The following is a 113613-nucleotide window of genomic DNA, read 5'->3' on the forward strand; positions in this document are numbered from 1 at the left end:
AACCGTGGCTAATCAAAGCACGGCCTTCCCAAGAAGCTCCCACTTCAGGTTGCGAAGCAAGCAAGTGGTGAGTAGTTCACCTATTTTTTAGTATACGCGAAGGAGGCGCCTTATGTTTCAATCACATGCCACATACGTTGGGGAAGATTTTCGTGACGAGACGCTCCGTGACGTCTTTCTCACCCAGACGACGTTCGAGAACTGCCGTTTCACATATGTCGATGCGACCGAGTTCGAGACGGCCCAGTGTCGTTTCATCCACTGTGACTTCACCGATTCGAAATGGAACGCCTCTCGCCATAGCGGCAGCTCGTTCTTGAACTGTACGTTCACCGGCGCGAACCTGTTTTTATCGGAGTTCGACCAATGCAAGATGACGGGCTCGTCGTTTGAAAGTTGTACGTTCGAAGGCACGGTCGTCCGGGGCGGGGACTGGTCGTTCGTGAACTTGCGTCACGCGCCGCTCCGGAAAATGGACTGGTCCGGTGTCCGGTTGACCGAGGCCGACTTATACGGGGCTGATTTGAAAGAGACGATATGGACGAACGCCATCTTGTCACGAGCCGTCTTGCAACATGCCGACTGTACATCGGCCGACTTTGTCTCGGCCGAGATGGACGGAGTCGATTTCTCGGACGTGACGCTCAAGAAAACGAAACTTGACGTCATGCAGGCCGTCCAAGTGGCGCGCTCGCTCGGGGCAATTGTCGTATGAACCATGAAGCCGTGCTCGAGCAGTTGTGCGAGCTATCAAAAGAAGACGACAACGTTCGCGTCCTCGTCTTGAACGGGTCGCTCGTCAACCCGAACGTAGAAGCTGACGTCTATCAAGATGTCGACGTCTCCTGTTTTGTGAGAGACGTCTCGGACTTTTTGGAAGACCGCACATGGATCGGACGTTTCGGAGAAGTACTCATCATGCAGACGCCAGACGAAGTACCCGGACGTCTCGTCTATGACCGATTCGCTTTCCTTATCCAATACGCGGACGGACATCGGATCGATTTGACCGTTCGTCCGCTCTGCGACGTGGAGGAGGCGATACGGGAAGACTCGCTCAGTCTCGTCCTCGTCGACAAGGACGACAGGGCCGGTCAGTTGGTCCCGACAGATGAGTCATATCGCGTTCGACGCCCGACGCGATGGGAGTATGACCAGTGCTGGAACGAGTTTTGGTGGGTGTCGCTTTACGTCGTCAAAGGGATCAAACGGAAGCAACTGCTATACGCATATGACCACATCACGATCATGCGGACGATGCTTAGGCGGATGCTGTCGTGGCAGGTCGGATTTCAGACGGATTTCACCGCGAACGCCGGGAAGTCCGGAGACGGGCTCGCCCCGTATATCGACCGTGACAGTTGGGAGGCGTATCTCGCTACGTATCCCGTGATGGAGACGACGTCGCTCGAGACGAGTCATCGACTGTTGGTCGATCAGTTCGAACGCGTCAGCAGACTGGTGGCCGACCGGTCAGGGTTTCCGTATCATGAAGAAGAAGCGTACCGAATGCGTGACGCCTTTTTGACGCTTTGGCATTCAAACGATTAAGTTTTAGCCGAGTCGGGAAACCCCCTTGTATAGAAGGAGGAATGACGCTTGAATCCGTATACGACGTTCATCGCGCTCCTAGTAGGGAGTTTACTTTTATTTGTCGGCATCCGGACGAAGAAGTGGCCAATTATCGTTGTGGCTTTGTTTCCGCTCGGCCTCGTCGCATTTAACATGTTTTTACTTATTACCGGACGCTAGAAGACTGCCTGTCAGTCTTCTTCTTTTTTGTATACGGACTTAACGAAAAATGCTGTCGGGAGCAAGATACCGATGGCGGCCTCGACGAGCGCGAACAGACGAGCCGGACCGACTGGCAGCAAGTCTCCAAACCCGATCGACAGAAGCGTCACCCCACTGAAATACAAGACGTTTTGCCAGGACGGTTCGACGGGGGTCATCGATTCGAGCGACGTGACGAAAATCATACCGTCTTGCGATAACGCATAGTAGATGGCGGCGAACCCGAACATCACGCCTAACAAGCTGACGAACAGATGGCTAAAGAGACGCCCGTCAAATGCTGTCTGCCGATACGTCTTGCGTCGAAAGAAGGTATATATGTTCAGTCCGACGAATAAGACGGCAAGCGTCAGTAATATGGTGTTCATGTTGAACACTCCTTTCATACCGGTTTAATGTTGTTGTTCCCTGCAAATGCATCATCAAACGGACGATCGCATCATGAGAGATTTGACGACAAGGAGGTGTCCGTGTGCAACGATTTTTATTCATCGTTCTCTGCTCATCTATTATTTTAGGGGGGTGCATCACTAAAACACCGTTCGACTTTGATGAGATTGAGTCGTATAAGATTTTTTATAACGTACCGACCGATGAAATCATTGAAGATATGGCCCGCTATGACCTGGTCATCATTGAACCGATTTGGTATTCACCGGAACAAATCGAGACGATCCGGTCAAACGGGACAAAAGTGCTCGGTTACATTAACGTGATGGAAGCCGACACGTGGAATCGGGCATTGATTGGACAAATGGAAGAGGATGACTTCTTTTATCGTGACGGGGAACGGATTTACTTTCCGAAGTGGGACTCCTACTTGACGAATATCGCTTCCGCGAATTTCCGGAAAATCCTCATGCGAGAAATTCAAAAGCAAGTGATTAATAAACATTTAGACGGGATTTTTCTCGATACGGTCGGTGATATCGATGATGTCCATCTCGATCATCCGGACGATTTGGCTGAACAGTTGGATGGGCTCGAAGCATTTTTAAAATCGATTCAAGGCACATATCCCGGGGTCCCGATCGTTCAAAATTGGGGGATTGAGACGCTAGAACGAACGAGCGCCCCATACGTGGACGGATTCATGTGGGAAGGGTTCAATTATACGGCCATCACGACCGACTCTTGGTCGATGGAAAAAATTGAGCGATTGGATGCGTTGCGAGAGACGTATGATATTGCCGTGTTGACCGTCTCGGATCAAGAAGAACCAGCTAGCCGGGAGTTAGCGGAACAACATGGGTACATCCATTACCATGAGCCTACGTATTATGATACATGGGATTTTTAGGTAATATATGAGATTATAGACAGTTTCATACGGGTATTTATTGTACAGGACTCATATTTGGACTAGAGAACCACATCAAACATACACACGTGATAGGAGGGGATTGTTATTTTTTACGCTCAAGACCGCCCTTGGATCAAATGGGTTGAAATCCTTGTCGTCTTCGCTCTGCTCATCGGAATCGATCTCATCTTCAATCTCGGGACGATTCAAAATGACTTGAACTTGTTTTACGTGGCCGCGATTTTATTCGCGTTACGGTACGGGACGATCTTTGGTCTCATCAGTTTCGGCGTCTTGCTCCTATACAAAGTGGTTTATACCGGCTTCGTCGGAGGAGATATTTTCTTATTGTTCTACGATACAAACTCACTGCTTACGCTCTTCTATTACTTCGCTATCACTGTCATCGTCGGTTTATTCAGCACGTCATTTCGTGAACGTTATGAGATCAGTCAGTTCCGCAACGAGGAGCTGAAAGATGAGAATACGTATTTGAAAGAAACTGTCGATTTACTCAACACATCTCAAACGACGCTTCGTCAAAAATTACTGCAATCAGAATATAGCCTCAACCAACTGTATGAACTGGCTGTGTCGCTCGATTTGCCGCACCCCGAGTTAATTCGTAGCGAGACGATTCGGCTACTGAAAAAATATTTCCTCGCAAGCGACGTTGCGATTTACCACGTCGACCGGTCGCAAAAATCGATGCGTCTCCTCATTCGTCAAGCCGAGAAAAAAGAGTTTCCGCAAACGATATTCCTCGATGAGGCGTCGGGCATGTTTAAACGTTTCTTCCAAGTGCAAGAGACGACGCTCCGACAACTCGATGACGACGATTCAGACCCGATGTTGCTCGCGCCGATCACGATTGACGGACAGACGCGTGAGGTTGTTGTCATTAAGCGTCTGCCGCTTCGCAAGTTGACGACAGACGACTTGCACGTCTTGAATATCCTCTTCTCATGGATCGGGACCCGGATTGAAAACGCACAGACACTGATACGAAAAGAGCAGCACGAATTGCTCTATCCGGGCACATCATTCGCCAATCTAGTGGCGCTTCAGGAACAAAAAAAGGTCCATCACGGTCAGCCGTTCATCGTGCTCGAATATGCACTCGGATACGAGCCGGTCTCGCTTGAGAGCATCGAGGCCATCGTTCACTCCTATTTACGGGAAATCGATATCGTCGGGTATGACCGTGAAGAAAACAAACTTATGTTGCTCTTGCCAGGAACGAGTGAAGAGCATCGGCAACGGATTTATGATCGGATTGAAGGCATCTTGATCCAGAAAGGGGTGTGAGTATGGGAGCCATCAGCAATACGGTGTGGATCTTGATTTACATCGTCCATGCCATCCTCGCCCTCGTCTTGCTCATCGTGTTGAAACGAAGAATGAAAGCCCCAGACTATGGGGTCGCAGTAGCAGCCCTCTGCTTCGGGCTGTTTTTACCTTTCATCGCCGAACTCGCCGTCTACGCGGTGTATCGCCTCGCCGAACGGTTCGGACGCAGTGGTCTAATCGAGGATTACGACGAGTATATCGATTTCAAAGTCGTCAACTATGAAAAAATTCGACATGAGGCGAAGGCGAGCGCGAGTCTGCTCCCGCTCGCGGATGCCATCAATTCAAAAGATCCCGCCATTCGAAAACATTCGATTTTGACGCACGTCAACCAATCGATCGATCAGCAAGGGAAATACTTGCAGATGGGTCTTCAAAGTAAAGATAGCGAGACCGTCCACTACGCCGCGGCGACGATGAACATCTTGATCGATCAATACGAGCAAGAATTGAAACTGGCGAAACGCGAATATGAACTTGGTAACCCAGAATCAATCCGCCGCCTCGCCACGATTTATAAACGGATGATCCACAGTGAGTTGATCACGGAGGTCATGCTGAAAGACAAGCGCGAGGCATGGTTGAAAGAATTGTTGATCGCAAAGACACTATTCGCTCCGGTCGCTTGGATTTATGAAGATTTGAACGAAATTTATGAGACGTTGAACCGTCCGAAACATCAACTTGAAACATTGAAAGAATATGTGCATCATTTCCCCGAACGAATCGAGGCCCATTTGATGCTGATCGACTTCTACTATGAACGGGAGCGTTGGACAGAAGTGAAAGCCGTCATGTTTATGATGCAGACGCAGTTTTCACTCGAAGACGTGCCGTACGAATATCGGCTGCTATTCGAAGAATGGAGTGACACGACATCATGGAAAAACGAACTATAATCTCATTCTCGCTCTTCATCGTCTTATTTCTCGTCATCGTCGGTGCGATTCAATATTTACGCATCCATTCTTTGCACACGTTATTGCCAAACGTCGCGGAGCAACGGATGGAGATCGATCAATTGCAAGGCGGGGAAGCGGCCGCGTCGGGGCAACACCGTCTTCAAGTTTATCTCGTACGTGACGACGAAGAGCTTGCGGTCAAAGCTGCCGATAATATCCTTTACGGACTTCGTTACGCCAAGTTGGACGTGACCGAGATCGCCCCGGAAGAAGTCGGGACGGTGGCGCCCTCACCGTACACGATTCTCATCTTCACAGGAGAACGGACGACGCGTTGGCCGTTCACGGAGATGAAGCGATTTGTAGAAGGCGGCGGGAACATCATCTTCGGCAACCGTTTCAAAGACCCGGCATTTAATGAACTGACTGGGGTCGAAGAGATTGGGGAGTTTGTCCCGGACGTATATGGTTTGAACTTCGAAGAGAAAATTTTCCCGGGCTATGTTGATTTGAATCCGCCGGAAGATTTATTCGTTCATAGTGTTGTCGACTTCGCCATCGCGGATGAAGCGAACGTCATCCTGTCCGCTGAAGGGTTCCCGATTCTTTGGGAGTACGCCGTCGGTCAAGGAAACGTCTTGTATTGGAATACGACCATCACAAACCAGAAGATGATGCGCGGACTGTTCGTCCAGACGCTCGGCACGTTGCCGCCTGCGTTCGTCTCGGCCCAAGCCGCTATCAAACTGATGTATATCGATGATTTCCCAGCACCGATCATGAGCGGCAAAATGAAAGACGTCTCGACGACGCCGCTCGATAAGTCCGTCAAAGACTTCTTTGCAGAAGATTGGTGGGAGGACATGGTCGAGATGGCGGAAGCGGACGATTTGATTTACACAGGTGCGATGATCGGCACGTACGAAGAAGAGATGGAACTAGTCGATGAGCAACTGATTAAACGAGGGGAATTCCCGATGCTGTTCTTCGGTCGGAAACTGCTCGCGAACGGCGGCGAGATTGGATTGCACGGCTATAATCACCAATCACTCGTCACGGCCGATGAGCCAATTGACCCGACGTACGGATATATCCCATGGAAAGATAAAGAAGAGATGAAGCGTTCACTCCTTCAAGCCGAATCAGTGTTTGCGAACTACTTCCCGGCCGAAACGCTCAAATCGTACGTGCCGCCGTCGAACGCGCTCAACCGTACCGGCGTCGATGCGATTGCCGAGGCGTTGCCGGAGCTGCGGACAATTGCATCGCTCTATACGGGCGAATCTGAGAACGGGGATTTTGTCCAAGAATTTGAGTTTGATGAGACACATCCGGAGCTGTACCATTTCCCGCGCGTGACGAGCGACTACGGTGAGTCAAAAGGATCGATTTTCCAAATGGTCGATGCGATCGCCAATTTCGGTGTCTTCTCGCACTTCATCCACCCGGACGATGTCATCGACCCGGAGCGGGCGTTCGGAAGAGATTGGGATACGATGTTCGCGAGTCTTAGAAAAATCATCGATGATATCAACGTCAACTATCCGCATTTGCAAGCGTACACTCAGCACTATGCGACAGAGAAACTGATCACGTATCAAGCGGCCGACTTGAACGCATCGTTTGATGAGAACATCATTTACTTGTCGGGTGAAGGTCTCGTCAACCCGTCACACTTCACAGTTCGACTAAAAACAGGCCAATCCATCGATACCGGCACGTTCGCCTTCGGGACAGTCGAACAGATGGAAGCGGACCGTCCACTCTATTTAGTCACATTGACGGCGGCGAGCGCCGAAATCGCCATCAAGGGGGACGCACAATGAAGATTGGACTCGTGCTAGAAGGAAGCTATCCATATGTGAGCGGGGGCGTCTCCAGTTGGACCCAGACGCTCCTTGAAGAAATGCCGGACGTGGAATTTGAAATCATTTCAATCCAGCCTACCGAGAAGCGTCCGGAAGATATGAAATACGTGTTGCCGGAGAACGTTTCTGGCGTCACCCATTTGTACTTGAACGAACCGGGACAGCGAGGGAAAGGGCGGATGAAGCTAAATTCGGAGGAGGAAGAAAAACTGTCCGATTGGCTCATGTTGAAAAGTCCAAATCGACAAGCGCTCGGAATTATTGGTTCACGAATCCCATCCAGCGAGGCGTTTTTTGCCAGTGAATTCTTTTGGCGAAACGTAAAAGCAGCCTATACCGAGGAGATGAACGGGGGCTCGTTTATCGATTATTTCTGGATGTGGCAAAGCATGTACATGCCGGTACTCCGTGTGTTGCATCAACCGCTCCCGAAAGTCGATCTCGTCCATTCCATCTCAACCGGTTATGCCGGGATGGTCGCCTCTTACATGAAAGAGACGCAAGGCATCCCGTTCATCTTGACGGAACACGGCATCTACTCCCGGGAGCGGGAAGAAGAGATTCTCCAATCGTACTGGATTCCGGCCCCGTACAAACCGAGGTGGGTCCGATTTTTCCATCACTTGTCACGCGAGGCGTACAACGCGGCTGACGAGATCATCACGTTGTTTGAACGGAACCGTGAATACCAGGAGTGGATCGGGGCACCGAGCGAGAAGACGAAGATTATCGCCAACGGCATCGCCGACCGCCATATCCGGCCTGTCATCGAACCGGTCGAACATGACGTCTTCCAAATCGGGGCGATCGTCCGTGTCGTACCGATCAAAGATTTAAAAACGATGATTTACGGCGCCAAAATTTTGCAAGAGCGGAATCGCTTGTTCAAATTGACGATCATGGGACCGCTCGACGAGGATGAAGAATATGCAGAGGAGTGCCGTTTGCTCATCGAGCAGAGCGGTCTTACGGACTACGTCGAACTTGTCGGTAAAGTGAACGTCCAAGAGTGGCTGCCGACGTTTGACTTATTGCTGTTGACGAGCATCTCGGAAGGACAGCCGCTCGCTATTTTGGAAGGCATGGCCGCCGGCATCCCTTGGGTGGCGACCGATGTCGGGGCGTGTTCGGAGTTGTTGTACGGCCGGACGGACGACCCGTTCGGTCCGGCCGGATTCATCGTTCCGCCGGTCCACCCGGAGGCGATTGCCGATAAAGTCGAGTGGATGATGGACTATCCGCGCGAGCGGATGCGCTTCGGGAAGAACGGTCGCGAACGCGTGCGTCAATATTACCGGTTGCAACAGTTCGTCGACCGTTACAAAGCCATCTATGAAGCGAGGAGGGAACAGTATGGCGGGCATCGGGTTTAAACTGCAAAAACTGTTTCAAGAAGACTACTATTCGTCACGGCTGAAGGCGTACACGTTCTCTGGCCTCGTCACGTCAGGACCGTGGCTAATCGTCATCTTGGTCGTCGGGACGATTCAATGGCTGGCGTTTCAAATGCCGATGTTGTCGCTGGAAGAACGGACGATTTTCATGCTGTCCGTGTCTTACGCCTTCATCTTTTCGCAAATTGTCTTCAGTTTTCAACAGCTCGTCGTCACGCGCTACGTCGCCGACTTATTCTATGAGAAAAAGGCGCATGAGATCTTTCCCGTCTTTACCGGCATGTTGAAAGTGACGATGCTCGCGGCGGTCATCATGTACAGCATCTTTTGGATGATCTCCCCGCTCGCATTTGTGTATAAACTCGTTTTGTTCGTCTTGTTCATGACGATCAACGTCATCTGGGTCATGTTTTTGTTTTTGAGCGCGGCCAAGTTTTATCAGGCGATCGCATACAGCTTTTTGCTCGGTGGTTTCATCGCGGTCGGCGGCGTGTTCTTGATTAGCCGCATCATGGCAGACCCGACGAGCCTAGAGTTGTTGACCGGCTTCACCGCTGGGATGATCGTGACGTTATTCGGATTATTCTTTGCGATGTTGCGGACGTTCCCGCTCCGCTACGCCACGAGAGAGTTCTCTTATTTCCGTTACTTTGATCTCTACCCCGACTTGTTCGCAATCGGCGTCTTGTACGTCCTCGGGATTTGGGTGACGAACTTCATCATCTGGTTCGGTGAGGGACGGATGGTCGTCGCTGATTCGTTCGTGTTTAATCCCTACTACGACACGGCCGTGTTTTGGTCGTACTTGACGATTGTCCCGACTCAGTTGCTGTTCGTCGTCGCCGTCGAGACGAGATTTTATGAACGGTACCGTACGTTTTATGGGCTCATCAATTACGGCGGGGCACTCCATCAAATCGACAAAGCGAAACAGACGATGACGACCGTCTTGAAAAATGAGTTGATTCGCCTCGGCCGGAGTCAAGGCGTCGTCACACTGTTCGCGGTGCTCATGGCCGGTGTCTTCGTCGGTTGGATCGGCGTACCAGAGGAAGTTGGGCAAATCTTCCGGATGACGACACTTGCCGCGTTCGCGAATGCGATGATTCTCGTGTTGACGCTACTGTTGCTCTACTTCGAAGATCGGCGTGGTGCGCTTCTCGTCAACTTGTCGTTTTTCACGTTCAACGCTTTGTTCACGACGCTGTTGCTTCCGCGAGGCATCGATTGGTATGGCGTCGGTTTTGCAGTCAGTACGACGATCACGTTCTTTATCGCCGGCCTCCGTTTGATTTACTTCATGGGGAAAGTCGATTATTACGTGTTTGCCTCTTCGAATCGGCGTAAACTCGGAACGGAACGGTTCTCCAATATGGGAAGTGTGTTGAACCGCCGCTTCTCACGTTGAAGGGTTCCTATTTCATCAAAAGATTGGTATGATGTGACCGAAGACGACCGAATTTCATAATGTTTGCCACTAGGGGAGTCGCATGACGCGGCTGAGATGGACGAGGTCCAGACCCTTTGAACCTGATCTAGTTCACGCTAGCGTAGGGAAGTGGGCGAAATGACTTGTCTCACCCTCTGTGTATGTCCGACGCCGCTTCCGTTATGGGAGGCGGCGTCTTTTTTCATACAACAAAGGGGGAGACGGAAATGACGTTCACACAACAAATCCGACAAGAGGCGGATGCTTTGTTCCAAGCAAGTTTTGACCACCCGTTCGTTCAAGCACTAGGTGAGGGAACGCTCGACGAGGCGAAGTTTCGCCACTACGTCTTGCAAGACTCGTACTATTTGAACCAGTTCTCAAAAGTGCAGGCGAAGGGAGCGATTTTATCGCACGACATGGAGCTGTCGAGCCGATTTTTGACGCATGCCCTACACACGATTGAAGCTGAACACGCGTTACACCGTGAGTTCTTTACGATGCTTGACGTGACCGAAGAAGAAAGACGTGGGTTCGAGCCGGCACCGACCGCATACGCATACGCGATGCACATGCAACAAGCCGGACCGACGCTCGGGGATGTGCTCGCGGCGATTCTGCCGTGTTACTGGGTGTACTACGAGATCGGGGAACGGTTGAAAAACGCGAAGCCGGAGCATCCAATCTATACGGCTTGGATTGCCACGTACGGGTCGGAATGGTTCCGTGAACTCGTCGAAGAGCAGATTGACCGTCTCGATCTGTTGGCCGAACAGGCGACCGAAGTCGAGCGCACCCGTTATCGTCAATCGTTCTTGAAGAGCTGTTACTATGAAGTGGCGTTTTGGCAGATGGCATGGACGCTTGAGACGTGGGACGTCCCGGTGGAGGTGAGCCGATGAAGCGCGATTTATGGGACAAAGTCCGGGCCGAGCGACCGCTCATCCATAACATCACGAACATCGTCGTCGCGAACTTTTCAGCGAACGGTCTGCTCGCCGTCGGCGCGTCACCGGTCATGGCGTCCGCTGTCGAGGAAGTGGCGGAAATGGCTACAGTGAGCGATGCGCTCGTATTGAACATCGGAACGCTCGATGCATCGACCGAAGCGACGATGATTCGGGCCGGGCAAGCGGCAAACGCTGCGGGACGTCCCATCGTTTTCGACCCGGTCGGTGTCGGCGCGACATCGTTTCGGCGTCAAGTGGCGACCGCGATCCTCGCACAGGTGCAAGTGACCGTCATTCGTGGCAACGCCGGTGAGATGGCGACATTGATTGACCGAACGGCCCACACGCGAGGGGTCGATGGCGGGGAAGCGTTGCATGACGTGACACACATCGCGCGCGAGGCGGCCAAGCGGTATCGCTGTGTCGTTGCCGTGACCGGAGAGACGGATGTCGTCAGTGACGGGGACGTGACGATTGAAATCAAAGGAGGGACCGAAGTGATGACACGGACGACCGGGACCGGCTGTTTGCTCAGTGCGGTCGTCGGCGCATTTCTTGCGGTCGAGTCCGATGCGATGACCGCGACGTCGACGGCGCTCGCCGGGTACGCCCGTTGCGGGGAACTCGCGACAATGCGTGCCGAAGGGTCGGGCGATTTCCCGATCCACTTCTTGAACGAACTCGGTAAGATGACCGCGGTCGAACTACCGAGCGACCGGATCGAGGTGGTCTCATGAAGCGCACACAAGTGTTGACGATCGCCGGTTCCGACTCAGGCGGCGGCGCCGGCATTCAAGCCGACTTGAAGACGTTCCAAGAGCTCGGTGTATTCGGCACGAGCGTCTTGACGGCAGTCACGGCTCAAAACACACGAGGTGTGCATGGCGTTGAAGCGGTCTCGACCGAACTGCTCGCGCAACAACTCGATGCGATCGGTTCCGATTTTTCAATCGAGGCGTGCAAGACCGGGATGTTGTTCGATGCGAGCCGAATCGAGACCGTCGCTTCCGGCGTGAAGCGGCATGCGTTCAAACAGCTCGTCGTCGACCCGGTCATGATCGCAAAAGGTGGGGCGTCCCTACTTCAAGACACAGCCGTCGAGGCGCTCAAGACGTCCTTGCTGCCCCTCGCGACGGTCGTCACGCCGAACGTGCCGGAAGCGGAGGTGTTGACGGGTTTGACGATTCGTTCATTTCAAGACCGTTTTGAGGCGGCGGAACGGATCTTGTCACTAGGCGCGAAGGCGGTCGTCTTAAAAGGGGGACATCTCGAAGGGGAACGTGCCGAAGACCTCGTCTTGACGGCGTCAGAGGCTTTCCTCGTCTCGGCAACTCGTATCCAGACGTTTGACACGCACGGCACCGGGTGCACGTTCTCGGCGGCGCTCACGGCCGAGCTCGCCAAAGGTCGTCCGATCATCGAGGCGACCGTGACGGCGAAGCGGTTCATCCAAAGCGCGATCACGCACGGTCTCGATATCGGTGCCGGACATGGGCCGACGAACCACTGGGCGTACGGCACGTATGGAGAGGAGGGTGTGACGCTTGAAACGATCACGACAAGCCGGGCTCGCTGAACGGCTAGAGCTTTACTTCATCTGTGGGACGACGAACACGAAAGATATCTTCCGGACGGTCGAGACGGCACTCCAATGTGGCGTTACATGTTTCCAATTTCGCGAAAAAGGAAAAGAGGCACTGTATGGAGATGAAAAAGAAGCGGTGGCCCGAGCGTTGTTTCAACTTTGTCGCACGTACGGTGTGCCGTTTATCGTAAACGACGACGTCGACTTGGCATTGAAACTCGATGCGGACGGGGTACATGTCGGTCAAGAAGATGTGTCAGCCCATCGCGTCAGACAGATGATCGGGGCAGACAAATGGCTCGGGGTTTCGGTGCATTCGCTCGAAGAAGCGGCGACGGCCATCGAGCATGCGGACTACGTCGGCATCGGACCCGTCTTGCCGACGGACTCGAAAGAGGACGCCGGTGAAGTGAACGGCACGACGCTCATCCGTGAAGTGCGGGCGGCGTATCGGGAGCTCCCGATCGTGGGGATCGGGGGCATTCGGCCTGAGCACGTCGAAGAGATTCGACGTGACGGGGCCGACGGGGTCGCCATCATCTCGGCCATCGCTTCGGCGCCGGACGTGGCAACAGCCACACGACGTTTCAAGTGTCTCTGAATTCGATTCGAGGAGGAAGACAAATGAACGTATTTGTAATTGGTGCGAACGGACAGATTGGGAAACAGCTCGTCGAACGCTTACATGAGGAAGGTAAGCATGACGTGACGGCGATGGTACGAAAAGAAGAACAGCTTGAGGATTTTAAAAACAAGGGCTATCAGGCCGTGCTCGGTGACCTTGAAGGCGATGTCGCGAACTTGACGGACGCTATCGGCAACGCCGACGTCGTCGTGTTCGCAGCCGGTTCTGGCGGGAACACCGGAGCCGATAAGACGTTGTTGATCGATTTAGACGGCGCAGCGAAAAGCATCGAAGCCGCGAAACAACAAGACGTGAAGCAATTCGTCATGGTGAGCGCGTTGAAAGCGGAAGACCGTTCGGCATGGCCGGATGAGATGAAACCATATTACGTCGCGAAACATCACGCGGACCGTGTGCTCGAAGAGAGCGGATTGACATACACGATCGTTCGTCCAGGTGCGCTCACGGATGACGCTGGCACCGGAAAAGTGAAGACGGGCGACGTGTCGACCGGTGAAGTTCCACGCGCCGACGTGGCGGCTTTCCTCGCCCACGTGATCGGACATGATGCGGCTTACAATAAAGCGATCGACCTCGTCAAAGGTGACACGGCGATTGAAGACACACTATAACAGGTACGAACGGACTTTGTTCCGTTCGTTTTTTTTTGGAATGTGCCCTTTGGCTCGATAAAGGAAACGAAACGTCCGATAGAGAAAATATAGACGTATCTGTCTTGAGAAAGGGGTCTATCCATGACCGCACTGTTTACGTATATGGTCGTTTATCTCTTACCGGCCTTCTTGCTCAGCCATCTCGCGCTAGATGTGTTGCTTCGAAATCCTAGACGAGTCGAACATCGGCTGCTCAGTCTGTTCGTCTTCGGCTATGCGATGCTCTTCATGGCAGAGTTCGGGCGCCACTTGTCGCCGATTGAGCTCAGTCCGGCCTTCGTGACGTACTGGTTCGGAAACGCTGGGATTTTGATTTTTGTATGCTCGGTCCACTTTATCTTTAAAGTGACCGGTGTCGGAGCCAGACTTCCGAAATGGCTCTACCCATATGTCCTTTATTTACCGCTCATTCCGGTCGCCTTGACGTTCATCCGTCAAGAGAACATCATCAACAGCCAACGGTTCGACCAAGTCGGGATTTGGCTATACCCTGAGTTCAACGCCTCGTATTTGATCACGATGACGATTGGGAACGTGTTCCACTTTCTCATCGTCCTTTTGCTTATCTATGCACTCAAACGAGCAGAACGAACCGAGCATCAGCGTGTTCTGAGGATGCTCATTTGGACGGCACTCGCCGTCCTCGTCTGGGACATCGTGTTCGGTTATTTCCAATTCCGCGGTGTCATGCCGCCGTACGGTTATATGTATGGAGGTCTCGTGTGGGCCGTCGCACTCGTCGTGGCGATGAATCGCCTCGACTTCTTGGCCTCGTACGCGAAACGATACGGGACGCTCTACAATTTGAACCCGTCCGCGATTTTGCTCGTCGATGACACCGGGCGCATCGAGAGCGCCAACCCGGCCGCCCGGATGTTGTTCCATACGGTCCGGGTCGTCAACGAACGTTTCGTCGACTTGTTGCCGGAGAAAAAGCGGGAAGAGTGGTGTCATCATTACCGCCAGCACTTCCAAGCACAAAAGAAATTTCTCGAGTTCGAGACGAAGATTCAAACGAAGACGGGGCAAGAGCGTTATGTCGTCATCGATGGCGACTTCGTCTATATCGATCAAAAAGTCCACGGCATGATCCTCATCCGGGACGTGCACTCGTTCAAAGAGGCCGAACAGACGATTCGCTTTTTCGCGTATCACGACCCGCTCACGAAACTCGCCAACCGCCGTGCGTTTTATGAGCAAGCCGATCAAGCATTGCTTCAAGCGGACACACTTGCCCTCATCATCCTCGACCTTGATGGGTTCAAAGGCATCAACGACACGTACGGTCATCAAGTCGGCGATGAGTTCCTCATTCATCTCGGGACGGTGCTCGAATCGGTCACACCGGAAAACGGTCTGGCTTCCCGGGTCGGCGGCGACGAGTTCTACATCTTCTTGACAGATGTGACAGAGCCTCGTCTCATCGATTTTGTCACACGGCTGCAACGGACGCTCAGCGAGGAGTCGTTCTTGCTCGGACGGCAATCGATCCCGATTCGGGCGAGCATCGGTGTGAGTCTCTCTCCGGGGCAAGGGGTCGACCTCGATACGCTCATTCATAAAGCCGATCAGGCGATGTATCAAATCAAGCAAGACGGCAAGAACGACTACGCGATTTATGACGACGTGTTACACGGTCCGAAATAACGGGAACAGACTCACGATAACCCGTTACAAGGAGGAGATGGCATGTTAGAGAAACCGTTAGTGACGATGCGCGCTGAAGGAGAATCGACCGGGGTGAAGACGACGGTGCACGTCCGTGACTTGGCTCCGTTCATCGTCGATGAACCGGAGCGGCTCGGCGGCACCGACGCCGGACCGAACCCGCTCGAGTATTTACTTGGTGCCTTGTCGTCGTGTACGACGATCATGATCGCCTATGTCGCCCAGGACCAGAACTTTGACTATGATGGTGTGACGTTCGTGACCGAAGGGACACTCGACCCGCGCGGCTTCCAAGGCGTCGAAGGGGTGCGGACGTATTTTGAGAACGTACACGTCAACATCGTGCTCGAGACGGTCGAATCGGATGAACGGATTGCGGAGCTTCAAAAAGGTGTCGAGGCGAGGTGTCCGATCCACAATTTGATGCACGCGGCCGATGTTGACATCACGGCGACGTGGACGCGAAAGTAAAGACGGGGCCAGCCCGTCTTTTTTGTAGATGATAAAGGAATCCCCGACCCCGACCACGAACAGCATAGAGACGCAGGGAGGGGGAGCGGATGAACGTCCAACCGATGACAGACGAAGACGCCCGCGCGATTCAAACGTGGACGTACGAAGCACCATATGCTTTTTATAACCAGACTCCTTCTGAGGCAGGCATCAAGGAACTGATGGCTTATCAAGCTGTTCATGAAACAGGTGAACTGATCGGCTTTTATTGCCTCGGGCGGTACGCCCAAGTGCCGAACGATACATACGTGTACGACGATACGCACATCGACCTCGGTCTCGGCATGCGTCCGGACTTGACCGGGCAAGGCCGCGGACGCCGTTTCCTCGATGCGGTGCTGTTTGAGGCGAAACGGGCCGAGAAGCCCGTACGGCTCACCGTCGCGTCGTTCAACCGACGAGCCGTTCGGCTGTACGAGGGCGCCGGCTTCCGGCAAATCGCATCATTTGAGAAAGGCACGACCCGCTTTCTCATCATGGTGAACTGATCAACCGTATTGACGTTGATGGGCTTTCTTTCGTTTCAAATAGTCCTCGTCGGCCCGGATTTGATCCCAGCGCTCTTTGAAGATGCGGGCCGACTCGGCTTTTTCTTCATCGATCTCACGCTCGTGGATATCGCCGTCGTCTTTGTATTTGCGTCCGCCTTTGTAGTTGGCGTAGCGACGGGCCCGCGTATAGCCCATCTGAATGAACTTGCGGGCCATGTCCATGCCGACGAAATCATCGTTCTTCCGGTAAGCTTCAAACAGCTCCATAATCTCGTCCGCCGATTGTGTCGCGATGTCCGGTGTCTTGAAGCGCCAGTGGGGCAGAATCTCGCTTTTGTAAGGTTCGACGAGGAGCACCCCTTGTTCACCGCGGCCGACACGATATAGTTCGGGCTGTTCCCGAAAGTCGATCGTATCAAAATCTAAATCATAATCAAATGGCATCGTCATCCCTCCTCTGTTCAATCCATTCCCTGAACGAGTAAGAGAAAAACGATGAGAAGGAGTACAAGATGATTCAACTAGAGACAGAACGTTTGCGGCTTCGCGCGTTTCACCTCGATGACGCGGAGGCGATGTATCCGTACGCGAAAGACGACCGGGTCGGTCCGAACGCGGGATGGGCGCCCCACCAATCGATCGAGGAGACACGCGATGTCATTCGAATGTTTCAAGCCGATCAAGACGTATGGGCCATCACGCTGAAAGAGACGGATGAGGTCATCGGGACGATCGGTTTACACGACCGGCGACCGGACCCAAATATACAGCACGAGGCGCAGCGTGAGATCGGTTACGTATTGAATCCGACATGTTGGGGACAAGGCTACATCCCGGAAGCGGTGCGCGCGATGTTGCGCCACGGGTTTGAAGATCTTGGACTCGAGCGCATCTGGTGCGGTCATTTTGACTTCAATGACCAGTCCCGGCGCGTTGTCGAGAAATGTGGATTCGTCTATTCGTTCACGACGTCGCAACAACTGACACGGCTCGACGGCCGGACGGTGGCAAGTCTCGTTTACGTCATCACAAAGGAAGACTATATGAACCGCTTGGCTCTGTGATGAGTCACGCGGGTTTTTTTTTCGGAAAATAATGCTTGATATGTAACCGGTTACACATTATGATGTGATTGTAAGCGTTACCAAAAAAGGGGGTGTGGAGATGGCGACAATTAAACAAGTGGCGAAACAGGCGAACGTCTCGGTCGCGACGGTATCCCGTGTCATGAACAACAACGGCTACGTGAGCGCGGAAGCACGGGCCGCCGTCGAGCAGGCCATCGCCGACCTCGATTACGCACCGAACCGTGTCGCACGGTCCTTATTTACAAAGACGTCCGGGTTGATCGGCTTGATCATGCCCGATATCACGAACCCGTTCTTTCCCCAGTTGGCTCGTGCGATTGAGGATGTGGCCAACCGGCACGGGTATCAAGTCGTCCTGTGCAATACGGACGAGCAGTTAGAAAAAGAACAGTCGTATCTCATCGCCCTGCAGACGATGCACGTCGACGGGTTGATCATCACGACGAACCATTCGGACAATCCGAACTATGAAAAACTCGACTTGCCGATGGTGGCGCTCGACCGAATCGTGAAATCGGGGATTGATGCCGTCATCTCGGACGGTTATGAAGGCGGGCGGCTCGCGGCAGAAGCGCTCATCGCATCCGGTGCGACGAGGCTCGCCCATATCGGGGGACCTGAGCAACTGCAGACGGTGAAGCGCCGGACCGATGGCTTTGTCGATGTGGCCGGCGACCAAATCGTCGGGATGACCCGATCGAGCTTCGCGTTCAAAGACGCGCTCGTCGCGGCGCAGCATCTGTTTGACGAACATTGGCCGTTTGATGGCGTCTTCGCCGCCAATGATGTCATCGCCGCAGCGGTGCTTCAAGAAGCGGTCCGGCGAAACGTCCGCGTGCCAGAGGAGTTACAAGTAATCGGATACGACGGCATCGAGCTCGGCGAGATGACGTCCCCGCCGCTCACGACGATTTCGCAACCGATCTATGAGATGGGTCGACTCGCGACAGAGCGGCTGCTCGATTTGATTGAGAAGAAAGACACTGCGACAAAAGAAATTTTATTGCCGGTCACCTTAACGGAGCGGCAGACGACGAAACGGAAGGGGCAAGACAGATGAAGCGAATTGTAGTGATCGGAAGCATCTCGATGGATTTGGTCGTCACGACGGACAAACGTCCGCTCGCCGGAGAGACGGTCATCGGGAACACGTTTCAAACGGTCCCGGGCGGAAAAGGCGCCAATCAGGCGGTCGCCGCCGCACGACTAGGCGGTACGGTCGAAATGGTCGGATGTGTCGGCGACGATGCGTTCGGCACGAGCATCCGCCAAAACTTTGAGACGCATCGTGTCGGCACACGTCACTTGCAGACGGTTGAAGAAGACGTGACCGGCACGGCGCATATCGTGCTTGCCGAAGGCGACAACTCGATCGTCGTCGTCCAGTCAGCGAACAAGCACGTCCGTTTCACCGAGGGAGAACTCGACGCACTGCTCGACAGCGAGACGCTCGTCTTGTTGCAACTCGAGATCCCGCTTGAGACGGTCGAACACGTAAGTTCCTACTGTCGGAAACACAACATCCCGGTGCTGTTGAATCCGGCGCCGTCGCAACCGCTCACGGCAGAACTGCTCGACAACGTGACGTATGTGACACCGAACGAACACGAGTGCCGTGACTTGTTCGGGGACGTGCCAATCGAGGACGTATTGCGCCGATATCCAAACAAATTGCTTGTGACAGAAGGGGTCAGAGGGATTCGCTTCTTCGACGGTGAGACGATTCAACACATTCCGGCCATCCGCGCGGACGTCGTCGATACGACGGGCGCTGGCGACACGTTCAACGGCGGGCTCGCGGTCGGCCTCATCGAAGGCCATACGCTACTCGAGGCGGCGCGGTTTGCCGTCGTCGCATCAGGCATGAGCGTAGAAGGGTTCGGCGCCCAAGGCGGGATGCCGACACGAGACGAAGTTTTGATGCGATTGGAGCGAGTGTGATGAAGAAATTAGGTATTTTGAACAGTCACTTGACGAAAGTGTTCGCCGACCTCGGCCATACCGATAAAGTCGTCATCGCCGACTGCGGATTGCCGATCCCGAACGGGGTCGAACGCGTCGATTTGGCGCTCCGACTCGGGGAACCTTCGTTTCTCGATGTGTTGGACGCGGTCGAGGCGGATATGGTCATCGAACAGATCACGGTCGCCGATGAGGTGTTCACGGAAAATGAGGCAATCGCCAAGGCGTTGACCGAACGGTTCGACACGGTAAAGACGTGTTCGCATGAGGACTTCAAACGGGAAGTCGCCACGGCTAAAGTCGTCATCCGCACAGGAGAGGCGACACCATACGCTAACGTCATCTTGCACGCGGGCGTCATCTTTTAAGGAGGGATTCGATGCATATCGAATTGAAACGCATCCATAAATCGTTCGGTCCGGTCAGTGTCTTGAAAGGTGTCGATTTCGAACTGTTGCCTGGTGAGATTCATGCCTTGATGGGGGAGAACGGGGCCGGGAAATCAACGCTCATGAAAGTGATGACCGGGCTTCACGCCCAGGATGAAGGAGAAGTCGTCATCGACGGTGCGGTCCGTCAATTCAAACATCCGAAAGAAGCGGAGCGGGAAGGCATCGCCTTTATCCATCAAGAGTTGAATATTTTGCCGGAATTGACCGTGACGGAGAACTTGTTTCTCGGTCGCGAGTTGACAGGGGCGTTCGGCGTCATCAAACAACAAGAGATGAAGCGTCGGGCACGTGAATATTTGGCCGAGCTGAACGTGTTCATGGAAGTCGATGAACTCGCGAAAAATTTATCGGTCGGGCAGCAGCAGATGATTGAGATCGCCAAGGCGCTCATGACGGACGCGAAAGTGATCGTCATGGATGAACCGACGGCAGCACTCACCGACCGCGAGATTCGTGCCCTGTTCGCGGTCTCACGGGCACTTCGTGACCAAGGTGTCTCCATCATTTACATCTCGCACCGAATGGAAGAGATCTTTGAACTGTGCGACCGGATCACCGTGCTTCGTGACGGGCTTTCGATCGGGACACATCGCATCGTAGACACGTCGTTTGAAGAGATCGTCAAAGAGATGGTCGGCCGAGAAATTGGCGAGCGTTACCCGGATCGGACGGCGACAATCGGTGACGTCGTGCTCGAAGTCAATGGATTGATAGGTAACCGGTTCCACAATGTCTCGTTCGATGTCCGTGCCGGCGAGATCGTCGGATTCTCCGGGCTCATGGGGGCCGGGCGCACGGAAGTGATGCGCGCCTTGTTCGGGGCGGACCGGGCGAAAGCTGGCGTCGTCAAACTGAACGGAAAAGAAGTGCGCATCAAGAAGCCTGCTGACGCCATTGCTCACGGCATCGCTTTCTTGACGGAAGACCGCAAAGGCGAAGGGTTGTTGCTCGACTTCTCGCTCCGAGAAAACCTCTCGCTCCCGACGCTCGATCGACGAGCGAAAGGGACGATCATCTCACGGCAAGCGGAAGAAGAGTTCGCGGACGGCTATTTGAAAAAGCTACGTGTCAAACACCATTCGATGGAGCAAAAAGTGAAGTCGCTCTCGGGCGGGAATCAACAAAAAGTCGTGCTCGGGAAGTGGCTCGGTGTTGAACCAGACGTCCTCATCCTTGATGAGCCGACGCGCGGTGTCGATGTCGGCGCCAAGAAAGAGATTTACACGATCATGAGCGAACTCGCCGAGTCAGGCGTCGCCATCATCATGGTGTCATCGGATTTACCGGAAGTGCTCGGGATGAGCGACCGCATCGTCGTCATGCGCGAAGGGGTCGTCACCGGGACGCTCGCGAAACATGAGGCGACACAAGAGCGCGTCATGACTTATGCGACAGGAGGACAGTAACATGGAATTGAAAGCAGCGACTGCATTAAACCGACCGCAAAAGCTCGGCTGGGGACAAAAGCTAGGTCCGTTGTTCGGACTGCTCGTCATCATCGTCGTCGTGACGGCGCTTGAGCCAGGGTTCCTTTCGCTCAACAACATCTTTAACGTCTTACGCCAAGTATCGATCAACGCGCTCATCGCGTTCGGGATGACGTTCGTCATCTTGACGGGGGGAATCGACTTGTCGGTCGGCTCAATTTTGGCGCTCTCGTCGGCGTTCGTCGCCGGGATGATGGTCGATGGGCAACATGCCGTCATGGCGATCGCACTCGGATTGATCGCTGGGGCGTTACTCGGGGCGTTCAACGGGGCCGTCATCACGTATGGGAAAGTGGCGCCGTTCATCGCGACGCTTGCCACGATGACAATCTATCGGGGGATGACGCTCGTCTATACGGACGGTCGTCCGATCACGGGGCTTGGTGACTCGACGTGGTTCGAGATGCTCGGCCGCGGCTACTTCTGGATTATCCCGGTACCGGCCGTCACGATGTTGATCGCGTTCGGGGTGTTGTACTTCATCTTGAAGAAGACGACGTTCGGTCGTCATACGTACGCTATCGGTGGCAACGAGGAAGCCGCGAAGCTGATGGGAATCGGCGTCAACAAAGTGAAAGTCATGATTTACTCGTTATCCGGCATGCTCGCCGCACTCGCCGGCATCATCTTGACGTCACGTCTGAACTCGGCGCAACCAACAGCCGGGACGTCATATGAGCTCGATGCGATCGCAGCCGTCGTCCTCGGGGGGACGAGTTTAGCTGGCGGTCGCGGATGGATTGTCGGGACGCTCATTGGAGCGCTCATTATCGGAACGTTGAACAACGGCTTGAACTTGCTCGGGGTCTCATCGTTCTTCCAACTCGTCGTCAAAGGTGCCGTCATCTTGTTCGCGGTACTACTTGATCGAAAACAAAACGCGTAATCATCGAAAGGGGAAACGGAAGATGAAAAAATGGACAGCTTGGCTACTCGTATTGACGATGGTCCTCATGGCGGCATGCTCGACGGAACAACCTGGGTCGAGTTCGGAGCAGGAGACGAAAGATGGGGACTTTAAAATTGGTCTCTCGATCTCAACGTTGAACAACCCGTTCTTCGTGGCATTGAAAGACGGGGCGGAAGAACAAGCGGCTGAACTCGATGCCACACTCACGGTCGCAGATGCACAAAACGATGCGGCGAAACAAGTGAGTGACGTCGAAGACATGATTCAAAAAGGCATGGACTTGATTCTCATCAACCCGACGGACTCTGAAGCGGTCGGAGCCGCTGTCCAAAGTGCGAACGACGCGGGTATCCCGGTCATCACGGTCGACCGGAACGCCGAGTCAGGTGAGGTCGTCGCTCACGTCGCGTCAGACAACGTCGCCGGCGGGAAGCTTGCGGGCGAATACATGGTCGAACTCGTCGGGGAAGGCGGAAAAGTCGTCGAACTCGAAGGGATTCCAGGAGCTTCGGCGACGCGTGACCGCGGTCAAGGGTTCAACGAGGCGATCGATGGAAAACTCGACGTCGTCGCGAAACAATCGGCCAACTTTGACCGGGCCCAAGGCTTGACGGTCATGGAGAACATCTTGCAAGACAATAAAGACATCGTGGCCGTGTTCGCACATAACGATGAGATGGCACTCGGTGCCGTCCAAGCGCTCAACAGCGCTGGGATGAGCGATGTCAAAGTCATCGGCTTCGATGCGACGGACGACGCCGTCAAAGCGGTCGAGGACGGAACGATGGCCGCGACGGTCGCGCAAAAACCGACGGAGATTGGAAAGCTCGGCGTGGAAGCTGCCGTCAACTACTTAAAAGGGGAGACGGTCGAAGAAAGCATCCCGGTCGACCTCGAATTGATCAAGTAACGTAGAAAGCCGCCGCATCTATATGCGCCGGCTTTTTTTTCATGCTTGTTCGATAGGGTGGAGCGACCGGACGACTTCGTCTTTAACCGTCACGCCGCTCGCTTCGAGCTCGGCGATTTTGTCGGCGAACTGAGGCAAGTGGTCTTTGTGCGCGATTAAGAGTTCGTCGAGCACGCGTTTCGCGGTCTCCCCGCTCGGGATGAGCGGATTGAGAATGAACGCTTGGAGCGCGAGGCCATAGTCGCCCGTCACGGCCGCCTCCTCGACGCACAGCTCCATGTTCTTCATCACGTGGAGCCAGCCTTTCTCGGCGGGAGCGAGCGCGCCGAATGCGATCGGTTTCGCCCCGGTCGCCCCGATATAGGCGGACACTTCGACGACATCGTCCGGGGCAAGGTCAGGGACGGCCCCATTGTTTTTCGTCGAGACGACGATGTGTGTGTTCTTGTTCGCATAGATCGATGCGATCGTCTCGCACGCCGCGTCCGAATAGTGGGCGCCGCCACGTTTGGACAGTTGCTCGGGCTTGTGGTCGAGGCGTGGGTCTTTATACAGTTCGAACAGCTCCGCTTCCGTCTGCTTCACTTGTTCGGCCCGTGTCCCGACAGCCGGGTCTCGGTACTCCTCGAGCATATGGGCGAGCATCTCCTCGGCGCGGTAATAGTAACGATGGTAACCGCATGGGATCATGTTCATCTGCTGCAACTGCTCTTTGAAGAACGGCATGTCGTGAATGTTCGCCGGGATGCCTGAATCCCCGTCAACCATCTTGTCGATGATGTCACGCGTGACGTCGGTCCCGTTCGAGTCATGGACGCGATGCCAGTGGAAGTGGTTCAATCCGGCGAACGAATACGTCAGCTCTTCCGGTTTCTTGCCGATCAGTTCCGGCTCGGCCATCATCGCGTTGACCGGGACGTTGCAAAGTCCGATGACTTTGTCCCATCTCCCGTAACGGATGATGGCGTCTGTCACCATGCCGCTCGGGTTCGTGAAGTTGACGAGCCACGCGTCCGGACAGAGTTGTTTCATGTCTTCGACGATGTCGAGGATGATGGGAATCGTCCGGAACGCTTTTAAGATGCCGCCGGCCCCGTTCGTCTCTTGCCCGACCATGCCGTACGAGAGCGGGATGCGTTCATCTTTGATGCGGGCGTCGAGCAAGCCGACACGGAACTGGGTCGTGACGAAGTCGGCGTCTTTCAAGGCTTCTTTCCGCTCGAGCGTGAGATGTACGGTGACGTCATAAGGTGAGGCGTCCCACATCCGTTGGGCCATCTGCCCCACAATCTCGAGCTTCTCTTTCCCAGCTTCGATATCGACGAGCCAAATCTCTCGAATCGGCAACTCTTCGTAGCGTTTGATGAATCCTTCCATCAATTCTGGTGTGTAACTGCTGCCGCCTCCGATTGTGACGAGCTTGATTCCGGTTGTCATGTCAATTTCCTCCTTGTTGATTCACAAAAAATAAATCAGAAGTGTAAATGAAATAGGTGTAACTAAGCTTCTCATTCAGTATAAAATAAAGAAAAATAGAGACAATACGATTGGAGATAAGTCCGAAAGCGTTTACAAACAAATACAATTGTATATTTATTTTTGTGAATTTCATTTACAGGAGGCGTCGTCATGTTGTTGACCGAGAAATTAAAACAAGATTTATTCTCGCCGTCTGAGCGAAGCGTCATCGATTATTTATTTGAACAGCGGGAACACATCTCCACGAAAACGATGAAGCAAATCGCAGAGGCGACGTATACGCATCCATCGATCCTTAGCCGAATCGCCGAGAAGCTCGAGTTCTCGGGTTGGCTCGAGTTGAAGACTGTGTTTTTAGAGGAGATCGACTATTTGAATCGTCATTTCTCAGACGTGGATGCCAACTACCCGTTTGCGGCTGAGGACGGGTTGATGACGGTGGCGAACAAAGTGGCGGCGTTGAAGCAGATGACGATTGAAGACACGTTATCGCTCCTTGACCATGAGGCGTTCGAGCAAGCCGTCACGATGTTGCATGAGGCTAGGCATATTAAAGTCTTTTCAATCATTCATAACTTGCTACTCTGTCATGACTTCAAGTCCAAAATGAACCGCATCGGCAAGCAAGTCACACTTTGTGAGGTGGACGCCGAGTTCGAGGCGGCAAATGCAGACGAAGCAACGTGTGCGCTCCTCATCTCCTATACAGGTGAGAGTGATTACACGGTCGGTCTCATCCCATATTTAAAACGACGCGACGTCCCGGTGCTCGCCTTGACGAGCCTCGGGGAGAACGCCATCTCGCATGAGGCGGATTGCACACTCCGGTTGACGACGCGTGAGCGGCTCTATTCAAAGATCGGCAGCTTCACCTCAAACGATTCCATCCATTGCCTGCTCGATTTCTTGTATGCGGGTGTGTTTGCGAAAGACTACGAGGAGAATCTCAAGTATAAGATTCAAATCTCGAAAAAGTTCGATCACCGGAAAAGTTCGAGCGAAATCATGCAAGAAAAAGAGCATCCGTTCACGTGAACGGATGCTCTTTGCGGCGCAGATAGATGAGATAACCGACGAACAGACCGAGACCAAGCAAACTGAGCGCGGTCGTGACTATGAAGAACGGTGGACGATACGTCAATTCGACGTCGTTTCGTCCTTCATCGAGCAGGATCGCGCTGAACGCGTAGTTCGCCTGTAAGACGTCGCGCTTTTCTCCGTTGACGCGAGCGCTCCATCCTCGTTCGAACGGGACGGGGAGAACGGCGTATGTCCCAGGGCGGGCATCCTCGACCGTGAAGTCGAGGTCGGGGCCGTCCCACGTGACCGGGATGTCCGGGCGAGCATCCGCCTCGTCAAGCGCGGACTCGAGCGTCGAATAATCTTCCCACTCGACGGTCACGTCTTCGAGCGCGTACGTTCCTTCCGGAAGACGCAACGGCACACGCTCGGATAGAGGGGTGCGAAGCGTCATCGAGGTGAGGTCGGTCCGATAAATCGAAGCCTCGGGCTTTCGGGTCGTCCGGTAACCGCCGAGCTTGATGAAGAAGCCGTCACCCTCAAGCTTCCGGATATTGAAGGAGACGTATAGGTCGCCTGTCGCCGTCGCCGGGACGTCAGGAATCAAGTCGAGTCCCCCTTCATCGGAAGTGACACGAAGCGTATCATCGTCGAGCGCGGCATCGACACCTTCTGTCGTGAAGTCGATCGATTGGGCCGGGGTCGGCGTTTCGTTTCCAGCTTCTAAGATGACACCCGAGAGCATCGCCTGTTCGCGCGTCAACATCGAGGCGTCGTCAAGCTCGGCTTGACGATATGTGGACGTCGTCGTCCGAACGAACGGGAGCCGTGTCTCGCTCTCGTAGACGGCGTAACGTTCCGTCTCGGCGAGCAAGTTGAACCCGTAAGGTGCTTCGCTCGACACGTTTTGGTTACGCATCCAATACGGGCTCGACAACAAGTGGTGCAAGTTCGCGCGATTGCCGAGCGTACCGTAGCGGCTCACACTTTCCCGCAACATATCAATCTCGAGGTCGCTCCAATAGAACGTCAGCAAATTCCCGTTCAAAATGCTTGAATAAAGACTCGTGCCGAGGAACGACTGGACGATTGGGGTGTTGTTGCGCAAATGAACCATCCAATCGAGACGTTCGAGCGGTCCGGCTTCTTCTTTCACGAAATCAATTAACTCCCGCTGTTCGGCACTGTCGTAACGTGAGCTGTTCACGAACGCCTCGTTCGTGTTGACGATCGATTTGTCGTGAAGGATGAGCTTCGTATAGCCATTGAAGACGATGAGACATGATGCGATGAGGATGTAAGGTGCAAGTACCGGTTTCCACCAAAGCGACGCGACGGTGATGAGCATCAGCCCAAACATGACAAGACCGACCGGCCATGACGCGACATTCCCAAATAGACCGAGCAGGAGATAAAGCGAGACCGTCCCAGCTGCGGCGATGAGGAACGCGCGCGTCTCGAACCGCCACTGCGACAACCCGACCGCGACCGCACCGCCGATCGTGAAGCTCGCGAGGTATTCCCAGCGGAATTGCGGGGCCGAGAACCCGTTAAAGAAGCTGCCGACGTGAGGGCTGAAGTGGAGCACGATGAACAGGAGGCTCATCGACGAGAATAGCCGGAACGCGGTATGGCGATAGAGTGGACGATAGAGCGCAAGCAGCACGAACGCTGCCGGAATGATTAAAATGGTGCTATCGTATAACACGTTATCGAGACGGAGCCACGGAATGTCATGTGCGAGTGACGGTCGCTCGTTCTGCAGAAAGCCATAGGTGGCCGGAACGAACGCGAACGCGCTCAACAAGAGCGCGAGGACGCCAGATCCGCTATAGAGCATCCATTGGTGCCGACGTCTGAGCCGATCTTCCGGGAAGCGGATGAACTGGCGGAACAAGACATAGACGAGGACGAACACCAAGTTGATGTAGGCGAAGTAAAAATTGTTGATGAGCATGATGGCACTGACAACGATGAACAAATCCGCCCGGCCGAGCCGGATGATCCGCTCGAGCCCGATGACGAGGAGCGGCACCCATAAAAAGGCGTCCGCGAAAAACTCCCAAAACGTGACGTGCCGGATGTACATGACCGACACGCCGTACACGATAGCACCGGCAAACGCGTAAAGCGTCTGGACGTGAAAGAGTCGATACGCGTACGTCGTAAACAATAAAACGACAGCAAGGCGGACGACACTCACGACGAGGGCGAGCTGTAACCATAGTTCTAAGTCAGGATTGACGAGCCCGAGCGCATCGAACAACGAGACGACGGCGACCGTGAGCCAAAAGACGGCTGACGTCGCGTAATAGTAGGCGAGCTGCGTGATGATCCCGCCGCCGAAGCCGAAGTCTTCCGCATAGACGAGGTTGCCTTTATGGAACGTCTCGTACAAGAAATGTTTGAACGGGACCATTTGCGATAATCCGTCGTTCGGTCCGGCGATGTAGCCGCCTTGTGATTGATAGTAGATGAAGAACGCATGGGCGACGATTGACACGAGAAATGCTGCGACGACGAGTATGACTTTCTTCATACGGCCGATTGCTCGCGTTTTAAAATTTTACTCGTGACGATGAACGTCGCCGGCACGGCGATGAAGATGGCGAACAGCGGCGCGATCGATGTCGAGACATTGAGCTGTTCGACGAGTAAATAAATACAGACGGTCGTGACGGTGAAGTTGACGACTTGCGTCAACGGGAACTGTAAAAATTTACGTAACGTCGGTTTGACCTTGAACGTGAAATAGCTGTTCAAAAAGAAAGAGGCGACCATGCTGAGCGTGAACGCCACCACATGAGAGACCCCGTAGCCGACTTTCCAAACGTGATGAAACAACATGTACACCAAATAGTAATTGAGGGTGTTAATTCCCCCGATGACGATGAATCTTATAAACTCTGCCTTTCGCTTGTTCATTCACACTCTTCCTTTGCATATTGGTTTCTTGAATCAAATAAGCGGGACGCTGTTTCGTCTCGAAATAGATGCGTCCGACGTATTCGCCGATAATCCCGAGGCTGACGAGTTGGATGCCGCCGAGTAACAGGATCGCCGAGATGAGCGTGAAGTAACCCGGTGTCTCGACACCGTCTTGGATGATGCCGAACAGCGTGAACAAGATGTAGAGCATCGATAACATAAGGATTGAGACGCCCGTATAAAAGCAGAACCGGAGCGGTTTCGAGTTGAAGGAAATCAACCCGTCGATCCCGTAGTTGAACAACTGATTGAACGACCATTTCGTCTCGCCGTTTTGACGCAAGACGTTCTCATACGTGACGATTTTTTGCTCCATCCCGATCCAAGAGAACAATCCTTTCGAGAAACGGTGATTCTCGTTCATCCGTAACAGCGCGTCAATCGCTTCCCGACTTAGGAGACGGAAGTCGCCGACGCCGTCTTCAAGTTCAACGTCGACAATTTTATTGATCAGTTTATAGTACGTCTGCGAAGCGAGTTTCCGGACCCCGCTCTCGCCGGTCCGGTCGCGCTTGGCGATGACTTGATCATATCCTTCTTCGTAACCCGCGATCATTTGAGGAATGAGGGCAGGGGGATGTTGCAAGTCGGTATCCATTAAAATGGCGGCGTCCCCGGTCACGTGTTGGAGACCAGCGAGGATTGCCGCTTCTTTTCCGAAGTTTCGTGAGAAGGAAACGTACCGGACTTCAGTGTGTCGATGCGCCAACTGTTTGATGGCGTCTAGCGTATTGTCAGAACTCGCGTCATTGATGAACACGATTTCATAGTCATACGTGCTCCCCTCGAATTGCTCACGGATGGCTTCGAAGATAAGTGGAATGTTTTTTTCTTCGTTATAGGCGGGGAGAATAAATGAGATGACGTTCATAAAAAAAACTCCTTTCTACACAGTTTGCGTACTACCTCTCTTCCCGCTCTGTTGACCACTCAAGCATCGTCCCACAGTTTCCCACAAAAAAATCCATCCGCGAGGGATGGATACAAGATTAATCGAGCGCGCGCAGCAAGGCGCGGACCGGGCTGCCGTCTCCTTTGACGATCGGGAGCGGGACGGCATTCAGTTCATAATCGCCTGGCGCGATATGGTCGAGGACGAGTCCTTCAAGAATATGGACGCCGTTTCGGGCGAGGGCATGATGCGCCGCCATGTCTTTGCTGTCGATCGCATCGACCGACGGCAAATCGAGACCGATCAAGTAAATACCGAGTTCACCGAGCCGGTCGGCGAGCGATGGGGTCAGTTCCGGGATTTGTGTCGGAAACACACGTTTATCCGGCCAGCCGTCTGTCTTTAAGATGAGCCGTTCCACTCCGGTCAAGTCGAAGCCGTCCAAGTCACTGGCCTCGATGCGGTCGTGTCCAGACAGGTGAATGACACGGGCGGGTCCGATATAGAGCCCGGGATCGAGGTCGATGACGCGTTTGCCGGCGTCATCAAAATGGAACGGCGCGTCAATATGCGTCCCGGCGTGGAGGCTCATCGTCACTTTTCCGACGTTGACCGAGCCGCTGTCGGCCATCGGCCAAGCGATCTCATAGCGAAACGGTGTGTCCCCAGGCCACGTCGTCGTCGCGTCTTCGAGCGGTTGTGATACATCAATCCAACTCATGCTGTCGCCTCCTCATAGTTTCGTCCGGACGGTCCAAAGCTCCGGAAAGAAGCGGTGGTCCAACACCCGTCGCAAATAGTTCACGCCAGACGAGCCGCCGGTTCCCATCTTTTGACCGATGATACGTTCGACCGTGGTCATATGATTGAAGCGCCACATCTGTTGTTGGCTGCCGATGTCGAGCAGTTTCTCGCCGAGCTCGTACAGGTCCCAGTACGTGTCGACGTCCCGATACACCTCGACCCACGCCGCTTCGACGCTCTCGTTCCATTCCCAATCCGTCGTCACGTCACGATCGAGGACGGATTGGTCGATGGCCAAGCCGCGACGATGCATCTCACGCACCGTCACGTCATAAATGCTCGGGGCATGAAGTGACGCCTCTAAAAGCGGATACAACGCCTCGTCATGGGCGTAGACGCTGAGCGTCCGTGCGTTCTTGAACCCGAGCGCGAACTCGATTTGTCGGTTTTGATACGATTGAAAACCGGACGACGATCCGAGCTTGTCCCGGAACTCGAGATACTCGGCCGGTGTGAGTGTGGCCAGCACGCCCCACGACTGGATGAGTTGTTGTTGAATCTTTGACACGCGGGCGAGCATCTTGAACGAGCGTTCGAGCTCTTCGTTCGCGATCGCGCTCGTCGCGGCGGTCAACTCATGCAAGATGAGTTTCATCCATAGCTCACTCGTCTGGTGGATGATGATGAAGAGCATCTCGTCGTGGTGGTCCGACAGGCGGTGCTGACTTGAAAGAATCGGGTCGAGCTGCAAATAGTCCCCGTATGACATGTCTTTTGAGAAGTCGGTTTGAATCGTCTTTTCGACTTTATGTTCAATTCGTTCACTCATCGTTTTTCCTCCTCAAGCTACGACTTCGCGGACGTTCGCGAACGCCTCATATTCTTTGTCATCCATGATCGTCTTCAAAATTTGGACGACGTCATACACATCTGTGAACGTGTTGTAGAGCGCGACCGGGGCGAGCCGGATGATGTTCGGGGCGCGGAAATCCGGGATGACCCGGTGTTGTTTGAGCGCCTTGCAGATGCGGGCCGCCTCCGGGTGCTCGAGGCTGAGATGCGCGCCGCGAGCGGCTTCGTCACGCGGACTGCCGAGTACGAACCCGTGTGGACGCAATTCCGTCTCGACAAGGTCCATCATATACGTCGTCAAGGCGAGTGATTTTTCACGAATCGCCTCCATCCCGATTTCGTTGAACATCTCGAGCGCGCCGAGTTGCGGGGCGAGACTCAAGACGTGCGGCGTCCCGATTTGAAACGCTCCGGCATGATCGGCGGGCGTCATCGTGTGGTCCATGTCGAACTGTTTGTCTTTGCGTGAACCGAACCAGCCGGCAAGCCCTGGCGCCGTACCGAAATGACGCTCGTGAACGAACAGGCCGCCGACGCTTCCCGGTCCGCCGTTCAAATGTTTATAGTTGCACCAGTAGGCAAAGTCGACGCCCCAATCGTGAAACGCGTGCGGGATGGCGCCGACCGAATGACAGGCGTCAAAGCCGATCAAGATGTCACGCGCGTGGGCCGCTTTGGCGAGACGGGCCATGTCCAAAATCTGCCCGCTCCGATAGAGCACCGTCGGTAAGACGATGAGAGCGACGTCGTCCGTCATCGCGGCGATGATATCGTCTTCTCGCAAGTAGCGGCCGTCCGGGCTGTCGACTTGGATCAAATGCTCGGCCGGGTCGAGCCCGTGCAGTTCGAGTTGGCTCTTGAGCGCATAGATGTCTGAAGGGAACGTCAAAGTGTCGGCCAAGATTTTAGTCCGTGCTCCTTTTGGTTTAAAGAACGTGGCGACGAGTTGATGCAAGTTGACCGTCGTCGATCCCGTCACCATGACTTCTTCCGTTCGTGCCCCGATGAGCGGGGCGTTCAAGCCGGCGAGTTCTTCGGACAAGTTGAACCATGGGTGACGCCCCGACATCCATCCGTCGATCCCGAGCTCTTTCCAGTCCTGTAACGATTCCATGAGCGTTCGCTCGGCCCGTTTCGACAACAGTCCGAGCGAGTTCCCATCCATATAAATCCCGTCTTGCGGCAAATAAAACTCTTCCCGATAGCGTGCCAGAGCATCGCTTTTATCAAGCGTCTCGGCGTATGACCGTGTGAAATCGTGTAGCATGTCCATCCCCCTAAAATTCGTCTTGCAATTCTGACAAAAGCGTAGCAAACCGGAAAGGAAGCGTCAATTTTTGGAGCGGATGATTCGGATATATTGAATATTCGTGGACACCATGATCAAGGAAACGACGAAAATTGAAAAGAGTTGTGAATCTCCTGTTAGGACCGAATAGACAAGCAACAAAATAATCGCAAGCGTCATAAGCGAAGTCGTTGAAAGGTTCGTCTTGTATAAGCCTTGCAACATGACATGTTTTTCCCCGTCATCGGACAGGTCGAGTAATCGTTGTGCATAATCCGGGTCGGATAATTTTGGGAGGGCACGTTCTGGGTACATCACGGCCAACAGCCTGTTTAGTGAATAAGAGAGAAAAATACCGGCCACAAGTGAAAGTAAAATCGCGATGAGAAACGCAAGCGATTGACCCGTCAATAAAATAAAACTAGCTGAAGTGAGACTGAGGATGACCGTCAACGTCGATGCGAGTGAACCGTCGCTATAAGCCTGATACATGTAACCCTCCGCCTCATCTTCTTCATCGCCGGTCAATGGTTGTTTCGTCAGACGGCGAATCCGTTGCACACGGCTAGCTCCCCAAGCGGTCAATCCGAGTAGCAGCAGCAACAGAAGCCATGTGAAAGGTAAGACAAGATTTGTCAAATCGATTTGAATGATTTCGTTGTTCAAATATACGTACATAAACGTGTAGCCGACGAGTCCACCTAAAAACATTTGCAGACCAAATTTAAACCATGATTTCATTGAAGTTCCTCCTCGTCAAACTGAAATACTTCTTCGATGGGCTCATTAAATACTCGTGCGATTTTAACCGCAATCAATAAGGACGGCATAAACTCTTCTCGTTCGATTAAACTGACGGTTTGACGTGAGATGCGTGCCCGCTTTGCCAACTCGGTTTGATTGATACCAAAACGAGCACGTAATTCTTTTAACCTTGTTTTCATTTCAATCACCTCGATTTATTAAATTGTAAATGATAATAATCAAAATGACAACGATATTTGTCAAAATGAACAATAATATAGTCAAAAAAGTCTCGCTTCTAAATGTCAGAAGCGAGACGTTCGGTCATTTCACTTTTTTTAGGTTCTCTTTCCGTAAAAGGCTGAACAACGTGTACACCATCAGAATGAGGATGACGGTGAACGGCAACGCCGAAATGAGAGAGGCGGTCTGCAATCCTTCGAGGCCGCTGGCGATGAGCAGGACGGCCGCGATGCCGCCGAGCAATACACCCCAGACGATGCGAACGGCGAGAGGAGGGTTCAAGCTGCCATTCGTCGTCATACTGCTAATGATATACGTCGCCGAGTCGGCGGACGTGATTAAAAACGTCAGAATCAACATAATCGACAAAATCGATAAAAGGAAGCTAAACGGTAATTCCGCGAACGTGACGAACAAAGCGCTCGTGACGTCCGCATCGACCGCTTGGGCGATCGACGTCCCCACGAACAGATCGAGGTGGAGCGCCGTCCCGCCGAATACCGCGATCCATAGAAGCGCGATGGCCGGAGGCACGACGAGAACGCCGACGATGAACTCACGGATGGTGCGACCACGCGAGACGCGGGCGACGAACGCCCCGACGAACGGTGACCAGGCGATAGCCCACGCCCAGTAGAAGATCGTCCAGTCCCGGACCCACGTTCCTTGTTGATACGGTTGGAGCCGGAGACTGTAGCGGATAAAGTTTTGCAAATAATCACCGAATCCGAGCGTGAACGTCTCGAGGATGAAGACGGTCGGACCGGCAAAGAAGACGAAAATCATAAGGACGAGCGCCGTCGCCAAGTTCACGTTGCTGAGCCATTTGATCCCGCGGTCAAGGCCGGTCGTCGTCGACGTCAAGAACAGGGCGGTCAGGACGACGATGATCAATACTTGAACGAGCGCCGTATTCGGTAAACCGAAGACGCTGTTCAGTCCTCCGTTGATTTGCAGTACCCCTAAACCGAGCGACGTGGCGACGCCCATGACCGTCGCGATGACAGCGAAGATGTCAATCGTCTGATTGAGCGGCCGCGTATACGAGCGGTCTTTCAAAAGAGGAGACAAACTCGTCGAGATGAGGCCATCCGCGTTTCTCCGGAACTGGAAATAGGCGATGATCAGACCGACGATGGCGAACACGGACCATTGGCTCACTCCCCAGTGGAAGAACGAGTAGGCCATGGCGAGACGGGCACTTTCGACCGTCAACGCTTGGGTGTCCGCATAAGGCGGGGTGAAGAAGTGGCTCATCGGCTCGGCGACGCCCCAAAAGACGAGCCCGACACCGAAGCCGGCCGAGAAGAGCATCCCGATCCAAGTGAAGAACGGATACTGCGGCCGGTCGCTGTCCGCACCGAGGCGAATTTTTCCATATTTACTGAACGCGAGGAAGACGAGAAAGAGGACGAAGAAAAAGACGGCCAACAAGTAAAACCAGCCGAACGACTGGGTCGTGAAATTGAAGATGTTGCCGGCGATTTCCGCGAACAACGTCGGGCGTACGGCCCCGAACAATACGAGCAGGGCGATTACGCTTGCTGAGATATAAAACACACGGTTCAGCCGTGGCTTGTTCGATGAATGATTCATAAAGTCTCCTTCCTAAACGAATACGATTATGTAGGCCTCATTATTATTCCCTAAAAGTAATGTCGGAAAACGAGATTTTCATCGATTGTGCAATCTGGACGTTGAGCGACGATAAATGAGGGAATGATAAAGAAGAAGACTGTATTAAGAGGAGGGACCGATATGAAGTTAATTGCGATTGATTTGGATGGGACGTTATTGTCGCGAAAAGGCATCATCACGGAAGCGAACCAGGAGGCGATTCGACGGCGGCAAGCGCAAGGCGATTTAGTCGCCATCTCGTCGGGACGCTCGATTCATGATATCGAAGAAATTTTAAAACGGAGCAATCTGACGTGCCCGATCTTATCCGGGAATGGGGCGATCGCCTTTTATGAAAATGAACGCATATACTATCACTCGCTTCCGAAACATGTCGTCCAAGAGCTATGGGACATCGCCCACGAGCACGACACGTACGTGGAGTTTTATACGAATACCGGCGTGAAGGTGCTGCGTTCGGGGACGGATTTATTGAAAGGGGAGCTTGACGAGGTGCTCCCGCACGATCAATCGTTCACGCGGGAATGGGGAGAGCGGGAAATCGAGATTCAAAACGAACAGTTCGGTTTGACGTACGTCGATGTAATCGACGACATCGATTTCGAGGCGGATGAAGTGTATAAAGTGTTCATCTACTCGTTCGATCGTCGTAAACTCCACAAACTTCGGAAATTATATGAGCCGCGGACCGATATTTTGATCACGACAGCCGGGTGGACGAAAATTGAGATCGGTCATCCGAAAGCGAGTAAAGGGATGGCCCTTGAACAGTTGGCAGAACATCATCATATCGCGAAACAACAGATCGTGGCCATCGGCGATAATTTGAACGACGTCTCGATGTTCGAGGTGGCGGAGACGTGCATCGCGATGGGAAATGCCGTGGATGCTTTAAAAGACATCAGTACCCATATTACGAAAGACGCTGAAGCCGATGGCGTCGCGTACGCGCTGAACGAGTACGTGTAGATCAGAGATTTGGAGAAATGGTGAACACGGATTTGAAGGCCATAAAAACGGCTATTGTATTAGTGTAGTCCTCATTCAAAAGAGTAGACTGAAAGGGGGCGACGGATGAAACAATTTTCGAGACGTTTGACCGATGCCGGCTCGGTGAGACGAGAGACAGCTTGCGTAAACCCGATCGTGGGACTGTTCCCTACTCCTTTTGCTGTCGCCAATCTCGCGGTTTGACGTGAGGGGCAGACGAACATGATGCTTTGGGGGAAAAGCGTCGCGCGGTTGCGGCTTTATGCCAATGAAAAGGTGAGCCAGATCGAGGTGCGTGACAGATTTCATTCTCATATGTCAAAGTGGCGGCGCCGTGCCAACCGGAAGCGTGTTTCGTATTCTGTGAGGGGCCGAACCGTCATAAAGACGAACAGATGCGCGAAGTCATTGCGTGCACCGCGTCAACTTTTCTAGTGTCGGTAACGAACGCATGGGATGGTCGATCGAGCTATCGGTCGGATGGAAGTCCAATTTACTAGAACGCTCACCGTAAGCGCCACTATCGTGGCGCTTTTTCATTGCGTGAACGTGGAGACACGTGACGGGGAGACACCGGCAGCCTGTTTATACTCGATGCGATGACCGTCGACCGCCTTCGTCACCTGGAACGAGTAGTCCGCATCCGGTTCGTCGGTGAACGTGACGTCGTAGACGTAACCGCTGAAACCGAGCGTCCCATCGAGGGAGTAGGTCTGTTCCGGAATGTTATAATGAGTCGCAAGGTATGATTCCAAAGCCCGTTCCCGTTCTTTCATCTCCGCGTCATAACGGACGTACAAAAATGTGGTGAGGGCGATCGTGATGAATAAGACAGAACGAACGAGGTTGTTCCAATTACGACGTGGCATCGGTCGGTCTCCTTTCTTTAGATAGAATTAGATGATATTTTACGGAAAATTCAGACAAATTACAAGGTTTTTTTACAGGAGGTGACAAGATGCCGAAATTTTATTGGCTCGGGACGTTTGCGAGTGGCGTGCTGCTGCTTTCGATTGGGGAAGCGGCGGCGGTGCCACGCATCCTGCCTTACATTTTGATGGCAGTCGGTGCCATCGGATTTATTATCCAAACCGGATATGAACAAAAACGACGCCGCTAAGCCGGCGTCGTTTGTTTTACATCGATTCGAGCAACTGAAGGATCAACGAATCAATCTCTGATTGAAGGGCATCACTCTGTAGTTGCAACGTCATCAGTCGTTCCAAGTCGTTCGTGTCATTCATTTGAGTGAGGAGCGACTGATGGAGCACCTCGAGGTCAGCTAAACGCGCTTCTTCGCGGGACGTGTCTATTTGAGTTGTCTCCGTCGTCTTTTGCTTCGGCGTTGCTTTCTGTTTTTGCGTCGCAGTCGCCGTCTCAGGTGCATCGTGACGTTTCTCTAGTGCGTACGTCACGTTTCCCGGGAAACGCGTCGTCGTCCCGTCGAGCCAGTAGGTGATTGGGAACAGTTTATTCAAGAAGTAGCGGTCATGCGATACGGCGACGAGCGTCCCGTCGAAGCGGTCGAGTGCCTCTTCAAGCGCCTCTCGCGCTTCGATATCCAAATGGTTCGTCGGTTCGTCCAAGACGAGGACGTTCATCTCTTCATGCATGAGGATGGCGAGCATGAGCCGCATCTTCTCCCCGCCGCTCAAATCCTTGACCGGTTTGAACACGCTCGCACCGTAGAAAAGAAATTGGGCGAGCAGTTGTCGTGCTTTTCCTTCATCGACCGGGATTCGGTCCCGAAACGCCTCGATGAGCCGATGCGAGTGATCAAAATCGATGTGCTGGGACAAATAACCGATTTTCGCGCGTTCCGCTCGGCGCACCTCGCCTGAAGTCGGTTCAGTTTGGCCGAGCAACACGTTCAAGAGCGTGGACTTGCCGCTCCCGTTTGGGCCGACGATGGCGATGCGCTCGCCGTGGCCCGCGTAGAAAGAGACTTTTTCGAAGACGGTCTGGTCAAAACGGACCGTCACATCGGTCGCCTCAAAGACGTCACGACCGGTCCGGCCATGTGCCATAAACTGAATATCGGGTTGGATGGCCTCGAGCTGCGGTCGTTTGATCGTCTCGATCCGGGCGAGTGCCTTTTCCATCGATTTAGCTCGCCGGTAAAACTTCTCGTTCGGTGGGTGTCCTTCGTTCGCCCACTGCCTGAGCTGGCGAATCGTCTCTTTCATCTTCTTGATTTTCTTTTGTTGCTCCGTGTAGGCGTGGAATTGGTCGAGCAGTCGTTTCTCTTTTTGGGCGACGAAGGCGCTGTAATTGCCGTCAAAGCTTGCCAACTCACCATCCTCACATTCGACGATGCGGGTGGCGACGGCATCCAAAAACACACGGTCGTGCGAGACGAGGAGGAGCGTGGACGGACTGTCAGACAGGAACGTCTCGAGCCAAGCCATCGCCTCGAGGTCGAGATGGTTCGTCGGCTCGTCCAAGATGAGCAGGTCCGGTTCTTGGAGCAACGCCAAGCCGAGTCCGATCTTCGTCCGCTCGCCGCCGCTGAGCGTGTCGAACGGCCGGTCGACGAAGCGGGTGAGCCGCAGCCCGTCAATCATCGCGTTCACTTTCGACTCGATGACGTAGCCGCCGTTGTTCTCGAAACGAGTCTGCAACGCGCCGTACGTCTCGAGGAGCGTCTCGATGTCGTCACGCTCGGCCATCGTTTCTTCGAGCCGGCGCATCTCGTCCCCGAGTGTAACAAGCTCAGAAAACGCGGTATAGAGCACGTCCCGCCCGGTTTTATCCGGGTGGACAGGGATTTGAGCCAAATAGCCGATCGTCACCCGTTGCTTCCGGTAAATCGTCCCTCCATCCGCTGACTCGGTCCCGACGATGAGGCGGATCAGCGTCGTCTTGCCGCTCCCATTTCGTCCGACGAGCCCGATTCGTTCACCGGCGTTCACATGAAGATTGGCGTTGGTCAAGACGGCATGGCCGCCAAATTGTTTTTGGATGTTTTGTAATTCGATTAACATGAATCGTTCCTCCTAAAGTAGAGGCCTATCAAAAAAGCCGAGCGCAAAGAAGCGCTCGGCAAGAGAGAAAGGCGCTTTGTCGTATTTCAGCAATGTCTAAAAAAGGACAGACGGGTCCTGTGATGACGCGACATCGTGAAAAATCGCACGCAAAATGTACAAATGTTCTGTTGACCAATGCGTACGTCCGACAAAGTTCACCTCTCTCCCTCCTTTCAATCATCGTTATTATCAGTGTAAGCGATTTCTGAATAAGGGACAACTAGAGAACAGGAATTTGACGGAGCGGTGTCGTATTGTTTAGGCATCAGGAGAGGAGGGAGACGATGCGTAAAGAGTGGCTCGGTGCCATCAGTTTGACACTCGCCGCAAGTATTTGGGGCGGGATGTACGTCGTCAGTAAATATGCGCTCGGCTTTATCGAGCCGTTCACGCTCATTTGGATGCGCTACTTCGTGGCCTTCATCGTGTTGATGTGCGCGTGGTGGCTGTTCGGAAGAGAACGGATCGGGCGTAGTGATTGGAAGTGGATCGCGCTCGTCGGAGTCATCGGCTATGTCGCCTCGATTTCGTTTCAGTTCATCGGAACGAAACTGTCGGACGCGCATACGGGATCGCTCGTCACGGCGGCGACGCCCGCGTTCATGGTGCTGTTCGCCCGTTTGATTTTGAAAGAGAAGTTGACACCGGTAAAAGTCGGGTCGCTCATCTTGGCGACGATCGGGGTCATCATCGTCGTCGGTTGGCACGTGGAGGGAACGTATTTCATCGGTAGCTTGATCTTGGTCGGGGCGGCAATCACATGGGCGCTCATGTCGATTTACGTCAAAATCGCGTCGGCGACCCTGTCGTCCTTGACGATCACAACGTTTGCGATTGGTATCGCGTTTGTATTGATGACGCCACTCATGGCATTGGAAGTGGCCGACCATGGACTACCGACGATGACGGGGGTTCTTTGGCTCAGTGTGCTCTATGTCGGGATCGTCTCGACGGCCGGGGCGTTCTTCTTTTGGAACAAAGGACTCGAACTCATGGACGCAAGCGTCGGTTCGCTCTTTTTCTTCTTTCAACCGCTCGTCGGCGGCTATCTCGGCTGGCTCGTCTTGAATGAACAACTCGATCGCAATTTCTTCATCGGCGCCGCCTGTATCGTGACGGCCGTGACGTGGTCGACTCTCGTCGAACGGCGACAACAGCGCCAGCTCGCAGAAGCGTCTTCCGAACAAAACGAACGCTTACGCAAACAGTCGGCCCGTTAAGGCCGACTGTTTTTCAAAAACCGTGATGGTCCAATTTGTCTTGTTCGCGCTTCATTTCCAACCGTAGGCGTTCCAAAGCGAGTTTTTCTTGCTCGACTTTGAGACGAAGCTCTTCGACACGGGCCTTGCGCGTTTTGTTGAACGTGTCCGCGGCGATGGACACGACGACGATGATCATGATGTAGAAAAAGAAATCCATTTGCTTTCCCCCTCTTAGCGTGAACTGAACAGATCCGTCACCATTTGTTGCGTGATAAGCCCCTCGCGACCGTCTGTTAGGATCGGTGTGTCGTCGGTGACCGCTTCGATGAAATGGTCGATGGCCCCTTGAAATCCACGTTGGGTGAGAAGTGTGTCCCACGAGCCGAACGTCTCGGTCGTATGCGCCCCGTTCCCGTGACGGTGGAGCGTCACCATCTCCTCGACGGTCAGACGCAAGTCATCGGTGACGGCGACCACGCCCTCATGGTTGACGCCGGCTTTCCGGTGCATCGCCGTCGTATGTAAGCCGTGGTCGTCTTGCCAGACGTGACGGGCAAAGTGGAGGCCGTTCGTCTGCGTCGTCTCGAGCTGGCCGGTGACGAGGCGCAACGTACCGCTCGACAAGTAGCGGAGCGTGTCGACGACGTGCAAATAATCGTCGAGCAACGTGAATTGGTAGTCGTGTCCACGTAGACCGTTGCCGCGATGTTTGACGAAATCGATCATATGGAACGGGCCTGCTTGTTTGACGTGTTGATACATCGGAGCGAAGCGTCGATTGAAGCCGACCATCAGCTTTCGTTTGTTCTGGTCTGCGATGTCAACGAGTCGCGAAGCGTCTTCCACCGTCGCGGCGAGCGGTTTGTCGACATAGACGTCGACACCATGTGTGAGTAACGTCGAGACGACGTCGTAATGCGTATCTGTCGCACTGTGGACGAACGCCGCGTCGACCGATGACGCCAGTTCAAGTAGTCCAGAGAACGACTCCATCCGGTAAGCGCGACAAATCGCCTCACGTTTCGCGACGGTCGGAGAAAAGGCCCCGATGAGTTCGAACGACGTACTGTTCGTCAAAATCGGTAAATACGCTTTTTGGGCAATGCCGCCGAGACCTACGACCCCGATTTTCGGTTTTCGCATACAATCACTCCTTTCTTCAATCATAACGAAAAGACAGACCGAATGACACAAGCGCTTCAAGCGCGAGCGTCTTCGGTCTGTTCATCATAAGCTGGCACTCAACACGACTTCGCCTACAGGCGTTAGATTGCCTCGTTCGGGTTCTTTTGTGATTGCGACCGTGTCCCAGTCCGTCTCGACTTCGCTCGCATCGAGCGTATAGATGACGGTGCCGTTGCCTTTGTCGTCGGTGACGAACGCGCCGGTTGGGATCGGGGAACCGTCCTTTAACAGCCACACTTGATACACTTCGTTCGCCTCGAGCGGGGCAAGACCGTTCGTTTGGACGATGAGTTGGCGGTCACCGTCTTGTTCGGCCAAGTAAGCCACTCCTTCCGACTCGCCTTGTAGCGGGACGGTATCGATCAAAGAGATCCCGGCCGGTTCGTTTTGATTGAGCAACAGATAACCGTTGCCGATCAACGAGAGGGCAAGGACGGCGGCAAGGGCGAACGCGCCCCATGGTGTCTTCCGCTTCTCTTTAGGTGCAGTGAACGGCGTCACCGGAGCCGGTTCGGCCGCTTTTGGTTGCTCGTCTTCAGCAAACACGTTGCCGAGGATGCGGGCCTTCATTCCGCTTGGTGGTTCAGCCGGTTCAGAGAGGAACGCGACGCCGCCGACGAGTGCCTCGAGCTGCTCGAGCTCTTGTTGACACGTCTCACACGTTGCGAGGTGCGCCTCGAAACGGAGGCGTTCCTCTTCCGTCAAATGTTGGTTGAAGTAATCGATCAATTGGTCGCAAGCGTTCATCGTTCCACCTCCTTGTCAATAAAATCATGGGATAAGTGCCTTCGTAACTGTTTCAATGCTAACCGAATCCTACCTTTCACCGTACCGAGCGGGATGTTGCATGCGTCGGCAATCTTTTGTTGGCTGAGCCCATTGAAATACATGAGTCGGACGACTTGTTGTTGTTCTTTCGGGAGCTCGGCCATCGCCGTCTCGATCTGGGTCCGTTCCTCTTGCCACTCGACCTCGCTCTCGACGGACCGCTCGGTGGACGGGATTGCTTCAGCATAAGACTCGTCGAGTTGCAGGTCCGGTTTGCGTTTTCGGATCAAATCGATGGCCACGTGGCGGCCCATCGTGAAGAGCCAAGACTTGAATTTGCCTTTTGACTCGTCATAAACGCCACCCCCGCGCCATAGTTTGATGAAAACTTCTTGCATCGCTTCTTCAGAAAGGTCACGGTCTTTCGTCAACTGCATCATGAACGCGTACAAGATACGTTCGTAGCGATCATATAGGATTTCGAGCGCCTGCTTATCTTTCTGCCTGACACGCTCGTACAATTCATAATCAGTCATGGCTTGCTCCTTTTCTCGTAAGGGGGTCCCTTGTATTCATCTAACGGATGAAAACGTAAAATGGATGCTTGGATTAAGTGACAAATGCGTGAACGGCCTCATCACTATGGTGTGTTCAGCGTGAACACGCCGAAGAGGCAGCCCCGATTCGTCGGAAGATGAATACGTTCAAGCGGTTGAACAGGTGATAGGTCATATAGCTGAAGAGCGTCGCCGTCACGAGCGTCATCATGAACGTCACACCGTTCGAAAACAACTGTTGCCAAAACGGGAACGTCCGGACACCGAACAAAAAGGCGAAGACGAGACCGAATCCGGTCACGATTCCGCTATACTGACAGTAGGATCGACTAAACCAATTTTTCACATCGCTCATTCCTTTCGTACTTCAACTATACGAGATGGGGTATGACGACACAAGGAGGATGACTATGGAACGATTTTCAAAAGAAGGGCGGACGCTCGTCTGTTTTGATTTCGACGAGACGTACTTTCCTCATGCCTGCACACCCGAACAGCTCGAGGGGGTACGGCGGCTTGAACAATTTCTCGAACAGCATGCGCATCGATTCTCGACGATGTGGGTGACCGGCAGCTCGTTCGAGTCACTGGCTGAAAAAACAAGCCGGGCCTCGATGCGCTACTTCCCGCACCGGATCGCCTCGAGTCTTGGGACAGAACTGTATCACGTCAATGACAAGGGCGGTCTTGAGCTAGACACGGTATTTCAGCAAATGTTTCCGTCCGATTTCGTCGAGCGCGTCAATCGGACGATCGAGGTGTTGCGACGTCTCGGTATTGAACTTGAGCCACAAACGAGCATCGGACGGAACCCGTGGATGTATAACTATTACTATCACGGCGACGACATGACGACGCTACAGCTGATTCGTTCACTCGTGGAAGAGGCGGGCATTGCGGCAAACGTCAGTCGTTGTAACCCGCTCGCTGGAGATCCGGACGGGTCCTATGACATCGACTTTATCCCGCATGGGGCCGGGAAGACGGCAGCGGTCGACTACGTCTGTGAGCACTTCTCGTTCCGGTCCGAAGAAGCGTATGCGTTCGGAGACAGCGGCAACGATTTAGAGATGTTGAAGCGGGTCGGGAACGGCTACGTGCTCGGAAACGGCACGGAGCAGGCGAAGAAGGGACATCACCGCGTGACCGAGAAGTCGTATGCGGCAGGGATTTTAGAAGTGTTGACGCGAGAGGTCGAATGACGCTCAAGCGCTCTGCAGCAGCTGGCGAGCGGCCGTCTCGGCCCGGGCGAATAGCCTGAGCCGTAACGATGTGGTTTGAATATCGAATGTTTGTGGGGCGCGCCACAACTCGTTAAACACTTCGAGCAGTGCGGCTTCGGCCAATTCGGCCCGTGTCGTCAAACGGAGTGCGGTTAAGTAGAGGACCCGCTCGTATCGGTCGTAGAGGAGCTCGAACGCAGAGGTGTCTCGTTGGATGATTCGTTCGAATAATTCGTGGTCGGATAAGAATGACATTATGAACTCCTTTGAAGGCGCGGTGCCTTTTGTCTGAAATCAAACTTAGCAATAATGCTCTTATTTCCGAATCAAAGCGGATGTAAACGATTTCGATGAGCATCGAGCACATTGCGGGCACTCGAACGTCAAATGGCGCTCGAGACGCCGACGAATCATTGTTCCTGTCCGACCGCAAACAGAGCGATCATCCCGTCAGCCGGGATGATCGCTCTGTTTTTAGTCCAAGTTGCCGCCCGAGAGGACGTTTACGGTCAAAATGAGGTGTAGCAGTGGGGGCACGTCTGTGTGTTCCCGCCTGAACGTCTGAACGTCTTTTTGCAGTTCGGGCACGTGACGGTTGCACTGTCCGCCCCGAACAGGCTGCCGCGATTGTATAACACATTTTTTAAATTCGGCAACGCCTTGGCCGCAAATACCATCGAGATGAATAAGACCAAGGCCAAGATTCCAAGCATGACATACGTCGTCATCGACAACGCTCCTTTCGTTTGAATACACTACTCCTAGCATACTCGAAAACGGCGCACCATACACCTCCAGACTAGAAATACGAACTTTTGTTCGGTATAATGAGAGTACGAGGGAGGGAGATAGGATGAGAGACGAATTGTTGCGTGATATGCGGATCGGCCGGTTGGTGGAGTTGATGTATATCGATCGACTCGGAGTGATTTCAAAACGTCGGGTCAAGCTGTTGAAGTTGCAAGGGGAGCGGGTCATCGCTTGGGATGTGACGAAACGGGCGCGCCGCTCGTTCTACATCGACAGAGTGCTCGCCTGTCTCCCGACGATTGAACGAGAGGGGCGGCATACGATGCCTCCACGTCTGGCCCGCTAAAGGATTTTCGCACGATGATGACGAATCCATGTCCTGAACTCAGAAAACGGGTTTGGGATTTTTTTGATGGGACGGTTGTTTTCCTATGAAAAAGGGAAGTAATATATTTGTCATCTCCATTACACCTAAAATCGAGTACCATGACGATAAGGTTTGCGAACCTAGCGACACCCATGAGAAAGGAAGTACACAGCATGAGGACGAAACGTTTATCCGCCATTCTAGGAAATGAGATGGATGACATCGAATGTGATCCATGGGTGACCGGAATTGAAACGGATTCCAGGAAGGTCAGTCCAGGGAATTTGTTTATTTGCATCCGCGGTTATACGGTGGATGGGCATAAATTTGCTGAGGACGCCGTCTCCAAAGGAGCGAGCGCCATCATCTCGGAATATCCGCTTGAACTTGACGTGCCGAATATCGTCGTCGCGGATACAAAACGGACGGCCGGTATTGTGGCCAGTGCGTTTTACGATCATCCGTCGCACCGCATGCGCGTCTATGGCGTCACCGGGACGAACGGGAAAACGACGACGGCGACACTTACGTACGACTTGTTCCGGTTATCGGGACGCCCGGTCGGGATTGTCAGTACGATCGGCGCCCGTTATAAAGACAAGACGTTAAGCACACCGAATACGACACCAGAGGCCGTCGTTTTGCACCGGATCTTGGCTGAAATGGCCGACGCGGGTGTGACCGACTGCGTCGTCGAGGTGTCTTCACATGCGATGATGGAAGGGCGCGTCGAAGGCGTGCATTTTCATGCGGCAGCGTTCACGAATTTGACGCATGATCATCTTGATTATCATCGCTCGATGGATGAGTACGCGCGAGCGAAAGCCCGTTTGTTCGAGCAAGTCGAACAGACAGGGGGCGATGCGATTATCTTGAACGCCGAGGACGAGGCGAGTACGATCATGGCGTCGTTCGCACCGACACGTCGGCGTGTCATGTATAGCACGCATACGAACGTGCCGGCCGATATTCAAGTCATCTGGCTAGACGATACGGTACGCGTCAAAGTGAACGCCATGACGATCGAGGTGCCTGTCCAGTTCATGGGCGCGTTCAACGCCGCCAACCTGGCCGCAGCCATCGGACTCGTGTCGACGTCCGAGCTGATGCTTCGAGCCATCATCGCCAACGTCCCGGGGCTCACGCTGCCAAAAGGCCGTCTTGAACGGCTCGATACGGAAGATGCGGAAATTTATATCGATTATGCGCACACGCCGGACGGTCTAGAGAAATGCTTATCGACGCTTCAAAAAGGCGAACGGCATCTCGTCGTCGTCTTGAGCGCGGCCGGTGACCGTGACCCGACGAAGCGGGCCGAGATGGGACGGATCGCGAGCCGTTATTCGAACGATTTGATCGTGACGGTACACGACGTCCGCAACGAGGACCCGAAACAAATCATCGACGGTCTGTTAGAAGGGGTCGATGCGGACACGCGTTACGTCACGTTCGAAGAGCGCCGCGCAGCACTTCGCCATGCGGCTGTCCAAGCGCTCGAAGGGAAGCGCGTCGTCGTCGTCGGAAAAGGACACGACCACGTCGAGCGGATCGGCAGCGAGGCGGTTCCGTTCAATGAATCGGATATTTTATTGGCAGAATTAAAAAATTTAAAAGGCCAAGAACCGGCCATTTGACGAAACGATGACAAATGTCATCGTTTTTTAATGTGTGAGTTCAAGGAAAACAGGAAATACCTATTACTGTAACGCTATTGAAGGAGGAGATTAGACATGTCAGTTTTGTACAAAGAGTTTACAAACGATGAAGAAGTCGTCACCGCCATTCAATCGATGAAAGCAAAAGGGGTCGATGACTCACATATTTACGTCATCACGCACGATGATGATCGGACAGACCGAGTTGCGGACAACGCGGACGCGAATACGGTGTCCGCATCGGACGTCGGTCTCGGCACGGCCGCAAAAAACTTGTTCCGCAAAAAAGGGGACGAGTTGCGGGCCCAATTCGAACAGCTCGGTTTTTCGGCGACAGAGGCGGACCAGCTCGAGAAGAAGTTAGACCAAGGCAAAGTCATCGTCGTCGTCAAAGACGCACCGAACGGCTTCACGTTGTAACCTCACCATGAAGAATACAGAGACAGGGCTGAATCAATCGATTCAGCCCTGTCGTGTTATGAATGGAGTCGAATGACGGTCCGACCGCTCAATTCACCACGCAGCATCGCCTCGGCGTGCCGGGGGACGTCATGAAGCGGGATCTCGTGGACCATATGGTTGAGCACGGTCTGGTCGACCAGCTCATGAAGCCGCTCCCAGGCGGTGACCCGCCGCGAGACGGGCTGCATCACCGAGTCGATCCCGATGAGGCGGACGCCCCGTAAGATGAACGGATAGACTGTCGTGTGTAGTTCGTGACCGCCGGCGAGTCCGCAGGCGACGACCGTTCCCTCGTAACGGGTCCGGCTCAATATATTGCCGAGCGTCTCCCCACCGACCGAGTCGATGGCGGCGTCGAACCGTTGTTTGTCAAGCGGCCGGGCCGGACCTTCTAACTCGCTCCTGGCCATGATGTTCTCGACGCCGAGCGCACGTAGATACGCCGGGTCGGTCTTTCCGGTCGAGGCGAGCACGTGATACCCGAGCTTATGGAGAATGGCGATAGAAAAGCTACCGACACCGCCCGACGCGCCTGTGACAAGTACTTCTTGTCCCGGATGGATCTGTTCATGTTCGAGCGCCTCGACGGCGAACATGGCGGTCAGACCAGGAGTCCCGAGCGTGATGGCGTCCCGCATCGACATACCTTTCGGCAGTTTGACGAGCCAATTCCCCGGGACTTGCGCATAATGGCTGAATCCGCCAAAATGCCGCTCGCCGATGCCGAAGCCCGTCGCGATGACCTCGTCCCCTTCCTTGAAGTCGAGATGGTCGGAAGAAGCGACTTTCCCAACGAATTCACAGCCGGGAATGAACGGATAGTCATTGATGATCGAGCCGGATCCGGTCAAAGCGAGCGCGTCTTTGTAATTGAGTGCCGAGTAACGGACCTCCACTAAGACGTTGCCAGCTTCTTCTTTCGGCAACGCCTCTCGTTGCACGTCTGTCACTTCAGCGTGCAACCGATCGTCTTGCTTGTCGAGGACGAGTGCTTGAAATGTGTCGTTCATCGTCAAATTGCCCCTTTCTCTATGATAGATGCTATCACCATCTATCATTCCCGTCTGTTGAAAATATATACACGAATGTTTCGTTATGAGCAGATGTGGAATGGTATAATGGAATAGATTCAACTAGAGTGAGGAGGAGTGTAGCATGCGGCACGATGACTATGAGTTTGACGAAGAAGTAGAAGAAGGCGAACTGTTTAACGTATACGACATTCTGCCGCCAGACGGTACGATTCTCGAGATGGCGACTGCCGAAGAGATGGTCCGAGCGGCGGAACTTGAAGCGAAGCATCACGCGCTTCAACGTATCCAAGACTCAAATTTCCAGTTATCCGGGGTGACGTTCAAAGAGTTGCTCACAGAGTTCGAGCGATACGAGCAAGAATCGATGGAGTTCTGGACGGGCGTGTACAGCCGATTGCGCATTCCATGGGCGTGGACGATCCGAATCGATGTGGCCAATGGCCCGATTCACGTCGTCAACGACCGTGATATCTTTATCGACGAAGAAGACTTCGAAGAGTATGATTTCGACGACTTCATCGATGAAGAAGACGAAGATTGAATCAAAAACGTCTTTCCCTCACTCAGTAGGGAAAGACGTTTTTTTGACGGATTTTAAGTCCGATCGTACCTGGACGACTTCCGTCGCCCCGAACCAAAGCCCGACGCTCGAGAGAATCGACACACCGCTCACCATCGCCCCGACGATGGCCGTGTCGCCGATCATCGTGAACGAGAGGGCAAGGCAGAACAAGCCGAAAAAGAATAACCCTCCTGCGATTGTCTTCATGACACCATCACCCTTTCTGCTTTTGTCTGACTTCAGTGTAGACGCTTAAGAATAGAAGGGGTGGGTGAATTTTGATCCGGGTTAAAAATTAAATGAGGTCGTAAATCGAATACGCCTTCCCGTTCTCAAACGGCGTATCAATCATATGCTCGATCAAGACACGGGCCACGGTTTCCGGAGAACGGAGCCGGCCTTCCGCGACGTATGCCTGAAATTGTTCGATGTCTTGGAAGGCGTCTTTCGATGAGGCGCGAATCGTCGCTTGCATCGATGTGTCCATGACACCCGGATTGAACAAGGCGGCCCGGTGGTGCGTGTCGGTCAGCTCGAGGGCGAGTGTCTCTGTGAAGTGATCGAGCCCGGCTTTCGTCGCGCAGTACGCGCTCCAACCAGAAATCGGCCGTTTGGCGGCGCCCGACGTCACGTGGATGAACGAGACCGGCAACGTATAATGGAGCACATGGTTGGCGAGGAGTATCGGTGCGAGCAAGTTGGCTTGGACGTGCGCCGTTAGCTGTTCGGGGTCTAACCGTCCGACCCGATGAATCGGTTCGATCAGCGCCGCATTTTGGACGACGAGGAGCGAATCAGCGCGTTCGATGAGCGGACCGCATTGTTCGAGCGCGTGAAGTAGGCTCACAGAATCGGAGAGGTCGACGCTCACATGGCGAAACGAGGCATCGCCTTGCGTGCGCGAGAAGTTGACGACCTCGTAATCCCGTTTCGATAGTTCTTCGGCAATGGCGCGGCCGAGGCCGCGTGAGGCACCGGTGACGATGGCAAGTTTCATCATTTTTCCTCCTATTCATGTATCGTTTTACGATAACCGTAAAACGGACGGAAGTTCAATTTCTCATAGTACGTCTGCGAGGAGGCGCTCGCAAGCATCTCGAGACGTGTCGTCGGATAGAGCGAATGCACGTGGGTCAAGAGCTGTTCTCCAAGGCCGAAGCGGCGGTGCGAGGCGGCGACGAGCAGTTCACAAACGTACAGGCTCACGGCCGTGTCGGTCAGCCCGCGGACATATGCGACGACCACCCCGTCGTCTTCGATGACATAGGCGACGTTCGAGTGGCGCCACGCCTGTCTCGTCTCGTCGGAGCACGCGACGAGCTGTGTCCATCCTTCAGCCTCGTTCAACGCTTGGATGTGTTCGAAATCTTGTTCATCATAGTGTCGAATTCGCTGTTCCATGTCAGGCCTCCATCCTTCATATCGTGTGGCACATCACGGACGAAAATCAAAAAACCATTCCCCTAAATAATGGATGAAGCATAGGTGGCCGACATTCTCCGTGATAAGATAAACGAAGATTTCAGACAAGGGGGAGGGGACGTCATGATCGAGTTGTGGAGCGGGATTGCCATTGGCATTAGTTTATCATTCATCGCCTATAAAATCCGTGATCGATCCAAGCACTCAGATGAGACGTTAGGCCGTTTCACCGATCAAATGAAAGACGTCATCTATATATTTGACGTGAAGCCCGTCTTTCGGTTTCGCTACATCAGCCCGTCCCTCGATGACTATTTGGGAGAAGGAACGGTCGCCCAAAACTATGAAGATCCATATGATTGCTTTCGTCGCATCCATCCGGACGACTATGAGCTGCTCGTGAATAAAGTGACGGGTCACGTCAACTATGACGAGCCGATTTTGCAACGCTGGCAGACGAACGACGGTCGATATTTGTGGTTTGAGGAGTATACGACCCCGATCTATGAAGGAGCCGAGCTCGTAGCCGTTCAAGGTATCATCCGAAACGTCGAGGCCGCGGTAGCCGAGCGAGAGGCGCTCGTGTATGAGAGCCGTCATGACAGTTTGACCGGGGTATGGAATCGGCGCGCCTTTGACGAGACGATTGACAGATGGAAAGACAAATCGATCGCCATCGGTGTGATCATCGTCGACTTGAACGACTTGAAGCGGGTGAACGATGAGCACGGTCACTCGGCTGGCGATCAACTGTTGCAACGAACAGCCCACGTGTTGACGAGTCGCAGCCTGAAAGTGTATCGGCTTGGCGGGGACGAGTTTGTCGTCCTCATGAGCGAAGTGGCGCAATCGTTGTTTGACCAACTCTCTCTCGACATCCGTGACGCGTTTGACGAGGCCAAGATCTCGGCTGCGCTTGGGTCCGCGTGGCATGAGCAGGTATCGGATTTCAAGGCGTTGTACGATGAGGCGGACCGTAACATGTACGTCCATAAGCATAGGTTAAAACAAGAAACCTCACTCGTCCATTGACAAGTGAGGTTTTCCTATCGCTTATGATCCGCTCGCTTCTTCACGTTCTGTTTCGGTCGTGCCGAGGTTGTTCAAATACAACTCATAGCGCGGGAGCCAGTAACGATATGATACAAAGACGAGTCCTGTCGTCACGGCGAATAATCCAATCGTTGCCGGGAAGAACCAGCCTGAGACGATGCCATCCGCGTAGGCAAGGCCAATCGGTGAGAACACGAAGTAGACGAACACCATTGAGGCGACCAAGATAACGGACGTCGAGATCGCGTGACGCCATGGTTTGACACGGCCGAGTTCGATGCGAATCGGGTTAATACGTTGCAGCGGCCGCAGTTTGGCGAACAAGAGCATGATACTCGTCTCGATGACGAACAAGATGCCGTAAATATGGATGAAATTGATGCCGATGTCGAAGCCGAACCACTGCTCGGTTCCCCAGACGAGGAAGTAATACGTGACGACGTGGAACACGATCACGATTTTAGCAGCGATCGCAGGCACGCGTTTCACGAGCATGCCAATCAAGACGATGACGAGAATCGGGATGTTGAAGAAGCCGGTGAAGCGTCGAATCAAGTCCCACAGTCCGTCCGGTGCATACATCAAATTCGGGGCGACGAAGAACGACACGAGCGCGACGAACGTCCCGAACCATTTGCTGACGCGAATCAAATCTTGGTCCGACGCGTCCGGTTTGAACTTCGGTTTATAAATATCGAGCACGAACAACGTGGCGATACTGTTCAAGAGCGAGTTGAACGAACTGAATACGGCCCCGAGCAAGACGGCGAGGAAGAAGCCCATCAGCCACATCGGCAACAAGTCGGCGATCAGACTCGGGTAGGCGAGGTCGGCTTTGTCGACGTTCGAACCGTATAAGTGAAACGCGATGATGCCCGGTAGCAACATGAAGATCGGGACGAGCAACTTCAAATAACCGGTGAACAGCACCCCTTTTTGTCCTTCCGCCAAATTTTTCGCACCGAGCGCACGCTGGATGACGTACTGATTGAGCGCCCAGTAGAACAAGTTCGCAAAGATCATTCCTGTAAAAATAGAGAGGAAAGGAACCGAATCGTTCGAAGACCCGATAGCATTCAGCTTCTCCGGGTTTGACGTCGCGATCGTCTTCATCCCATCGACGAGACTGCCGTCACCGAGGGCGATAAACCCGAGCGTCGGGACGAGAAAACCGATGATGACGAGTCCGATGCCGTTCAGCGTATCCGAGACGGCGACGGCGCGGAGGCCACCGAAGATCGCGTAAATGGCCCCGATGATCCCGATGAACCAAATGACCATCCAAAGCGCCTGTTCGAAGCTGACGCCGAGCAACTCAGGCACGTCGAACAGCTGCAAGACGGCGAGTCCGCCCGAATAGAGCATCGACGGGATCGTGACACACATGTAGCCGAACAAGAACAATAGGACGGTCAAGCGACGGACGTCCTCATCATAGCGTTGGCTCAAAAATTCTGGGATGGTCGAGATGCCGATCCCGAGAAAGCGTGGTAGTAAAAAGAGTGCCATGATGATGGCGGCAATCCCGGCGGTCACTTCCCATGCCATCGCGGACATGTTGCCGGCGAACGATTGGCCGTTCAATCCGATCAACTGCTCGGCCGACAAGTTCGTCAATAAGAGCGACCCGGCGATAAAGAGACCGGTCAACCCGCGTCCGGCGAGGAAGTAGTCATCGGCGCTTTCGACTTTTCCACGTGTCATTCGATAAGAGACGTAAGCGACGAGCCCCATGAATAGGGCCCCGGTAATCAATATGTAAGCAACTTGCTGAATGGTCATAATGAGAGCCCCCCTTTGGTTTCTTATTATTTATAAGTATTTAGTTGTAATACCCATTCAGGCAGGCAATCATTTCCCGTTTTCTCGTCTGTAAACAAAACGTAACAAAAAAAGACACATGCGCAATGGCATGTGTCTTAAAGGAACTGGAGCATCGATGTGGCGACCGTGAAGTAAATGATCAAGCCGAGGTTGTCCATCAGTGTCGTGATGAACGGGCCAGAGGCGACGGCCGGGTCGAGTTTCAGACGGTTGATGAGGAGCGGGATGAGCGTCCCGACAGTAGTCGCCACACTGAGCGCGGCGAAAATGGAGATACCGACGATGAGACCGATCAAGGCGTTGTCATAGAGAAACGTGATGACGCCGAAGATGACGACCATACAGACGATTCCGAGAATGACCCCGGTGCCGAACTCGCGTCGTACCATTTTGATGACATTTTTTCGATTGATCGTCCCGAGCGCGATCGAACGCACGGCGACGACGAGTGACTGGGTGGCCGCGTTCCCGGCCGATCCCATGACGAGCGGCATGAAGACGGCTAGGAGGACGATCGTCTCGAGCGTCTCTTCGAAGCCGCCGATCGTCGAGGCGGTGATCATACCGAGAAACATGAGGCTGATGATCCATGGGGCTCGTTTTTTCGCTGCTTCGAGCGGTCCCATATTGATATCGGATGATCCCTTCGTCGCGGACAGTTCCTCGAAGTCTTCTGTCGTCTCGCGCTCGATGACGTCCATGACATCATCGACCGTGATGATGCCGAGCAACTTCTCTTCATCATCGATGACGGGCAGGGCGAGAAGGTCATACTTTTGGACGGTACGGGCCAAATCTTCCTGGTCGGTGAGCGCGTTCGCCGAGACGACGCGGCTCCCCATGATGTCGGCGATTCGAGCGTCTAGCCGTGACACGATCAAATCACGGAGCGAGACGACCCCGACGAGGCGTCCGGATGTGTCGATGACGTATAAATAGTAAATCGTCTCGGCATCTGGTCCGAGATCGCGCAATTCTTCGAGCGTCTCGCCGACCGTCTTGTCGGCTTTCAAAACGACGAATTCGGTCGTCATGACCGCCCCGGCCGTATCGTCCGGGTAACGCATCAAGTCTTTGACCTCAGTCGCCTCGGTCTCGTCCATTTGTTCAAACAGTTCGTTCATAAAGTCGTCAGGGAGCTCGTTCATCAAATCAGCCGCGTTGTCCGAGAACATGTCGTTCAAGACGCGGACGGCGTATGGGCGCGGCATCTCTTGGATGAACCGCTCTTGATTCTCGAGGTCGAGCTTTTCAAACAAGTCCGTAAACAGTTCCGGCGTCAACGCTCGATAGACGAACTGTCGATCGGATTGCTCGAGTTCGACGAACAAGTCGGCTTGCTCACCGGGGTGTAACGTCAGGAACAAGTCGCGGAAATCGACCGGGTCCCCTTTTTGAATGAGCGCGGTCACTTGAGCTTGGTGACGCGCATGTTCTGTACGTTCGATTGCCATCGACTCACTTCCTTTTCATAAAAATCATGAGGCACGTCACTATCTTACCTTATCAGCCTAAAAAAAAAATAATGAATTTTTTTCACAATGCATACAACGATTATTCACAGGCACCTTTTCTACACTCTTGTTCATTCGTTCACAACCGTTTGTTCATTCACTTTCATCAATCTTTCATTCATTTGACTGTGGAATCCACCACACGTACCTTGTCGGACTTACCCGTCCTGATATGGGGTAAGTTGATAATGTAAGGGTAGCAACACACCCGAAACACTAGGAGGAAGCGAGATGATAACGATGATGGATCAACAGACCTCACGGGATACAACGCTGAAACATCCAATCCACGTGTATTCAGAAATCGGCGAACTTAGGACGGTGCTTCTAAAACGTCCGGGACGCGAACTTGAAAATTTAACCCCCGAATATTTGGAGCGACTCCTCTTTGATGACATCCCACACTTACCGGTCATTCAAAAAGAACATGACTACTTCGCGAGCGCGCTCCAAAATCGCGGTGTCGAAGTGCTCTATTTGGAGAAGTTGATGGCAGAGACGTTGTCGCTCCCGGGTGTGCGTGAACGTTTCGTCGCCGACATCTTGTCGGAGTCGAAATCAAACATTAACGGCTCATATGAGACGCTCAAGGAATATTTGCTCGCGTATGACAATGAACAACTGATCGAGACGGTCATGGCCGGGATTCGTAAGTCGGAGATCAAGCCGGAGAAGCGGCGTCACTTGCACGAGATGATCGAAGATACGTATCCGTTCTATCTCGACCCGATGCCTAACCTTTATTTCACGCGTGACCCGGCCGCGGCAATCGGACATGGACTATCGATCAACCGCATGAAAGAACCGGCACGCCGTCGTGAGTCGTTGTTCACGCAATATATAATGAAGTACCATCCACGGTTTGCCAAACACGATATCCCGATTTGGTCGGACCGAGATTACCGATTCGCGATGGAAGGCGGCGATGAGCTCGTCCTGTCGAAAGAAGTCGTCGCCATCGGGATCTCAGAGCGGACGACCGCCCAAGGCATCGAGCGGGTCGCGCTCAACTTGCTCAAAAACGGCGGCACGTTCCAAAAAGTCATCGCGATCGAGATTCCGAAATCTCGGGCGTTCATGCACCTCGACACCGTCTTCACGATGGTCGACCACGACAAGTTCACGATCCATCCATTTATCCAAGGCCCGGAAGGCAAGATGAACATCTTCGAACTGACGTTGAACAAAGAAGGCGAACTTCACATCACGCAACATACCGATTTGTTGCAAGTGTTAAAACGTGCCCTCGGGCTTGATGAAATCGTCCTTATCCCTTGCGGTGGCGGAGACCCGATCGCCGCGGCGCGTGAGCAGTGGAACGACGGTTCGAATACGCTCGCGATTGCTCCGGGCGTCGTCGTCACATACGACCGCAACTACGTGTCGAATGAACTGTTGCGTACGGAAGGCGTCGAGGTCATCGAAATCATGTCGAGCGAGCTGTCGCGCGGTCGTGGCGGCCCACGTTGCATGAGTTGTCCAATTATTCGCGAAGATATTTGACGAGGAGGAAACGAGCATGTCCACAACGTACAACTTTGACTTGAAAGGTCGTCACTTTTTATCGCTCAACGAGTTTTCGGGAGACGAATTGAACTACTTGATCGATTTGTCGGCCGCGTTCAAACGACAAAAACAACAAGGAATCCCGCACCGGATCTGTGAAGGCAAAAATGTCGCCTTGCTGTTCGAAAAACCGTCGACGCGGACACGGTGTGCGTTCACAGTCGCAGCTGTCGACCTGGGCATGCATCCTGAATATCTCGGTAAGTCGGACATTCAATTTGGTAAAAAAGAGTCGGTCCGTGACACGGCGATCGTCCTCGGACGGATGTTTGACGGGATTCAGTTCCGCGGCTTCGCCCATGCGACGGTCGAAGGACTCGCGCGCGATGCTGGCGTCCCGGTATGGAATGGGTTGACGGACTTGTACCATCCGACACAAATTTTGGCCGACTTCTTGACGGTGAAAGAACAAAAAGGGGATCTTGCCGGCATCCGTTTCGTCTATGTCGGAGACGGCCGCAACAACATGGGCAACACGTTATTGATCGGCGGTGCGAAAGTCGGAATGGATATGCGCATCTGCGCACCGAAATCATTGTGGCCATCTGATGAGGTCGTCGAGTATGCGCGGTCCGTGGCGGCAGAGACCGGGGCGGTAATCACGTTGACCGAGAGTATCGACGAGGCGGTCAAAAACGCCGACGTCATCTATACGGACGTTTGGGTGTCGATGGGAGAAGAAGCGGAGTTCGCAGAGCGGATCAAGCTCCTTCGTCCGTACCAAGTGAACATGGAGATGCTCGAGAAGACGGGAAATACGGACGTCATGTTCTTGCATTGCCTGCCGGCGTTCCATGACTTAGAAACAGAGGTCGGTCGCGCGATCTTCGAAGAGCACGGCTTGAAAGAGATGGAAGTGACGGATGAAGTGTTCCGCAGCCGCCACTCGTTCGTCTTTGATGAGGCGGAAAACCGGATGCACACGATCAAAGCGGTCATGGCGGCGACGCTCGCCGACACGTCTGAGTGGCTTGAACGTTGAAGAAGGGGAGGATCTCCTCCCCTTACTTAATCGAAAGGGATGAGTTAAATGTCTACGAAAATAGATCATGACTCAAGCGGTTCCGTTGGCGCAAGTCCTAGTCCGAAAGACAAACGGTTAGGGCTCGGGGCCCTGACGGCACTCGTCGTCGGTTCGATGATCGGCGGTGGCGCCTTCAACTTGGCAGCCGACTTGGCCCAAGGAGCGAACGCAGGTGCGATTCTCATCGGCTGGGTCATCACCGGGATCGGGATTATCACGCTCGGTCTCAGTTTCCAAAACTTGACGATGCGGCGTCCCGACCTCGACGGCGGGGTATACAGTTACGCCCGGGCCGGTTTCGGTCAGTTCGTCGGGTTCAACTCGGCCTGGGGCTACTGGCTCTCGGCTTGGCTCGGAAACGTCGCCTACGCGACGCTGTTGTTCAGTTCGGTCGGCTATTTCTTCCCAATCTTCGCAGGCGGTCAAAACATCGCCTCCATCATCGGGGCATCGATCATGCTCTGGCTCGTCCACTCACTCATTTTACGAGGCATCCATGAAGCGTCGATGATCAACATCATCACGACGATTGCGAAACTCGTTCCGATTTTTGCCTTCATCACCATCACTTTGTTCTTCTTTAATTTAGACAACTTCACGTTCGACTTTTGGGGCCAAGGCGGCTTCTCGTGGGGCAGCGTAAAAGACCAAGTCGTCTCGACGATGCTCGTCACACTCTGGGTGTTCATCGGGGTCGAAGGGGCCGTCGTCTTGTCCGGCCGGGCCCGGAAACGCTCGGACGTTGGGAAAGCGACGGTCATCGGTCTCCTCGGGACGCTCGTCATTTACTTGCTCATCTCGATCATGTCGCTCGGGCTGATGAATCCAGAAAACGTGGCGAACGCTTCTCAACCGGCGATGGCTTACTTGTTAGAATCTGCCGTCGGACCATGGGGAGCCATGCTCATCAACGGCGGTCTCGTCATCTCCGTTCTCGGGGCGTGGCTCGGTTGGACGCTCCTTGCAGCCGAGATTCCTTACGTCGCCGGCAAAGACGGTGTCTTTCCGAAATGGTTCACGAAAGAGAATAAGAACAACGCGCCGGTCAATGCGCTCTGGCTCACGAACGGTTTGATTCAATTGTTCCTCTTCACGTTTTTGTTCTCGGACGCCGCCTATAACTTTGCGTTCTCGCTCGCCTCGAGCGCCATCTTGATCCCGTACGCGTTCTCCGCGTTCTATCAAGTGAAAGTGGCGAAAGGCGGCATCGGGTATAACGCCGGTGAACGACGGACGCGTGACTTGATCATCGGGGCGGTTGCTTCGATTTACGGCATCTGGCTCATCTACGCGGCTGGCGTCGATTACTTGTTGTTGACGACGATGCTGTACGCACCAGGCACGCTCCTTTATGTGAAAGCACAACGTGAGAACGGCATCAAGACGTTGACGAGAACAGAATGGATCGTCGCCGGCATCTTGACGGCGCTCGCCATTTTAGCAGTCGTTCGCATCGTCACAGGAAACATCTCAGTCATTTGATCGGGGGAAACAGACATGGTGAAAAAACGAGTCGTCATTGCGTTAGGCGGGAATGCGATCCAACAAGGAAAGGATGCGACGGCCGAGGCCCAAATTCGTGCTGTCGAGACGACCGCTGATGCGCTCGCAGGATTGATCGAAGAAGGGATCGATGTCATCATCACGCATGGGAACGGCCCGCAAGTCGGCAACTTGATGTTGCAACAAGCGGCTGCCGACAGCGAGGCGACACCGGCGATGCCGCTCGACGTCTGCGGCGCGATGACGCAAGGCATGATCGGTTATTGGTTTGAAAATGCACTCACAAAAGCGCTTCGGGCCCGTGGGCTCGAACGTTCGGTCGCCCCGATCGTCACCCGGGCCGTCGTCGATCCGAACGACAGCGCCTTCAGCCACCCGACCAAACCGATCGGCCCTTTCTACTCGCAGGAAGAAGCGGTGCGCATCGAACGAGAGAGCGGCTACGTGTTCAAAGAAGATGCCGGTCGAGGGTATCGCCGCGTCGTCCCAAGTCCGTTCCCGGTAGCGATTTGTGAGCACGCCGTCATCCGCGACCTCGTGGAGCGGGAACATATCGTCGTCGCCTCAGGCGGTGGCGGCATCCCGGTCGTCGATACGCCGGACGGTTACGTCGGGGTCGAGGCCGTCATCGACAAAGATTTCGCCGCCGCGAAACTGGCCGAACTCGTCGAAGCAGACATGCTCCTCATCTTGACGGCGGTCGATCACGTGTACGTCAATTTCGGGACGCCTGAAGAAACGGCGCTTGAAGAGACGACGAAAGAACAGCTCGAGACGTACATCGCGGAAGGACAGTTCGCACCGGGCAGCATGTTGCCGAAAGTTCGGGCCGCCCTTCAATTTGCGGAAACCGGGGAAGGCCGTGTCGCGGTCATCACATCGCTCGCTCAAGCCCGGACAGCCGTTCGCGGCGATATCGGCACCCGCGTCCGCCTCGCAGCGACGCTCCAACAATAAGCACGAAGCCGCGATGATCAAAATCGCGGCTTTTTTTGTGAATCGGCCTCTCCTCGTTTTCTCCGCTCTGACATAGGGAACGAAGGTTGTATGTCGAACCAGACATGGTGATCATCAATGGTGTAAACGGTTGTACTATATTTGGGAAGGAAGTGACGAAGAGCGGCAACGCTCGACACTATGCGCTTATTTGAACAAGACAACGTCTATACGAAACAAATGAAACCGCAGGCGGACGAACGTGCCATCGTTCAAGGACATTGTTATCGCTTCACCGTGCTCACGAGTCAATTGATTCGGATGGAGTATGCCGAGGATGGTGTGTTTGAAGATCGACCGACCCAAGTCGTCTGGAATCGCGAGTTCGACGTCCCAGATTTTCGCGTCGTGGAAAATGAGCATGAGCTGCAAATCATCACGGAGCACGTTCATTTGTATTACGTGAAAGGTCCGTTCGCACCGAACACGCTCTATGTAGACGTGAAGGGGAACTTTAGTACGTATTACAGCCGTTACACGTTCCATGGGGTAGAACGGACGCTAAAAGGAACGGCCCGGACACTTGACCACGTGGACGGTGCGGTTGAGCTCGAAGAAGGGATCGCCTCAAAACAAGGCTATGCCGTGATTGACGACTCGACATCATTCATCATGACAGACGATCGGTTCGTGGAACCTCGTCGTAAAGGCATCCATGATTTGTATTACTTCGGTTATGGCCACGAGTATCGGCAAGCACTGCGCGATTTCTATCAATTGACAGGCCCGACGCCGCTTCTGCCGCGTAAGGCGCTCGGCAACTGGTGGAGCCGCTACTGGCGATATGATGAGACGGAATATAAGAGCCTGATGCATCGATTCAGAACCGAGGACATCCCGTTCTCCGTCAGTGTCATCGATATGGATTGGCACGTCACGGATATCCCCGAAGAATTCGGGAGCGGTTGGACGGGCTATTCGTGGAATAAAAACTTGTTCCCGGACCCGAAAGGCTTTTTGAGTTGGTTAAAAGAAGAAGGGTTCCTCGTGACATTAAATCTGCATCCTGCCGATGGTGTCCGCGCATTTGAAGATCAGTATGCGGCGATGGCGGAGGCGATGGGCATCGATCCCGAGACCGGTGACCGGATTCCGTTTGACTTCTCCGACAAGCGTTTCATCCAATCCTATTTTGAGCAGATGCATCATCCGCATGAAGCGGATGGCGTCGACTTTTGGTGGATCGACTGGCAACAAGGATCGACGTCGAAGATGGAAGGACTCGACCCGCTCTGGATGCTGAATCATTATCATGCGGTCGATATCGCGCGCGACGGCAACCGGCCGCTCATCTTTTCGCGTTATGCCGGGCCGGGGAGTCACCGTTATCCGGTCGGATTCTCGGGCGACACGCTCATCTCGTGGGCTTCACTCGCGTTCCAGCCGTACTTCACGGCCACGGCCTCGAATATCGGATACGGCTGGTGGAGCCATGATATCGGTGGGCATTACCGTGGCGTGAAAGACGATGAGCTCGCGGCACGTTGGGTCGCTTTCGGCGTGTTCAGTCCGATTACGCGACTCCATTCGACGTTTAGCATTTTCAATGGGAAAGAGCCATGGCGATTCGGTATGGAAGCCGAACAGGCGATGAAACACTTCCTTCGGCTCCGACATCAACTCGTGCCATATTTGTATACGATGAATTGGCGCAATCATATGGACGCGACACCGCTCATTTTGCCGATGTATTATGACCATCCGGAAGATGAGATGGCATACGAAGCGCCGAATCAGTATTATTTCGGCAGTGAGTTAGTTGTGGCCCCGATCGTCGTCAAACGAAACGACCGCCTCCACGTCGCTCCGGCGAACGTTTGGTTACCGGAAGGCGACTGGTTCGATTTCTTCACCGGACATCATTACGTCGGTGGAAAATCCGTGCGTGCTTTCCGGCGACTTGACGAACAGGCCGTGTTCGCGAAAGCCGGGGCGATCGTCCCGATGGCGGCACACCATACCGGTAGCAACAATACGGACAATCCGGCCGAACTTGAAGTCGTCGTCTTTCCGGGCGCCTCAAACACGTTCACGTTGTTTGAAGATAACGGAACGGATCGCGCCTATGAGACCGGTGCCTATGCGGAAACGACATTCACCCTTGATTGGGAAGCGAGACGCTTACACATCCGTGTGACCGGGGACACGACCGTCTTACCGGAGGAGCGGAACATCACCTTGCTCGTGCGCGGCGTTAAAGCAGAAGGCGAATATGAGCGGGCGACACAGACGCTTCGAGTCGAACTCGGTCCGATTGAAGAAGAGCTGACCGTCGAGCTCCCGGTCGAGCTGACGACGAATGATAATCGTCTCGATCGCTTATATCAATTTCTTGACCGAGCCGAGATCGCGTATGATTTGAAGGATCGACTCTATCGGTCGGCCGCGGCGAAAACGCGGCTTGAAGCTTGGCTCTTTGATTTACATGCGCTCGAATTGGATCGTGACTTACAAGATGCGATCATGGAACTGATGCTGGATTAAAGAGGGGGCAGCCCCTCTTTTTTCTTGTCAGAAAACTGTCGGAATTTGAAAGCGTTTACATTATCGCAATCCCTTATACTGAGAGAGAAGAAGTTGATTGAGGAAGTGAGGGATGCACGATGTCACAACGATGGACGATCGACGACTTGAGACAAATCGATGTTTTTCAAAAGAGTGCCAGTCGGGAATTAGAGGCGCTCCTGCCCCACGTCTACTGCCGCACGTATCGGAAAGGACAGATTTTGTTCATGGAAGGGGACCCGCGCGAGCGTGTCTATTTTTTAATGGACGGCTACGTCAAACTCGAACGTTTGAATGAAGCGGCGACCTATCAATATGCGGACTATTTGAAACCGAAGCAACTGTTCCCGTACAGCGGCATGTTCACCGAGACGTATTATCGGCATTCGGCGGAAGCGCTCACCGATATCTCGGTCATTTATATGCCGACCGACCGTTTCGAACAGCTCGTCTCGAGAAATGCGACGATGCTCCTGCACATCGTCGGACAAATGAATCGGATTCTTGATTTGCACGAGCGGCGTGTTCAAGAAATCATCACGCCGAGTGCGACCGACCGCGTGTTGAACACGATCCACTATTTGATTGAAGACCTCGGGGAACGCGATGCTGACGGGGTCCGGGTCCGTTGTCCGTTCACGACGGTCGAGCTGTCACGAATCTCGGGGACATCACGGGAGACGGTCTCGAACATTTTGTCCAAGCTCCGAAAAGAAGACATCCTTCAATTGGATGCCCGCCAACTCGTGACCGAGCATCCTGAATACTTCGAGCAAGCGAGCCATTGACACCGTTTGAACCGGACGGTGTTTTTTGCATGTCCTGCTAAGCGAAGCGTTCGCTATGGAGCGATGCATACGATATAATTAGTGAGAATCATCACAAAGAAATGATGTTACGGATTGTTAGAAAGGATGAACGCAGTGAAACGACTGCAAGCTCTCGCTTTAGCCGAAAAACGGCATATCGTCGGGCTCGTCATCGCGGCCGTCATGATCGGGTTGTCGATTTTGGCCCAAGCCTATTTGATCGTCGATGTCGTCGATCGTGTTTTCTTAAAAAATGAATCATTTGAAAGTGTCCTCCCGGCGCTCGGTTGGCTCGTCCTCGCCTTGCTCGTAAGGGCGATGTTCGGTTACGTCTCGGGCCGGATCGGGGCAAGTCTGTCGGAAAAGGCGAAGCGGACGCTCCGGCGACAGTTGCTCGACCGCTATACGTCGAATCCGATCGAGACGTCGCTGTCCGGTCAGTCCGGAAAAAAAGTGAGCGTCTACATGGATGCGGTCGATGAAGTCGATGCCTACTTCAGCCAGTACTGGCCGCAAGTCATTCAAACGTCGATTATCCCGCTTCTCATCCTTATCGTCGTCTTCAGCCAGCATTGGATTTCGGGCGTCATCATGATGGTGACGGCGCCGTTCATCCCGATCTTCTTTATCATCATCGGGATTGCGACCCAGAAGAAGTCTGAGCAACAGATGGAGAAGATGAATCAGTTTTCGGGTAAGTTTTTGGACGTCTTGCAAGGGTTGACGACGCTCAAGTTGTACGGGCGGACCGAACGGGAAGCCCAAGCGATCGAGAAGAGCAGCCTTGATTTTCGGGACGCGACGATGGTCGTCTTAAAGACCGCCTTCTTGTCCGGACTCATGCTCGAATTTATCTCGATGCTCAGTACCGGTGTCGTTGCGCTTGAAGTCGCGTTGCAGATGGTCGTCTGGCAAAACTTGACGTTCTTCGCAGGGTTCTTGATTCTCGTGTTGGCACCTGAATATTACCTGGCCATCAAAGACTTGGGCGGTGCGTTCCATACCGGACGCGGCAGCATGGGCGCGGCCGACCGGATTTTCGAGGCGCTCGATGCCCCGGAAGAGCGCATCACATGGGGCGACCGTGAACTGTCGAACCGGACCCCGGACCTGTCACTTGAAGGCGTCTCGTTTCAATATGAAGGCGGGCGCTTCACGCTCCATCCGCTCAGCGGTCAAATCCCGGCTCGTTCCCACGTCGCCTTGGTTGGGGCGAGCGGATCAGGGAAGACGACCGTGTTGAACGTCTTGTCCGGACTCGTCAACCCGGATGCCGGGCGAGTGCTCGTGGACGGCAAGCCGCTCCACACGTATACCGATACGTCTTGGTATGGGACGGTCGGATACATCTCACAAAACCCTTACTTGTTCGCCGGGACGCTCGCCGACAACATCGCGCTCGGCGAAACGGCCGATGAGGCAGCCATCTTGCGCGCGGCAGAAGCGGCAGGACTCGTCGACGTCATCGGTAACTTGCCGGACGGGCTCCATACCGAGCTCGGGGAAGGCGGTTACGGACTTTCCGGCGGTGAACGGCAACGACTCGCGCTGGCCCGCGCATTCTTGAAGCGGCCGGGAATTATCTTGTTCGACGAACCGACGACAGGACTTGATTTGATGACCGAACGAATCGTTCGGCGGTCGATCGAGGAGTTGTCGCGTGACGCGACGCTCGTCACCGTCGCGCATCGCCTGCACACGATCAAACAGGCTGATGCGATTTGGTTCATGGAAGAAGGCGAGCTCGTCGCGAGCGGGACGCATGAGCAAATGCTCGATGTGCCAGCCTATGCCGAATTGTTTGCACTGCAGAAAGGAGTGAGCGGATGAGTTCACTTTGGACAATCACCAAATGGATGATGAAAGAGAAGAAGGATATCGTCCTCTCGATCTTCTTCGGTTATGTGGCCGGCCTTGCCGCCGTCGCGTTATTCGCGGCGAGCGGGTATCTCGTCTCCCGGGCCGGGCTTGTGCCGCCTCTTTACGCGCTCATGATCCCGGTCGTCTTGATCAAGTTGTTTGGCGTCATCCGGGCAAGTGCTCGTTACCAAGAACGTCTCGCCTCGCACCGGGCGACGTTCACGATTTTGAGCGAACTTCGTGTTCGGTTTTATCGCCAACTCGAGCCGCTCGTCCCGAACATTTTCGCCAAGTACCGAAGCGGGGATTTGCTCGCGCGTGTCGTCGGAGACGTCGAAAGTTTGCAAAATTACTTTCTGCGCGTGTTCTATCCGCCTATCATCTTAGTGCTCGTCTTCTTGAGCACAATCTTTTTCGTCACGTACTTCTCACTGCTCGTCAGCCTATGGATCTTGTTTGGCGTGATCGTGACCGGGTTTTTGATTCCGGCGTTGTTCGCAGGCGTTCGCGCCAAGCATGACCAAGAGATTCGGACGCTCCGCGGAGACTTGTCGAGCGGGATGACCGAGATGATGTACGGGTATCGAGACCTGTTGCTTCATGATCAGCTCGGACGCACACGAGACGATCTGCTCGACCGAAGCGACCGTTACGCCGCAGTTCAACGGCGAGACGTGACGAATCAGTTCTTCAACTCGTCGCTCGTCGTCGGGGCGTCTCTCCTCGTTTCATGGGGTGTGCTCGCCATCGGGGCGTATCTCGTCGTCGGAGGGGATCTCGACGGTCTCTTCTTGGCGATGCTCATCATGATGTCGCTCACGGCGTTTGAGAATGCGACGCCGATGGCGGTGTTCCCAGGTCATTTTGCGGACAGCAAACAAGCGGCTGACCGATTGCTCGAAGTCGTCGCCCCGAGCGAAGCGATCGAGGCGGCAGAAGCCGCACGTCATCCGATCACGCTTGAGGCGGCGCCGTCGCTCAAAGTCGAGCACGTGAGCTATCGCTATCCGGACACGTTCCGAGACGTTCTCGTCGATATCGATGCCGTGTTTGCGAGCGGAACGAAAACGGCAATCGTCGGACCGAGCGGCTCGGGGAAATCGACGTTGTTACAGTTGCTTCTCGCTTTTGTCCGCCCTGACGAAGGGAACGTCTTCATCGATGAGGCACGCCTAGACGACGTCACGCAGGCGTCGATTTGGCAACATGCGAGCGTCGTTCTCCAAGAGAACCACTTCTTTTTCGGAACGATTCGTGAAAACTTGGCGCTCGCCGGAGACCGGACCGACGACGAGATGACAGCGGCGCTCGCGAGCGTCCGTCTCGGTTTCTCGCTCGACGAGCCGGTGCTTGAAAAAGGCGCGAACTTGTCCGGCGGGGAACGGCAACGACTCGCCATCGCTAGAGCGTTGTTGAAGAACGGCGAGGTGTGGCTGCTCGATGAGGCGACCTCGGCGCTCGACGCCAAGACCGAAGCCGCCGTCTATCAGGAAATATTTCGGACGGCAGAAGCGGCGACGCTCGTCATGGTCAGTCACCGGTTGAACGGGCTCGAAGCGTTCGATCAAATCATCGTCATGGAAGCCGGCCGTGTCATCGAGGTCGGTTCGTACGAGGACTTGATGCGAAGCCGCGGCACGTTCTATGGATTGAAGCAAATCGAACAAGATGTGTTCGCCTAAATGAAAAACGAGCGGCTCCGTCGGAGAGCCGCTCGTTTTTTTATGGCAAATCTGGGTGCAACAAATGGGGGTTGTCGCAATGCTTTCAAAAAGAGTGTCGTGGAGGGGAATCCACGTGACGCATGCGTTTGGGGAACGAAGGCGTCAAGCTTTTGGGAGCTACACGTTGAGTATAGATGATAACGATTCTCATTGTCAATTAAAATTCAAAAGAAAACTGCGGCCGGTACGGGCCGCAGTCATATGGATCGAATCAGCTAGATGGAACGCCTTTACTTAGTGTAAAGCGAAGCAGGCTGAACAAGTATCGGATATAGAATAAAGCGAAGGCATAGAATACAGCGATAACCGGTGAGCCGATGTCGACGCCGGGAATATTCAATAAAAACTCTAAGACGAGAATCGAAAGCAAAAAGATATAGAGTCCCGCATCAAGATAGAGCGGCATTAACTTTCCGCGCTGGTGCCAAAACGTTCGCACGAGCGGGGCGACGATCATCCCGATGATGCGTTCAGCGAAACCGATGCTCAAGACGGCGATCATGAAAGCAGCGACCGTTTCAAATCCGATGAGACGCGGGAAGGCGAGCATTGAAAGGAGGAGAAGCGGTCCGATGAAGATGGTCATCGAGATCGAAGTGCGTAAAAAGATGAATAAGTTCCGTTTTAAAGTATCGACTCCCCCAAAGAGCGATTGGCGGAACGTCTTACCACGTTGATAGTCGAGGACGAACGATCCCACGAACATCAATCCGAATAATGATAACAATACTGCCATGAAATGTGTTTCCCCTTTTTCTAGTCAAATCGATGATTATCTCGTTTACTTAACCAAAGTCTAGCCTAGTTTACCGATTCGACCAGAGAAAGTAAAGCAGGAAAACTGACAAACGTGTTACACCTTTACGAACGTTCCTTGGCTTTATGAAGCCAATATGAAGCGATTGCGTCCTGATTCTTTTGCGTGGTATAACGCTTCATCCGCATGTTTCAACACACTGTCGACCTCGATATCGTTCGAATGGCAAGCACCAAGCGAGACGGTGATGTGAAGCGTGCCGGCACTCGTCTCAAACGGGAACGTCGAGACTTTTTCTCGTATAGATTCGGCCAGACGGGTCACTTCGTCTTTTTGAGCGTTCGGCATGATGATCAAAAATTCTTCCCCACCGAAGCGGCCGACGAGGTGGTCTTCGCGACTCTCGGCAACAAGAAGCATCCCGAGCTCGCGTAATACGTCGTCCCCGACATCGTGTCCATACGTATCATTGACGCGCTTGAAATGGTCGATATCGACGAGGATGAGCGCATATTCTTCCGCCTCGACGGTCAAGTTCGCCATCGCTTCGTTCAAGAGCCGGCGGTTGGCGATCCCGGTCAACGCATCGGTGCGGGCGAGCTGTTGCTGATGCTGGACGTTCTCGAAGTGGCGGCGCAACTCATGGAGCAGACGGTATGCGGCGCACGCCCCGACGTACGCCATCACGATGTAGACGAGCAGGATCGGATAAAACAGTTCGAGCGGCAGTGCGTAGTAAAGCGCCGATCCAAATACGGCGACGCTGATCGTTGTAAAGATGAGCAACGTGTTCCGGGTGTTATCGAGCTTGAAGCGCAACAGGCTCGTCGGAAGGACGAGCGCGACCATCGTCAACACCGCCAAGTAAAAACCGACGAACTCGCCGTCGGTGATCATGAAAAAGCGTCCGATCAAAAATAAGCTCCCGGCGACCACCCCGCTGACCCAGCCGCCGAACAAGACGGCGAGCGAGATTGGGATTGCCCGCAAATCGATGAGCACACCTTCGAGATGAAGGGCGTTCGCGAGCAATATCAAGGCGACGAGTCCGCTTTGAACACCAAGCAGCACCCGGCTTTTAAGCGGGGACTTCGGAGTCAGGCGGGGCCGGTTGCGATACGGCAGAAAGGAGATGGTGAACAGCGTGAAGAGGATACATAAGTCGATGAAGAATGAATTGATGATGGTGAGCATGAACATAGTCCCCCTGCATGAAATGGAAATGATTACTTTATTTTATCATAGGCAGATGGAGCTGGCTTCGTTCGATTGGGACGAACCTGCTCACCACTCACGCCACTCTTCGGTTATGTCCTCGTCCGTCTCATACCCGACGAGCGCTGCTCCGGCCACGATAAACTCGTACAGCTCTTCTCGCTCTAACGTCTCGATGAAATAGTCGTGCTCCTCGTCCAATTCGTTCAAGCGCAAAACGAGGTCGCGAACAGCGGCCAATACCGAGTCCTCTGAACCGTCCGAACGCGTCAATACGGTTATATAGCGTTTAAGGGCGGCATCGACGGCAAGGATCGCGGACAACGTATAGACGTCATCCCCTTCATTCAATCGGTCTTCCCAAACGAGCGTCGGGCGATTCGCCCATAATGTGTCTACGTTCATATTGCCGCCTCCTTTGAAATGTTAAATCGAGCTTCCCCTCTATCATATCAAAAATGTTTGGTATGATAGATAAAAAAGGGGGACTGTCCGTGCGTTATTGGGATCACTTTAAACGAGCGTTCATTCCGATCGCGCTCATTTTGATCGGGCTAGCAATCTTTTATACTTTATCGGCACGCGGCAACCTGGCGTTGACCGTACTTGGCGCCGGGATTGTCGGTGTGATTTTATTTTTAGTGATGCGGCATATGAACCGCGTCGAAGACTGAAGGCGAGAACACGTTCGTGGTTCTCGTTTTTTGTTGTCGCTCCATTTTTTTGGGTACACTACATAGTAAGGAGGGATTCAACATGGCAAAAGCTACGTTCGCGGGAGGCTGTTTTTGGTGCATGGTCAAACCGTTTCATAAATACGAAGGGGTCGAACACGTCATCTCGGGTTACACCGGGGGACATGTCGATAATCCGACGTATCAGCAAGTCTGTTCTGAGACGACCGGTCATTTAGAGGCCATCGAGGTCACATACGACCCCGATATCATTTCGTACGAGGAACTGTTAGACATCTATTGGCGTCAAATCGACCCGACAGACGGTGGTGGACAATTCAATGACCGCGGTGAATCCTACCGCCCGGCCATCTTCTACCATTCAGAAGAGCAACGGGACGCGGCCGAACGTTCCAAACAAGGTGTCGAGGACTCGGGTCGGTTCGACCGCCCGATCGAGGTCGAGATCCGTCCGGCGAAGACGTTTTGGGAGGCGGAAGACTATCATCAAGACTATTACAAGAAGAACCCGTTCCGCTATGAGATGTATCGGGTCGGCTCGGGTCGCGCCAAGTTCGTCAAAGAAGCATGGAGCGACAAGAAACAACAGAAAGAGTTGAAAGAACGGCTCACGCCGATGCAGTATAAAGTGACGCAGGAGAACGGGACCGAACCGCCGTTTCAAAATGAATATTGGGACGAAGAACGGGAAGGGTTGTACGTCGACATCATCGACGGGACACCGCTCTTCACGTCACGCGACAAATTTCAGTCCAATTGCGGTTGGCCAAGCTTCGCCCGACCGATCGAAGAAAAACGTCTCGATATGAATATGGACACGTCGCACCATATGGTCCGTACGGAAGTCCGCTCGAAGCGGGGCGATAGCCATCTCGGGCATCTGTTCGATGATGGTCCGAAAGAGCTCGGCGGTTTACGCTATTGCATCAATTCGGCCGCCTTGCGCTTCATTCCGAAAGAAGAGCTCGAGTCAGCCGGTTACGGGGAGTACAAGCACTTATTTGATGCGTGAAGGGGAGAATTCGATGTTCACTTCGGTCAAACAACAAATTCGCCGGGAAACGATTGCGACCGTCCTCGACTATTACGACACGTCGGTCCGTCATCTGTCTGAGGAGGCGAGACGGGAAAAGTACGAGAAGATGAGCGCGAGCCCGTTCTCATTTTTCCGGGGCAGCTCACACTTGTTTTACTACGATTTCGCGAAAGTGCCGCTCGCGTTCGACACGGGCGAAAAACATCCGACGTTCATTCAAGGTGACCTTCATTTCGAGAACTTCGGCGTGTTCGAGGACGGCGCCGGCACGATCATTTACGACGTGAACGATTTCGACGAGGCGTATATCGGCTCTTATTTGTTCGATGTGCTGCGGATGGCGATCTCGGTCGACTTGTTCGCCGCCGAGTCGGGGTTCGACGCCACGAAGGCAATCGAGACGTACGCCGAAGCGTATGCGCGCGCCATCGCCCGTTACGCGAAAGGGGAAGACGAGGACGTCCAGTTCACGAAAGCGAACACGTCGAAAGCGATCAGGAAAGTGATCAAGAAAGCTGAGCAGAAGAAAGACGCGTTCATGGCGGAACGGACCGAGGTGCGCGACGAAGAACGTTACTTCGCGACGAGTGAGGACCTGATCCCTGTCAGTCCAAGCATGAGCGAGAAAATAAAGAGTGCCTGGCCAGACTATTTATCCTCATTATCGGAGACACACCGTCACCATGCGGATCACTATGAAGTGAAAGATATCGCCATCAAGCTCGAGAGCGGGACGGCCTCGATTGGCCTCGAACGTTATTACATCTTGATTGAAGGGGCGGACGCGGAGCATGATGAAGACGTCATTCTCGAGATGAAACAAGCCCAGTCGGCCGTACCGTCGCTCTTCTTACCGACGCACTCGCTGTTCGAGGACGGGCTTTCACATCAAGGGGCACGGGTGACCGCGGCGCAACGGGCGATGGTGCATAGCCGCGACCCGTACCTCGGCTACTTGACGATCGATGGCAACGCCTATTACGTGCGGCAACGTTCTCCGTACAAGCGGAAAGTAAAAGCGAAACACATTAAAAATGAAGACTCGTTGATCGAGACGTTGAAAGTTCAAGCGGAAATCACGGCCAAAATGCATGCGCGGGCCGACGCTGACGCCAACGTCCTCGACTATGAGGCGAGTGAACACATCGCCGCGGCGATCGGGGACGCGCGGGCGCTCTTCGTTCGCCAACTCTCACGGTGGGCTAAGTTTTATGCGACACAAGTACGGTTCGATCATGAGGCGTTCCAATCTTGGTTGGACGAACGCGAGAAACAAACGTGACGCTTGCGAGGGGTGACGACTTCCTGCACAATGATGGGGTAAAGGATGTGGACGAATGATCACAGAACAACAACTCATCGCCCAGATGAAACACGTGATGACGCAAATCGAACAGTCGAGCGGAGAAACGCAGAAACGACACGTCGCCAAGTTGATGGGCTACTGCGAACTGTTGCTCGCGGACCCGGTATCGAGCCCTTCCGTTCAACCGACCGCCCCTGTGACGGTGGCACCTGCAACGGAAAAACCGCCGCTAGATCGACAAATGGCGGCTTTCCTCGGCATTCCGCTCGAAGAAGACGATCAACCGAAAACCGATTCGTTGCTCGATTTTTAAGCCGCGCCTGATGGCGTGGCTTTTTTGAGTCGTCTGCATTGACTTATATACCATAGGGGGTATAATAAGGTTAATAAAACTTACGCATAACGGAGGCGGACACATGCTTGATTTCTTATTTGTGGCGGTAGTGATTGGTTTGATTTATTTCTGGTGGACGAAACGAAATAGTGTGAAGACGGTCTCGACGGATGAGTTGAAACGGAAAATTGCCGAGGAGCGCAACATTCAACTGCTTGACGTCCGAGAGCCTCAAGAATACCGTGGCGGGCATATTAAACAAGCGAAAAACGTTCCATTATCAGGATTCGGGAATGCGAGCGCCCAATATCCAAAAGATAAAGATCGCCCTGTGTATGTGATCTGTCAAAGCGGCATGCGCAGCCAGCGAGCTGCCGCTATGCTCCAAAAAGCAGGCTACACGGACGTTTACTCTGTAAAAGGCGGCATGAGTTTCTGGCGCGGATAAAACAATCATCATTCGGCTGACCAATTCAGGTCAGCCGAATTTTTTTGAAGGACGTTTCTACTTTAGCTTTTATGGGGATTCTGCTACGGTAGGAACATAGGAAAGAGAGAGGGGTACACGACATGGCAGTCATTTTATTTGATATTGACGGGACGCTCGTCGACACGACGGTCCCGATGACGAAAGCGATTCACAAGGCGCTAGAGCAACTCCCGCACTTACCGAAACCGAGTGAGGACGCTGTCCGGTCAGGATACGGTTTGGCAGGTAACGCGTTTTGGGAACACGTCATCCCGGAAGCGACGCTCGAGGAGATTCGACAAATCCGCAAATTGCGCCATGAGACGCTTGAACAAGCGATGGCAGGCCAAGACGTCTTGTTCGACGGGATTTATGAGATGCTCGAGACACTTCATACGAACGGTCATACGTTGACGACGGCGAGCAACTGTGGCGTCCACTATTTGAATTTGATTCTCGACTCGCAAGGGATCCGACGCTTCATGACCGCGCCGGAATGTTTGGAATCGGTGAGTGGGGAAAAGAAAGCCGATATTTTGACGGCGCACCGACTTCGTCACGGCGACACGGACTACGTCATGGTCGGTGATCGCAAGTCCGACGTCGAGGCGGCACGGGCTCACGACTTCCCGGTCGTCTTGACCGGATTCGGTTTCGGCAATGACGAGGAATGGGCGCTCGCGGATCATGTGATCGCCACCCCGGCCGATCTGATTGAATGGGTCGAACAGTGAAAAATGACCGGTTGAACGCATGTTCAACCGGTCATTTTTATAGTCCGAGCGAGATATACTTCACTTCTAAAAACTCTTCGATGCCATGATGGCCGCCTTCGCGTCCAAGGCCACTCTCTTTCCATCCACCGAACGGGGCTTGCGGGGTCGAAGGGAGTCCGTCGTTGACGCCGACGATGCCGTATTCGAGTGCTTCGGCCAAATAGAGCGCCTCGTTGATGTCTTGGGTGAACACGTAGGCGGCGAGACCGAACGGCGTCGCGTTCGCTCGTTCGATGACTTCTTCAAGTGTTTCAAACGAGGCGATCGGTGCGACCGGACCGAACGTTTCCTCGTTCATGCACAGCATGTCCTCGTTCGCATAGCGGACGACAGCCGGACGAACGAACAATCCGTCAAGTTGCTCGCCGCCGGTGATCTCTCCCCCTCGGATTTGAGCGTCCTCGAGATGTTTCATAACTTTATCGACGGCGGCATCGTCGATGAGCGGGCCGATGTCGACGCCGTCATCAAGTCCGTTGCCGACTTGGAGCGTCTCGACGGCTTCAATGAACTTCTCGGAAAACTCGTCAACGATGGAGCGTTCAACGTAGATGCGGTTCGCACAGACGCACGTCTGTCCGCCGTTACGGAATTTCGTCGCAATCGCTTGCGGGACGGCCTTCTCCAAATCGGCTTTGGCGGTGACGATGAGCGGGGCGTGGCCACCGAGCTCGAGTGATATTTTTTTCATCGTGTCGGCGGCGCCGCGCATGAGCGTTTTCCCGACCTCTGTCGATCCGGTGAACGTCAATTTTCGGACGCGTGGGTCATGTTGCCACACTTTGACGATGTCCGAGGCGGTACCGGTGACGAGGTTGATGACGCCAGGGGGGAAGCCCGCTTTTTCCGCCAACTTCACGAGTTCGATCGCCGTGAGCGGAGTGGCCGATGCCGGTTTGATGATGACGGTGCAACCGGCGGCGAGCGCGGGGGCGACTTTCCGGGTGATCATCGCGGCCGGGAAGTTCCATGGCGTGATCGCCGCGACGACGCCGACCGGTTGTTTGATGGCGAAGATGCGCTTGTTGGTCGCCGAAGCGGGAATCGTCTCCCCGTACACACGGCGGCCTTCAGCGGCGTACCATTCGATGAACCCGTTGGCATAGCGAACCTCGCCGACAGCTTCCTTCAATGGCTTTCCTTGCTCCTCGACCATCGTCCGGGCGATCGCGTCCGTCTCTTCGGCAATCAAGCGGTGCCATTCAAGCAATAAGGCGCCCCGGTCTTCGGCTGTGCGTTGTTGCCATTCCGTCAGCGCGGCGTGAGCCGCGTCGACCGCAAGCCGGGCCTCGTCCTCGTCACTTTTCGTCACCGTGGCCATAATGTTGCCGGTCGCCGGATTCCGTACTTCAATCGTCTCATCCGTCTCGATCCATTCACCGTTGATGAAGTTGTTTTCAGCTCGCATCGTTTTCTCCCCTTTCGTCTAGGTGCACATTTAAGAAAGTACCCGATTTCAAAAAACATACACAATTTTACAATGGCTCATACAAAAAAACCGTCACTCGAAAGAGTGACGGGACGGTCAGACGCGGAAATCTTGCCGGGCCAAGTGGCGGATTTTGCGGCCGAGGCGTCTTGCGTTGAAGTAGGCGAGGACAGCGACGACCCCACCTGACCAGAACAGCCACTCATCTGGACGGACATAGCCGAACAGTCCGACGAGCAAGCCGAGGATGATGACGCCCGAGTTGAACGTCTGGCGATGGAGCAGTTCTTTTGATTCGAGTTGGCGCTGGAACATCGCTTGTTCGGACAGGCGCTTACGCGTCGGTTCTTTCAAATAGTTGTCGAGCAGTGGCGGGACGTTCAATAACTTTTTGCCGTAATTGAGCGCCGTCATGACGTAGCGGTTTTGAATCGTCGTCCCGTCCGCTTCGAGCCATTGGATGACGATCGGTTTTCCGAGCGTGAACAAATCGATTTTCGAGTCTAAAATCTGCAAGATGCCGAGCAGTGTCGAGGCGGCCCGGCCGAAGAACGCGAACTCGGCTGGAAGTTGGATCGGCTCATTTTTGACGAGAAGCTGGATATCTTGCAACACTTTCTCGATCAACTTCGTATCGACCGTTTCAATGTCTGTCTCTAAGTAGAAGGTGACGGCCTTTTCGAGCGCTTGCCGAATGTTATGCTTGTTCGCTGTCGGCAAGAGGAATCGTAAATCTTCGAGTCCGTCGACGACGCCGTCATAGTCGAGCGAGATGAACGCTTGCAGTATTTTTCGGATCGTCGCCATATCTTGCGGGGTCGTCGATCCGACCATCCCGAAGTCGAGCAAGATGATCGTCCCGTCGGCGCGGATTTGAACGTTTCCGGGGTGCGGGTCGGCGTGGAACTTTCCGCCGAACAGAAGTTGTTCGGCCGCCATCGTAAAGAGTCGTTCGGCCAAGGCCGAGCGGTCGATATTGTTTTCTTTTAAGAAGGCGAGGTCGGTGATTCGGCGCGCGTCGACCCAATCCATCGTGAGGACGCGGTTCGTACATAAGTGATCGTAGTAATCCGGGATGTAGACATTCGTGTTGTCAGCGTACTTCGCCTTGAAATAATGGGCGTTTTTCAATTCGGTCTGAAAATTTAATTCATCCCCGATGACAAAAATCATTTGGCGATATAAGCTATCTAAGTCGGTCGATTTTGCGAGAGCGGTCCGCTTGAGCATTGTCGTGACGATGCGCATCGCCTTAAAGTCGGTTCGAATGATTTTTTCGATGTCCGGACGCTGGATTTTCAACGCGACCCGCTTGCCGTTTTCGAGTAGCGTCGCGCCGTACACTTCGCCGATCGAGGCGGAGGCGACGGCATCGATATCGACGTCTTTGACGACTTGCGTATAGGGGACGCCCCAGTCGGCTTCGAGAATGGCCCGTGACTTATCCCAACCGGACGTTGGGACGCGGTCGACGAGTTCGGACAATTCGTTGAGCACGGACGGTGGTAACAAGTCGGCCCGAATCGACAAAAATTGACCGAGTTTGATGAGAAGACCTTCCAAGCGGAGGGCGTTCCGTTTATACTCGCGGGCGAGCTGAAGCATGAGTGCCTCATACTCTTCTTGAGAGGCGAGACCTTGCTGCTGTTTGCGCGAGAAGGCGTAAATTTTGATGATGAATCGGGCGAACATTGTGACGATAATCCATATGCGGAACAAAGCGATTCGTTTCATAAAAGTACCGACATCCTTTACAAGCAGTCGCTCGACTGATCTGATTTTTTGTATCTTTACTGTACCATACAATGCTTAGGAGAAAGGGCCAGGGATGTTCATGGAATGGGAATTACTCAACGTCGTCGGGACGGTTGCGTTCGCGGCGAGTGGTGCCATCATCGCGATGGACGAAAAGTACGATATTTTTGGGGTATGGCTGCTCGCCTTCACGACAGCGTTCGGCGGCGGTGCGATCCGAAACGTTTTGCTCGGCAACCCCGTCAGTTTAATTTGGCAACAAAATGACTTATTCATCCTTTGTTTTCTCGTCGCCCTGCTCATCTTCCTGCTGCCGAGCGTCGTCTTGCCGCACTGGGAACGATGGGGGGTCATCGTCGATGCGATTGGACTCGTCGCCTTCGCTTTCCAAGGGGCGCAAGTCGCCATCAAGCTCGACTTGCCGCTCTCGGCGGCGATCGCGGCCGCGGTTCTCACAGGAGTAGGGGGCGGGGTCGTCCGTGATTTGCTCGCGGGAAGAAAGCCGCTCGTTCTTCAATCGGAAGTGTATGCGATCTGGGCGATCATCATTGCCGTCGTCACATACTACTTCCGGCTGGAAGGCGGACTGCCGGTTTATGCGTTGCTCATTGTCGTCGCGACGCTTCGAGTGATATCCTACTATCGACAGTGGAATTTACCAGCACGTAAAGTAAGATAAGGGGGAACGGTTATGAAATTGTTATTGATCATCGGCGCGGCCTTGATGGCACTCGGCGTCGCCTTAGGGGCGTTTGGCGCCCACGCGTTGAAAGAGAAGGTCACACCGAACATGCTCGCGAACTGGCAGACGGGTGTGTTGTATCACATGATTCACGCCATCGGGATCATCGCATTAGCAAGCATCTTGATGAGAGTGAGCATCAGCCAGTTCAACACGGCGGGTTGGCTCATGTTGGCCGGAATCGTCTTTTTCTCGGGCAGCTTGTATGTCATGGCACTCACTGGCATCACGAAGCTAGGCGCCATCACACCGATCGGCGGTGTGTTGTTCATCGCGGCGTGGGTGTTCGTCATCATCGGCGCGCTCAAATTGTAACGAAATGTCCATACAGGGTTAACAATTCGTCTGTATCATCAGACGTGTGAGACCCCTCGTGTTCACACCACAACGAACCACTCGGCCAGTCGTCGTCTTTGTGTATAACAAAGACAGCGACTGGCCCTTTTTTACGTTTACTGGAAATGGTGAAATGTAGGAAAAATGCATAAATACTTTTTGAACATAAGGTAAATGTTTTTCTATTTCCAACTACTATTACAGAAACATTTCGAAAATAAGAAATGAGAAAAACAGTTGAAATAAAGCGAAAGTGGGCATACCAACGGCATACCCACTTTGTTATCGTAACAAAAGTGAAATATAACTTTAACAGGAAAACATTCGACTCTTCGATATAATTAGTCGTGTTGAAACTGAAAAATTAATCGTTTTTGTTACATAGCAAAACGACCTTCATATTCGTACGTCATAAAATAGCCCGTCAAAATAGAAAGGATGTCCGCATTGATCAACTGGAAACGCACCGTCTCGACACTGACACTCAGCGCCTTGCTTCTCGGATCACACTCGGTGGCCGATGCCTCGACAATCAAAGAGAAACAAGAGCAGCAGAAAAAAGTTCAAGACCAACGCAAAAACGTAAAAGATAACCAAGCGAACACATCGTCAAAAATCCAAGAGAACAATCAAGAAATCTCGAAGGTACAAGAAGAAGTCAACAAAATGGACGCCCAGCTCCAAGATATCATCTATGATGTCGCCGCGAAGCGCCAAGAAATCAAGCGTACGGAGATGAAAATCGAAGACCTTGAGGCGGACATTAAAGCTTACCAAAAGAAAATGGAAGCTCAAGAAGCGATGATGCGCGAGCGGATGGCCACGATGCAAATCAACGGTGGCGGCTCGATCAACTGGGCAGAATTTATTTTCGGTTCGAAAAACTTCTCTGACTTGATCACACGCATGATCACGGCCGGAACGATTCAACGCAGCGACCAAGAGTTGTTCAACGACTACGAGGCGACACGTCAATCTCTTCAAGAGGCACAGGCCGCATTGAAAGAGCAACGGGCCTCACTTTTAGAACAGCAGAAAGCGCTCGAAGCGCGTCAAGCTGACCTCGAGAAGAAGATGAAAGAGCGCGAAGCGCGTATTAAAGAACTTGAAGAGAAAAACATCGAGTTCGAGACGCAAATCTTCGACCTTCAAGAAATCGAAGCGACATTGATCGCACAAGAAGAAGCGATTGCAGCAGAAATCGAAGCGCAGCGCCGTGAAGAAGAAGAAGCACGCCGTCGTGCCGAAGAAGCAGCCCGTCAAGAAGCGGCTCGTAAGGCAGAAGAAGCACGTCTTGCTGAAGAAGCGAAAGCTGAAGCAGCACGTCAAGAAGCAGCCCGTCAAGAAGCGGCACGTCAGGAAGCCGCGCGAGCAGAAGCAGCCCGTCAAGCTGCAGCTCAGCAAAAGCAGAACAGTAATAATAGTACCCAGTCGTCAGCATCTTCAAACCAAACGACACAAAATTCGACGCCGGCACCAAAACCGGCTGCGCCAGCACCGAAGCCAGCTGCACCAGCTCCAAAACCAGCAGCTCCGGCACCGAAACCAGCGCCAAGCACGCCGACTGCGTCGACGCCAGCTCCATCTGGTGCGATGTTCATCCAGCCTGCAGCGGGACGTTTCTCGCAAGGATGGGGACCGGCAAGCGGTCAATTCGGCTACACGTTCCATAACGGAGTCGATATCGCTGGACCAGTTGGCACGCCAATCCGCGCGTCAGCGACAGGTACGGTTATCCGCGCAGGATGGGGTGGGGCTTACGGAAACCACGTCATGATCGCGCACGTCATCAACGGTCAAGTGTGGACGACGGTTTACGCCCACTTGAACTCGGTGTCAGTCAGCGCCGGACAGCGTGTGACGCAAGGTTCGAACATCGGGACACTTGGAAACACAGGGAACTCGTCAGGCCCGCATCTCCACTTTGAGATTCACAGAGGCAGCTACTCGTACTCGTCATCGAGCGCGGGGAACACGGTCAACCCACGTCAGTTCTTCTAATTCAATCACACGAGCATCTGTCGATCGCGATAGGTGCTCGTTTTCATGACAAAAATCGCTCCTACCGCGTAAAGGTAGGAGCGATTTTTAGTTCGCCTGTTCGATGTCATCGGCTTGGTCATCCGATTTCCGGAAGCGTTCCCGGATGAAGTAGACGATCGTCAATCCGACTAACCACGGAATCCCGAACTTGAGCAAAATATCGAAGTCAGTGAACCATGTCGTGATCATCAAGCTAACGAGCAAGACGGCCCCGAGGAGCGGCAAGACCGGGTACCCGATCATGCGGACCGGGAGCTTGCGTCCTGTCCATTTCTTACGGAAGAACAAGTGAGAGACGAACACCATGAACCATGTGAAGATGGCGCCGAACATCGAGATGCCCATGAGGAACGGGTACGACGTCTCCATGAAGATCTGCAGGAGTGCCGCGAGGACGATCCCGCCCGTCGAGACGAAGAGTGCGTACGTCGGGATCCCGTTCTGGCTAACTTTTTTAAATACACGCGGTGCGTCACCCGCCTCGGCGAGTGAGTACATCATCCGTGTCGAGGCATACAACTGCGCATTCATCGCCGAAAGGGCGGCGATCAAGATGACGAAGTTCAAAATACCGGCCGCGCCAGGTACGTCGAACTGTTGCATGACGAGGACGAACGGGCTTTGGTCGATCCCCGCCTGCTGCCATGGGATGAGCATGAGCATGATCGCGATCGTGACGAGATAAAAGAACGTCAAACGGAACACGGTCGCCCGTAACGCTTTCGGGACGGCGCGGTCCGGATCTTTCGCTTCGCCTGCGGTGACGGCGACGAGCTCTGTGCCGAGGAAGCTGAAGAGCGAGATGAAGATCGTCACCCACATGCCGTAAAAGCCGAAGGCGAAGAAGCCTTCGTTCCCTGTCGTGATTGACTCGATCGGGGAACCAGGTTGGCCGAACAGCGCGGCCGAACCTAGAATGATGAACAAGAAAATGGCGCTTACTTTGATAAATGACAACCAGTACTCGGTCGTGCCGAACGTGTGGACGTGTCGGGCGTTAATATAGATGAGCAGTCCGCCGAACAAGGCGACCCAGACGAACCCGTTCACATCCGGGAACCAGTAGCGCATATAGATGGCGATCGCACTCACCTCGACCCCGATGGCGAGGACGTTGGCGACCCAGTACGAATAACGGACTAAGAAGCCGGCAAGCGGATGCACATAACGTTCGGCGATCGTGCCGAACGAACCTGAAGTCGGATGGGCCACGGTCATCTCGGCGAGACAGCCCATGAGTAAGAGGACGATGAACGCTCCGACAGCGTAGCTGACGAGCACGCTCGGTCCCGCCGTCTGGATGGCGAGACCGCTTCCGAGAAAGAGGCCCGTCCCGATGGCGCTCCCGAGCGAAATCATCGTGAGTTGCCGGGTCGACAGCTCACGTTTTAGTTTGCTTGTTTCCAATGTCAATTCTCCTTTAGTTGAGTGAAGTGTTGTTGGGGACGACTATAGCAGACGAAAAAAACGGGTGTCAACTTGTCGAGCTGCGAAAAACGTCGGCTTTTTTGCGTCACCTATAGAAGCAAAGTTTTTTTGCACGCTTTTGTTTGACACGGACAATCGCGCCCTGTATAGTACGAGTTAACTTAACTGAAACGAATAAAGGCGTCGACGAAGAGAAGTAACGACTAGACCCGCATGACAGAGAGCTGATGGTTGGTGTGAATCAGTATGCGGGACGTCGCGAATGGACTTCCGAGCTCTAAACCGAAACTTTTAGTAGGCTTTAGCGGGTCACCCACCGTTATCACGGGGAAGCGGATGTTTGTCCGTGAAGTGGGTTCGATCTGAACCAACGAAGGTGGCACCACGGGGTTACTCGTCCTTCTCATTGCGTAAGCTATGGGCAGGCGAGTAACCCCTTTTTCGTTTCAACGCATATGTAAATCAATGATTGAGAAGAGTAACGTGTATGTACGTCTCGTCAAGAGAGCCGGGGGTGGTGGGATCCTGGCCGAGGCTGACACGTGAATGGGCTCATGAGAGCATGGCTGAATGAAGTAGGCTGTGACGGCTTCCCCCGTTATCGGGATACGATGTGATAGCATCGGAAAGTGGGATCGATTGATCCAACGAGAGGTGGCACCGCGGTCCATACCGTCCTCCATACGACGTTTGTCGTATGGAGTTTTTTTTGTACCGAAAATTAGAGGAGGAACATATATGTTAACACGACTACTGACGAATCGATTGACGGCAGCGGAAATGAAACGAGCGGCGGCAGAGTTATTCGAGGCCGATGGGAACCAAATCAAAGAAGTGCTCCTCACGTTGAAAAAACGCGGAGAGACGGCCGAAGAGATGGCTGGCCTCGCCGATTACATCCGCGAGGCGGCAACGTTCCCCGAGACGACGATCCCGGTCCTCGATGTGTGCGGTACAGGCGGCGACGGGGCCCACACGTTCAACATCAGCTCGACCGTCGCGTTCGTCCTCGCCGGGCTCGGCATCCCGGTCGCGAAGCACGGCAATCGGAGCGTATCGAGTCGCTCAGGCAGTGCGGACGTGCTTGAGGCGTTGAACGTGCCGATCGTCCGGACGGCAGAAGACGTGTTAGCCGACCTGAAACGATCGAACTTGAGTTTCTTGTTCGCCCAACATGTCCACCCGATCATGAAGCACGTCATGCCGGCTCGAAAAGAGCTCGCGACCGCGACAATCTTTAATCAGATCGGCCCGCTCACGAACCCGCTCAAGCCGAGGCGGCAATTGATCGGGGTATATCATCCATCACTCCTTGAGAAGATGGCGGCGGCGATGAGATATCTCGGTGTGGAACGCGGGATGGTCGTCCATGGCGCTGGCGGACTTGATGAGGCAAGTTTGGCCGGAGCGAACGAGGTGCTCTTCTTTGCCGGGGAACAGACGGCAAGGTACAAGGTCGACCCGCGAGACGTCGGGTTGATGCGGGCACCGCTCTCTGCGTTACGAGGCGGGACACCAGAAGAAAATGCACAGACGCTCGTCGCTGTGTTGAACGGTCAGCCCGGTCCGGCCCGTGACGTCGTCTTGTTGAATGCGGCGCTCGCCTTGTGCACGTACGGGACGGTGAAGACGCTCCGCGAAGGGGTCGCCGAGGCGGCGCGCAGCATCGATGAAGGACATGCGGTCCGGGTCTTGACCCAACTACAACAAACGGAGGTCGGAATATGAGCTACTTGACGAAAATCATCGGCACGAAAATCGAAGAGGTCAACGAAATGGAAGACATCGTCGTCACGGCGACAGAACCGATTTCCTTGCAGCGGCTCGTCGCGGATGGGTTCCATGTCATCGCCGAAATCAAACGGGCCTCGCCTTCGAAAGGATTGATTCGAGAACAAGTCGATGTCGCGGAACAGGCCCGTGCATATGAGCGGGCCGGAGCGACGATGATCTCCGTGCTCACGGACGCGACGTACTTCAAAGGGTCGTTCGAAGACTTGCGCCTCGTTGCCGACGCGGTCGATATCCCGGTGCTGTGCAAAGATTTCATCATCGACGAACGCCAGCTCGATCGGGCGCAAGCGGCCGGGGCGAGAGCGGCACTGTTGATTGTCGCGGCGCTCCACCCGAGCCGTCTCCATGCTTTGAAGCAGTACGCACGGCACATCGGTCTCGACGTCCTCGTCGAGGTGCATGATGAATCGGAACTGCAGACCGCGCTCGAACTCGGCGACGTGTTGATCGGCATCAACAATCGCAACTTGAAGACGTTCGAGGTCACCCTCGATACATCGATTGAATTGATGCAACGCTATCCGGACGTCGCGTTCGTCAGCGAAAGCGGTGTTGAGAACAGTGAGGCGGCCGGCCGGCTCCAAGCGGCCGGGGCGAGAGCGATTCTCGTCGGGGAGGCGCTCATGCGTCAGGACGACCCGACGGCACTGGTCGAGGAGTTGACGACATGTTCGTTAAAATATGCGGATTAAAGACAGAGGAAAGCGTGCAGGCGGCAGTTGACGCGGGAGCCGACGCAATCGGCTTCGTGTTCGCCGACAGTTCACGCCGAATCGATGTGGACACGGCGACACGGTTACGTCAACACATCCCTGGATCGGTACGCGTCGTCGGGGTGTTTCTCGACCCGGCTCTCGAAGAGGTCGAGACGGCGCTCGTATGCGGATTGACCGATATTCAACTGCACCGGCGCACACTGCCGATCGAAGCGTTCCGACGTTTCGGGTTACCAATCATCGAAGCAAGTCGTGAGACGGAGGCGGATGTCGTGTTGTTGGATGCACCCGTTCCTGGGAGTGGGGAAACGCTCGATTGGAACGTGCTTCATCGCCCTGATAAACCGTTTTGGCTCGCCGGCGGGTTGGACAGTGAGAACGTGACAGAGGCGATTCGCCTCGTGAAACCTGACGGGGTCGACGTCTCAAGCGGCGTCGAGACGAACGGAGAAAAAGATAACGACAAGATTCGCACGTTCATCAAACGTGCCAAGGAGGAGTTTACATGTATAGCCAACCAGTGAACGGGAAGTTTGGGCCGTACGGCGGCAAGTATATACCGGAGACGCTCATGCAAGCGGTCGAGGAGTTAGAAGTGGCGTATGAAGAGGCGAAGCAAGACCCGGCCTTCCACGAACGGTTCGAAGAGCTCTTAAGCGAATATGTCGGTCGCGAGACGCCGCTCTATTATGCGGAAAACATGAGCCGGCGCCTCGGGACGAACGTCTATTTGAAACGGGAAGACTTGAACCATACCGGAGCTCATAAAATCAACAATACGATCGGACAGGCACTCCTCGCAAAACGGATGGGGAAACAGAAAATCGTCGCCGAGACCGGGGCCGGGCAACACGGTGTCGCGACGGCGACGGTGTGTGCTCTTCTTAACTTGGAATGTACAATCTTCATGGGCGAGGTCGACGTCGAACGCCAACAGTTGAACGTGTTTCGGATGGAACTGCTCGGGGCGACGGTCGTACCGGTCCAATCCGGGAGCCGGACGTTGAAGGATGCGGTGAATGAAGCGCTCCGCTACTGGGTCAAACATGTCGATGATACACATTACGTCATGGGATCGGTGCTCGGACCGCATCCATTCCCGGCGATGGTACGCGATTTCCAAAGTGTGATCGGTAAAGAGACGCGACTGCAAGTGCTTGAAAAGACGGGCCGTCTTCCGGACGCGGTCATCGCCTGTGTCGGCGGGGGCAGCAACGCGATGGGCATGTTCTATCCGTTCTTGAACGACGAGTCGGTCGCCCTATACGGCGTTGAAGCGGCGGGGAGCGGCGTTGATACGGACGAACACGCGGCGACGCTCACAAAAGGAGAAGTCGGTGTGTTGCACGGTTCGCTCATGTACGTGTTGCAGGACGCGGCAGGGCAGATCCAAGAAGCGCACTCAATTTCAGCCGGGCTCGATTATCCTGGTGTCGGTCCAGAGCATAGTTTCTTGAAAGACATCGAGCGGGTACGCTATGCAGCCGTCACGGACGACGAAGCGCTCGAGGCCTGTATGTCGCTCAGCCGGAACGAAGGCATCATCCCGGCACTCGAGTCGTCCCATGCGCTCGCCTATGCCGAGACACTCGCTCAGACGATGGCAGAGGATGACATTCTAGTCATCTGCTTATCAGGACGAGGCGACAAAGACGTTCACACGATTCGAGAAAGGGTGACGACATGATGAGATTAGATGAAGCGATTCGACAGCGGAGTGAAGGGGCCGCGTTCGTCCCGTATATCATGGCTGGGGACGGCGGGCTCGACAACTTGATTCCGACGATTGAACGGTTAGAAGCGATGGGGGCGACGGCGATCGAGCTCGGTATCCCGTTCTCCGATCCGGTGGCGGACGGTCCGATCATCGAGGCGGCCGGGATGCGCGCGCTCACGGACGGTGTAACGCTCGCGCGAGTACTCGATTGTTTAATAGAAGGAAGTGGACGTTTTTCCGTGCCGATCGTGCTCATGACATATTTGAATCCGGTGTTTCGCTTCGGGGTGCAGCCGTTCTTCGAGCGGGCCGCCGCGTGCGGCGTGAGCGGGGTCATCATCCCGGATTTGCCGTTCGAGGAGAGTCTTGAGCTGTTTGCCGGTATCGATCGCCGAGGTGTCGCCGTCGTACCGCTCGTCACGCTCACGAGTAGCGAGCAACGGATCGAGATGATCTTACGTCAGGCCGAAGGGTTTGTGTACGCGGTCACGTTGAAAGGGACGACCGGGAAGACGGACGTGTTCCCGGATGAGCTGCTCGGTCATTTGCGGTCGCTCACATCCCGGTCCCCTGTACCGGTGTTAGCTGGGTTCGGGGTACACCGGGCCGACCAAGTGCGGGTGCTCGGGGAAGTGTGCGACGGCGTCGTCGTCGGCAGTTTTATCGTCGAGGCGTTGCACGAAGGACGGGACGCCGAAGTGGAAGCGTTAATCCAATCGGCGAAAACAGTGGACACAAAAAGGTAAGGAGTGTGCTTTGGCACAACCTTACCTTTTTTACATCGTTATAGCTCGACACGTTCGAGCCCGTCCTCCCCGAACTTGCGGTCGAGTTGGTCGTGGCGATACGTCGAGGCGAGAACGTATAATAAGTCACCCGGCTCGATCTTCGTCTGACCGGTCGGCGGAATGAGATAGTCTTGACGCACGATGGCATTCACGACCGTGTTCGGTGGAAGCGTGATATCAGCGAGCGTCTTGCCGATCATCGATGACTCTTCCGTCGCGACGTACGGGACAAGTTGATGTTGCGATTGCTTGCTCGAAACGAGGGCGATCGAGTATGGCGATCGGATTTTATCAGGTCCGAGCAATTTGAGTTTTGTGGCGAGCGGCATGAGCGTCGTTCCTTGAATCAAGGCGCTCGTCACGACGACGAAGAAGACGGCGTTGAAGATGAGCTGGCTATTGTCGATCCCGGCGATGAGCGGGAACGTCGCGAGCACGATCGGGACAGCACCTTTGAGGCCGGCCCACGAGATGAATAGTTTTTCTTTGTTCGTGAACGCCATGCCGACCGTCGACAAGTAGACGGCGATCGGTCGCGCGATGAACATTAAGATGAACGAGATGAGCAAACCTTTCCAAATGAGCTCAGGGTCAAACAGCTGTTTCGGGAAGACGAGCAACCCGAGGATGACGAACATGATGATTTGCATGATCCAGGCGAGTGCCTCGGAGAATTGGACGATCGTTACCTCGTGTGCCGTATGGGCGTTGCCAACGATCATCGCCGCGATATAGACGGCGAGAAGTCCGCTGCCCGCGAAGTAAGCGGCGACCCCATACGTCATGAACGCCATCGAGATCATGAGGACAGCGTGCAGTCCGCTCGAGTCGAGCTTTAAATGGTTGAGCATGAGACGCGACGCATTTCCAAGCATATATCCGACGAACGCACCGACGATCAGCTGAAGGATGAACATCCAAATGCCGTCCCAAACGGTCGTGTCCGGCTTCATCATGAAATCGAGGGCGAGAATCGTCAAGAACATCGCCATCGGGTCGTTCGTGCCGGACTCGGCTTCGAGTGTCGCACCGACGTTCGGTGCAATGTTCTTTCCTTTAAAGGCGGCAAAGACGGCCGCGGCGTCCGTCGAACCGATGATGGCGCCAAATAGGAAAGACTCAATCCAATCGAAACCAAATACGAAACGAACGGCAACTGCGACGACACCGGTCGTGAGCAAGACGCCGATCGTGGCGAGCGAGGCGGAAGGAGCGATGACGCTGCGGATCGATGACCACTTCGTCTGCAGCCCCCCTTCGAATAAGATGACGATGAGCGCCGCGACCCCGATCATTTGGGCAAGACTCGTGTCGTCAAAGAAAATCAACCCTGTGATATCGCTGCCGATAATCATGCCGATACCCATGAACAAAAGAAGGGCGGGAAGACCGAACCGTGTCGAGACGCGCGTAGCGAGCACTCCTGCGACGAGGAGTAAGCCGAACAATAAGATCAAACTATCCGTACTTAAAATCGAACCATTCAAACACATCACTTCCTTATCGTTTGTCGCATTTCTCAAGTTATTATTAAGTTCATTATACCATGAAATCGTTATGATATAAGAAACAACGCATTCTCACATTCGCACATTGGAATAATAAGATATAGCGTGGTAAAGTGAGAATACGATAAAAGGGGAGGTACGTATGGCTAAAATTCATGTGTTACACGAAAACAATGAGTGGACGGACCATCTCGTCAAACGACTCGACGAGTTGGCGTTACCGTATGAGTTGTGGCATTTAGACGAGGGGATGATCGACATTGAGGCGAACCCGCCTGAAGGCGTGTTTTATAACCGAATGAGCGCCTCGTCCCATACACGTGGGCATCGTTACGCACCCGAGTTGACCGAAGGGGTGCTCGCTTGGCTTGAAGCGAACGAGCGGACCGTCTTTAACGGGACGCGCGCCATCCGGCTCGAAGTGAGCAAAGTCAATCAGTATACAGCGCTTCGCCGTGAAGGGATTCGTGTACCGAAGACAATCGCCGCTGTCGGTAAAGAGCAAATCATGAAGGCCGCGGAGGCGCTCGGGATGACGCCGTTCATCACGAAGCATAACCGGGCCGGGAAAGGGCTCGGAGTGCAACTGTTCCACACGATCGAAGCGTTGCGCGAATATGTCTATGGGCCGACGTTCGAGGACTCGGTCGACGGTATCACGTTGATTCAACAATACATCGAGGCGCCGCAACCGTTCATCACACGGTGTGAGTTCATCGGCGGCAAGTTCTTGTATGCGGTGCGCGTCGACACGTCGGAAGGGTTTGAACTATGCCCCGCGGACGCCTGCTCGATTGAGGACCTGTTCTGTCCGGTCGGCGAAACGCCGCCTGCGAAGTTCGAGATCGTCGAAGGATTTGATGATCCGATTCTCGCTCAGCTCGAGGCGTTCCTCGCGGCGAACGAGATTGCCGTCGCAGGCATCGAGATCATCGAGGACAAAGACGGCAACGTCTACGCTTACGACGTGAACACGAACACGAACTATAACTCGGACGCCGAAGCGAAGGCGGGAACGTATGGCATGCTCGAACTCGCGACGTTCCTCGGCGACGCGCTGCACGCGAAGACGACAAAATAAAGGGTCAGGCTTTTGCCTGACCCTTTCGCTGTGTATGTTTTAACTGTTGTTCAAATCGAAGTTGGACTAGCTCGGCAGTCGGTGCCATTCGCTCAATAAACGAATCTAAACGTTCCGCAGTGTCTCGATCTGATTCCTTGAACACGCGCATCGTTGTTCACCTCATTGATCATTATTATGGAATTGCTTCTATAATCAATGTTTCCCGAGGCACCGTCCGCATAAACCTCGATTACCCGAGGAATGTGCCGAGTTCTTCTTTTGGTAAGATGTTCCCGACGTAGAAATCGCCAAACTCTCCATACTTCGCACTCACTTCATCAAAGCGCATCTCATAAACGATTTTCTTGAACTGAAGCGAATCTTCCGCGAATAGCGTCACGCCCCATTCCCAACCGTCAAAACCAGTCGATCCACCAATAAATTGTTGGATTTTGCCGGCGTAGCTACGGCCGATCATGCTGTGTCGGTACATGAGGTCTTTCCGCTCATCCATCGACAACGTATACCAGTTATCGCCGTCACGGCGGGCCTTGCTCATCGGATAGAAGCAGATGTGTGCCGCTTTCGGGAGCGTCGGGTAGAGACGCGACCGGATGTGCGGGTTTTCATACGGATCGCCGTCGCCTGAGCCACGGTACATGCCGAGTTCGATGACCGAGACGTACGAATACGACGGGATCATGTAGTCGTACAGCTTCGTCTTCCGAAGCGCGAGCTCGACTTGCTCGAGCTCTTTGAACGTTGGACGAAGGACCATAAGAACGACGTCCGCCTTTTGTCCTAAAATCGAATAAAAGGCGTGGCTGCCTTCACCGCGCGTTTCCACTTCTTCAAGCGAGGCGAGGAACGCGACGAATTCATCAATCATTTCTTGGCGTGCCGTAGCGTCAACAGTTTTCAAGCGGGTCCAATCGATCGTGCGGAAATCATGGAGCGTGTACCAACCGTCCAACGTGGCGGCGGCGTGCTGTGTCTCTGTAGTTGGTGCAGGACGTTCTGACATAAAAAAACTCCTTTCAGGAACTTAGGCTTCGCTGTTTATTTTACCATAGTCCCTTCACAGCCTGCCAAGTTTGACGCCGGCTGTGAATCTTATCACAGTCGAGACGGGAAAAAGCAACGAGCCGGCCATGAATGAAAACGGCTTCAAAACAGCCTGTATCAGTCGGTAGAGCATAACTGTTGTATTCATATAATGATTGATTTCAAGCGATTTATGACGGATCGGGCAGAATAGTTTATTTTAAAAAAGGTCCTGTGTATAATTGAAATCGCATAAAGACAGAAATCGGTCACAAACCGTAAGTGATTCTTATTATACGAAAAGGGGTTCCTCCGTTATGAAACTATTTGATACGTTAAAGCAGAAAGTCAGCCCGATCCGTCCAACTATCGTCTTGCCTGAAGGCGTCGATGAGCGCGTCCTCGGAGCCGCGGTCCGTTTGAAGAACGACGGCATGGTCGACCCGATCGTCATCGGTCCGAAAGCCGAGCTCGATGCGGTCGCAACGAAGCACGGATTTGATATCTCGAACTTGACGCAGTACGACCCGGCGACGTACGAAGACATCGACACACTCGTCGAAGCGTTCGTCGAGCGCCGCAAAGGCAAAGCGACGCCAGAACAGGCCCGTGAATTGTTGACGTCTGACGTCAACTACTTCGGGACGATGCTCGTCCACACAGGCAAGGCAGAAGGTCTCGTCTCTGGTGCGATGCACGCGACAGCCGACACGGTCCGTCCGGCCCTTCAAATCATCAAAATGCAAGAAGGCATCAAAAAGACATCAGGTGTCTTCATCATGGTACGCGACAACGAGCAGTACGTCTTCTCGGACTGTGCGATCAACATCGCACCGGACGCGGCCGACCTCGCTGAGAACGCCTACTTGTCAGCGTTGACAGCGAAGACGTTCGGCATCGAGCCGCAAGTCGCGCTCCTCAGCTTCTCGACGAAAGGTTCAGCGAAATCGCCTGAAACCGAGAAGGTCATCGAAGCGACACGTCTCGCCAAAGAAAAAGCACCGAATCTTCCAATCGACGGTGAGCTTCAGTTCGACGCCGCGTTCGTCCCGAGCGTAGCAGCGAAGAAAGCGCCAGGCTCTGACGTGGCCGGGAACGCCAACGTCTTCGTCTTCCCAAGCCTCGAAGCCGGGAACATCGGCTACAAGATGGTTCAACGTTTCGGCGGGTTCGAAGCGATCGGACCGATCCTCCAAGGCCTCAACAAGCCGGTCAACGACTTGTCGCGCGGCTGTAACGAAGAAGACGTCTACAAATTGACGCTCATCACAGCGGCACAAGCCATCGACGAGCGCAACGAAGCGTAAGTCGCAAGCATCTTCCTTAGGGAGGGTGCTTTTTTTACAAGAAACTTGAGTTTGTTTGTACAGATGCTGAGGTAAACTAATAGAGGACAACATTAAAAGGGGGAACCTATATGCAAAACATCCATGCAACCGAATTACGTGAAAAACTCGAGAATGGGGAGTCGCTCCACATCATCGACGTGCGCGAACAAGACGAATACGACGCGGGTCACATCCCGCACGTACCGCTCTATCCATTGTCTGAGTTCCCGGAAGTGACAGAAAAGCTCGCCAAAGACAACGTCTATCATGTCATTTGCCGCTCGGGCGGGCGCAGTGTGACGGCGTGCGACCACTTAGAGTCACAAGGATATAAAGTCGTCAACGTCGAGGGCGGCATGCTCGCCTGGGACGGTGACATCGAAGCGTGATGCTCGACAATCCTTGGGTCGTCATCCCGCTCCTCATCGCCTTGTATTTGACCGTGTACGCGTTCGTCAAACGGCTCGATTGGGCCAAATGGCGAATCGTGTGGGCGGTATGGGTTATCTTGATTGTGATCCTGTTGACGATTCGGCTCGTCCGGAGCCTATAAAAAACGAGTGAAGCCAAAGTCGGCTTCACTCGTTTTTTAGTTCTCGCGTTTATCGAACGTGATCGAGGCAATCGCGTCATGTTGGTGAATCGATTCTTCGTTCCGACATTCGACGAAGAAGTTGACGACTTGCTTCATCTCGTACAAGTCGGCTGCGATTAAACGGACCATGTCTTCGACGAAGCGCGGGTTCTCGTACGCGATCTCTGTCGCGCGCTTCTCATCCGGACGTTTGAGGACCGGGTGAAGCGGTGCCGAGGCGTTCGACTCGGCTGCATCGAGAAGAGCGAGGCGCCAGTCAAAACCGTCGAGCGACGTCTCGTCGAGGCCGGCCTCGATCGTGATGTATCCGCGTTGGTTATGGGCACTGTATTCACTGATTTCCTTAGAACACGGGCAAAGCGTCGTGACGTTGATGACGAGACCGACCGTGACGCTCGCTGTCCCCGTCTCAAGGTTGTACGACACGCGGTGCATGACATCAGCGTTCATGAGACCGCTGAGGCCCGTTGCTGGCGCTTTTCGGCTAAAGAACCATGGGTAGCGGATCGTGAGTTGCCCTTCTGTTTGCTCCATTCGCTCGGCGAGCTCTTGTGCGAACTCGATGAGCGACGCGTTCGACACGGTCCAGCCTTGGTTATGGTACGCGTCGAGCTGTTCGGTAAGGCGTGACATGTTGATGCCTTTCCGATCCTGCACGAGTGACGTTGTCAATTCGAACGTCGCGACCGTTGCCTGGATGCCGTCTGGCGTCTCGATGTTGACCGGGTGTTTCACGTTTGAGATGCCGACGCTGTCGAGCGCGAACAAGAAGTTTTTCGGTGTATTCTGCAAATCGATCATTTTATCTTTTTCTGTCGGTTTCGTTCCCTTGATTGGCGGGACCGAACCGAATAATTTATGTCGTTCTGCTTTAGTAGGTAAAGCGACATGGCTTGTAGACATAATCGGATTCTCCTTTTTTGAGAGGGTGGGGACCACCACTCGTTCTTGTTAGGATTTTATCACGAAACGTACGTGAACCGGGTATCAATTTGCTCTCTGAACATGCTGTGAACCTGTTTTTAGTGAGAAACTTCATAGTGTGAAAAAAAACGATTGCTTTTAAAAAGAAATCGGAATAGAATGTTCTCGTGAACTTAAAAAAGTAGTCACTATTAAATATGAAGGAACACAACTAAAAGGAGATGGATTTACATGGATTGGCAGTTAATTCTGCAGTATGCTTGGATCGTCGTTGTCCTCGTTGGTCTTGAAGGGCTATTATCTGCAGACAATGCGCTCGTCTTGGCTGTCATGGTCAAACATTTGCCGCGCACGGAACAAAAGAAAGCATTGTTCTATGGCTTACTTGGAGCGTTCGTATTCCGCTTCCTCGCACTGTTCCTCATCTCGTTTTTAATCAACGTCTGGCAAGTGCAGGCACTCGGTGCCCTCTACTTGATCGGGATGAGCGCGAGACACCTGTATATGACGTATAAGGCGCGTCATATGGCACCGCATCAAGACTTGGCCGCAGAAGCGAAAGCCGAGACGGCCGTCACGGAGCGTCCGGTCTCGCGTAAAGAGTTTTGGTGGACGGTCGCGAAAGTCGAATTCGCGGACATCGCCTTCGCGGTCGACTCGATTTTGGCGGCGGTCGCGCTCGCGGTCAGTCTCCCGGCACTCGGTCTCGGTGAAATCGGCGGCATCGACTCCGGTCAGTTCTTCGTCGTCTTGCTCGGTGGACTCATCGGTGTCGTCTTGATGCGTTTCGCCGCCCGCATTTTCGTGAAGCTGTTGCACGAGCGTCCGACGCTCGAGACGGCCGCCTTCATGATCGTCGGTTGGGTCGGGGTGAAACTGACGGTACTCGTCTTAGAACATGATGGCTTTAAACAATTAATAGAAGGAACACCGTTCGAGTTCATCGGACTCCCGCACGGGTTCGTCCACTCGACGGGTTGGACGCTCTTCTTCTGGTCGGTCATGGTCGGTATTGCTCTATGGGGTTGGTTCTCATCGAAACCGTCCGCGGTCAAACATTAAGCGATGTGCCTCGACATGAGGCACATTTTTTTGTTTTGTTCTTCTACATACGTGGTACATATCAAATAGATAGTATCTTTTTGATATAGGAGACGGAACATGCCGCGAGAAAATGCCACACGCTACGCTATATTGGGGCTTTTGACGACAACATGTCGCACGGGTTACGAAATGAAGCAGATGATTGATAACAGCCTGAGTCATTTTTGGAAAATCAGCTTCGGACAAGTGTATCCGACATTAAAAACACTTGAAAACGAGGGGCTTATCATTCAATCGAATGAAGGCGATGAGCGAAAAGCGTATGAATTGACCGAATTAGGTAAAGACGAGTTAAAGCGATGGCTCGGTGAGAAACCGGATGAATTGCCGATTCAGCGAAATGAGCTGTTGCTCAAGTTGTTTTTTGCCAGACATGAACCGATTTCAGAGACGATCGAGAAAATTGCTCATCATGAAAATTTATTAAGTGCGCGCTTGAAGACGTATGACCTGATTGAAACGATGATCCGTTCGAGTGATGCGGAATCGCCGGACGCCCTGTACTGGTTGTTGACGCTCGACTACGGAAAACGACAGACGGTTGCACTGATTGAATGGTGTGGACAGGCAATTCGTACGCTTGAAGGGGGAATAGACGATGGAACGGAAAATGGCCGTCCCAAATGAAGAAGTCGTCGTATTTGTCATCGGTTTACGGGTAAATCGGTTTCGTTCGATTCGGAAATGGTGGCCAGCTTTCAGTGCCATGCCTGCGATGTTGAAGGAGTTGTACACACAACGGGATTTAGGTTTTCTATCGCATGAGATGACCGTCGGCTGGCGCTCTGTCACTCTCATTCAATATTGGCGTTCAAGCGAGGAACTTCTCGATTATGCACACGGCAAGCTGCATCTTGAAGCTTGGAAAGCGTTCAACCAGAAAGCACGGTCGAGTGAAGTCGTCGGGATTTTTCACGAGACGTATGAAGTGAGCAACTATGAGACGATGTACGTCAACTTGCCGACACGTGGACTTGGCAAAGCGCTAGGGGCTATCGATGTCGTGAAGGCGCGTGAGTCGGCTAAGGAACGGTTGGCCGAACGACAAATGAAATGAAAGAAGCGGACGAGCGACTCGTCCGCTTCTTTATTATGCTGTCACGTCTTCTTTGTCGTAGATCGGCACCCAACCTTCCGTCGTCACGAAAATACGGACGGCGACGACTTGGCGGTCGGCTTGGAGTGTGAAGTAGTGGCGCGTGTTCACCGGCACCGAGATCAGGTCGCCCGGGTTGAGCTCGATGTTGAAATAGCCGCGCTCGGCGTCGTCGATGGCGAAAATCCCGTGGCCGCTGACGATGAAACGGACTTCGTCATCGGTATGATGATGTTCTTTTTGGAAGTTGACGAGCAGTTCGTCCAAGTTCGGTGTCGCCTCCGACAGGGAGATGACGTCCGCTGTCTTATAGCCGCGGCGCTCGGAGACGTCTCGGATCTCGTCGCGGAACGTCGCGAGAATCGCTTGTTTGTCTTCGTCGGTCAGTTGATAGTTTTCTTGAAGGTCAGCCGGGAGCTTATCGATGTCCCACTGCTCATACAAGATGCCGCGCGACTCTAAAAATGCGCTCACTTCAGCTTGGTCGACGTAACGTTCTTCTGTTTGTTGGAAATAGATGGTTGCCATGATTCAATTCCTCCTTATGAATGGACGCCTAGGGCGCGTAGTTTTAACGTGTAGCTGAACAAAAATTCATAGGCCTCCAAGTAACGTTTCGCCGCATCGGGTGTCTCGCCCCATACAGTGATGCCGTGATTACGGATGAGGACGGCACCGGCGCTTGAATGGACATGTCGGGCGAACGCAGAGGCAAGCGTCGGGATATCGGCGTGGTTGTCGATGATCGGGACGCGGACGACGGCGTCTTCTTCCCAAAAACCGAGCGCCTTGATGATCTCTTGTCCGGTAAAGACGACTTCGCCGTTTGGGGCGTGAAGTTCTGAGATGACGTTATTGTCGACCGTATGGACGTGAAGGGAACATGCGGCCTCTGTTTTGTTGAACACTTCGACGTGGAGCAGCGTCTCGGCGGACGGTTTACCGCTTTGTTCACCGATCAATCGTCCGGCCGCATCGACGAGGACGAAATCTTCGGCTGTCCGCTTTCGTTTATCACGTCCGCTCGCTGTCACTAAAAATTCGAGCGGGTCGTCCGAGACGCGGATTGCCAAATTCCCGCTCGTTCCGGGGAACCAGTCGCGGGCGGCGAGTTCGTCTTTAATGTCGGCGAGTTCGAGCCAACGTGCGGTCACGCTCATACGGGCACCTCCTTCAAATGATGAGTGATTTCGTCAAACGTCTCGAACGGGTAATAGTTAATGCCTTCTGTCTCACAGAGCGTGATGAGCTGTCCGCGAGCGTAGACGAAGTCGGCCTGCTTGGCGATCTCGAAGTCGGTCACCGAGTCACCGATGACAATCAAGCGATCATCAGGATTGACGATGCGACGGGCGATTGTCGGTTTGCAGCAACCACAATCGTTCGTACAAGACGCATCGCAAGCATGCGGCCAGTCGATGCGTACCGTCTCCGCGGAGAAATCGGCGACGTTGCAGTAGATGTGGTCCGGGTCAACGTGCCCGCTTAAAATCGGATGGACGAAAAAGTCCATCCCGCCGCTGACGACGTCAAACTGCCACTCGTTTTGACGAACTTCTTCCAAAAAGTGAACGAATCCGGGCCGGAGTTGAATATGTCCTACCAAATAGTCGCGATACGCCGTCTTCTCGGCACTCGGCAACAAGTGAAACATCTGACCGACGCCTGCCCGGATCGAAATGTGTTGGGCGAGCACATCCTCTTTGATGGCGTGCCATTCCGGTGGGGCGAACGCCTTCATGAGGGCGATGATGTTGTCCTCGGCTGTGATCGTCCCGTCAAAGTCACAGAGGATATGGACCGTCATCGCGTCGACCACACCTTGAGTGCGGCATCGAGTGCATCCGTTCGACCGGTCTGCCCGAGCGCCTGCTCGATCGCTTGTCGGAAGGCGCGGGCACCGGCAGCGGCGCCGTCCGGATGACCGTGAATGCCGCCGCCGGCGTTGATGACGACGTCCGTACCGAAGTCGCGGATGATGTCTTCGACGAGCCCCGGGTGAATCCCGGCCGACGGGACCGGTAAGATCGGCTTCGACCAGTGCGGTTTGGCACTGAAATCGCGAATCGCGAACGCCTCGTCTGGAGGTGTCGCGAGCGAGCCGTAAGGGGACGGGAACAGCGTCAAGTCGGCACCGGCGAGACGAATGAATTTACCGAGCAAAAGCGAGTGGCTGATTGACCCGGTCAAGGCACCGGCGAACGCCGGATGCGCCAAAATCGGGACACGGATGGCGGGATCTTTCGCCAGCTCCCGGAGTGCATCGAGTCCGTATGTATAGACGTTGAACAACAGTGCCGTCGCGCCCGCCTCGATCAAGCGGCGTGCTTGGTCGCGCAACCCGAACACCGGGCCGCTCAGCGTGACCGCATACAGTGCGCGTTTTCCCGTCGTGTTGAAGTGTTCTTGAATCACGGATGCGCCGATGCGCGCTCGCTCAAGCGAAGGGGTGAGCGGATTGTCGTACAAGATCTCGTCGTCTTTGACGATGTCGATGCCACCGGCGAGCTGGTCGCGCAGTTGCTGTTCTAAAAACTGTAAGTCCCGTCCGATGACGCCTTTAAAGATGCTCATGACGAGCGGGCGATCGTCGACGCCGAGCTGGTCGCGAATCCCGTCGACACCGAACTTGGCGCCAGGGAAGTCGGCTGAAAGTGATGCAGGTAGCTCGAAATCAATCAAACGGACCGAGTCATCGAGTGACAGTTTCCCAAACGTCGTCGTCAATATCGACGAGAAGTCAGGACTGACGTTTTCAATCGGGTACCGGATCGTGAACCGGCTCGTCGCGTCTGTATGGGACGTCGAGACGACCTCGCCGCGGTACGCCTGTAACTGTTGTCGTTCTAAATGGGGCAAGTCTGTCCACGTGCCGACGGTCAATTCGAGCGCGATTTTCTCGGCGATATCGGCGACGCGGTCAGTACGGTTGATTTCATAAGTGGCAATGATGCCCATGGTCGTTCCTCCTTCCGGTCACACAAAAAATGACCCCATGCCGAGGCAAGAGGTCATCATAAAAAAATGAACTCTTATCTCTCAGCTTACGCTGCAAGAATTAGCACCGTGCCCAATCGGGTCGGTTGCTGCGACATCATCGGGCTTGTCCCCTCCGTCTGCTCTTGATAAGAATATGATTTGAAGTTGTGAAATTTAATTGAATTTTTGCACAGAATCGTCACAGCGTCAATTCCTTTTTTTGAAAAAAATTATTTTTGAAAGTTGTTTCCATATATGCAAAGAAAAAGTGGGTCGGCTCGTCACAAATCGTCGTTGACAAGCATGGCGCACAGTCCGTAATATTCATCACAACACGTTCACACAATCGAATACGACACTCTTATCGCGAGTTGGCAGAGGGAATTGGCCCGATGACGCCGCAGCAACCGACCAGTAAGGCACGGTGCTACATCCACCAGACAGACGTCTGAAAGATGAGAGGAACAACCAATTTGGGTGTGCCTCTTTCTCGCGGAGAAAGGGGCTTTTTTTGTGGGAATCATACCGAAAGGGGAAACAATCATGGCATATCAACCATTTACAGAACAGACCATCGTCGAGCACGTCCGGGCACTCGGATTGATCGAGGAAGAGGGAATCGCCCAGTGTGAAGAGATCGGTGACGGCAACTTGAACCTCGTCTTTCGCATTCGTCAAGGCGAGACGAGTTTGATCGTGAAGCAAGCGCTCCCGTACGCGAAAGTCGTCGGGGAGAGCTGGCCGCTCACGCTCGAGCGGGCCTGGATCGAGCAGTTGGCGCTTCGGGAGTTCGCTGAAGTCGTTCCACGATTCGTACCACGAGTGATCGGGAGCGACCGCGCCCTCGCCTACACGATTTTAGAGGATTTGTCTGAATATGATATCGTCCGCACCGGTTATCTCGAAGGGAAGACGTATCCGGAGCTGGCCCGTCACGTCGGCGAGTTTTTAGGGGAGACGCTGTTTGTCACGTCCGACTATGCGGCCGGACCAATCGAAAAGAAACGAAAAGAGCGGGAGTATTACAACCCGGAACTGTGCGACATCACAGAAAAACTCATCTTCACCGACCCGTATAAAGATGCCGAATCGAACAACATCGAGGCGGAGCTTCGCCCGGACGTCGAGCGTTTGTGGCAAGACAAGGCGCTGAAAGTCGAAGTGGCAAAACTGAAAGTCGGGTTCGTCACGAAACATGACGCCTTGCTTCACGGCGACTTACATACCGGCAGCATCTTCGCGACGTCACAGGAAACGAAAATCATCGACCCGGAGTTCGCGTTTTACGGACCGTTCGGTTTTGACGTCGGTCAAATCATCGCTCATTTGACGCTTGCGACGTTCCACGATCCGCTCAAGCGGTTCGAACGGTTCACCGACGTCCTCACCGTCTGGGAGACGTTCGAGAAGACGTTCCGTCACAACTTCACGAGCGCCGTCGAGCCGTTCAATACGGAAGGGTACGTCGACGACTTGCTCGGAACAATCTTCAGCGACACGATCGGCTACGCCGGTTGCGAGCTCATCCGCCGCGCCATCGGCCTCGCCGGCGTCGCGGACCTCGAGACGTTACCCGAAGTGGCCCGTCTCGAGCGAAAACGTGATGCGCTCGCCCTCGGCGCCACCCTCATCAAAGAGCGGCACACCGTCGATTCGATTGACGACCTCGTGGCACTCCTCTCGGGGGTGCGCGTATGACCGTCCAAAACATTCGTTTCGACGCATCGACCCATGAGCTGGTCCTTTTAGATCAGACGCTCCTTCCGCACGAGGCGCGTTACGTGACGATCGAGACGCTCGAAGAAGCCGAACGTGCGATTGAGACACTCCAAGTCCGAGGCGCACCGGCGATCGCGTACTTCGGGGCGTTCGTCTTGGCGAAAGAGGCAGGACGATTAGTCGACGACCCGGATTTCACGCGTCGCCTTGAAATCGTCGGACGCCGCTTGATCGCGACACGGCCGACGGCGGTCAACCTTCAAAATGTGATCGAGTCGCTCCTCGAGCTGAACGTCGGGGACGATTTTGAACAGATTGCCGGGGAAATCGAACGACGTGCCGTTGCGTTATATGACCGCGACGTCGACACATATCGCTCTATCGGTGAGCACGCACTGACGGTATTACCGGCAGGTGGGAACATCTTGACGATCTGCAACGCCGGTGCCATCGCGACGTCACGTTACGGTACGGCACTTGCCCCGTTTTATGTCGGTAAAGAGCAAGGCGTCACATTCAACGTCTTCGCCTGTGAGACGCGACCGCTTCTCCAAGGGGCCCGTCTCACAGTCTGGGAGCTCGACCAGGCCGATATCGATGTCACGCTCATCACCGACAATATGGCCGCATGGACGATTCAAGCGAAAGGCGTCGACGCGATCATCGTCGGGGCCGACCGCATCACGCGGACGGGTCACGTCGCCAACAAGATCGGCACGCTCCAACTCGCCGTGCTCGCCAAGCATTACGGGATCCCGTTCTACGTCGCGGCACCGCATTCGACGTTCGATTTGACGGCGGACGATGCGATTGAAATCGAGGAGCGGGACGCGAAAGAAGTGACGCATATCGGTGGCCAGCCGACGGCTCCTGTCGGTATCACCGTCTTCAATCCGGCGTTCGACGTCACGCCGCCCGAGCTCATTACGGGGCTCATCACCGAGGCGGGCGTGTTCGAGGCGAACGAGACGGCCATCACACATCACGTAGGGGGAACGGTTCATGTCTAAAAAACTATTGATTTTACTATTCACGTTCGTGTTGGCGCTCGTCGGCTGCACGAACGAACAAGCGGCGACACCGAAACCGGCCGAGAAGACGCCGGAGACGAAACCGGTGTCCACCTCGAACGGCACGTTGCCGAAAGACATCGACGTCGCCCTGATCATGCAAATGTCGATCGGGACGTTCTCGTCGCAGTACATTAACGGCGTGACCGAGCAAGTCGAATCGTTCGGCGGCAATGTGAAAGTGTATAACGCTGACAACGACTTATCGAAGATGGCGAGTTATGTCGACACGGCGACGACGCAAGGTGTCGATGTCATCTTGATCGACCACGGGCGTGCCGACCCGTTGAAAGAACCGGTCCAACGAGCGCTCGACAAAGGCATCAAAGTCGTCGCGTTCGACAACGATTTGACGAACGAGGGCGTGACCGTTATCGACCAGGACGATTATTCGCTCGCCTGGCGTTCGCTCAAGGCGCTCGCGGAAGATTTGGACGGCGAAGGGAAAATCGTCACGATTTGGGTCGGCGGCTTCACGCCGATGGAACGACGCCACACGATTTATGACGCGTTCTTGAAGCGTTATCCAGGCATCGAAGAAGTGGCCAAATTCGGTTCAGCGACGAACAACACCGCACTTGACACGCAAAGCCAGATGGAGGCGATTTTGAAGAAGTATCCGGAAGGCGAGATTGACGCCGTGTTCGCGATGTGGGATGAGTTCGCTAAAGGTGCGAGCCGTGCCATCAAACAAGCGGGGCGCGATGAGATTGCCGTCTACGGTATCGATTTGAGCGACGAGGACCTCCAGCTCATGCAAGAAGACGGGAGCCCATGGAAAGTGACGGCGGCGACCGACCCGGCTGAAATCGGTCGTATCCAAGTCCGGTACGCCTACCAAAAACTCGCCGGCGAAGAGACACCGTCAATTCATTCGGTCGACCCATATCTCGTCGATCGTGACGTCTTGCCGGACGAGAAAGTGACAATGGACGACCTCGGTCAATACGTGCCGAACTGGGGCGCGTCAGACGCGGCCTGGTCAGATTGGATGAAATGATGATTCGGCTTGAACGCGTCACAAAACAATACGGGGACGTGACGGTTCTCGACGACGTCACGTTCGGGCTGCGTCGCGGTGAGATTCATGGCCTTCTCGGCTTAAACGGGGCCGGGAAGAGCACGTTAATCAAGTTATTGAACGGCACGACGACACCGACGTCCGGGTCCATCTCGCTTGACGACGAGGCCGTCGTGCTCACGCCGGCCGAAGCGATTCGACGCGGGGTCATCACCGTGTCGCAAGAAGTCGATGATGCGCTCTATCTCGACTTACCGGTCTATGAGAACGTCGTGCCGTGGCAGACAGTCAAAAGGGTTCAACCGCGCGAATTGAAGCGACGGGCGACGGCGTATTTGAAGCGTGTCGGCCTCACGATCGATGTGACGAAACCGAGTGGACATTACCCGCTCAGCGTCAAACAACGGATTTTAATTGCAAGAGCGCTTGCGAGCGAGGCGACGTACCTCTTACTCGATGAGCCGACGGCGGCCTTGTCGACGGACGACGCGGCGGCACTGCTCACGTTGTTGCAGACACTCGCCGAAGACGGTGTCGGCATCCTCCTCATCACTCACCGCTCCGAGGAGCTGTCGCGTGTCACGACGACGACGACGTTTCTCCGTGATGGGCGACTCGTCTATGAAGGGCCGTTCCAACCGTTGTCGACCGAAGACGTCCATACGCTATTGAGCGGGACGTCACTTGTAGATGAGTTGGAAAAAGCAACACCGACGAACGAGGTTCAACTGAAGGCGACGCTCACGCTACCCGTGTTTGGGACCGAGTTGTCCTTCACCGCCTATAAAGGCGAAGTCGTCGGCATCGGCGGCGTGACGGGCAGCGGCAAGACCGAGCTCATCGAGGCGTTGTTCGGTTTGTCCGACGTGAAGCAACATATCGAGCACGGAGGGAAAGTGACGACGGTCCAAACGCCGCGTCAAGCGGTCCGAGCCGGGTTCGCCCTCGTCCCGGAAGAGCGCCGGAAACAAGGACTCTTTCTCGACGACTCGATTGAACGAAACGCGTTAGTCGTTGAAGGCGAGACGAGCGTGTTACAACGCGTCTTGTCCTCGCTTCGTGTCAAGTATGCCGATGTTCGACAGCCGGTGCGTGAGCTGAGCGGCGGCAATCAACAAAAAGTCGTCCTCAGCAAATGGTTGTTTCAAGACCGGGACGTGTATTTACTCGACGAGCCGACGAAAGGCGTCGATGTGACGGCGAAACGCGACATTTATGAGCTCGTGACGCAACTGGCCAAAAAAGGCAAGACGGTCATCTTCACGTCGAGTGAGGCGCATGAATTAGAACTCGTCGCCAACCGCACGCTTTGGCTCGACCGCGGCCGCTGGCAACAGAAAGGAGGGGCATCATATGGCCCAACTCGTACTCAAACCTAAGGCGAGACGATTCACCGGCATCGGTCAATACGGGACGCTGTTCGCGATTCTCGCATTGATTGCGGTCTTCGGCGTGACGAACGACCAGTTCCTAACGTACGCCAATTTCAGCGATATCATCAAATCTGTCTCGATCGTCTCGTTGCTCGCCCTCGGGGTGACGTTCTCGCTCATCGTCGGCGGATTCGATTTATCGGTCGGTTCGACGGCGAGCCTCGCGACGGTCGGGGCGGCGTCAAGCCTCGTGTTACATAGTCAAGAGCTGCTCGTCGCCTTGCTCGTCCCGATTGTTCTCGGCGTGCTCGTCGGACTGTTGAACGCGCTCGTGACGATCAAATTCCGGTTGCCGGATTTGCTTGCGACGCTCGCCATCATGTACGTCATCAATGGGGTCCAGTTGACGTATACGAAAGGCTTCTCGATTTATGACAACATGCCGATTGAAGGGGGGACGGCGCCGGGCCGGTTCATCCCATCGTTCCTCTTCATCGGACAAGGCTCGATCGGGCCGGTCCCGTTCGTCGCCATCTTGATGGTCATCTTCTTCGCCGGGGCGCATCTGTTCTTGACGTATTCGAAGACGGGTCGCGAATTTTATTACGTCGGCTCGAACGTCGAGGCGGCCCGTCGTTCCGGTATCGCCGTCAACCGCATCAAGCTGTACGCCTACGTGTTGAGCGGATTGTTCGCAGCGATTGGCGGCATCATCTTGGCGTCACGGATCGGCACGGGGCAAGTTTCGGCCGGGGCGCCGCTCTTAATGGACGCCGTTGCGGCCGCCTATATCGGCTATGCCGTCTTCGGGACAGGACGACCGAACGTCGTCGGCACGTTGATCGGTGCCGTCTTGATTGGGATTTTGTTGAACGGGCTGACGATGTGGGACGTGCCGTATTATGCCCAAGATATCGTCAAAGGGACCATCTTGATTGCGGCGCTCGGCTTGTCATATATCCAAAAGAAACAGCTGACATAGGAAAAGTCCTCAGAACGCTTAGTTCTGAGGACTTTTTTGGTGTTCCATGCGGATGAAGTCGTACACACTTCCGTTCGTCGGTTGTTGAAACGAACCGGTCTGTTTGAATCCGCACGCCTCATACAGCCGAATGGCCCGTTCGTTGAAGGCGGCGACGGCGAGCGTGATGCGACGGGGCGCGTACGTCGCATCGATGAAGTCGAGAATCGACGAAAGGAACGCGCGTCCGCCCCCGTTCCCAGTCAAATCGGGTCTCATGCCGAGGCCGATGTCGACCGTCTCCGCCTCCGTTCGTGCGACGCTCACGAAACCGATCAGATCGGAGTCGGACGTGATGGCGAACACCGACTCCCCACGCTGTTCGGCGTCTAGAAATTCGACCAAATCGTCTTCGTCTGCTTCGATGTCGTAAAATGCGTAAACGCCTTCGTAATGCCACGTGAAGGCGATCGTTTCTGCTTGTTGCTGTGTCAGGACAGCGAATTGATGCATCATGTGAATTTCCTCGATTCAAGGGCAGGATGGAATGCTACACTCATTATAGTACCACCAACTTGAAGAATGGGGTGACCACATGGGAATCAAGTTAGACATGGTCGGCATCGTCGTCGAAGATATGAAACGGGCGCTCGACTTTTATCGTCTGCTCGGCTTAGCGATTCCGGAAGCGATGGATGGGGAAGCGCACGTCGAGGTCGACGACGGCGGTGTCCGGCTCGCCTTCGACACAGTCGAAGTGGCCGAATCGGTATATGGGGAATGGAAGCAGGCGACGGGGCACCGGGTCGAACTCGCCTTCTTATGCGACAGCCGAGATGAGTTGGACGCGCGCTATGAAGCGATCGTCGGGCATGGCTATGCCTCGCACCGCGAACCGTGGGATGCGTTTTGGGGGCAACGTTATGCCATCGTCATCGATCCGGACGGAAATCTGATCAGCCTATTCGCAGCATGACAAAACCCTCGCCGGATTCGGCGAGGGTTTATTCGTCTCGTGTCTCGCCCCACGAGCAGAGCGCCTTCATCGCCGGCTGCAGGCTGAGCGCTTCCTCGGTGAGCGAATATTCGACGTGCAGCTGCTTCTCTGTCGAATAGTCGATGCGGCGCACCATGCCGAGCTGTTCGAGTTCACGCAGTTGGTCGGTCAACACTTTGCGGCTGACGTCGGGAATGGCGCGCTGAATGTCTGAGAAACGGCGTGGTCCGTTCTCGAGCGTACAGTATACTTGGGGGCGCCATTTACCGCCGATGATGTCGAGTGCCTTGTTGACAGGGAACGGGGTCGTCATGTTCAGTTTGCCTCGCTTTCGGGTAGTTACTTCAATGTGCGTACTATTTTTCTTGCTTCGATGAAGGTATCGTATCGTTATCCAACAAATTGAGCAAACAAAAAGGAGCGGATCACTTTGACATATCCACGTACATTCTCACATATCGGACTATCGGTCCCGAGTGTGGCGGAAGCAGTTACATTCTATGAGGACGTGATGGGCTGGTACACGATCATGCAACCGTCGGACGTCGTCGAGGACGACTCGCCGATCGGCGTCATGTGCACCGACGTGTTCGGTCCGGGCTGGGGCAGTTTCAAAATCGCCCACATGTCGACCGGTGACAAGATCGGCATCGAGCTGTTCGAGTTCCCGAATAATGAGAAACCGGAGGACAATTTCGAGTTCTGGAAGACGGGCATCTTCCACTACTGCGTCCAAGACCCGGACATCGAGGGACTCGTCGAGAAAATCGTCGCCCATGGCGGCAAACAACGGATGCCGATCCGGGAGTATTACCCGGGCGATAAGCCGTACCGGATGGTGTACTGTGAAGACCCGTTCGGTAACCTCGTCGAGATTTACTCACACTCTTATGAACTGACGTATTCGGAAGGAGCGTATTGATTATGAAGGCATGGTTACTCGATCAACCTGGACTCGAACATTTACACCTCGGGGAGACGGAGCGCCCGACACCGGGAGCAGGCGAACTGCTCATCAAAGTCGAAGCGGTCGCATTGAACCCGGTCGACTATAAAGTCGGCACGAACGGCAACCCGAACTGGTCGTACCCGCACATCCTCGGGGTCGACCTCGTCGGGGAAGTCGTCGAAGTCGGCTCGAGCCTCGCCAACATCATCACCGGTTCACGTGTCGCCGTCCATACGAGTCTCGGAAATAACGGCGGCTTCGCCGAGTATGCGGTCGTCGACGCGCGCGGCTGCGCCGTCGTTCCGCCTGACGTGAGCGATGAGGCGGCAGCGGCCATCCTCTGTGCCGGTATGACGGCGTATGAGGCGGTCATGCAGAAGTTGAACACGCGCGACAAAGAGACGATTCTCGTCCACGCCGGAGCAGGCGGGGTCGGCGGTTACGCGATCCAACTTGCGAAGAAACTTGGGCTTAAGGTGTTCACAACGGCGTCGCCTGACAATTTTGACTGGGTGAAAGCGCTCGGTGCCGATGTCGCCATCGACTATAACACGGAAGACGTGACGGAACGGATCATGGAAGAGACGGACGGCCGCGGTGTCGACCTCATCTTAAACACGGTCGGTCGTGACGTCGCGACAGCCGACCTCGACCGGCTCGCCTTCAGCGGACAGCTTGCCTACATCGCCGGTCCACCGGATACGTCGAACGTGAAAGGCTTTACGCTCTCGCCGTCCATCCATGAGGTCGCCCTCGGTGCGGCCCACGCGAGTGAGGATGAGCGCGCCATCCGCAACTTGGCATATATGGCTGAGGAATTGATGAAATTACTTGAGGCCGGCGAATTGAATGACCTCGTGACGGACGTCTTGCCGTTCGAACGGTTGAAAGATGGTTTGGAACAACTGCAAACACGAAAAGTACGCGGGAAATTGATTGTCCGGGTACGCGATTAATCATCGTGCCTCCTATCTATGGATAGGGGGCTATTTTTGGAGGGGATGACATGAATTTACGAACATCGTATCAACAGACGTCGCATCAGTTGAGCGGTCACGGCAGACGGAACGTCGGCGTCTTGCAACAGGCGTTCGCCGACGTTGATCCGAATCAGGCGAGCGACCATTACGGGACGGGCGAAGCGATTGAGCGGTTCGAGCAGAAACTGGCGCAAGAACTCGGCACGGAAGACGCCATCTTCTTCCCGAGCGGCACGATGGCGCAACAGATCGCGTTACGCATTTGGGCGGACGAGACGGAGAACCGACGCGTCGCCTATCATCCGCTCTGTCACCTGGAGATTCACGAACAGGACGGCTTAAAGGAACTGCATCACCTCGAGCCGATCTTGATTGGGGAGTCGGACCGGTTGATGATGTTTGAAGAAGTGCAGGCGCTACCGGATGTGGCGTGTCTGTTGATTGAGTTGCCGCAACGGGAGCTCGGGGGGTATCTGCCTTCGTTTGACGAGCTCGAACAAATCAGTCGACTTTGCCGTGAACGGGGGATTCGCCTCCATCTTGACGGGGCGCGTCTGTTCGAGACGTTACCGTATTATGAGAAGACGGCGGAGGAAGTGTGCGCGCTGTTCGATAGCGTCTACATCTCATTTTATAAAGGGATCGGCGGCATCGCCGGTGCCATCTTGGCCGGACCGAAACCGTTCTGTACCGAAGCGAGAGTTTGGAAACGGCGGTACGGCGGGGATTTGATTGGGCTGTACCCATACATCATCCCGGCCGACTATTACTATGAGCTGCGGAAAGACCGGATGGGGACATACTATGAACAAGCCAAAGCATTCGCACGCCGGTTCAATGCGCTCGACGGTGTCTGGACGACCCCGGACGTCCCGGTGACGAACATGTTTCATCTTCATTTTGAAGGGGAGTATGAGGCGGTCGCGGCATGGATTCAATCCGTTCACATTGAAACTGGGGTCGGAATCACAGGGTATCTCGTCCCACATGACGGCTATTGTTCGACCGAGATCAGTGTCGGGGATGCGGTTGGAGAGATTCACGAAGCGCAACTTGTGCGTCTATTTGAAAGTCTGGACAGAGAAATCTAACACAACAATAAGCACCGCGCCTAAACAGAAGGCTACGGTGCTTATTGTTATCTTGAGACGATTGTATCAAGCCGATCGAGCTGTGAGGCGAAACCTTCGACGGCGCCCATCTCGATGACTTTCTCGAGTGACTCGGCGTCCGTGAACTCGGAGCGACTGACGAGCAACGTCCCACCCGGAATGTCTAAAAATTCGTTCGTAATCGTCATGACCGGAAAGTCGGGATTGACGTGCCCGTCCGCGTCTGAGAACGCATCCGTATAGACGATTTTTCGATGTGGTTTAATCTCGAGGAACGTCGATTTCCCCCATGAATCCATGCCGTAATAATCGCCTTGCTCCTTGTCGACACACGTCATTTTGTAATGCCACGTCCCGCCCGGTTCGAATTCGAACGTGCGTACCTCGGTCTTCCATCCGGCCGGACCCCACCAGGATTCGAGATGGGTCGGACTCGAGAAGGCTTCGAACACGAGCTCGTGCGGTGCCCGGAAGCTACGTTCGACGACGAGCGTGTTGCCTTCCACGTGCGATTTGACAGCCCCCATTGAAATGTCCCCTTTCGTGAAAAAGCGTCTTGACCTCAATGTAGTCCTTATTCCCGGTTTTCGGACAAGTGCAACTTGTTCAGTCAAACAACAAATCGAGCACCGTCTCACCGATGGGGCGTTCCTTTCCTTCGTATGGGAACGAGTGGATATGGATGGCCGGATTGAAGTTCAGCTCGATGATGCCGTAGTCACCTTCACGCTCGAGCGATGGGATCATCATGTCGACGCCGCAAATCGTCGCGCCGACCGCCTTCGCGGCCGCGACCGCGATCTGTTTATACGAGTCGGCAATCCGGTCCGTATAGTCGATGCTATCGCCGCCGGTGCTAATGTTCGAGTTCTCGCGAAGAAAGACGCGCTCTCCGTCCGCGAGCACACTGTCTGGTGTCTTGCCTTGAGGGCGCAGGAACGCCACGACGATGTCATCGATCTCGATTTTCTCGAGCGGGGTCTTATATCCTTTTCCGCGGAGCGGGTCTTCGTTTTTCTTGGCGACGAGCTCACGGATTGTCGAGACGCCGTCCCCGTTCACGTTCGCCGGGACGCGGTGGAGAATGCCTGCGACTTCATCGCCGATGACGAGGAAACGATACTCTTTGCCCGGCAAGAACGTCTCGAGCAAGACGACGTCGTCGAACGTTTTGGCATGATGGAACGACTCGAGCGCCTCGTCGAGCGTCGTGCCGTCTTTGAAAATGTGGATGCCAATCCCGAAGTTCGTCGATTTCGGTTTTAAGACGATGGGGCGTCCCGCGAAAGTGGTCCACACCGAGCGCAAGTCGTCCTCGTCGCGCAACTCCACGCCGCTCGGGACATCGATGCCGTGTTCGGCGAGCACATGTTTCGTCACCGTCTTGTTCTCCATCATGAGCACCGACACGTAGTTGTCTTTCGACGTCTTCGTCGCCTGTTTGACGTATTCGGTCTGGTGGCCGTTCCGAACCCGGATAAACTGGTCGTCCCGGTCGATGACATCAACGGCATAGCCACGCTTCAAGGCCGCCTTCATCAAAATCTGTGTCGACAGCTCCATGTCGGTGTAGCCGTGCATCCGGAAGCGATTGGCGTAGGCATCTTGATAGAACCGTTCAGCTTGCCGGAGTGACCAGGCCGTGTAGCCTTCGGTTGTCATCACTTTCGTCAACCGTGCCGAATACGTCGTATCCACATGGTCGATTCGTTCCCGGACAGAGGCGAAGACGTCCTCGAACCCGAGGGCGTAGCGAGTGTTGAACGCTTCGATGTCATCTAACAGTTCGTTCGCATACGTGTGTAAGGCGATCGAGTCGCCATCCCGGTGCAACGTGAGCGTCGGGGACAGGCCTTCTTTGGCGACACGTTGTTGGTTGTGGAACGCCTCGGCTTGCCAGTTCGCGAAGTCCGTCTCGTCTTTTAACGCCAAGTAGAGCAGGAAGATGTGCAGGAACTTCAAGTCGTCGAGGGCGATACCCGTCTTCTCGAAGGGGTTCAAATCGATGTTGCGAATCTCGATATAGTCGATGCCGTTCGTTTCAAGTCGCTCTAAATCGTTCCCGCCCCGGGACGTCTTCAAGCGAATCGGCGAGTACAGCTCGTTCGGGTTGGCGATGTCGCCTTTCGTGATGAAGCGGCGGACACTGCTCGTGTAATCGGTGAGCGTCGTGTAGTCCGGATAGAGAGGTTCAACATTCGTATAACCACAGTCGCTATTCCGGTACGAGAGGGCCGTCGTATTGGAATACACGTCTTCGCTCAGTGCCTGCATCTGGCTGACGCAACGTTCTTCGTAACTCGTATGGACGGCGGGCGTCCCGCCTAATAGATAGACGATGAGCCAACGTGTCCGTAAATAGTTGCGGACGAGCTTCAAATAGAGCTCATTTTTGAAGCGGTCATACTGTTCAGGCGACCCTTCGTATAAAGCCGTGATCAAGTCGTCTGCGAACGAGAAGTTGAAATGGATGCCGGAGATGAGCTGTTTTTTCGCCCCGTATTTTTGAAGCAAATGCTCCCGGTAGCGTCCGGCCTCACCGCCCGAACTGCCGAAGTCGGCGAGCGGAATCACCCCGCCGTCCGGGAGGGCGCACGGCATCGACTGCGGCCAGAGGCGTTCGTCGCCGATATGCAGCGCCGTGATGTCATAGAGTGTCTCTAAAAAGTTGTGCGCCGCCTCGACGGTTGAAAACGCCGGCGTGATCAACTCAATCTGACTTTCGGAAAAGTCGGTCGTGATGTACGGATGCGTCGCCTTGTCGCCGAGGCTTTCCGGATGTTTCGTCAGTGCGAGCGTTCCGTCGGCGGTCACGCGGAGCATCTCACGTTCGATGGCGAACCGACCGCTCGTGAGCAATTGTTTCGATAGCTGTTCAAATCGCTTCTGCAAGGGAAGTCACTTCCTTTTTTGTTAGTCGGACATATAATGCGGAGACGAGCCCTTTGACGATGCTCGAGATGGCGATGCTCCACCAGATGGCGTCGATGCCGAGGTATGGTTCAAGGACGATGGCGAGCGGGATACGGGCGACGGTGAAGACGATCGAGATCGTCGCCGGGATTTTCGGCAGCCCGAGACCGGAGAAGTAGCCGTTTCCGATCATCTCGAGCGAGGCGAAGATGAGCGAGACACCGATGATGCGTAAATAACTGGCCCCGATCTCAATCGTCATCGAATCATCGACGAAGGCGCGAATGAGCACGTCTGGGAAGACGAGGAAGACGAGTGTGATCAGCCCGGTATAGAGCATGCCGAGACGCGTCGTCACACGGTATCCTTCGTGCACCCGGTCGATTTTCCGGGCTCCGATATTTTGGCCGGTATAGCTCGCGATGGCACCGTTCAATCCGCCGATCATCATGTAGGCGATCGACTCGATTTGGAGGCCGATGCGCTGGGCGGCAATCGCCTCGGTCCCGTATGAACCGATCATGCGGGCGAGAAAGATGCTGATGACGGTGAACAGGACGCGCTGCGTCGCCATCGGAAAACCGAGGCGGACAATCTCGGTGTAGTCGGCACGGACCGGTGTGACCGTCTCGTTCCAGTCAAATAGCGCCCGGGCCCGATGCCAAAAGAAGCCGAACATGACGGCGTTGGCGACGAGTGTCGCGAGACCGGCCCCGAGTACGCCCAGCCCGAACGGATAGATGAAGAGCGGTGACAGCATCATGTTGAGGATGACACCGGTCGCGTTGATTCGCATCGCCGTCGTCGTGTTGCCATAGGCACTGAACAGGCGGGCGAACAGCAAGTTGTAGAACGAGAACAAGAGCATCGGGGCGCTGACGAGCAAATAGTGATAGGCGAGGCGCTCAACGGGTGGTGCGTTCATATTCAAGAAGCCGATAAGCGTCGGTCCGAGTGAGACGAGCAGGAGGGCGGACAAAAGCCCGAGCCCGCCGTTCAGCCGTCTGCCGCTCCGTACATAACGTTGAATCAAATCATCGTCGCGCTTGCCGACGGCTTGTGACACTTTGATGCCGGCACCGACGACGATCAAAGACTGAACCGCCTGAGCGAGCATAATATAAAAACTGGCCGCGCCGATACTGGCGACGGCGTCGCTTCCAAGCGCACCGACCCAAAACATATCGACGAGACTGTACGTAAACTGTAAGAGCGAGCTGCCGACGAGCGGAAGGGCGAGCGCTAAGATGACGCGCTGCACGCTTCCGGTCGTCAAATCGACGGTTTTCACAAAACAAGACCCCTTCAACAAATTAGTATATAACCATTTAGTTATATATAAGCACGACGAGACGAGATTGGCAATCGTGACGTCCGACTCGACGAAAAATCGACACAAAAAAAGGAATTCGCTGTGAATTCCTTAACGATTATAAGCACGAATCCACGTCGTCATATAGACGAGGTTCGCGATGATGAGGGTGGCGACGAGCGCGAACACCGGATACGTCGGCCACGCTGTTTGAAATACCGGGTAGAAGAAGAACGTGAGCATGAAGAACGGGACCGAGATGTTGAACGAGACGTACGCCGCTTTCGTCGCTTTCGCTGTGATCAACGCCTCGCGTTCATCGACTTCGCTGAATTCGGTCATACGGACCGACCATTGACCGAAGCTCATCTGTTGATTTGGACGCGTCCGGAACGAATAGATCGTCCAGACGATAAAGAAGACGATCAACAAAACGAACGGCAAGAGGTTGAACTCTAGCTCGAACACGCCGGCTTCAAGGGCAGCCATCGACCGGGTGATCGTCGAGGCGAATGACGCCACGGTGAACGCCATCAAGACGTATAAGATGATACTCGAGATGGATTGAACGATGACACGTTTCATTTTGTTTCCTCCTCAATTGTAAAAATAGATTCGACCGGCTCCTCGAACACGCGGGCGATTTGCATCGCGAGCATGAGGGAGGGCGTGTAACTCCCTTTCTCGAGCGAGATGATCGTCTGTCTCGTCACGCCGACTTTGGTCGCAAGGTCGCCTTGCGTCAATTGATGCCGGGCCCGCAACTCTTTGACACGATTGGCTAATGGCATGGCGCCACCTCATTTCCTGTTTCTAACAACAGTGTAAAACAAACTTTACTTTATGTAAAGTGAACTTTACTTATTTAGTGGTGGTACAATAGAATCAAACGAGAAAGGGGAGAAACCGATGAAGGCGATTTTAGGGCAGCACCACGTCTCGGCGATGACAGGGGACGCGTGGAAGAACTTGCGATTTTACACGGAGGTTTTAGGCATGAGGCTCGTCAAAAAGACGGTCAATCAAGACGATCCGTCGATGTACCACTTGTTTTACGCGGATGAAATGGGGACGCCGGGGACCGACTTGACGTTCTTCGAACTGCCGTTTCTCGGACAGACGTATCGAGGAAGCAGCAGCATCTCGCGGACAGCGCTTCGGGTGCCGGCAGGGGCATTGCCGTACTGGCTGGAGCGGTTTGCCGAATTCGATGTCCTGCATGATCCGGTAGAGGAGGTACTCGGCCGACCGACGCTGGATTTCGAGGACGGGGAAGGACAGCGCCTCTGTCTCGTCGAGGGCGGGTCAGGGACACCATGGAAAAATGGACCGGTGCCGGAGGACATCGCCATCTTCGGGCTCGGCTTCAGTGAATGGACGGTGCGACGGATCGAGAAGACGGAAC

Annotated in this window: 120 protein-coding genes, 3 riboswitches and 2 other annotated features (1 of these 125 only partly in view); of the genes, 73 read left to right on the forward strand and 47 right to left on the reverse strand. The window is 54.1% G+C overall.

The features are described 5' to 3' along the window. Positions 1-112: 112 nt before the first annotated feature. Genes L971_RS05330 through L971_RS15155 form a run of 3 tightly spaced genes read left to right on the forward strand, consistent with a single transcriptional unit; the run spans position 113 to position 1752 of the window. Positions 113-715 carry a pentapeptide repeat-containing protein gene (locus tag L971_RS05330; RefSeq protein WP_047374805.1) on the forward strand — a complete coding sequence of 201 codons (603 nt, stop codon included), beginning with the start codon at positions 113-115 and terminating at the stop codon, positions 713-715. Beyond that, positions 712-1551 (forward strand): aminoglycoside 6-adenylyltransferase, encoded by an 840-nt coding sequence (locus L971_RS05335; RefSeq protein ID WP_047374807.1) that lies wholly within the window; start codon positions 712-714, stop codon positions 1549-1551. The genes L971_RS05330 and L971_RS05335 overlap by 4 nt, the downstream gene beginning before the upstream one ends. A 48-nt stretch (positions 1552-1599) precedes the next feature. Beyond that, positions 1600-1752, forward strand: coding sequence for a hypothetical protein (locus tag L971_RS15155; protein ID WP_034798863.1), 153 nt, complete (start codon positions 1600-1602; stop codon positions 1750-1752). 11 nt (positions 1753-1763) lie between these two features. Here the strand turns inward: L971_RS15155 and L971_RS05345 are convergent, their stop codons facing one another. Beyond that, entirely contained in the window at positions 1764-2162 is a 399-nt protein-coding gene (locus L971_RS05345) for an ion channel (RefSeq protein ID WP_047374808.1), read from the reverse strand. 104 nt (positions 2163-2266) lie between these two features. Here L971_RS05345 and L971_RS05350 point away from each other — a divergent pair, with 104 nt between their 5' ends. The 14 genes from L971_RS05350 (at position 2267) to L971_RS05415 (ending at position 16543) form a co-directional block, all read left to right on the forward strand. After that, entirely contained in the window at positions 2267-3094 is an 828-nt protein-coding gene (locus L971_RS05350) for an endo alpha-1,4 polygalactosaminidase (RefSeq protein WP_047374810.1), read from the forward strand. A 219-nt stretch (positions 3095-3313) separates the two neighbouring features. After that, a complete protein-coding gene (locus tag L971_RS05355) occupies positions 3314-4405 on the forward strand; it encodes a GAF domain-containing protein (RefSeq protein WP_047374812.1) in 1092 nt (363 codons plus the stop codon). Between the two features lie 2 nt (positions 4406-4407). Next, a complete protein-coding gene (locus L971_RS05360) occupies positions 4408-5346 on the forward strand; it encodes a hypothetical protein (protein ID WP_024371274.1) in 939 nt (312 codons plus the stop codon). Further along, positions 5328-7175: a DUF2194 domain-containing protein gene (locus L971_RS05365; protein WP_024371273.1), complete on the forward strand. Its 1848-nt coding sequence runs from the start codon at positions 5328-5330 to the stop codon at positions 7173-7175. Before L971_RS05360 ends, L971_RS05365 begins: the two co-directional genes overlap by 19 nt. Then, positions 7172-8590 carry a GT4 family glycosyltransferase PelF gene (pelF, locus tag L971_RS05370; RefSeq protein ID WP_047374814.1) on the forward strand — a complete coding sequence of 473 codons (1419 nt, stop codon included), beginning with the start codon at positions 7172-7174 and terminating at the stop codon, positions 8588-8590. The genes L971_RS05365 and pelF overlap by 4 nt, the downstream gene beginning before the upstream one ends. Next, positions 8571-10019, forward strand: a complete 1449-nt coding sequence (gene pelG, locus L971_RS05375) for an exopolysaccharide Pel transporter PelG (RefSeq protein ID WP_047374817.1) — start codon at positions 8571-8573, stop codon at positions 10017-10019. The genes pelF and pelG overlap by 20 nt, the downstream gene beginning before the upstream one ends. A 61-nt stretch (positions 10020-10080) precedes the next feature. Then, positions 10081-10185, forward strand: a riboswitch (TPP riboswitch). Between the two features lie 82 nt (positions 10186-10267). Next, entirely contained in the window at positions 10268-10942 is a 675-nt protein-coding gene (gene tenA / locus L971_RS05380; RefSeq protein WP_047374819.1) for a thiaminase II, read from the forward strand. Beyond that, complete coding sequence (gene thiM, locus L971_RS05385) at positions 10939-11727, forward strand: hydroxyethylthiazole kinase (protein WP_047374821.1); 789 nt, start codon at positions 10939-10941, stop codon at positions 11725-11727. The genes tenA and thiM overlap by 4 nt, the downstream gene beginning before the upstream one ends. Continuing rightward, a complete protein-coding gene (thiD, locus tag L971_RS05390) occupies positions 11724-12566 on the forward strand; it encodes a bifunctional hydroxymethylpyrimidine kinase/phosphomethylpyrimidine kinase (RefSeq protein WP_047374824.1) in 843 nt (280 codons plus the stop codon). Before thiM ends, thiD begins: the two co-directional genes overlap by 4 nt. Then, positions 12535-13176: a thiamine phosphate synthase gene (gene thiE, locus L971_RS05395; protein ID WP_047374825.1), complete on the forward strand. Its 642-nt coding sequence runs from the start codon at positions 12535-12537 to the stop codon at positions 13174-13176. Before thiD ends, thiE begins: the two co-directional genes overlap by 32 nt. Before the next feature lie 23 nt (positions 13177-13199). Continuing rightward, on the forward strand, positions 13200-13832 hold the full coding sequence (locus L971_RS05400) for an SDR family oxidoreductase (protein ID WP_047374827.1): 633 nt from the start codon (positions 13200-13202) through the stop codon (positions 13830-13832). A gap of 123 nt (positions 13833-13955) precedes the next feature. Further along, a complete protein-coding gene (locus L971_RS05405; RefSeq protein WP_024371265.1) occupies positions 13956-15521 on the forward strand; it encodes a diguanylate cyclase domain-containing protein in 1566 nt (521 codons plus the stop codon). A gap of 42 nt (positions 15522-15563) precedes the next feature. Further along, complete coding sequence (locus L971_RS05410) at positions 15564-16013, forward strand: OsmC family protein (protein WP_047374829.1); 450 nt, start codon at positions 15564-15566, stop codon at positions 16011-16013. An 89-nt stretch (positions 16014-16102) separates the two neighbouring features. Further along, entirely contained in the window at positions 16103-16543 is a 441-nt protein-coding gene (locus tag L971_RS05415) for a GNAT family N-acetyltransferase (RefSeq protein ID WP_024371263.1), read from the forward strand. Here L971_RS05415 and L971_RS05420 read toward each other — a convergent pair whose 3' ends face one another. Further along, on the reverse strand, positions 16544-16990 hold the full coding sequence (locus L971_RS05420) for a DUF4385 domain-containing protein (protein ID WP_024371262.1): 447 nt from the start codon (positions 16988-16990) through the stop codon (positions 16544-16546). It lies immediately after the preceding gene. 68 nt (positions 16991-17058) lie between these two features. Here L971_RS05420 and L971_RS05425 point away from each other — a divergent pair, with 68 nt between their 5' ends. From L971_RS05425 to rbsB, 7 genes are all read left to right on the forward strand, one after another. Further along, positions 17059-17610 carry a GNAT family N-acetyltransferase gene (locus L971_RS05425; protein ID WP_047374832.1) on the forward strand — a complete coding sequence of 184 codons (552 nt, stop codon included), beginning with the start codon at positions 17059-17061 and terminating at the stop codon, positions 17608-17610. A 100-nt stretch (positions 17611-17710) separates the two neighbouring features. Beyond that, positions 17711-18694, forward strand: coding sequence for a LacI family DNA-binding transcriptional regulator (locus L971_RS05430; RefSeq protein ID WP_047374834.1), 984 nt, complete (start codon positions 17711-17713; stop codon positions 18692-18694). After that, complete coding sequence (gene rbsK, locus L971_RS05435; RefSeq protein WP_047374836.1) at positions 18691-19575, forward strand: ribokinase; 885 nt, start codon at positions 18691-18693, stop codon at positions 19573-19575. The genes L971_RS05430 and rbsK overlap by 4 nt, the downstream gene beginning before the upstream one ends. Then, positions 19575-19964, forward strand: a complete 390-nt coding sequence (rbsD, locus tag L971_RS05440) for a D-ribose pyranase (protein ID WP_024371258.1) — start codon at positions 19575-19577, stop codon at positions 19962-19964. The genes rbsK and rbsD overlap by 1 nt, the downstream gene beginning before the upstream one ends. A gap of 11 nt (positions 19965-19975) precedes the next feature. Then, entirely contained in the window at positions 19976-21454 is a 1479-nt protein-coding gene (locus tag L971_RS05445) for a sugar ABC transporter ATP-binding protein (protein ID WP_024371257.1), read from the forward strand. A gap of 1 nt (position 21455) precedes the next feature. Continuing rightward, entirely contained in the window at positions 21456-22421 is a 966-nt protein-coding gene (rbsC, locus tag L971_RS05450) for a ribose ABC transporter permease (protein ID WP_029334116.1), read from the forward strand. Positions 22422-22443: 22 nt separating this feature from the next. Further along, positions 22444-23355, forward strand: a complete 912-nt coding sequence (gene rbsB / locus L971_RS05455) for a ribose ABC transporter substrate-binding protein RbsB (protein ID WP_024371255.1) — start codon at positions 22444-22446, stop codon at positions 23353-23355. A 39-nt stretch (positions 23356-23394) separates the two neighbouring features. Here rbsB and L971_RS05460 read toward each other — a convergent pair whose 3' ends face one another. After that, a complete protein-coding gene (locus L971_RS05460) occupies positions 23395-24792 on the reverse strand; it encodes a 6-phospho-beta-glucosidase (protein ID WP_024371254.1) in 1398 nt (465 codons plus the stop codon). 192 nt (positions 24793-24984) lie between these two features. Between L971_RS05460 and L971_RS05465 the strand changes: the two genes are divergently transcribed. Further along, on the forward strand, positions 24985-25869 hold the full coding sequence (locus L971_RS05465; RefSeq protein ID WP_024371253.1) for a MurR/RpiR family transcriptional regulator: 885 nt from the start codon (positions 24985-24987) through the stop codon (positions 25867-25869). Here L971_RS05465 and L971_RS05470 read toward each other — a convergent pair. From L971_RS05470 to L971_RS05510, 9 genes are all read right to left on the reverse strand, one after another. Further along, positions 25862-28393, reverse strand: coding sequence for a YfhO family protein (locus tag L971_RS05470; RefSeq protein ID WP_047374840.1), 2532 nt, complete (start codon positions 28391-28393; stop codon positions 25862-25864). The genes L971_RS05465 and L971_RS05470 overlap by 8 nt on opposite strands. After that, positions 28390-28779: a GtrA family protein gene (locus tag L971_RS05475; protein WP_024371251.1), complete on the reverse strand. Its 390-nt coding sequence runs from the start codon at positions 28777-28779 to the stop codon at positions 28390-28392. The genes L971_RS05470 and L971_RS05475 overlap by 4 nt, the downstream gene beginning before the upstream one ends. Continuing rightward, positions 28727-29713: a glycosyltransferase family 2 protein gene (locus L971_RS05480; RefSeq protein WP_024371250.1), complete on the reverse strand. Its 987-nt coding sequence runs from the start codon at positions 29711-29713 to the stop codon at positions 28727-28729. The genes L971_RS05475 and L971_RS05480 overlap by 53 nt, the downstream gene beginning before the upstream one ends. 118 nt (positions 29714-29831) lie before the next feature. Beyond that, positions 29832-30455 carry an arylformamidase gene (gene kynB / locus L971_RS05485; protein WP_024371249.1) on the reverse strand — a complete coding sequence of 208 codons (624 nt, stop codon included), beginning with the start codon at positions 30453-30455 and terminating at the stop codon, positions 29832-29834. 12 nt (positions 30456-30467) lie between these two features. Next, on the reverse strand, positions 30468-31307 hold the full coding sequence (gene kynA, locus L971_RS05490) for a tryptophan 2,3-dioxygenase (protein WP_024371248.1): 840 nt from the start codon (positions 31305-31307) through the stop codon (positions 30468-30470). 12 nt (positions 31308-31319) lie between these two features. Then, positions 31320-32597 carry a kynureninase gene (gene kynU, locus L971_RS05495; RefSeq protein WP_047374842.1) on the reverse strand — a complete coding sequence of 426 codons (1278 nt, stop codon included), beginning with the start codon at positions 32595-32597 and terminating at the stop codon, positions 31320-31322. A gap of 63 nt (positions 32598-32660) precedes the next feature. Next, on the reverse strand, positions 32661-33359 hold the full coding sequence (locus tag L971_RS05500) for a DUF3169 family protein (RefSeq protein ID WP_047374844.1): 699 nt from the start codon (positions 33357-33359) through the stop codon (positions 32661-32663). Next, entirely contained in the window at positions 33356-33562 is a 207-nt protein-coding gene (locus L971_RS05505; protein ID WP_024371245.1) for a helix-turn-helix transcriptional regulator, read from the reverse strand. Before L971_RS05505 ends, L971_RS05500 begins: the two co-directional genes overlap by 4 nt. Positions 33563-33686: 124 nt before the next feature. Further along, positions 33687-35201 carry a BCCT family transporter gene (locus L971_RS05510; protein ID WP_047374848.1) on the reverse strand — a complete coding sequence of 505 codons (1515 nt, stop codon included), beginning with the start codon at positions 35199-35201 and terminating at the stop codon, positions 33687-33689. Between the two features lie 162 nt (positions 35202-35363). On the opposite strand from L971_RS05510, the gene L971_RS05515 reads away from it, so the two are divergent. After that, positions 35364-36212, forward strand: a complete 849-nt coding sequence (locus tag L971_RS05515; protein WP_047374851.1) for a Cof-type HAD-IIB family hydrolase — start codon at positions 35364-35366, stop codon at positions 36210-36212. A gap of 557 nt (positions 36213-36769) precedes the next feature. Here the strand turns inward: L971_RS05515 and L971_RS05520 are convergent. After that, on the reverse strand, positions 36770-37102 hold the full coding sequence (locus L971_RS05520) for a hypothetical protein (RefSeq protein ID WP_024371242.1): 333 nt from the start codon (positions 37100-37102) through the stop codon (positions 36770-36772). Positions 37103-37191: 89 nt separating this feature from the next. On the opposite strand from L971_RS05520, the gene L971_RS15160 reads away from it, so the two are divergent. Continuing rightward, positions 37192-37353, forward strand: a complete 162-nt coding sequence (locus tag L971_RS15160) for a hypothetical protein (RefSeq protein WP_024371241.1) — start codon at positions 37192-37194, stop codon at positions 37351-37353. Positions 37354-37369: 16 nt separating this feature from the next. On the opposite strand, the gene abc-f is transcribed toward L971_RS15160, so the two are convergent. Then, entirely contained in the window at positions 37370-39217 is a 1848-nt protein-coding gene (abc-f, locus tag L971_RS05530; protein ID WP_047374853.1) for a ribosomal protection-like ABC-F family protein, read from the reverse strand. 326 nt (positions 39218-39543) lie between these two features. Between abc-f and L971_RS05535 the strand changes: the two genes are divergently transcribed. After that, positions 39544-40479 carry a DMT family transporter gene (locus L971_RS05535; protein WP_047374855.1) on the forward strand — a complete coding sequence of 312 codons (936 nt, stop codon included), beginning with the start codon at positions 39544-39546 and terminating at the stop codon, positions 40477-40479. A gap of 13 nt (positions 40480-40492) precedes the next feature. Here the strand turns inward: L971_RS05535 and L971_RS05540 are convergent, their stop codons facing one another. From L971_RS05540 to L971_RS05560, 5 genes are all read right to left on the reverse strand, one after another. Then, positions 40493-40678 (reverse strand): hypothetical protein, encoded by a 186-nt coding sequence (locus tag L971_RS05540; protein WP_029334127.1) that lies wholly within the window; start codon positions 40676-40678, stop codon positions 40493-40495. Between the two features lie 14 nt (positions 40679-40692). Continuing rightward, positions 40693-41604, reverse strand: coding sequence for a Gfo/Idh/MocA family protein (locus L971_RS05545; RefSeq protein WP_047374858.1), 912 nt, complete (start codon positions 41602-41604; stop codon positions 40693-40695). An 84-nt stretch (positions 41605-41688) separates the two neighbouring features. Then, on the reverse strand, positions 41689-42393 hold the full coding sequence (locus tag L971_RS05550; RefSeq protein ID WP_047374860.1) for an anti-sigma factor: 705 nt from the start codon (positions 42391-42393) through the stop codon (positions 41689-41691). Then, positions 42390-42950, reverse strand: a complete 561-nt coding sequence (locus L971_RS05555; RefSeq protein WP_024371235.1) for an RNA polymerase sigma factor — start codon at positions 42948-42950, stop codon at positions 42390-42392. The genes L971_RS05550 and L971_RS05555 overlap by 4 nt, the downstream gene beginning before the upstream one ends. Before the next feature lie 115 nt (positions 42951-43065). Then, on the reverse strand, positions 43066-43317 hold the full coding sequence (locus L971_RS05560) for a hypothetical protein (RefSeq protein WP_024371234.1): 252 nt from the start codon (positions 43315-43317) through the stop codon (positions 43066-43068). A gap of 64 nt (positions 43318-43381) precedes the next feature. On the opposite strand from L971_RS05560, the gene L971_RS05565 reads away from it, so the two are divergent. Then, the gene (locus L971_RS05565) at positions 43382-44173 is read left to right on the forward strand and encodes an HAD-IIB family hydrolase (RefSeq protein ID WP_052200293.1); all 792 of its coding nucleotides are present in this window, start codon (positions 43382-43384) and stop codon (positions 44171-44173) included. Between the two features lie 3 nt (positions 44174-44176). On the opposite strand, the gene L971_RS05570 is transcribed toward L971_RS05565, so the two are convergent. After that, entirely contained in the window at positions 44177-44449 is a 273-nt protein-coding gene (locus tag L971_RS05570; protein ID WP_024371232.1) for a hypothetical protein, read from the reverse strand. Between the two features lie 254 nt (positions 44450-44703). Beyond that, a complete protein-coding gene (locus L971_RS14935) occupies positions 44704-44922 on the reverse strand; it encodes a zinc-ribbon domain-containing protein (RefSeq protein ID WP_231557568.1) in 219 nt (72 codons plus the stop codon). A gap of 125 nt (positions 44923-45047) precedes the next feature. Between L971_RS14935 and L971_RS05580 the strand changes: the two genes are divergently transcribed. The 3 genes from L971_RS05580 to L971_RS05590 all read left to right on the forward strand — a co-directional run bounded on the left by L971_RS05580 (position 45048) and on the right by L971_RS05590 (position 47386). Continuing rightward, positions 45048-45290 (forward strand): hypothetical protein, encoded by a 243-nt coding sequence (locus L971_RS05580; RefSeq protein WP_047374865.1) that lies wholly within the window; start codon positions 45048-45050, stop codon positions 45288-45290. Between the two features lie 194 nt (positions 45291-45484). Further along, positions 45485-46945, forward strand: coding sequence for a UDP-N-acetylmuramoyl-L-alanyl-D-glutamate--2,6-diaminopimelate ligase (locus tag L971_RS05585; protein ID WP_029334133.1), 1461 nt, complete (start codon positions 45485-45487; stop codon positions 46943-46945). A 96-nt stretch (positions 46946-47041) separates the two neighbouring features. Continuing rightward, the gene (locus L971_RS05590) at positions 47042-47386 is read left to right on the forward strand and encodes a general stress protein (RefSeq protein ID WP_029334134.1); all 345 of its coding nucleotides are present in this window, start codon (positions 47042-47044) and stop codon (positions 47384-47386) included. A 56-nt stretch (positions 47387-47442) separates the two neighbouring features. Here L971_RS05590 and L971_RS05595 read toward each other — a convergent pair whose 3' ends face one another. Beyond that, positions 47443-48438, reverse strand: a complete 996-nt coding sequence (locus L971_RS05595) for an MDR family oxidoreductase (protein ID WP_047374867.1) — start codon at positions 48436-48438, stop codon at positions 47443-47445. A 145-nt stretch (positions 48439-48583) separates the two neighbouring features. Between L971_RS05595 and L971_RS05600 the strand changes: the two genes are divergently transcribed. Beyond that, on the forward strand, positions 48584-49003 hold the full coding sequence (locus tag L971_RS05600) for a hypothetical protein (RefSeq protein WP_047374869.1): 420 nt from the start codon (positions 48584-48586) through the stop codon (positions 49001-49003). An 18-nt stretch (positions 49004-49021) separates the two neighbouring features. Here the strand turns inward: L971_RS05600 and L971_RS05605 are convergent, their stop codons facing one another. From L971_RS05605 to L971_RS05615, 3 genes are all read right to left on the reverse strand, one after another. Then, positions 49022-49231, reverse strand: a complete 210-nt coding sequence (locus L971_RS05605; protein WP_024371225.1) for a hypothetical protein — start codon at positions 49229-49231, stop codon at positions 49022-49024. 88 nt (positions 49232-49319) lie between these two features. Beyond that, positions 49320-50021: an SDR family NAD(P)-dependent oxidoreductase gene (locus L971_RS05610; RefSeq protein WP_047374871.1), complete on the reverse strand. Its 702-nt coding sequence runs from the start codon at positions 50019-50021 to the stop codon at positions 49320-49322. 11 nt (positions 50022-50032) lie between these two features. Further along, positions 50033-50425: a GNAT family N-acetyltransferase gene (locus tag L971_RS05615; protein WP_029334140.1), complete on the reverse strand. Its 393-nt coding sequence runs from the start codon at positions 50423-50425 to the stop codon at positions 50033-50035. A gap of 144 nt (positions 50426-50569) precedes the next feature. On the opposite strand from L971_RS05615, the gene L971_RS14805 reads away from it, so the two are divergent. After that, a complete protein-coding gene (locus L971_RS14805; protein ID WP_156111499.1) occupies positions 50570-51478 on the forward strand; it encodes a sensor domain-containing diguanylate cyclase in 909 nt (302 codons plus the stop codon). Positions 51479-51499: 21 nt separating this feature from the next. Here L971_RS14805 and L971_RS05625 read toward each other — a convergent pair whose 3' ends face one another. Together L971_RS05625 and mgtE are read right to left on the reverse strand one after the other, a co-directional pair. Beyond that, positions 51500-53281, reverse strand: coding sequence for a solute:sodium symporter family transporter (locus tag L971_RS05625; protein ID WP_047374874.1), 1782 nt, complete (start codon positions 53279-53281; stop codon positions 51500-51502). Positions 53282-53418: 137 nt separating this feature from the next. After that, positions 53419-54777, reverse strand: a complete 1359-nt coding sequence (gene mgtE / locus L971_RS05630) for a magnesium transporter (RefSeq protein WP_047374876.1) — start codon at positions 54775-54777, stop codon at positions 53419-53421. A gap of 333 nt (positions 54778-55110) precedes the next feature. On the opposite strand from mgtE, the gene arcA reads away from it, so the two are divergent. From arcA to cydC, 8 genes are all read left to right on the forward strand, one after another. Beyond that, positions 55111-56340 carry an arginine deiminase gene (arcA, locus tag L971_RS05635; protein ID WP_024371219.1) on the forward strand — a complete coding sequence of 410 codons (1230 nt, stop codon included), beginning with the start codon at positions 55111-55113 and terminating at the stop codon, positions 56338-56340. Between the two features lie 16 nt (positions 56341-56356). Beyond that, entirely contained in the window at positions 56357-57385 is a 1029-nt protein-coding gene (gene argF, locus L971_RS05640; protein ID WP_047374878.1) for an ornithine carbamoyltransferase, read from the forward strand. A 48-nt stretch (positions 57386-57433) separates the two neighbouring features. Next, on the forward strand, positions 57434-58909 hold the full coding sequence (arcD, locus tag L971_RS05645; RefSeq protein ID WP_047374879.1) for an arginine-ornithine antiporter: 1476 nt from the start codon (positions 57434-57436) through the stop codon (positions 58907-58909). Between the two features lie 15 nt (positions 58910-58924). Then, positions 58925-59887 carry a carbamate kinase gene (gene arcC / locus L971_RS05650; protein WP_047374881.1) on the forward strand — a complete coding sequence of 321 codons (963 nt, stop codon included), beginning with the start codon at positions 58925-58927 and terminating at the stop codon, positions 59885-59887. A 180-nt stretch (positions 59888-60067) separates the two neighbouring features. Further along, entirely contained in the window at positions 60068-62410 is a 2343-nt protein-coding gene (locus L971_RS05655) for a glycoside hydrolase family 31 protein (protein ID WP_024371215.1), read from the forward strand. 119 nt (positions 62411-62529) lie between these two features. After that, positions 62530-63219 (forward strand): Crp/Fnr family transcriptional regulator, encoded by a 690-nt coding sequence (locus L971_RS05660; RefSeq protein WP_024371214.1) that lies wholly within the window; start codon positions 62530-62532, stop codon positions 63217-63219. 126 nt (positions 63220-63345) lie between these two features. Further along, complete coding sequence (cydD, locus tag L971_RS05665) at positions 63346-65070, forward strand: thiol reductant ABC exporter subunit CydD (RefSeq protein WP_029693736.1); 1725 nt, start codon at positions 63346-63348, stop codon at positions 65068-65070. Next, a complete protein-coding gene (gene cydC / locus L971_RS05670; protein WP_047374884.1) occupies positions 65067-66782 on the forward strand; it encodes a thiol reductant ABC exporter subunit CydC in 1716 nt (571 codons plus the stop codon). Before cydD ends, cydC begins: the two co-directional genes overlap by 4 nt. A 253-nt stretch (positions 66783-67035) precedes the next feature. On the opposite strand, the gene L971_RS05675 is transcribed toward cydC, so the two are convergent. The 3 genes from L971_RS05675 to L971_RS05685 form a co-directional block, all read right to left on the reverse strand. Beyond that, positions 67036-67560 carry a hypothetical protein gene (locus L971_RS05675; protein WP_047374886.1) on the reverse strand — a complete coding sequence of 175 codons (525 nt, stop codon included), beginning with the start codon at positions 67558-67560 and terminating at the stop codon, positions 67036-67038. Positions 67561-67704: 144 nt separating this feature from the next. Next, positions 67705-68775, reverse strand: a complete 1071-nt coding sequence (locus L971_RS05680) for a diguanylate cyclase (protein ID WP_047374888.1) — start codon at positions 68773-68775, stop codon at positions 67705-67707. 90 nt (positions 68776-68865) lie between these two features. Further along, positions 68866-69201: a hypothetical protein gene (locus L971_RS05685; RefSeq protein ID WP_024371209.1), complete on the reverse strand. Its 336-nt coding sequence runs from the start codon at positions 69199-69201 to the stop codon at positions 68866-68868. Positions 69202-69290: 89 nt separating this feature from the next. Between L971_RS05685 and L971_RS05690 the strand changes: the two genes are divergently transcribed. The 6 genes from L971_RS05690 (at position 69291) to L971_RS05715 (ending at position 73370) form a co-directional block, all read left to right on the forward strand. Then, positions 69291-69470 carry a hypothetical protein gene (locus L971_RS05690; protein ID WP_024371208.1) on the forward strand — a complete coding sequence of 60 codons (180 nt, stop codon included), beginning with the start codon at positions 69291-69293 and terminating at the stop codon, positions 69468-69470. An 82-nt stretch (positions 69471-69552) separates the two neighbouring features. Continuing rightward, positions 69553-70503, forward strand: coding sequence for a peptide-methionine (S)-S-oxide reductase MsrA (gene msrA / locus L971_RS05695; protein WP_024371207.1), 951 nt, complete (start codon positions 69553-69555; stop codon positions 70501-70503). Positions 70504-70516: 13 nt separating this feature from the next. Beyond that, complete coding sequence (locus tag L971_RS05700) at positions 70517-71809, forward strand: DUF2252 domain-containing protein (RefSeq protein WP_047374891.1); 1293 nt, start codon at positions 70517-70519, stop codon at positions 71807-71809. A gap of 55 nt (positions 71810-71864) precedes the next feature. After that, positions 71865-72146 carry a DUF5327 family protein gene (locus L971_RS05705; RefSeq protein ID WP_029334156.1) on the forward strand — a complete coding sequence of 94 codons (282 nt, stop codon included), beginning with the start codon at positions 71865-71867 and terminating at the stop codon, positions 72144-72146. Between the two features lie 103 nt (positions 72147-72249). Beyond that, positions 72250-72615 carry a rhodanese-like domain-containing protein gene (locus tag L971_RS05710; protein WP_024371204.1) on the forward strand — a complete coding sequence of 122 codons (366 nt, stop codon included), beginning with the start codon at positions 72250-72252 and terminating at the stop codon, positions 72613-72615. Positions 72616-72737: 122 nt separating this feature from the next. Next, positions 72738-73370 (forward strand): HAD family hydrolase, encoded by a 633-nt coding sequence (locus L971_RS05715; protein WP_024371203.1) that lies wholly within the window; start codon positions 72738-72740, stop codon positions 73368-73370. 37 nt (positions 73371-73407) lie between these two features. Here the strand turns inward: L971_RS05715 and L971_RS05720 are convergent, their stop codons facing one another. Both L971_RS05720 and L971_RS05725 read right to left on the reverse strand, forming a co-directional pair. Next, a complete protein-coding gene (locus L971_RS05720) occupies positions 73408-74820 on the reverse strand; it encodes an NAD-dependent succinate-semialdehyde dehydrogenase (protein ID WP_047374894.1) in 1413 nt (470 codons plus the stop codon). A 117-nt stretch (positions 74821-74937) separates the two neighbouring features. Beyond that, entirely contained in the window at positions 74938-76575 is a 1638-nt protein-coding gene (locus tag L971_RS05725) for an AarF/ABC1/UbiB kinase family protein (protein WP_024371201.1), read from the reverse strand. A gap of 94 nt (positions 76576-76669) precedes the next feature. Here L971_RS05725 and L971_RS05730 point away from each other — a divergent pair, with 94 nt between their 5' ends. The 3 genes from L971_RS05730 to L971_RS05740 all read left to right on the forward strand — a co-directional run bounded on the left by L971_RS05730 (position 76670) and on the right by L971_RS05740 (position 79675). After that, complete coding sequence (locus L971_RS05730; protein WP_034800099.1) at positions 76670-77275, forward strand: trimeric intracellular cation channel family protein; 606 nt, start codon at positions 76670-76672, stop codon at positions 77273-77275. A 12-nt stretch (positions 77276-77287) separates the two neighbouring features. Next, entirely contained in the window at positions 77288-77653 is a 366-nt protein-coding gene (locus L971_RS05735; protein ID WP_024371199.1) for a DUF423 domain-containing protein, read from the forward strand. Between the two features lie 459 nt (positions 77654-78112). After that, a complete protein-coding gene (locus L971_RS05740; protein WP_029334161.1) occupies positions 78113-79675 on the forward strand; it encodes a murein hydrolase activator EnvC in 1563 nt (520 codons plus the stop codon). An 87-nt stretch (positions 79676-79762) separates the two neighbouring features. On the opposite strand, the gene L971_RS05745 is transcribed toward L971_RS05740, so the two are convergent. Next, a complete protein-coding gene (locus L971_RS05745) occupies positions 79763-81130 on the reverse strand; it encodes an amino acid permease (RefSeq protein ID WP_047374896.1) in 1368 nt (455 codons plus the stop codon). A gap of 189 nt (positions 81131-81319) precedes the next feature. Then, positions 81320-81550 (forward strand) — a binding site (T-box leader). Between the two features lie 51 nt (positions 81551-81601). Further along, positions 81602-81828, forward strand: a binding site (T-box leader). A gap of 55 nt (positions 81829-81883) precedes the next feature. Here L971_RS05745 and trpD point away from each other — a divergent pair. Genes trpD through trpA form a run of 5 tightly spaced genes read left to right on the forward strand, consistent with a single transcriptional unit; the run spans position 81884 to position 86118 of the window. After that, positions 81884-82873: an anthranilate phosphoribosyltransferase gene (trpD, locus tag L971_RS05750; protein WP_047374898.1), complete on the forward strand. Its 990-nt coding sequence runs from the start codon at positions 81884-81886 to the stop codon at positions 82871-82873. Continuing rightward, positions 82870-83631: an indole-3-glycerol phosphate synthase TrpC gene (gene trpC, locus L971_RS05755; RefSeq protein WP_024371195.1), complete on the forward strand. Its 762-nt coding sequence runs from the start codon at positions 82870-82872 to the stop codon at positions 83629-83631. The genes trpD and trpC overlap by 4 nt, the downstream gene beginning before the upstream one ends. Beyond that, a complete protein-coding gene (locus tag L971_RS05760; RefSeq protein ID WP_047374900.1) occupies positions 83607-84179 on the forward strand; it encodes a phosphoribosylanthranilate isomerase in 573 nt (190 codons plus the stop codon). Before trpC ends, L971_RS05760 begins: the two co-directional genes overlap by 25 nt. After that, positions 84161-85342 (forward strand): tryptophan synthase subunit beta, encoded by a 1182-nt coding sequence (trpB, locus tag L971_RS05765; RefSeq protein ID WP_024371193.1) that lies wholly within the window; start codon positions 84161-84163, stop codon positions 85340-85342. Before L971_RS05760 ends, trpB begins: the two co-directional genes overlap by 19 nt. Continuing rightward, positions 85342-86118 (forward strand): tryptophan synthase subunit alpha, encoded by a 777-nt coding sequence (gene trpA, locus L971_RS05770; protein WP_047374903.1) that lies wholly within the window; start codon positions 85342-85344, stop codon positions 86116-86118. Before trpB ends, trpA begins: the two co-directional genes overlap by 1 nt. 38 nt (positions 86119-86156) lie before the next feature. Here trpA and L971_RS05775 read toward each other — a convergent pair whose 3' ends face one another. Beyond that, positions 86157-87653, reverse strand: coding sequence for a potassium/proton antiporter (locus tag L971_RS05775; protein WP_024371191.1), 1497 nt, complete (start codon positions 87651-87653; stop codon positions 86157-86159). A gap of 157 nt (positions 87654-87810) precedes the next feature. On the opposite strand from L971_RS05775, the gene L971_RS05780 reads away from it, so the two are divergent. Next, positions 87811-88749: a RimK family alpha-L-glutamate ligase gene (locus tag L971_RS05780; RefSeq protein WP_047374904.1), complete on the forward strand. Its 939-nt coding sequence runs from the start codon at positions 87811-87813 to the stop codon at positions 88747-88749. A 232-nt stretch (positions 88750-88981) separates the two neighbouring features. Here L971_RS05780 and hemQ read toward each other — a convergent pair whose 3' ends face one another. Then, the gene (gene hemQ / locus L971_RS05785) at positions 88982-89755 is read right to left on the reverse strand and encodes a hydrogen peroxide-dependent heme synthase (protein WP_024371189.1); all 774 of its coding nucleotides are present in this window, start codon (positions 89753-89755) and stop codon (positions 88982-88984) included. A 337-nt stretch (positions 89756-90092) separates the two neighbouring features. Here hemQ and pta point away from each other — a divergent pair, with 337 nt between their 5' ends. From pta to L971_RS15040, 3 genes are all read left to right on the forward strand, one after another. Beyond that, entirely contained in the window at positions 90093-91082 is a 990-nt protein-coding gene (pta, locus tag L971_RS05790; protein ID WP_024371188.1) for a phosphate acetyltransferase, read from the forward strand. Between the two features lie 110 nt (positions 91083-91192). Continuing rightward, positions 91193-91492: a rhodanese-like domain-containing protein gene (locus L971_RS05795; protein ID WP_024371187.1), complete on the forward strand. Its 300-nt coding sequence runs from the start codon at positions 91193-91195 to the stop codon at positions 91490-91492. Further along, complete coding sequence (locus L971_RS15040) at positions 91489-91656, forward strand: hypothetical protein (RefSeq protein WP_156111500.1); 168 nt, start codon at positions 91489-91491, stop codon at positions 91654-91656. The genes L971_RS05795 and L971_RS15040 overlap by 4 nt, the downstream gene beginning before the upstream one ends. Positions 91657-91692: 36 nt before the next feature. Here the strand turns inward: L971_RS15040 and folE2 are convergent, their stop codons facing one another. After that, on the reverse strand, positions 91693-92601 hold the full coding sequence (folE2, locus tag L971_RS05805) for a GTP cyclohydrolase FolE2 (protein ID WP_029334174.1): 909 nt from the start codon (positions 92599-92601) through the stop codon (positions 91693-91695). 252 nt (positions 92602-92853) lie between these two features. Here folE2 and L971_RS05810 point away from each other — a divergent pair, with 252 nt between their 5' ends. The 3 genes from L971_RS05810 (at position 92854) to L971_RS05820 (ending at position 94783) form a co-directional block, all read left to right on the forward strand. Then, positions 92854-93684, forward strand: a complete 831-nt coding sequence (locus L971_RS05810) for a TerC family protein (RefSeq protein WP_047374906.1) — start codon at positions 92854-92856, stop codon at positions 93682-93684. A 99-nt stretch (positions 93685-93783) separates the two neighbouring features. Then, positions 93784-94353, forward strand: a complete 570-nt coding sequence (locus L971_RS05815) for a PadR family transcriptional regulator (RefSeq protein ID WP_047374908.1) — start codon at positions 93784-93786, stop codon at positions 94351-94353. After that, positions 94325-94783, forward strand: coding sequence for a DUF4188 domain-containing protein (locus L971_RS05820; protein ID WP_047374910.1), 459 nt, complete (start codon positions 94325-94327; stop codon positions 94781-94783). The genes L971_RS05815 and L971_RS05820 overlap by 29 nt, the downstream gene beginning before the upstream one ends. Before the next feature lie 33 nt (positions 94784-94816). On the opposite strand, the gene L971_RS05825 is transcribed toward L971_RS05820, so the two are convergent. From L971_RS05825 to L971_RS05840, 4 genes are read right to left on the reverse strand one after another with little or no spacing between them, the layout of a single operon-like run. Further along, positions 94817-95350 (reverse strand): acireductone dioxygenase, encoded by a 534-nt coding sequence (locus tag L971_RS05825; RefSeq protein WP_047374911.1) that lies wholly within the window; start codon positions 95348-95350, stop codon positions 94817-94819. A gap of 14 nt (positions 95351-95364) precedes the next feature. Continuing rightward, positions 95365-95982, reverse strand: a complete 618-nt coding sequence (locus L971_RS05830; RefSeq protein WP_047374913.1) for a methylthioribulose 1-phosphate dehydratase — start codon at positions 95980-95982, stop codon at positions 95365-95367. Then, positions 95979-96629, reverse strand: a complete 651-nt coding sequence (locus tag L971_RS05835) for a 2-hydroxy-3-keto-5-methylthiopentenyl-1-phosphate phosphatase (protein WP_047374916.1) — start codon at positions 96627-96629, stop codon at positions 95979-95981. Before L971_RS05835 ends, L971_RS05830 begins: the two co-directional genes overlap by 4 nt. Continuing rightward, entirely contained in the window at positions 96626-97780 is a 1155-nt protein-coding gene (locus tag L971_RS05840) for a 2,3-diketo-5-methylthiopentyl-1-phosphate enolase (protein WP_047374920.1), read from the reverse strand. The genes L971_RS05835 and L971_RS05840 overlap by 4 nt, the downstream gene beginning before the upstream one ends. Positions 97781-97851: 71 nt before the next feature. Further along, positions 97852-97954, reverse strand: a riboswitch (SAM riboswitch). A gap of 205 nt (positions 97955-98159) precedes the next feature. Beyond that, positions 98160-98263: riboswitch (SAM riboswitch) on the forward strand. A gap of 81 nt (positions 98264-98344) precedes the next feature. Here L971_RS05840 and mtnK point away from each other — a divergent pair. From mtnK to L971_RS05865, 5 genes are read left to right on the forward strand one after another with little or no spacing between them, the layout of a single operon-like run. Continuing rightward, positions 98345-99499 carry an S-methyl-5-thioribose kinase gene (gene mtnK, locus L971_RS05845; RefSeq protein WP_047374923.1) on the forward strand — a complete coding sequence of 385 codons (1155 nt, stop codon included), beginning with the start codon at positions 98345-98347 and terminating at the stop codon, positions 99497-99499. Then, the gene (gene mtnA / locus L971_RS05850) at positions 99496-100530 is read left to right on the forward strand and encodes an S-methyl-5-thioribose-1-phosphate isomerase (RefSeq protein WP_051638861.1); all 1035 of its coding nucleotides are present in this window, start codon (positions 99496-99498) and stop codon (positions 100528-100530) included. The genes mtnK and mtnA overlap by 4 nt, the downstream gene beginning before the upstream one ends. Then, positions 100523-101590: a sugar ABC transporter substrate-binding protein gene (locus L971_RS05855; RefSeq protein WP_047374925.1), complete on the forward strand. Its 1068-nt coding sequence runs from the start codon at positions 100523-100525 to the stop codon at positions 101588-101590. Before mtnA ends, L971_RS05855 begins: the two co-directional genes overlap by 8 nt. Beyond that, positions 101590-102990, forward strand: a complete 1401-nt coding sequence (locus L971_RS05860) for a sugar ABC transporter ATP-binding protein (RefSeq protein WP_052200297.1) — start codon at positions 101590-101592, stop codon at positions 102988-102990. The genes L971_RS05855 and L971_RS05860 overlap by 1 nt, the downstream gene beginning before the upstream one ends. Next, positions 102965-103966 carry an ABC transporter permease gene (locus L971_RS05865; RefSeq protein ID WP_052200299.1) on the forward strand — a complete coding sequence of 334 codons (1002 nt, stop codon included), beginning with the start codon at positions 102965-102967 and terminating at the stop codon, positions 103964-103966. The genes L971_RS05860 and L971_RS05865 overlap by 26 nt, the downstream gene beginning before the upstream one ends. 18 nt (positions 103967-103984) lie before the next feature. On the opposite strand, the gene L971_RS05870 is transcribed toward L971_RS05865, so the two are convergent. Beyond that, positions 103985-104461: a GNAT family N-acetyltransferase gene (locus L971_RS05870; RefSeq protein WP_047374926.1), complete on the reverse strand. Its 477-nt coding sequence runs from the start codon at positions 104459-104461 to the stop codon at positions 103985-103987. 79 nt (positions 104462-104540) lie between these two features. Between L971_RS05870 and L971_RS05875 the strand changes: the two genes are divergently transcribed. After that, positions 104541-104921: a VOC family protein gene (locus L971_RS05875; RefSeq protein ID WP_029334183.1), complete on the forward strand. Its 381-nt coding sequence runs from the start codon at positions 104541-104543 to the stop codon at positions 104919-104921. Positions 104922-104949: 28 nt separating this feature from the next. Here L971_RS05875 and L971_RS05880 read toward each other — a convergent pair whose 3' ends face one another. Next, on the reverse strand, positions 104950-105255 hold the full coding sequence (locus L971_RS05880) for a helix-turn-helix domain-containing protein (RefSeq protein ID WP_024371172.1): 306 nt from the start codon (positions 105253-105255) through the stop codon (positions 104950-104952). A 117-nt stretch (positions 105256-105372) separates the two neighbouring features. Here L971_RS05880 and L971_RS05885 point away from each other — a divergent pair, with 117 nt between their 5' ends. Genes L971_RS05885 through L971_RS05895 form a run of 3 tightly spaced genes read left to right on the forward strand, consistent with a single transcriptional unit; the run spans position 105373 to position 107962 of the window. Beyond that, positions 105373-105864: a lactoylglutathione lyase family protein gene (locus L971_RS05885; RefSeq protein WP_029334184.1), complete on the forward strand. Its 492-nt coding sequence runs from the start codon at positions 105373-105375 to the stop codon at positions 105862-105864. Positions 105865-105866: 2 nt separating this feature from the next. Beyond that, positions 105867-106847: a zinc-binding dehydrogenase gene (locus L971_RS05890; protein ID WP_047374928.1), complete on the forward strand. Its 981-nt coding sequence runs from the start codon at positions 105867-105869 to the stop codon at positions 106845-106847. Between the two features lie 50 nt (positions 106848-106897). Then, complete coding sequence (locus tag L971_RS05895) at positions 106898-107962, forward strand: low specificity L-threonine aldolase (RefSeq protein ID WP_047374929.1); 1065 nt, start codon at positions 106898-106900, stop codon at positions 107960-107962. Positions 107963-108009: 47 nt separating this feature from the next. On the opposite strand, the gene L971_RS05900 is transcribed toward L971_RS05895, so the two are convergent. The 5 genes from L971_RS05900 to L971_RS05920 all read right to left on the reverse strand — a co-directional run bounded on the left by L971_RS05900 (position 108010) and on the right by L971_RS05920 (position 112999). Next, positions 108010-108510: an SRPBCC domain-containing protein gene (locus L971_RS05900; RefSeq protein ID WP_029334187.1), complete on the reverse strand. Its 501-nt coding sequence runs from the start codon at positions 108508-108510 to the stop codon at positions 108010-108012. A 79-nt stretch (positions 108511-108589) separates the two neighbouring features. After that, positions 108590-110875, reverse strand: a complete 2286-nt coding sequence (gshAB, locus tag L971_RS05905) for a bifunctional glutamate--cysteine ligase GshA/glutathione synthetase GshB (RefSeq protein WP_024371161.1) — start codon at positions 110873-110875, stop codon at positions 108590-108592. Continuing rightward, positions 110859-112187 (reverse strand): MATE family efflux transporter, encoded by a 1329-nt coding sequence (locus L971_RS05910; RefSeq protein ID WP_047374931.1) that lies wholly within the window; start codon positions 112185-112187, stop codon positions 110859-110861. The genes gshAB and L971_RS05910 overlap by 17 nt, the downstream gene beginning before the upstream one ends. Before the next feature lie 132 nt (positions 112188-112319). Next, positions 112320-112793 carry a hypothetical protein gene (locus tag L971_RS05915; RefSeq protein ID WP_029334190.1) on the reverse strand — a complete coding sequence of 158 codons (474 nt, stop codon included), beginning with the start codon at positions 112791-112793 and terminating at the stop codon, positions 112320-112322. Continuing rightward, positions 112790-112999 carry a helix-turn-helix transcriptional regulator gene (locus L971_RS05920; protein WP_024371158.1) on the reverse strand — a complete coding sequence of 70 codons (210 nt, stop codon included), beginning with the start codon at positions 112997-112999 and terminating at the stop codon, positions 112790-112792. Before L971_RS05920 ends, L971_RS05915 begins: the two co-directional genes overlap by 4 nt. A gap of 118 nt (positions 113000-113117) precedes the next feature. On the opposite strand from L971_RS05920, the gene L971_RS05925 reads away from it, so the two are divergent. After that, positions 113118-113613, forward strand: the 5' portion of a protein-coding gene (locus L971_RS05925) for a ring-cleaving dioxygenase (RefSeq protein WP_047374935.1). 437 nt of this gene lie beyond the right edge of the window; only the first 496 of its 933 coding nucleotides appear in the window; its start codon is at positions 113118-113120; the stop codon falls past the right edge of the window.

Source organism: Exiguobacterium sp. ZOR0005 (genome assembly GCF_000798975.1).
Classification (GTDB): domain Bacteria; phylum Bacillota; class Bacilli; order Exiguobacteriales; family Exiguobacteriaceae; genus Exiguobacterium; species Exiguobacterium aurantiacum.

Coding starts and splice junctions, on each gene's coding strand:
- L971_RS05330 (WP_047374805.1), top strand. CDS start 113: ATGTTTCAATCACATGCCACATACGTTGGGGAAGATTTTCGTGACGAG.
- L971_RS05335 (WP_047374807.1), top strand. CDS start 712: ATGAACCATGAAGCCGTGCTCGAGCAGTTGTGCGAGCTATCAAAAGAA.
- L971_RS05345 (WP_047374808.1), bottom strand. CDS start 2,162: ATGAACACCATATTACTGACGCTTGCCGTCTTATTCGTCGGACTGAAC.
- L971_RS05360 (WP_024371274.1), top strand. CDS start 4,408: ATGGGAGCCATCAGCAATACGGTGTGGATCTTGATTTACATCGTCCAT.
- L971_RS05365 (WP_024371273.1), top strand. CDS start 5,328: ATGGAAAAACGAACTATAATCTCATTCTCGCTCTTCATCGTCTTATTT.
- pelF (WP_047374814.1), top strand. CDS start 7,172: ATGAAGATTGGACTCGTGCTAGAAGGAAGCTATCCATATGTGAGCGGG.
- pelG (WP_047374817.1), top strand. CDS start 8,571: ATGGCGGGCATCGGGTTTAAACTGCAAAAACTGTTTCAAGAAGACTAC.
- tenA (WP_047374819.1), top strand. CDS start 10,268: ATGACGTTCACACAACAAATCCGACAAGAGGCGGATGCTTTGTTCCAA.
- thiM (WP_047374821.1), top strand. CDS start 10,939: ATGAAGCGCGATTTATGGGACAAAGTCCGGGCCGAGCGACCGCTCATC.
- thiD (WP_047374824.1), top strand. CDS start 11,724: ATGAAGCGCACACAAGTGTTGACGATCGCCGGTTCCGACTCAGGCGGC.
- L971_RS05400 (WP_047374827.1), top strand. CDS start 13,200: ATGAACGTATTTGTAATTGGTGCGAACGGACAGATTGGGAAACAGCTC.
- L971_RS05405 (WP_024371265.1), top strand. CDS start 13,956: ATGACCGCACTGTTTACGTATATGGTCGTTTATCTCTTACCGGCCTTC.
- L971_RS05410 (WP_047374829.1), top strand. CDS start 15,564: ATGTTAGAGAAACCGTTAGTGACGATGCGCGCTGAAGGAGAATCGACC.
- L971_RS05415 (WP_024371263.1), top strand. CDS start 16,103: ATGAACGTCCAACCGATGACAGACGAAGACGCCCGCGCGATTCAAACG.
- L971_RS05420 (WP_024371262.1), bottom strand. CDS start 16,990: ATGCCATTTGATTATGATTTAGATTTTGATACGATCGACTTTCGGGAA.
- L971_RS05425 (WP_047374832.1), top strand. CDS start 17,059: ATGATTCAACTAGAGACAGAACGTTTGCGGCTTCGCGCGTTTCACCTC.
- L971_RS05430 (WP_047374834.1), top strand. CDS start 17,711: ATGGCGACAATTAAACAAGTGGCGAAACAGGCGAACGTCTCGGTCGCG.
- rbsK (WP_047374836.1), top strand. CDS start 18,691: ATGAAGCGAATTGTAGTGATCGGAAGCATCTCGATGGATTTGGTCGTC.
- rbsD (WP_024371258.1), top strand. CDS start 19,575: ATGAAGAAATTAGGTATTTTGAACAGTCACTTGACGAAAGTGTTCGCC.
- L971_RS05445 (WP_024371257.1), top strand. CDS start 19,976: ATGCATATCGAATTGAAACGCATCCATAAATCGTTCGGTCCGGTCAGT.
- rbsC (WP_029334116.1), top strand. CDS start 21,456: ATGGAATTGAAAGCAGCGACTGCATTAAACCGACCGCAAAAGCTCGGC.
- rbsB (WP_024371255.1), top strand. CDS start 22,444: ATGAAAAAATGGACAGCTTGGCTACTCGTATTGACGATGGTCCTCATG.
- L971_RS05460 (WP_024371254.1), bottom strand. CDS start 24,792: ATGACAACCGGAATCAAGCTCGTCACAATCGGAGGCGGCAGCAGTTAC.
- L971_RS05465 (WP_024371253.1), top strand. CDS start 24,985: ATGTTGTTGACCGAGAAATTAAAACAAGATTTATTCTCGCCGTCTGAG.
- L971_RS05470 (WP_047374840.1), bottom strand. CDS start 28,393: ATGAAGAAAGTCATACTCGTCGTCGCAGCATTTCTCGTGTCAATCGTC.
- L971_RS05475 (WP_024371251.1), bottom strand. CDS start 28,779: ATGAACAAGCGAAAGGCAGAGTTTATAAGATTCATCGTCATCGGGGGA.
- L971_RS05480 (WP_024371250.1), bottom strand. CDS start 29,713: ATGAACGTCATCTCATTTATTCTCCCCGCCTATAACGAAGAAAAAAAC.
- kynB (WP_024371249.1), bottom strand. CDS start 30,455: ATGAGTTGGATTGATGTATCACAACCGCTCGAAGACGCGACGACGACG.
- kynA (WP_024371248.1), bottom strand. CDS start 31,307: ATGAGTGAACGAATTGAACATAAAGTCGAAAAGACGATTCAAACCGAC.
- kynU (WP_047374842.1), bottom strand. CDS start 32,597: ATGCTACACGATTTCACACGGTCATACGCCGAGACGCTTGATAAAAGC.
- L971_RS05500 (WP_047374844.1), bottom strand. CDS start 33,359: ATGAAATCATGGTTTAAATTTGGTCTGCAAATGTTTTTAGGTGGACTC.
- L971_RS05505 (WP_024371245.1), bottom strand. CDS start 33,562: ATGAAAACAAGGTTAAAAGAATTACGTGCTCGTTTTGGTATCAATCAA.
- L971_RS05510 (WP_047374848.1), bottom strand. CDS start 35,201: ATGAATCATTCATCGAACAAGCCACGGCTGAACCGTGTGTTTTATATC.
- L971_RS05515 (WP_047374851.1), top strand. CDS start 35,364: ATGAAGTTAATTGCGATTGATTTGGATGGGACGTTATTGTCGCGAAAA.
- L971_RS05520 (WP_024371242.1), bottom strand. CDS start 37,102: ATGCCACGTCGTAATTGGAACAACCTCGTTCGTTCTGTCTTATTCATC.
- L971_RS15160 (WP_024371241.1), top strand. CDS start 37,192: ATGCCGAAATTTTATTGGCTCGGGACGTTTGCGAGTGGCGTGCTGCTG.
- abc-f (WP_047374853.1), bottom strand. CDS start 39,217: ATGTTAATCGAATTACAAAACATCCAAAAACAATTTGGCGGCCATGCC.
- L971_RS05535 (WP_047374855.1), top strand. CDS start 39,544: ATGCGTAAAGAGTGGCTCGGTGCCATCAGTTTGACACTCGCCGCAAGT.
- L971_RS05540 (WP_029334127.1), bottom strand. CDS start 40,678: ATGGATTTCTTTTTCTACATCATGATCATCGTCGTCGTGTCCATCGCC.
- L971_RS05545 (WP_047374858.1), bottom strand. CDS start 41,604: ATGCGAAAACCGAAAATCGGGGTCGTAGGTCTCGGCGGCATTGCCCAA.
- L971_RS05550 (WP_047374860.1), bottom strand. CDS start 42,393: ATGAACGCTTGCGACCAATTGATCGATTACTTCAACCAACATTTGACG.
- L971_RS05555 (WP_024371235.1), bottom strand. CDS start 42,950: ATGACTGATTATGAATTGTACGAGCGTGTCAGGCAGAAAGATAAGCAG.
- L971_RS05565 (WP_052200293.1), top strand. CDS start 43,382: ATGGAACGATTTTCAAAAGAAGGGCGGACGCTCGTCTGTTTTGATTTC.
- L971_RS05570 (WP_024371232.1), bottom strand. CDS start 44,449: ATGTCATTCTTATCCGACCACGAATTATTCGAACGAATCATCCAACGA.
- L971_RS14935 (WP_231557568.1), bottom strand. CDS start 44,922: ATGACGACGTATGTCATGCTTGGAATCTTGGCCTTGGTCTTATTCATC.
- L971_RS05580 (WP_047374865.1), top strand. CDS start 45,048: ATGAGAGACGAATTGTTGCGTGATATGCGGATCGGCCGGTTGGTGGAG.
- L971_RS05585 (WP_029334133.1), top strand. CDS start 45,485: ATGAGGACGAAACGTTTATCCGCCATTCTAGGAAATGAGATGGATGAC.
- L971_RS05590 (WP_029334134.1), top strand. CDS start 47,042: ATGTCAGTTTTGTACAAAGAGTTTACAAACGATGAAGAAGTCGTCACC.
- L971_RS05595 (WP_047374867.1), bottom strand. CDS start 48,438: ATGAACGACACATTTCAAGCACTCGTCCTCGACAAGCAAGACGATCGG.
- L971_RS05600 (WP_047374869.1), top strand. CDS start 48,584: ATGCGGCACGATGACTATGAGTTTGACGAAGAAGTAGAAGAAGGCGAA.
- L971_RS05605 (WP_024371225.1), bottom strand. CDS start 49,231: ATGAAGACAATCGCAGGAGGGTTATTCTTTTTCGGCTTGTTCTGCCTT.
- L971_RS05610 (WP_047374871.1), bottom strand. CDS start 50,021: ATGAAACTTGCCATCGTCACCGGTGCCTCACGCGGCCTCGGCCGCGCC.
- L971_RS05615 (WP_029334140.1), bottom strand. CDS start 50,425: ATGGAACAGCGAATTCGACACTATGATGAACAAGATTTCGAACACATC.
- L971_RS14805 (WP_156111499.1), top strand. CDS start 50,570: ATGATCGAGTTGTGGAGCGGGATTGCCATTGGCATTAGTTTATCATTC.
- L971_RS05625 (WP_047374874.1), bottom strand. CDS start 53,281: ATGACCATTCAGCAAGTTGCTTACATATTGATTACCGGGGCCCTATTC.
- mgtE (WP_047374876.1), bottom strand. CDS start 54,777: ATGGCAATCGAACGTACAGAACATGCGCGTCACCAAGCTCAAGTGACC.
- argF (WP_047374878.1), top strand. CDS start 56,357: ATGTCCACAACGTACAACTTTGACTTGAAAGGTCGTCACTTTTTATCG.
- arcD (WP_047374879.1), top strand. CDS start 57,434: ATGTCTACGAAAATAGATCATGACTCAAGCGGTTCCGTTGGCGCAAGT.
- arcC (WP_047374881.1), top strand. CDS start 58,925: ATGGTGAAAAAACGAGTCGTCATTGCGTTAGGCGGGAATGCGATCCAA.
- L971_RS05655 (WP_024371215.1), top strand. CDS start 60,068: ATGCGCTTATTTGAACAAGACAACGTCTATACGAAACAAATGAAACCG.
- L971_RS05660 (WP_024371214.1), top strand. CDS start 62,530: ATGTCACAACGATGGACGATCGACGACTTGAGACAAATCGATGTTTTT.
- cydD (WP_029693736.1), top strand. CDS start 63,346: ATGAACGCAGTGAAACGACTGCAAGCTCTCGCTTTAGCCGAAAAACGG.
- cydC (WP_047374884.1), top strand. CDS start 65,067: ATGAGTTCACTTTGGACAATCACCAAATGGATGATGAAAGAGAAGAAG.
- L971_RS05675 (WP_047374886.1), bottom strand. CDS start 67,560: ATGGCAGTATTGTTATCATTATTCGGATTGATGTTCGTGGGATCGTTC.
- L971_RS05680 (WP_047374888.1), bottom strand. CDS start 68,775: ATGCTCACCATCATCAATTCATTCTTCATCGACTTATGTATCCTCTTC.
- L971_RS05685 (WP_024371209.1), bottom strand. CDS start 69,201: ATGAACGTAGACACATTATGGGCGAATCGCCCGACGCTCGTTTGGGAA.
- msrA (WP_024371207.1), top strand. CDS start 69,553: ATGGCAAAAGCTACGTTCGCGGGAGGCTGTTTTTGGTGCATGGTCAAA.
- L971_RS05700 (WP_047374891.1), top strand. CDS start 70,517: ATGTTCACTTCGGTCAAACAACAAATTCGCCGGGAAACGATTGCGACC.
- L971_RS05705 (WP_029334156.1), top strand. CDS start 71,865: ATGATCACAGAACAACAACTCATCGCCCAGATGAAACACGTGATGACG.
- L971_RS05710 (WP_024371204.1), top strand. CDS start 72,250: ATGCTTGATTTCTTATTTGTGGCGGTAGTGATTGGTTTGATTTATTTC.
- L971_RS05715 (WP_024371203.1), top strand. CDS start 72,738: ATGGCAGTCATTTTATTTGATATTGACGGGACGCTCGTCGACACGACG.
- L971_RS05720 (WP_047374894.1), bottom strand. CDS start 74,820: ATGCGAGCTGAAAACAACTTCATCAACGGTGAATGGATCGAGACGGAT.
- L971_RS05725 (WP_024371201.1), bottom strand. CDS start 76,575: ATGAAACGAATCGCTTTGTTCCGCATATGGATTATCGTCACAATGTTC.
- L971_RS05730 (WP_034800099.1), top strand. CDS start 76,670: ATGTTCATGGAATGGGAATTACTCAACGTCGTCGGGACGGTTGCGTTC.
- L971_RS05735 (WP_024371199.1), top strand. CDS start 77,288: ATGAAATTGTTATTGATCATCGGCGCGGCCTTGATGGCACTCGGCGTC.
- L971_RS05740 (WP_029334161.1), top strand. CDS start 78,113: ATGTCCGCATTGATCAACTGGAAACGCACCGTCTCGACACTGACACTC.
- trpD (WP_047374898.1), top strand. CDS start 81,884: ATGTTAACACGACTACTGACGAATCGATTGACGGCAGCGGAAATGAAA.
- trpC (WP_024371195.1), top strand. CDS start 82,870: ATGAGCTACTTGACGAAAATCATCGGCACGAAAATCGAAGAGGTCAAC.
- L971_RS05760 (WP_047374900.1), top strand. CDS start 83,607: ATGTTCGTTAAAATATGCGGATTAAAGACAGAGGAAAGCGTGCAGGCG.
- trpB (WP_024371193.1), top strand. CDS start 84,161: ATGTATAGCCAACCAGTGAACGGGAAGTTTGGGCCGTACGGCGGCAAG.
- trpA (WP_047374903.1), top strand. CDS start 85,342: ATGAGATTAGATGAAGCGATTCGACAGCGGAGTGAAGGGGCCGCGTTC.
- L971_RS05775 (WP_024371191.1), bottom strand. CDS start 87,653: ATGTGTTTGAATGGTTCGATTTTAAGTACGGATAGTTTGATCTTATTG.
- L971_RS05780 (WP_047374904.1), top strand. CDS start 87,811: ATGGCTAAAATTCATGTGTTACACGAAAACAATGAGTGGACGGACCAT.
- hemQ (WP_024371189.1), bottom strand. CDS start 89,755: ATGTCAGAACGTCCTGCACCAACTACAGAGACACAGCACGCCGCCGCC.
- pta (WP_024371188.1), top strand. CDS start 90,093: ATGAAACTATTTGATACGTTAAAGCAGAAAGTCAGCCCGATCCGTCCA.
- L971_RS05795 (WP_024371187.1), top strand. CDS start 91,193: ATGCAAAACATCCATGCAACCGAATTACGTGAAAAACTCGAGAATGGG.
- folE2 (WP_029334174.1), bottom strand. CDS start 92,601: ATGTCTACAAGCCATGTCGCTTTACCTACTAAAGCAGAACGACATAAA.
- L971_RS05810 (WP_047374906.1), top strand. CDS start 92,854: ATGGATTGGCAGTTAATTCTGCAGTATGCTTGGATCGTCGTTGTCCTC.
- L971_RS05815 (WP_047374908.1), top strand. CDS start 93,784: ATGCCGCGAGAAAATGCCACACGCTACGCTATATTGGGGCTTTTGACG.
- L971_RS05820 (WP_047374910.1), top strand. CDS start 94,325: ATGGAACGGAAAATGGCCGTCCCAAATGAAGAAGTCGTCGTATTTGTC.
- L971_RS05825 (WP_047374911.1), bottom strand. CDS start 95,350: ATGGCAACCATCTATTTCCAACAAACAGAAGAACGTTACGTCGACCAA.
- L971_RS05830 (WP_047374913.1), bottom strand. CDS start 95,982: ATGAGCGTGACCGCACGTTGGCTCGAACTCGCCGACATTAAAGACGAA.
- L971_RS05835 (WP_047374916.1), bottom strand. CDS start 96,629: ATGACGGTCCATATCCTCTGTGACTTTGACGGGACGATCACAGCCGAG.
- L971_RS05840 (WP_047374920.1), bottom strand. CDS start 97,780: ATGGGCATCATTGCCACTTATGAAATCAACCGTACTGACCGCGTCGCC.
- mtnK (WP_047374923.1), top strand. CDS start 98,345: ATGGCATATCAACCATTTACAGAACAGACCATCGTCGAGCACGTCCGG.
- mtnA (WP_051638861.1), top strand. CDS start 99,496: ATGACCGTCCAAAACATTCGTTTCGACGCATCGACCCATGAGCTGGTC.
- L971_RS05855 (WP_047374925.1), top strand. CDS start 100,523: ATGTCTAAAAAACTATTGATTTTACTATTCACGTTCGTGTTGGCGCTC.
- L971_RS05860 (WP_052200297.1), top strand. CDS start 101,590: ATGATTCGGCTTGAACGCGTCACAAAACAATACGGGGACGTGACGGTT.
- L971_RS05865 (WP_052200299.1), top strand. CDS start 102,965: ATGGCCCAACTCGTACTCAAACCTAAGGCGAGACGATTCACCGGCATC.
- L971_RS05870 (WP_047374926.1), bottom strand. CDS start 104,461: ATGATGCATCAATTCGCTGTCCTGACACAGCAACAAGCAGAAACGATC.
- L971_RS05875 (WP_029334183.1), top strand. CDS start 104,541: ATGGGAATCAAGTTAGACATGGTCGGCATCGTCGTCGAAGATATGAAA.
- L971_RS05880 (WP_024371172.1), bottom strand. CDS start 105,255: ATGACGACCCCGTTCCCTGTCAACAAGGCACTCGACATCATCGGCGGT.
- L971_RS05890 (WP_047374928.1), top strand. CDS start 105,867: ATGAAGGCATGGTTACTCGATCAACCTGGACTCGAACATTTACACCTC.
- L971_RS05895 (WP_047374929.1), top strand. CDS start 106,898: ATGAATTTACGAACATCGTATCAACAGACGTCGCATCAGTTGAGCGGT.
- L971_RS05900 (WP_029334187.1), bottom strand. CDS start 108,510: ATGGGGGCTGTCAAATCGCACGTGGAAGGCAACACGCTCGTCGTCGAA.
- L971_RS05915 (WP_029334190.1), bottom strand. CDS start 112,793: ATGAAACGTGTCATCGTTCAATCCATCTCGAGTATCATCTTATACGTC.
- L971_RS05920 (WP_024371158.1), bottom strand. CDS start 112,999: ATGCCATTAGCCAATCGTGTCAAAGAGTTGCGGGCCCGGCATCAATTG.